Below are 112784 nucleotides of genomic sequence, written 5' to 3'. Positions count from 1 at the left end.
TGGCCGTGACGTCGAACTGGCCGATGCCGGTCAGGGCCGTGGACGACTTGTCCATGTCGGAGGGGTAGACGCTCTCGTAGGCCCGCACCGGCACGTCCTGCTCGTCGTCGTTGAAGCCGAACTTCTCGGCCATCGCCTTCACCTTGTCCTGGCCGAGGTCGACGGCCATCTTCGCGAAGACGGTGTTGCAGGAGTACTCCAGCGCGACCCTGATCGAGGCGTTCTCGCAGGGCGCCGAGGAGTTCTCGTTGCCCAGCGGGGTCACCGTGCCGGGCAGGGTGTACGGGTCCGGGCTGGACGTCTTCTGGTCCACCGAGGAGTACAGGCCGTCCTCCAGCGCGGCCGCCGCCACCACCAGCTTGAACGTCGAACCGGGCGGCAGCGGTTGCCGCAGCGCGCGGTTGGTCAGGGGCTTGTCGGAGTCCGCGTTCAGCTGCTTCCAGGCGCTGCCCGCGGTGTTGGCGTCCGTCAGTGAGGACGGGTCGTACGACGGCGTCGACACGACCGCCAGGATCTTGCCGGTCGTCGGGTCGATCGCGACGGCCGCGCCCTTCTTGTCGCCGAGCGCGTCGTACGCGGCCTTCTGCACGGACGGGTCGATCGTCGTGATCACATCACCGGGCTCGGCCCGCTGATTGGTGATCGTGTCCATGACGGTCTTGAGGCGGCTGTCCGTGCCGTTGAGGAGGTCGGCGTAGATGCCCTCCAGTTGGGTCGGGGCGTAGGCCTGCGAGGCGTACCCCGTCACCGCCGCGTACAGCTTGCCGTTCGTGTACGTCCGCTTGTACGCGAGGTCGCTGTCCGTCGTCCGCGCGGAACCCGTCACGGCCTTTCCGGCCACGATGATGTTCCCGAGCGGCGAGGAGTACGTCTCGATCGCGTTCCGCCGGTTGTCGTTGTCGTCCGCGAGTGCCTGGCCCTCGTAGAACTGCACCCACGTCGCTCGGATCAGCAGAGCGAACACCAGGAGCAGCGCGAAGACCGATGCGCGCCTGATCGTCTTGTTCATCCCACCCAAAAGACGATCAGCCGCGGACGAATCGTTCCCGAACATCCGTTTTTCTCATCGGACGTTCATCTGAGGACCTGCCGCACGACGGTGTCAGGCGGTCAGGCGGTCAGCGTGAGCACCAGCTCGTCGATCTCCGCGCCGCGCGCGTTGGCGTACCCGGACGCCTGGGCGCTCACCCGGAACCCGCACTTCTCCAGGACCCGCAGCGAGCCGGCGTTGTCGGCGGCCGCGCGGGCGTACAGGGGCCGCTCGGGCACCTGCGTGACAAGTTCCCGCAGCGCCGCCGTGGCGATGCCGCGCCCCCAGTAGGCGCGGTCGATCCAGTACGTCACCTCGCGTTCGCCCGGCTCGCCGTACACCGCCGCGCTGCCCACCACGTCACCGTCCGCCAGGACCGTGCGGTGCACCGCGTCGGAGGCGCGGATCCGTTTCCAGTGGGCGTCGAAGGCGTCCCGGTCGGCCGGGTCCTTCGGGGTGAAGGCCGCCATGCGCAGGGCCTCGGGGTCGTTCATCTGCCGGAAGAAGACCGGCAGATCGCTGTCATGGACTTCGCGGAGAACGATCTGCATGCCCCAGAGCCTAGGGCCTGGCCGGCGGGTCGGGCGGTGGGGCGGTTGCTCGGGTGCGGTTTGGTGGGGGCGGGGGTCTTCGTGCCCAGGCGGCAGGGCCGCATGTCGACACGGTCCCGCGCCCTTGGGGGTCTGCGGCAGCTCGTCGCGGTCCGACGGGGGCGGGTGCAGCGGTGGCGGGTACGGCGGCCTAGGGCCTGGCCGGCGGGTCGGGCGGTCGGGCGGTTGCTCGGGTGCGGCTTGGTGGGGGCGGGGGTCTTCGTGCCCAGGCGGTAGAGCCGCTTGTCGACATGGCCCCGCGCCCCTGGGGGCCTGCGGCAGCTCGTCGCGGTCCGGCGGGGGGTGGGTGCAGCGCGCGCGGGGGCCCGGGGCTCAGAGCCTGCGGGTGGCCAGTGTCAGTCGGTCCCGGGCGTCGAACAGCGCGTCCTTCACCATCTGTTCGTGCGCCGGGGTCAGCCGCGCCACCGGCACCGAGCAGCTGATCGCGTCCCGCGCGGGCGTGCGGTACGGGATCGCCACGCCGAAGCAGCGCAGCCCCAGCGTGTTCTCCTCGCGGTCCACGGAGAAGCCCTGCTCGCGGATCTGGTGCAGCTCCTCGATGAGTCTCTCGCGGTCGGTGATCGTGTGCTCGGTGAGCGCCGGCAGGGTCTCCGGCAGCATCTTGCGGACCTGCTCGTCGGAGTACGTGCTCAGCAGCGCCTTGCCGAGGGAGGTGGAGTGCGCCGGGAGACGGCGGCCGACCCGGGTGAAGGGGCGCAGGTAGTGCTGCGACTGCCGGGTGGCCAGGTAGACGACGTTCGTGCCGTCGAGGCGGGCCAGGTGGATGGTCTCGGTGGTGTCGTCGGAGAGCCGGTCCAGGGTCGGCCGGGCCGCCGCGACCACCTCGTCGCCGTCGATGTAGGAGGTGCCGACCAGCAGCGCCCGCACCCCGATGCCGTACCGCGTGCCCGTCGCGTCGGTCTCCACCCAGCCCAGCTCGACCAGCGTGCGCAGCAACATGTAGAGGCTGGACTTGGGGTACCCGACGGCCTCCTGCACGGCCGCCAGCGAGTGCATGCCGGGACGCCCGGCGAAATATTCGAGCAGTTCAACCGTCCGTACCGCGGACTTGACCTGTGACCCGCCGCCCGTCTCGCCTGCCGACATCGCCCTTGACCCCTTTGTTGGACGAGAACCAGAGTTATAGTCTCCAACAGCATATTCACCATCAGAGACAGCGTTCAGTATATCGAACGTTCCTGGTGGATGACCCAGATACACGTGGAGGGACCCGCGGTGGCAGCAGCACCAGTCTGGAGTGTCGACCCCCGAACCGGGAAGCAGCGCGAACAGGTTGCGGTGGAGGCCACAGCCCAGGAGGTGGACGCCGCCGTCCGCGCCGCGTACGACGCGCGCGCCTCCCTCGCCGACCGCACCGTCCGCGCGGCCTTCCTGCGCACCGCGGCCACCAAGCTCGAGGAGTCCAAGGAACACCTGGTCGAGGCCGCCGACGCCGAGACCGCCCTGGGCCCGGTCCGGCTCACCGGAGAACTCGCCCGCACCTGCTACCAGCTGCGGGCCTTCGCGGACATCGTCGACGAGGGCGAGTTCCTCGGCGTGGTCATCAACCACCCCGACGACACCGCGACCCCGCCGATCCCGGACCTGCGCCGCTACAAGGTGCCGCTCGGTGTCGTCGCCGTGTACTCGGCCTCCAACTTCCCCTTCGCCTTCTCGGTCGCCGGCGGCGACACCGCGAGCGCGCTGGCGGCCGGCAACCCGGTCGTCGTCAAGGCCCACCCCGACCACCCGGGCCTGTCCGAGCTGGTCGCGTCCGTGCTGCGCCGGGCCGCCGACGAGCACGGCATCCCCGCGGGCGTGCTCGGCCTCGTCCACGGCTTCGAGGCCGGCATCGAGCTGATCAAGCACCCGCTGGTCGCCGCCGCCGGCTTCACCGGTTCCGTGAAGGGCGGCCGTGCCCTGTTCGACGCGGCGGCCGCGCGCCCGGTGCCGATCCCGTTCCACGGCGAGCTGGGCTCCCTGAACCCCGTCGTGATCACGGAGGAGGCCGCGGCCGAGCGCGGTGAGGCCATCGGCGCCGGGCTCGCGGGCTCCATGACGCTCGGGGTCGGCCAGTTCTGCGTGAAGCCGGGCCTGGTCCTCGTGCCGTCCGGCGCGGCGGGCGACGGCCTCGTGAAGTCCCTGACCGACGCGGTCAGCGACACCGACGCAGGCGTCCTCCTCGACCACCGCATGCGGGACAACTTCGTCGCCGGCGTCGCCGAGCGCGCGGAGCTCCCCGAGGTCGAGTCGCCGGTCACTCCCGGCGCGGGCGGCGAGCACACGGTGAGCCCTGGCTTCCTCACGGTGGCGGCGGAGAAGCTGACCGAGGAGGGGGCGTACGACCTGCTGCTGGAGGAGTGCTTCGGCCCGGTGACCGTGGTGGTCCGCTACGACGACGACGAGCAGGCGCGCGCGGTGCTGTCCCGGCTGCCCGGCAACCTCACGGCCACGGTCCACCTGTCCGAGGGGGAGGCCGCCGGCCAGGGACGCGGCGGAGAGATCCTCGCGGAGCTGACGCCGCTCGCCGGCCGTGTCCTGGTCAACGGCTGGCCGACCGGTGTCGCGGTGGCCCCGGCCCAGCACCACGGCGGCCCGTACCCGGCGACGACGTCCACGTCGACGTCTGTGGGCGGCACGGCGATCGAGCGCTGGCTGCGCCCGGTGGCCTACCAGAACGCGCCGGAGGCACTGCTGCCGCCGGAGCTGCGGGACGACAACCCGCTCGGTCTGCCCCGCCGGTTCAACAACACGCTGGAACGCTAGGCACCCCGGGGTCACCCGCGGAGAGGGAACTGGAAAACTCTGAGGATGGACGTCGAACTTCCCCAACTCCCGTTCTCTCTCCGTACCTACGGCCCCGACGGACACTGGGCGTACGAGGACGGGATCCTCTCCGGGTGGGCCGGGCCCCGACAGGACCGGTTCGTGCCGCCCACCGGTGAGGCGCTGGACCCCGCCTCCGACGCCCCGCGTCTCCTCGGCTCTCCCGAGGGCGACTTCCAGCTCATAGCCCGCGTCACCGTGGGCTTCAACGGCTCGTTCGACGCGGGCGTGCTCTACGTCCATGTCGGCGAGCGCGCCTGGGCCAAGCTCTGCCTGGAGAACTCCCCGGACGTGCCCACCGTCTGCACGGTCGTCACCCGCGGTCACTCCGACGACTGCAACTCCTTCACCGTGGACGGCAGTTCGGTGTGGCTGCGGGTCAGCCGTACCGGCCGCGCCTTCGCCTTCCACGCCTCCCGCGACGGCAAGCGCTGGATATTCGTCCGCCTGTTCACCCTGGGCGACGAGAAGGAGACCGACGCGGCACTGGTCGGCTTCATGGCGCAGTCGCCGATGGGGGAGGGCTGTGTGGTGACGTACGACCACGTCGAGTACCGGCCCGAGTGGCCGGCCGACCTGCGCAACGGAAGTTGAGGTCAGGGCCCCGACGGGAATGGAACCCGCTGTTTGAACGTTCATTCAATCAGCGGAGGGAGTCTCCGCAGCCGTCCGACCTGGAGAGAGCCGTAGACATGCGCGTCGAGATCTGGAGCGACATCGCCTGCCCCTGGTGCTACGTGGGCAAGGCCCGCTTCGAGAAGGCGCTGGAGGCCTTCCCGCACCGCGACGGTGTCGAGGTGGTCCACCGGTCCTTCGAGCTGGACCCGGGCCGGGCCAAGGGCGACGTCGAGCCCGTTCTCGCGATGCTCAGCAAGAAGTACGGCATGAGCGAGGCCCAGGCCCAGGCCGGCGAGGAGAACCTCGGCGCCCAGGCCGCCGCCGAGGGCCTCGCCTACCGCACCCGCGACCGCGACCACGGCAACACCTTCGACCTGCACCGTCTCCTCCACTTCGCCAAGGAGCACGGCAGGCAGGACGAGCTCGTCCAGATCTTCTACCGGGCCAACTTCGCCGAGGAGCGGTCCCTGTTCACCGAGGGCGACGACCGCCTCGTGGAGCTCGCCGTCGAGGCCGGTCTCGACGCCGACGAGGTCCGCAAGGTCCTCGCCGACCCGACGGCCTACGCCGAGGACGTCCGCGCCGACGAGCGCGAGGCCGCCGAGCTCGGCGCGAACGGCGTGCCCTTCTTCGTCCTGGACCGCACGTACGGCGTCTCCGGCGCCCAGCCCGCCGAGGTCTTCACCCAGGCCCTCACCCAGGCCTGGGGCAACCGCTCCCCGCTCCAGCTGATCGACCAGGGCGACGCCGGCGCGGAGGCCTGCGGCCCCGACGGGTGCGCCGTACCCCAGCAGGGCTGACTCCGCAGGTCGGGGCGGACGTATAAGCGTTCCTTGGCGAAACCACGTAGAAATTCGCAATGGACCGATAGGTCTCCCGGCCTCACAGTGGAGGCATGGAGACCTTCGAGAGCCTCGTCCGTGCCGAGTTCGCCCCGAAGAACACCTTCCTCAACACCGCGAGCAGCGGCCTGCTCCCCGCCCGCACCGTGACCGCCCTCCAGGAGGCGGCGCTGATCCGGGCGGAGGGCAGGCCGCTGGACCCGCTGTTCGAGGACGTGGAGGCGGCCCGCGCCGCGTTCGCGAGGCTCGCCGGCGTCCCGGTCGCCCGGGTCGCGGCCGGCGCGTCCGTGTCCACCCACTCCGGCCTCGTCGCCGCCTCGCTGCCCCCGGGTGCCGAAGTCCTCACCGCCGAGGACGACTTCACCTCCGTGGTGAACCCCTTCCACACCCGCGGTGACCTCAAGGTGCGCATCGTGCCGCTGGAGCGGCTCGCCGAATCCGTCCGCCCCGGCACCGCCCTCGTCGCGGTCAGCGCCGCCCAGTCCGCCGACGGCCGGATCGCCGACCTGCCCGCCCTGCGCGCGGCGGCCCGGGAACACGGCGCCCGCACCTACGTCGACTTCTCGCAGGCCGCGGGCTGGCTCCCGGTGGACGCCGAGTCGTACGACTACACCGTCTCGACCACCTTCAAGTGGCTGCTCGGCCCGCACGGCGCCGCCTTCCTCGTCGTGCCGGAGGACTTCGGGGACCTGAAGCCGGTGCTGGCAGGCTGGGTCGCGGGAGAGATCCCGTGGGACAGCTGCTACGGTCCCGTCGCCGAACTGGCCCACTCCGCCCGGCGGTTCGACGTCAGCCCGGCCCTGTTCACCTACACCGGCACCCGCCGCTCCCTCGAACTCCTGGAGGAAATCGGCGTGGACGCCGTGCGCGCCCATGACCTCGCCCTCGCCGACCGCTTCCGCGCCGGACTCGCCGGCCTCGGCCACCAGCCCCTGCCGGCTCCCGGCTCGGCGATCGTGTCCGTGCCCGGACTCGGCGGCCGGCAGCCGGAGTTGAGCGCGGTGGGCATCGAGGTGTCCAACCGGGCCGGCAACCTGCGCGCCTCCTTCCATCTCTACAACACGGCGGCCGATGTCGACCGGCTTCTGGACGCCCTGTCCGCCTGAACCGCTGGCGCCGCGCCGCCCGGAACGCTAGGAAGGGGCACCAAGGGGTGGTGGTGCCGTGGAGTCCGCGGAGGGGACGACGTCCGTGCAGCGATCCGCGGACGCGGAGCTGCACCGGCGGCTCGTGTACGGCGACGAGTCCGCGCTGGCCGAGGCGTACGGGGCGTACGGCGGGCTGGTGCGGGCCGTCGCGCTGCGCGTGACCCGCAGCCCGGCCGCGGCCGAGGACGTCGCGCAGGAGGTCTTCGCGCAGCTGTGGAGCAGGCCGTACGCCTTCGACGCGGGCCGGGGCAGCCTGCGCACCTGGCTGTCGTTGCTGGCCCACCGGCGGGCCGTGGACTGGGTGCGCGGCGAGGCCCGGCACCGCAAGGACGTCCGCGCCGACGACCTGGCGCTGCACGGCATCCCGGACACCTCTCCCGGCCCCGCCGAGGCGGTCGTCGACCGGGAGCGCTCCCTCCTGTTGCACACCGCCCTCGCCGAACTCCCGCAGCCCCAGCGGGAGGTGGTGCACCTCGCCTACTTCGCGGGCCGCACCTACCGGCAGGCCGCCGTCGAGCTCGGCATCCCCGAGGGCACCGCGAAGACCCGGCTGCGCACCGCCCTGCGCACCTTGGCGGATACCTTGGCAGATCCGCCCGACCCGCCCGACCCGGCGCGGGAGAAGGGCGCATGATGGCGGCAGGGGAACACCGGGAAGGGGGCGAGCGGTGACCGATCACGACGACGTGCGCGCCCTGCTGGCCGCCTGGGCCTTCGGCGCCCTGGAACCGGCCGAGGGGCGGCTGGTCCCACCGCACCTGGCCGCGTGCGAGAGCTGCGCGGCCGAGGCGGAACGGCTGCGCGCGACCGTACGACTGCTGGACGGGCCGCCGCTGGACGAGCCGTCGTCCCCGCGCGACCCGCTCCTGATCCGTGCCCTCCGCGCCCGCCCCGCGCCGCCCCCGGTGGCCGGGCACGCCGCTCCCTATGCGGCCGCGGTCGCGGGGCTCGGGGCGCTGCTGCCCGAGCTGGAGGGGCGCTGGTCCACCCCCGTCGTCCACGACTGGGACGTGCACGCCACGCTCGCCCATTTGCTGGCCGCCGACGAACACCTGGCCCTGCGGCTCGGGATCGACGCCCGGGTGCCGGGCGCGCGGATCGACGCGGACGCCATCTGGACGGACGCCTGGGAGCGGCGTACCGCCGAGGTGATCGCCCACGAACACGGCCGTACGCCCGGCCGGACCGTCGCCGACTGGTCCGCGCAGGCGGCCGACCTGCTCGGCACCCCGTACGCCCGCGACCCCGAACTCGCCGCCGGCACCACGCTGTCGATGGGCATCCGGCTGCCCGTCACCGAGCACTTCCTGGTGCGGGCCTTCGAGACGTGGATCCACACCGACGACATCGGGCGCGCCCTGGGCCTTTCCGTACCGCCGCCGCCCGAGGAGCACCTGGGGCGGCTGGTCGGGCTGGCCGTCCGCATCCTCGGCGGGGCCCTCGGGGCCGGGGCGCAGCCGGTGCTGTTCGCGGTCCGGGGCGGCGAGCGGTGGGTCCTGGGTTCGCGGAGCGACCCCGTGGCCGCCGAACTCACCCTGGACGCCGTGGACTTCTGCCTGCTCGTCGGCGGCCGGTACGCGCCGGACACCGTGCCCCGGACAACGACGGGCGACGCGGCCGCCGTACGGAACGTACTGGAGCGGGCCGCGTCGCTGTCGTGGCTGTGAGATCAGCTCACCGGGTCACTTCACCGGGGTGAAGTCCCTCGCGCCGATGAACTCAGGTCGCCGGATCGGAGCCGCGAACGGCTCCACGGCCTGGTTCTCCACGCTGTTGAACACGATGAAAACGTTGCTGCGCGGGAACGGCGTGATGTTGTCGCCGGAGCCGTGCATGGCGTTGCAGTCGAACCAGGTCGCCGAACCGGCCTTGCCGGTGAACAGCTTGATGCCGTACTCCGAGGCCATCGCGGTCAGCGCCTCGTCCGAGGGCGTGCCCGCGTCCTGCATCTGCAGCGACTTCTTGTAGTTGTCCTTCGGGGTGGCCCCCGCGCACCCGAGGAAGGTGCGGTGCGACCCCGGCATGATCATGAGGCCGCCGTTGGTGTCGTAGTTCTCGGTCAGCGCGATCGAGACGGACACCGTGCGCATGTTGGGCAGGCCGTCCTCGGCGTGCCAGGTCTCGAAGTCGGAGTGCCAGTAGAAGCCGCTGGCCCCGAAACCGGGCTTGACGTTGATCCGCGACTGGTGGACGTACACGTCCGAGCCGAGGATCTGGCGGGCCCGGCCGACGACCCGCTCGTCGCGCACCAGGTTCGCGAACACCTCGCTGATCCTGTGCACCTCGAAGACCGAGCGGATCTCCTTGGACTTCGGCTCGATGATCGAGCGCTCGTCCGCGCGGATCTCCGGGTCGGTGACGAGCCGCTCCAACTCGCGCTGGTAGACAGGGACTTCGTCGGGCCCGATGAGCTGGTCGACGGCGAGGAAGCCGTCGCGCTCGAAGGACTCCAGCTCGGCCGTGGCGATCGGTCCCGGCGCGCCGGGCGCCGACCAGACGACCGGGTCCTTGCGGGGGACGGACACCTCGGTGGTGCCGCGGCTGGGGTAGAGATCGGTGACGGTGGTGGTCATGGGTGCGGTCACACCTCCTCGGACTCGGGTTCGGTGAGCAGCGGGTACACGCCGTTCTCGTCGTGGTCCTCCCGGCCGGTCACGGGCGGGTTGAACACACAGATGCAGCGGAAGTCCTCCTTGACCCGCAGTGTGTGCCGCTCGTGACCGTCCAGGAGGTACATGGTCCCCGGCGTGATCGAGTGCGTCTGCCCGCTCTCGTGGTCGGTCAGCTCGGCCTCGCCCTCGACGCAGACGACGGCCTCGATGTGGTTCGCGTACCACATCGACGTCTCCGTACCCGCGTACAGGATCGTCTCGTGCAGCGAGAAGCCGACCCGCTCCTTGGCGAGCACGATGCGCTTGCTCTCCCAGGTGCCGGACGCGGCCTTCACATGCCGGTCGGTGCCTTCGATGTCCTTGAACGAACGGACGATCACGGTATTGCGATGCCTCCTAGTTGGACGGTCTGCTGAGCCGGATGCTCAGACGGTTTCCCGGACGGCGCGGGCGAGGATGCTGAGCCCCTCGTCCAGTTCGTCCGGAGTGATCGTGAGCGCCGGGAGCAGCTTCACGACCTCGCTCTCGGGGCCCGACGTCTCGATGAGCAGCCCGAGTTCGAAGGCCCGGTGCGCCACCTTCCCGGCGCGCTCCTTGTCGTGGAACTCCAGGCCCCACACCAGCCCGCGCCCGCGGTACTCCTTGATGTCGGCCAGGTTCTCCTCGGTGATGGAGATGAGCCCCTGCTCGACCTGCTCGCCGCGGCCGCGGGTCTGCTTCTCCATCGCGGAACCGTCCGCCCAGTACTGCTCCAGGGCGGCGGTGGCCGTGACGAAGGCGGGGTTGTTGCCGCGGAAGGTGCCGTTGTGCTCGCCCGGCTCCCAGATGTCCAGCTCGGGCTTGAACAGGCACAGGGACATGGGAAGGCCGTAGCCGCTGATCGACTTCGACACGGTGACGATGTCCGGCGTGATGCCCGCCTCCTCGAACGAGAAGAAGGCGCCGGTCCGGCCGCAGCCCATCTGGATGTCGTCGACGATGAGCAGCATGTCCTGTCGCTCGCACAGCGCGGCGAGCGCCTGGAGCCACTCCTTGCGGGCCACGTTGATGCCGCCCTCGCCCTGCACGGTCTCCACGATCACGGCGGCCGGCTTGTTGAGGCCGGAGCCCTGGTCCTCCAGGAGCCGCTCGAACCACAGGAAGTCCTCGACGGTGCCGTCGAAGTAGTTGTCGAACGGCATGGGGGTGCCGTGCACCAGCGGGATGCCGGCGCCGGCCCGCTTGAAGGCGTTGCCGGTGACGGCCAGCGATCCCAGGGACATGCCGTGGAAGGCGTTGGTGAAGGACACGATGGCCTCGCGGCCCTTGACCTTCCGGGCCAGCTTGAGCGCCGACTCCACGGCGTTGGTGCCCGTCGGGCCCGGGAACATGACCTTGTACGGCAGGTCGCGCGGGCGCAGCACCAGGTCCTGGAAGGTCTGGAGGAAGGCGCGCTTGGCGGTGGTCGACATGTCGAGGCCGTGCGTGACGCCGTCGCGCTCCAGATAGTCGATCAACGCCCGTTTCAGCACGGGGTTGTTGTGGCCGTAGTTCAGTGAACCGGCGCCGGCGAAGAAGTCCAGGTACGCGTGGCCGTCCTCGTCGTACATGCGGCTGCCCTGCGCGCGGTCGAAGACGGTGGGCCAGCCGCGGCAGTAGCTGCGCACCTCGGATTCGAGGGTCTCGAAGACGCTGAGGTCGGGCTGGGTGATGGTCACGACGAATCGCTCCTCGGGGTGCGTGGGGGGTCAGGCGGAGAGGGTGGGGGAACCGGGGGAGAGGGGCCCGATGCGGTAGAGGACCTCGGGGTCGTGCGGCCCGTCGGGGAACAGGCCGGTGTCGAACAGCACCTCGCGCTCCAGGCGGGCGCCACGGCGTTCGGCGAACGACGTGAACAGCCGCTCGGAGGCGGTGTTGCCCGGCGTGATGGTGGTCTCGACGGTGCTCAGCCCGCGCTCGGCGGCGAGCCGCGCGGTCAGTCCGTCGAGCAGGGCGGCGGCGAGCCCGCGACCGCGGTAGGCCGAGTCCACGGCCACCTGCCAGACGAGGAGGGTGTCGGGCCGGTCCGGGCGGACGTACCCGGTGACGAAGCCGATCGCCTCTCCACGGTCGTTACGTGCCACCGCCGACGTGGCGGCGAAGTCGCGACACCACAGCAGATAGCTGTACGACGAGTTCAGGTCGAGGACCTCGGAGTCGCGGGCGATCCGCCACAGTGCGGCTCCGTCCGCGACCGTCGGCCGGTCGATGTGCAGGTCTGCTTGTGCGGCAGTCATGCGAATTGAATTTACCGAGGGAAATTAAAAAATGCATCGCCGGATGGGGTTACGTACCGGCGCTCCATGTGTTATCACGCGGGCGCGCACCGACGCGCAAGAGATGACCGCTATGTACGATTACGCCCAGCAAATTTCGGGCAAATGGATCACTATGTGTAACGCGTCACAAGCATGTAACCCCCACGAGATCCCCCCGAATTCAGCCGCTTCGCGTTCGCAGAATCTTTGCGTTTAGGTCGAGAGAAAGCGGGCAGAAGAATACGGGAAGCTAAGCTCAGATAAACTCCGGAATTACTCATTGAATTATGCGCAGGTAACCCTGTCGATGCATTCAGTAAAACTCCGCACTCAGCGCCAGGCCTCGTCCGCGGCACGCAGCGCGCCCTCCACGTCCACGGTGCGGCCCTTCTCGCCCAGTGCCGCCCCCAGTGCCGCCAGGCTCGCCCGCACGGCCCCCCGCGTCGCGTCCACCCCGTAGTGGTTGACCCGGATCATCTCCTTGGCCAGCGCGCCCCCGCCCGCGGCCAGCGGCAGCGCGGGGTCGGAGGAAAGGGCCCGGGACACCAGCTCCGAAGCAGCCACGCCGGACGGCGAACGCAGCGTCGTGGCCACCGGCGCCGCCTCGCGGTCCGCATGCACATACGGCTCCAGGCCCCCGCCCAGGGCCCGCGCCCCCGCCCGGGTCGCCGCGGCGGCGGCCCGGTGCCGGCCCATCACCGCCTCCAGCCCGTCCGCCTCGATCCGCTCGACGCACGCCTCCAGCGCCAGCATCTCCAACTGCGCCGGAGCGTGCAGCAGCGCCTTGCGGCCGCCGTCGATCCAGCGCTCCTTCCAGTCGAGGAGGGAGAGGTAGGACCGGCGCGGCGCCTTCGGGTTCGCCGCCATCCGCGCCCACGCCCGCTCGCTCACCGACACCGCCGACACACCCGCCGGCCCGCCCATCGCCTTCTGCGCCCCGATCACGCACAGGTCCACACCCCACGCGTCCGGCAGCACCGGCTCGGCCCCCACCGAGGCGACCGCGTCCAGGTAGAAGAGGGCACCCTGCCGCCGTACGACCTCCGCGATCTCCGCGACCGGGTTGGTGTTGCCGGTCGCCGCCTCCGCGTGCACCAGCGACACGAAGTCGATCGCCGGGTGCTCCTCGAAGGCCGCGGCGATCTGCTCGGCCGTCACCGCCGTGTGGAACGGCACCGCCAGGTCGATCACCGTCGCACCGCAGTCCCGCAGCCAGTCCCCGAAGGTCTGCCCGTAAGGGCCGGTGACGACGTTGAGCGCGGTCGTGCCCGGACCCGCGGTCCCCCGGATCGCCCCCTCCAGCGGCAGCAGCGCCTCGCCCTGCATGATCACGACGTCCTGCTCGGTGCGCAGCAGCCGCGCCACACGGTCCTCGATGGAGGCGAACTGCGCCGCGCCGAGTGGGGCCAGGTCCAGGAAGGGGTGCGTCACGACGGTGCTCTCTTCGCTCACTGGGGTAGACGTGAACGAGCGTAACCGTTCTCGATCATCCCCCGACGACCGGCGACTTCTTAGGCTGAACGGCCTCGCAACCATCGGTTTGGTTTGAGAGCCTCAAACCTTTCCTTATAATCTGAACCCACAGTTCCCCCACAGGAGGCCTTCCGTGAACACCCTCTCCGGGCGCCGGACCCGCGTCCTGGCCGCCACCACCGCGACGGCCGGACTCCTGCTCGTCGCCGCCTGTACCTCCAGCGACGACGGCGGCAGCGGTTCCAAGACCGCCGCGGGCGGGGTCGAACTGGTCAAGGGCGGACAGCTCACCACCTGCACCCACCTGCCGTACCCGCCGTTCCAGTCGGAGATCGACGGCAAGTACCAGGGCTTCGACGTCTCGCTCATCGACCTGGTCGCCAAGGACCTGGGCGTGAAGCAGAAGATCATCGACACTCCCTTCGAGAACTTCAAGACCGGCGCGTTCCTCAACTCCGGCGAGTGCGACCTGGCCGCGGCCGGTATGACCATCACCGACGAGCGCAAGAAGAACGTCGACTTCTCGGACCCCTACTTCGACGCCACCCAGGCCCTCCTGGTCGCCAAGGGCAGCGGGATCTCCTCGCTCGCCGACGCCAAGGCGAAGAAGGTCAAGCTCGGCGCCCAGGCGCAGACCACCGGCGAGGACTACGTCAAGGCCCAGGGCTTCGACCCCGTCTCCTTCGAGTCCTCCGACGCCGTCCTCAACGGCCTGCGCTCCGGCCAGGTCAAGGCCGTCGTCATCGACTACCCGGTCGTCCAGGGCTGGCTCAAGGACAAGGCCAACGCGGACGCCTTCCAGGTCGCCGACAACATCAACACCGGTGAGCAGTACGGCTTCACGGTGAAGAAGGGCAACACCAAGCTGCGGACGGCCATCAACAAGGCGCTCTCCGACGCCAAGGCCGACGGCACCTACAAGAAGCTCTACGAGAAGTGGATCGGCCCGTACGACGAGTCGGTCGCGTCTCCCGCCGCCTCATGACCGCGGCGGACACACAGCTCCAGCCCCGGAAGAAGGGCCTGACCCGACGTCAGAAGCGCAGTCTGTCGCGCGGTATCCAGTACGCCGTCTTCGTCGCCGCCGTGATCGCCTTCGCGGTCTCGGCGGACTGGGGGCGGCTGAAGAACCAGTTCGCGCAGGCGGACATCGCCGGTCAGATGTTCCCCGAGGTCATCACGCTGGCGCTGAAGAACACCGTGCTCTACACGCTGTCCGGCTTCGTCGTCGGACTCGTCCTCGGCATGGTCATCGCGCTGATGCGGCTGTCCTCGGTCGGCCCCTACCGCTGGTTCGCCGGCGTCTACATCGAGATCTTCCGCGGGCTGCCCGCGCTGCTCATCTTCATCTTCATCGGTGTGGCCGTGCCGCTCGCGTTCCCCGGCACGGAGATCGTCGGCGGCACCTACGGCAAGGTCGCCCTCGCGCTCGGCCTGGTGGCCGCCGCCTACATGGCGGAGACGATCCGCGCGGGCATCCAGGCGGTGCCCAAGGGGCAGATGGAGGCGGCCCGTTCCCTGGGCTTCTCACCGGCCCGCGCGATGGTCTCGATCATCATCCCGCAGGCGTTCCGGATCATCCTCCCGCCGCTGACCAACGAACTCGTCCTGCTCTTCAAGGACTCCTCCCTGGTGCTGTTCCTCGGCGTCACCCTGGAGGAGCGCGAACTGTCCAAGTACGGCCGCGACCTGGCCAGTACGACCGCCAACTCCACGCCCATCCTCGTCGCAGGGCTGTGTTACCTGCTGGTGACGATCCCGCTCGGGTTCGTGGTCCGCCGTATGGAGGCCAAGGCCCAGGAGGCCGTGAAATGACCGTTGAGGCGAGCCGGCCGGAGATCGAAGTTCGCGGTCTGCACAAGTCGTTCGGCAGCAACGAGGTCCTCAAGGGCATCGACCTCGCGATCGGCCAGGGCGAGGTCGTCTGTGTGATCGGCCCCTCGGGCTCGGGCAAGTCCACGCTGCTGCGGTGCGTGAACCTCCTGGAGGAGCCGACGAAGGGCCAGGTCTTCGTCGGCGGCACCGAACTCACCGACCCGGACGTCGACATCGACGCCGTACGCCGCCGTATCGGCATGGTCTTCCAGCAGTTCAACCTGTTCCCGCACCTCACGGTGACCGAGAACCTCACGCTGCCGCAGCGCCGGGTCCTCAGGCGGGACAAGGCGCGGGCGGCGAAGGTGGCCGCCGAGAACCTGGAGCGGGTGGGCCTCGCCGAGAAGGCGGACGCCTACCCCGCCTCCCTGTCCGGCGGCCAGCAGCAGCGCGTCGCGATCGCCCGGTCCCTGTCCATGGGCCCCGAGGTGATGCTCTTCGACGAGCCGACCTCGGCACTCGACCCCGAGCTGGTGGGTGATGTGCTGGCGGTCATGCGGATGCTGGCCCAGGAGGGCATGACGATGATGGTCGTCACCCACGAGATGACCTTCGCCCGCGAGGTCGCCGACCGGGTCGTCTTCATGGACGGCGGAGTGATCGTCGAGGACGGCACCCCGGCCCAGGTCATCGGCAACCCCAGCCACGACCGCACCCGCCACTTCCTCTCCCGCCTCCTCGACCCGGCGATGGCCGACGTGGAGGAGGACGGCGCCGGGAAGGACACGGGAAAGGACACCTGACAGGACACCGACAGGAGCCTTGAAAGGGACGTACGTTCCCCTGTCGCGCAGAGCCGACAACCGCCATCATTCGGGCATGACGACTCTCGACGACACGGGCGGCTTCGCAGCGGGCGGCACCCTGCCCCCGCTGCCGGAGGACTGGGAGCGCTGCCTGGCCGTGGCCGCGCACCCGGACGACATCGAGTACGGGACGGCGTCCGCGGTGGCCCGCTGGACGACCCAGGGCAAGCAGGTCGCGTATCTGCTGGTCACCCGAGGCGAGGCGGGCATCGACGGGCTGCACCCGGACCAGGCCGGCCCGCTGCGCGAGGCCGAGGAACGGGCGGGCGCGCGTGCGGTGGGCGTGGACACGCTGGAGTTCCTCGACCACCGCGACGGAATGATCGAGGAGGGCCCGGCCCTGCGCCGCGACATCGTGCGCGCGATCCGGCGGCACCGGCCCGAGGTCGTGGTGACGGGGGCGTACACGGTGCGCATGGTCGCCGGGGTGGTCAACCAGGCCGACCACCGCGTGGTGGGCCTGGCCGCGCTCGACGCGGCACGCGACGCCGGCAACCGCTGGATCTTCCCCGAACTCGCCGACGAGGGACTCGAACCGTGGGGCGGAGTCCGCTTCGTGGCCGTCGCCGGCACCGACCGCCCCACCCACGGCGTGGACGTCACCGGCGAGCCCCTGGAGCGGGGCATCGCCTCCCTCGCCGCACACGCCGAGTACACCAAGGGCCTCGGCGCGGGAGCCTTCGAACCCCGCCCGTTCCTGACCTGGGCGGCTCGCCGGGGCGGCCCAGCCCTCGGCGTCGAGGCGGCGGTCCTCTTCGACGTCCACCAGCTCGCCTTCGAGGGCCCACCGCCCTGGGAGCAGTGACCCCGGGCTGGCTAGGGTGCGGTCATGAGCGATCATGCGGTGCTGCACGTGAAGGGGCGGATCCTGGTCGGCCCCGAGGACGTCCGGGACGAGCTGTGGGTGGTCGACGGGCGGATCTCCTACGACCGTCCCCTCGCCGCCGGTGACGTCCGTACGGTGTCGGGCTGGGCGCTGCCGGGTCTGGTGGACGCGCACTGTCATGTGGGCCTGGGCCCGCACGGCCCGGTCGACCAGGACGTGGCCGAGAAGCAGGCGTTGACCGACCGCGAGGCCGGCACCCTCCTGATCCGCGACGCCGGATCGCCCTCCGACACCCGCTGGGTGGACGACCGCGAGGACCTCCCGAAGATCATCAGGGCCGGCCGGCACATCGCCCGCACCCGCCGCTACATCAGGAACTACGCCTGGGAGATCGAGCCCGAGGACCTCGTCACCCACGTCGCCCAGGAGGCCCGCCGGGGCGACGGCTGGGTGAAGCTGGTCGGCGACTGGATCGACCGCGAGGTGGGCGACCTGGCCCCGAGTTGGCCCCGGGAGGCGGTCGAGGCGGCCATCGCGGAGGCCCACCGCCTCGGCGCCCGGGTCACCGCGCACTGCTTCGCCGAGAACTCCTTGCAGGACCTGGTCGAGGCGGGCATCGACTGCGTCGAACACGCGACGGGCCTCACGGAGGACCTGATCCCCCTCTTCGTCGAACGCGGAGTCGCGATCGTCCCGACCCTGGTCAACATCGCGACCTTCCCGAAGCTGGCGGACGGCGGCGCGTCCAAGTTCCCCCGCTGGTCCGCCCACATGCGCCGGCTCCACGAACGCCGCTACGACACCGTCCGCGGCGCCTACGACGCCGGCATCCCGGTCTACGTCGGCACGGACGCGGGCGGCACCCTCCCGCACGGCCTGGTCGCGGCGGAGGTCGCCGAACTGGTCACGGCCGGAATCCCCCCGCTGGACGCGCTGTCGGCGACCACATGGGGAGCCCGGACGTGGCTGGGACGGCCGGGACTGGAGGAGGGCGCCACCGCGGACCTCGTGGTGTACGACCAGGACCCCCGCGCGGACGTGCGCGTGCTCGCGGCCCCGGCCCGGGTCGTGCTGAACGGCCGGGTGATGCAGTAGGCGTGCGAAGGAGGCGGAGGAGGAGGTCCCGCCCTTCGGCGCTCGCGCTGCTCGTGCCCGACGGCAGTGCCCGCAGGTCTCACCCGGATGGCGCAGTGGTCGCAACTCTGCCACCGTGAGATGGGAGGGGGGCCCTGCCGGGGGGTGAGGAGGTCCCCATGCGCGTAGCACCGCTCACCGGTGTCGTGGCCGTGGCGCTCACGGTCGCCGGTTTCCTCCTGCTCGGCGACACTCCGGGCGTCGGCGACCCCGGTCGCGAGGTGGGGTCGTACTACGACGACCACCGGGCGCAGACCGGAGTGGGCCTGTACCTCCTGATCCTCGCCGCGGTGCTGTTCGTCTTCTTCGCCGCGTACCTGGCCCGCGCGGTCCAGGACCTCCGGCCCGCCGGCGAGTGGCTGCACCGGCTGGTCCTCGCGGGCGGTGTCCTGATCGCCGTGGGCTTCCTGGTGGGCGCGGCCCTCACCCTGGCCCTGCTGGACCTCTCGGACAAGTCCTCGGCGAGCCCGCAGGCGCTCCAGGCGCTCAACGCGGTCAACGAGGACTTCTTCGTCCCGTTCGTCGGGGGGATGGGCGTGATGCTCCTGGCCGCCGGCCTGGCCACGGTCCGTGCCAACGGCTCGCCGCTGCCCCGCTGGATGAGCTGGGCCGCACTCGTCCTCGGTGTCCTGGTCTTCATCCCCTGGGTCGGGTTCTTCGCCTTCATGCTCGCCGGCGTGTGGGTGATCATCGCGAGCGTCCTCCTGGGCCGCAGCGCACGAACCTAGCCCTCTGAGAGCGTTTTCACTCCCGCACGTGCTTCGTCACCCGTCCCTGACCTGCCTCAACTCCCCTTCTCTGTCAGAAGTGTTGACCCCTGAATGAAAGCGCTTTAACTTCCTCTTCGATCTGACCCACCAGGAAGAGGGAGAGTCTTGGCAGTCGCCCGACGAAAACGCTTCCAGAGCGGGACCCTTTTCCTGCTGATGCTGCCCGGCCTCGCCTACTTCCTGCTCTTCCACTACGGCGCGCTGGTCGGCAACGTCATCGCGTTCAAGGAGTACGTCCCCTTCGACGGCCTGTGGGGCAGCCCCTGGACCGGACTCGGCAACTTCCGGCGGATGTTCGAGGACACCGCGTTCTGGGACGCGGTGTTCAACACGGTCTGGATCGCCGTCCTCCAGCTCGTCTTCTACTTCCCGGTCCCGCTCGGCCTCGCCCTGCTGCTGCACAGCCTCACCCGCAGCAGCGTCCGCCGGTTCGTGCAGTCGGTCGCCTACCTTCCGCACTTCATCTCGTGGGTGATCGTCGTCGCCCTCTTCCAGCAACTGCTCGGCGACACCGGACTTCTCAACTCGGGCCTCGACGGCGTGGGTCTGCACACCGTCGACATCATCGGCAACCCCGACGCCTTCAAGCCGCTCGTCGTCGCCCAGGTCATCTGGAAGGACGCCGGCTGGGGCACGATCATCTTCCTCGCCGCCCTCGCCCAGGTCGACGAGCAGCAGTACGAGGCCGCGGCGATCGACGGAGCGGGCCCCTGGCGGCGCTTCTGGCACGTCACCCTGCCCGCGATCCGCCCGGTGATCGTGCTGCTGCTGATCATGCGGCTCGGTGACATCCTCTCCGTCGGCTTCGAGCAGATGCTGCTCCAGCGCGACGCGGTCGGCCCCGAGGCCTCCGAGATCATCGACACCTTCGTCTACTACCAGGGCATCGTCGGCGGAGACTACGGATTCGCCGCCGCCGCGGGCCTGTTCAAGGGCGTCGTCGGCGCCCTCCTCGTCTACGCCGCCAACAAGGTCGCCCACCGCCTCGGCGAACAGGGGGTCTACAAGTGAGTGACCGGACCCGTCCGGGATGGATGGAGAAACCGAAGCCGGTGACCCAGGCCGCGAAGGCGGTGGCCCTCGCCGTGGTCGTCCTGCTGGTCTGCGTGCCGTTCCTCGTCATCGTGTCGACCTCGCTCGCCTCCACCGAGGAGGTCGTGGCCAACGGCGGCTGGGTGCTGTGGCCGACGGAACCCTCGCTGAAGGCCTACCGCGACATCCTCGACGGCGGCATCGTCACCCACGCCCTCGGCGTCAGCGTCGGCGTCACGGTCGTGGGGACCCTGCTGAGCCTGCTGTGCACGGTCACCCTCGCCTACGCCCTCGCCCGCCCCGGCGTATTCGGCGGCCGGCCGGCGCTCCTGCTGATCCTGTTCACGTTCCTGTTCCCGCCCGGCATGATCCCGAGCTTCCTGCTGGTCAAGGAGCTCGGCCTGCTGGACAGTTACGCCTCGCTGGTCCTGCCTGTACTGGTCAACGTCTTCAACCTGGTCGTCCTGCGCGGCTTCTTCCAGGGCATCCCCGACGAGCTGTACGAGGCCGCGCGCCTCGACGGGGCCGGGGACTGGCGGGTGCTCGTCTCCGTCGTACTGCCGCTGTCCAAGGCCGCGTTGGCCGTCGTGGGCCTCTTCTACGCGGTGGCCTACTGGAACTCCTGGTTCTACGCCTCCCTCTACCTGGAGAGCGACCACTGGCCCCTCCAACAGGTGCTGCGCACCTACGTGGTGGCCGGTTCCGGGCTCACCGACGCCACCACCGGCGAGGGCACCGTCACGGCCCCGCAGACCGTGCAGATGGCGGTCCTCGTCATCGCCACCGTGCCGATCCTGCTGATCTATCCCTTCCTCCAGAAGTACTTCACCAAGGGCGTGCTCACCGGCGCCATCAAGAGCTGACCCGAGCTCACACCAGCCGACACGAGGTGATTCACCCATGCCCAGCCTGTCCCGACGCACCCTGCTGCTGTCCGCGGGAGCCCTTTCCCTGCCCGGCGCGCTGACCGCCTGCTCCACCGGCTCCGGTGACAGCGACGTCTCCAACGCGGGCAAGAAACTGGCCCCCTGGCCCGCGTACAAGGCGGCGAGCGGTCCGAAGCCGGACCTCGCCCCGACCGAGGCGGGCGTCCAGGCCGGATACACCGCCTACCCGACCGACCTCGTCAGGTCCGTCTCCCGCACCCCCGGCGACGGCTCGACCGTCAAGGTCATGTCGGTGTCCTTCGGCACCCCGCCCAAGCCGGCCTCGGCGAACCGGTTCTGGGCCGCCGTCGAGAAGGCGCTCGGCGTGCGGATCGAGTACACGATCATCTCCCAGGCCGACTACCAGAAGAAGATGGCCACCGTCATGGCGGGCGACGCCGACACCCTGCCCGACATCATCAACCTGTTCTCCGGCTTCGTCCTGCCCCGCGAGGCCGAGTTCGTGCAACGCAGGGCCGAGGACCTCACCCCGTACCTCTCCGGCGAGGCGATCGCCGACTACCCGAACCTGGCCGGGATCCCCACCCACGCCTGGCAGGACATGGGCCGCATCGGCGGCCGCATCTACGGCATCCCCCTGGAACGCCCGCTGCCCGGCTCCACCCTCTGGCTCAACCAGGGCCTGTTCACCGACGCCGGCATGAAGGAGGGCTGGACCTCCGAGGACTTCGCCGCCGTCGCCCGGCGGGCCACCAGCGGCCGTACCTACGCGCTCGGGGCCGCCAACGGCTCCCTGTTCGGCAACGCCGTGCACGCCGCCGCCCACCGCGCGCCCAACGAGTGGGCCGTCACCAAGGACGGCACCTTCCGGCACTGCGCCGCCGACGAACGCTACAAGGCGGCCATCGCCTACCAGGCCCGGCTCCGCAAGAACGGCTCCTACTACCCGGACTCGACCTCCGTCTCCCAGATCGACCTCACCACCCTCTACTACAACGGCACCGTCGGCTCCATGCAGGACGGATTCGGCGCCTACCTGCCCAAGTACCGTGAGTCACAGGGCAAGTTGACCCCGGCCGCGGCCCTCCCGTACAGCGTGGACGGCGAGCCCGGCGGGATCGTCGCCGCCCGCCGCTCCTTCGGCTACACCGTCCTGAAGAAGGCCAAGAAGGAGCGCGTCGAGCTTCTCCTGCGCATCCTCGACTACCTCGCCGCCCCCTTCGGCAGCCAGGAGTGGGAACTCGTCCACTACGGCGTCGAGGGCACCCACTTCAACCGCGGCAAGGACGGCTCGCCCGAGCCCACCGAGCTCGGCGAGGTCGAGAACAACACCAACCTGCCCCTGAAGTACCTCGCCGAGGGCCCCCAGGTGCTGTTCGTGCCGGGCATGCCGGACGCCGTACGGGCCCTGCACTCCTGGCAGCGGAAAGTCGTGCCGCACGCCATCCGCAACGCCTCCAACGGACTCCAGTCCCGCACCAAGAACGCCCGGGGCACCACGCTCAAGGCCATGCTCGACGACGCCGTCACCGGGATCGTCGCCGGGCGCCTGCCGCTGTCCGAGTGGGACGCGGTGGTCAAGAAGTGGCGGGCCCAGGGCGGCGACAGAATGGCCGGGGAGTTCGCGAAGGACTACGCGGCCAACACATGAGGCGCCGCCGGTGGAACAGGAGTCGCGGGGGATGGAGAACGACATGACGGACACGGGGTCCAGGCGGCGGGTCACGATCCGTGAGGTCGCCGAGCGCGCGGGGGTGTCGATGGCGACCGCCTCGCGCGCGCTCAGCGGCAACCACCCGGTTCCGGCCGCGACCCGGGCCCGCGTCCTGCGTGCCGCCCGCGACCTCGACTACGTCGCCAACGCGCACGCCCGGGCGCTGGTCGGCGGCGGCCGAAAGATGGCCGCCGTCGTCGTCCGCCAGGTCACCAGCCCCTTCTACGCCCAGGTCGCCGAGGGAGTGGAGGCCGAGGCCCGCGACCGCGGGTGGCTGTGCGTGGTCGGGGCGACCGGCGGGGACCCGCAGCGCGAGATGGAGTTCGTGCAGCTCATGCGGGAGGAGGGGGCCCGGCTGGTGATCCTCGTCGGCGGGGTCGTCGAGGACGAGGCCTACCGCGAGCGGGTGGCCCACTACGCGCAGGCCCTCGACTCCTCCGGGGCGCGGCTGGTGCTGTGCGGCCGTCCCGCCCCGGACCCCGACATCCCGGCGCTGGTCGTCGAGTTCGACAACGAGGCGGGGGCCCGGGCGATCACCGGGCACCTGCTGTCCGCGGGGCACCGGCGGATCGTCTTCCTCGGCGGACTGCCGGGCAATACGGCCCTGGACGCGCGCGTCGCGGGATACCGGGCCGCGCTCGCCGAGCACGGGCTGCCACCGGCGGCCGCGCGGGTCGTCGACTGCGGTCTCGGACGCGCGGCGGGGCTGCGGGCGATGGCCGAACTGCTCAAGGAAGCCCGGGAGTTCACGGCGGTGGTCGCCGGGGACGACATGGTCGCCGCGGGGGCGCTGCGCGCCATCGCCGACGCCGGGCTCGCCGTGCCGGGAGACATCTCCGTCGTCGGCTACAACGACATCCCGCTCGCCGAGGACTTCAACCCGCCGCTCACGACGGTCCGTACGCCCGCCGAGGAGCTCGGCCGGGCCGCCGTACGCATCGCCCTGCGCGATCCCGAACACGCCGCCGGAAGCCACCACCTGCTGGGCACGCACATCGTCGTACGCCGAAGCGTCGCCCCACCACCGACCGACGGAGGACTCACCCCCGTATGACCGCGCCGCACGTGTCCCTCCCCGACGACCCGACGCACCATCCCGACCTGCCGCCCGCCGACCCCCTGAGCTCTCCCGTCACCGGCTGGACCCGCGCCCACTGGGAAGCCGTCGCCGACCGGCTCCTCGACGGGCTGCTGCCCTACGCCACCCCGGGCCTCGCCCAGTACCGGCTGCCCGGGCCGTCCAGCCACTCCGGCCCCTGGTCCGACGGCCTGGAGGGGTTCGCGCGGTCCTTCCTGCTCGCCGCCTTCCGGATCGCCGGGTCGCAGGGGCGCGTCGGCCCCGCGCTCGTCGAGCGGTACGCCGCCGGGCTCGCCGCCGGCACCGATCCGCACCACCCCGAGCACTGGCCGCCGATCACCGACCGCGCCCAGCCGATGGTGGAGGCGGCCTCCGTCGCCCTCGCGCTGCACGAGTCCCGGCCCTGGCTGTGGGACCGGCTCGACGACGGTGTGCGGAGCCGGGTGGTCGAATGGCTCGGCGGGTTCGTCGGGGCCACCGCCAACGACTCCAACTGGCGGCTGTTCCAGGTGATCACGGAGGAGTTCCTGGCCTCCGTCGGCGCCCCGCACAGCCGGGCGGAGATCGACGCGGGACTCGCCCGGCTCGAGGACTGGTACCGGGGCGGCGGCTGGTACACCGACGGCGACGGGAAGAAGTTCGACTACTACAACGGCTGGGCGCTGCACCTGTACCCGGTGCTGTGGGCCCGGATCGCGGGACCGCGCGCCGACCCCGGGACCGTGGCCCGGCACCGCGACCGGCTGCGCGAGTTCCTCGGCGTCCACCAGCTCTTCTTCGGCTCCGACGGCGCCCCCGTCCACCAGGGCCGCTCCCTCACCTACCGGTTCGCCGCCGCCGCCCCGCTCTGGGCCGGCGTCCTCGCCGACGCCACCCCGCTGCCGCCCGGTCGCACCCGCCGCCTGGCCTCCGGCACCCTGAAGCACTTCACCGAGCGGGGCGTCCCCGACGAGCACGGCCTGCTCACCCTCGGCTGGTACCGCCCCTTCCCGGGAGTTCTCCAGCGCTACTCGGGCCCTGCCTCCCCGTACTGGGCCAGCAAGGCGTTCCTCGGCCTGCTGCTGCCGGCCGACCACCCGGTGTGGACGGCCCCCGAGGAACCCGGCCCCGTCGACACCACCGACACCGTCCTCGCGCTCCCCGCCCCCGGCTGGCTGCTCCACTCGACCGCCTCCGACGGCATCGTCCGCCTCGTCAACCACGGCACCGACCGCCTCCCGCCCCCACCCGCGACCGACGACGACAGTCCCCACTACGCCAAGTACGCCTACTCCACCGCCACCGCCCCCGAGACCCCCCTCGGCCCCGACAACCATCTCGCCCTGCTGGCCCCCGACGGCACCCCGTCCCCGCGCGGCCGGATCCACCCACTGCACTGCGAGGGCCGCACGGCAGCCTCCTGGCACCGCGCGCTCGGCCACCGCGTCGAGACGGTGAGCGTGGTCCACGGGCCGTGGGAGGTACGCGTCCACCGCATCGATGAGACGTACGACGGCCGGGTGAGAGAAGGGGGTTGGGCCCTCGCCGACGACACCGAGCCACCCGTGGCCGAGTCCGGGCCGGGCTGGGCGCGGGCCCGCCGGGCGACGGACGGACTGACGAGCACGATCGCCGGCCTGTACGGCTGGGGCGAGGGCGCCGGGACGGTCGTGGCCGCCGAGGACACCAACGCGTACGGCCGCCACTCGGCCACCCCCGTCCTCGAAGGCACCGGGCCGCTCCTCGTCACCCTGGTGACGCTGGGCACCGGCCCGCACACCGGGGCGCGTGCGCTGGTCGATGCCGAGGGGGTCGTGGAGGTGCGGTTTCCGGACGGTGTCAGGGAACGGGTGGGCCCGTGGGAACAGGAGTGAGGATCAAACGTCCTCCTCGGGGCCGATATGGCGGAGGACCGACTCGAGATCGCCCGAGGCGACGAGCCCGTCGATGACCTTCACCATGGACGGCAGACCCGCGTCACGCACGATGAGACCGTCCCAGCACCACCAGTAGTCGCCCTCCAGAGCGCCCGACCGCCGGTGATGGTCCATGAGCCGGTGCACCTCGTCGAGGGTGAACACGGTGCCGCACCAGCGATCGCCGTCGTCACGGGTGACCCACATGTCCACGTTGCAGACCTCGTCCAGGTCCTCTCCGTCGCCGGGAACGAAGCAGATCTCGTACCCGTCACGCCTGACCCGGTAGAAGGGACCGTCCCACACGCGAGCTCACTCCTTCGTCAACGTCACCGCCTGGTCCAGCGCCTGGAGAAAGGAGTTCACCGTAACCCGGTCCCGCACCGCGAGTCGCAGCCATTCCTCGCCGAGGCCCGGGAACGTGTCCCCGCGCCGCACCGCGAACCCCAGGTCGCGCAGATGCCGTCGTACCGCGGCGGCCTTCGGCAGGCGGACGAGGACGAAGGGGCCCGCGGCCGGTTCGACCACCCGGAGTCCGTCCGGGGCGAACTCGCGCAGTCCCGCGATGAGATGGGCCCGGTCGGTGGCGGCGCGGTGGGCCGCGTGGGCGGCCTCCGCCAGCGCCCGCGGCTCCATGCACGCCAGGGCCGCCGCGAGGGCCGGGGTGGAGACCGGCCACAGGGGCTGGGCCCGTTCCAGGGCGGCGATCGTCTCCGGGGCGGCGAGGACGTAACCGATCCGGAGCCCGGCCAGGCCCCACGTCTTGGTCAGGCTGCGCAGCACGACGAGTCCGGGCACGTCCGTGCGTCCGGCCAGGGCCTCGCGCTCGCCCGGCACCGCGTCCAGGAACGCCTCGTCCACCACCAACGTGCGCCCGGGACGGGCCAGTTCGGCGATCGTGGCGGCCGGGTGCAGCACCGACGTGGGGTTGGTCGGGTTGCCCACGACCACCAGGTCGGCGTCCTCGGGGACGGCCGCCGGATCGAGCCGGAAGCCGTCCTCCTCCCGCAACAGCACCCGGTCGACCGCGTGCCCGGCGTCGCGCAGCGCGGCCTCCGGCTCGGTGAACTGCGGGTGCACCACCACCGCGTGACGAACCGTCAGAGCCCGTGCGAGCAGCACGAACGCCTCGGCGGCCCCCGCCGTCAGCAGCACCCGCTCCACGGACACCTCGTGCCGGGCCGCCACGGCAGCCCGCGCCGCACGGCCGTCGGGGTAGGCCGCGAGCCCCGTCAGCGAGTCGGCGATCCGCTCCCGCAACCAGGCCGGGGGAGTGTCCGCGCGGACGTTGACGGCGAGATCCGTGAGCCGCGCACCGTCGTCACGCACCTCGGCGTCGCCGTGGTGCCGCAGATCGTGGCCCCCGGCCCGGTCAGTGCGCATGGGTGTGGGCGCCGTGGTGGTGGCCGTGGTGGTGATGGTGGCCGTCGTCGTCCGGGTGGAAGTGCGGCTGCTGCGGCAGACCGACCTTGTCCTCGAACCCGGGCAGCGCGATGCGGTACACGCACGAGTCGCAGTTCATCCGCAGGTCGCCCTTGACGGCCTCCTCGTACCGCTCCATCACCAGGTCCAGCAGCTCCGGCTCCGGACCGATGACGTCCGCGGAACGCACCTCGACCTCCGGGTGCGCGGCCGCCCAGCCCTCGGTCTGCTGCCTGACCCGGTCCGGCAGGATCCCGGTGAACAGGAAGTACGGCAGCACGACGATCCTGCGCGCCCCCAGCGCCACGCACCGGTCGAGCCCGCTCGGCACGTCCGGCGCCGCCAGCGACACGAACGCCGTCTCCACGCCCGCGTACCCGCGCCCCTCCCACAGCAGCCGGGACGCCTTGTACACCTCGGCGTTGGCGTCCGGGTCGGTGGAGCCGCGGCCGACGAGCAGCACGGTCACGTCCGCCCGGTCCAGCGGGGTACGCCCCCCGGTGGCGCCGAGTGCCTCGTCGAGACGCCGCTCCAGCACGTTCAGCAGTGCCGGGTGCGGGCCCAGCGGGCGCCCGTAGGTGTACGAGATCCCGGGGTGGCGTTCCTTCTCGCGGGACAGCGCGGCCGGGATGTCGCCCTTGGCGTGCCCGGCGGACACCAGCATCAGCGGCACGGCGGCGAACCGCCGGACACCGCGCTCCACCAGCTCGGTCACCGCGTCGCCCAGCGGCGGCGGGGACAGCTCGATGAAGCCGCCCGCGACGGGCAGTTCGGGGTGGCGGGCCCCCAGCTCCCGGACGAAGTCGCGGAACGCCTCGGCTCCGGCATCGTCCCGGGTGCCATGACCGGCGATGAGCAGGGCGGGCGGCGGGGTGGTCACGATGTCTCCTCGGTCTTCTGGACAAGGGGGTGGTACAGCAGGGCGTTCAGCGCGGCGGAAGCGACCGCCGAACCGCCCTTCTCGGACACGTTGCTCACGGCGGGCAGCCCGCTCGCGCGCAACGCGGCCTTGGACTCGACCGCGCCGACGAAACCGACGGGCAGGCCGATGACGAGCGCCGGGTCCGCGTCCAGGGTCAGCAACTCCTCCAGCGCGGTGGGGGCGTTGCCGATGACCCAGATCGCCCCCGGGCCGACCTGCTCGTGGGCGAGCCGGATCGCGTGGGCCGAACGGGTCAGCCCGGGACCCGACTCGGCGTCCTTCAGCCGGCAGACGGTCTCCCGCCGGGTGATGCCCGCGGCGACCATCTCCACGTCGGTGACGACGGGCGCACCGGAGTGCAGCGCGGCGTGCGCCTTCTCCAACTCGCCCTCGTCCATGACGAGATCGGTGGCGTACTCCAGGTCGGCCGCGGAGTGGATGACCCGCTCCACCACCGCCCGGGTCAGCGGCGGGAAGTGCGAGGTGTCCAGACGGGCGCGCAGCCGACGATAGGACTCCACCTCGATCGGGTGGACGACACGGTTCACTTCGAGTCCTCCTCCGACGTCTGCCAGCGGTAGCCGCGCGGGGTCACCATGCGCCCCGCGATGTCACGGGTCGCGGTGTTGCCCACGGTCACGACCGTCATCATGTCGACCGTCGCCGGGTCGAGAGCGGCCAGTGTCGTCAGCCGGGCGGACTCGTCCGGCCGCGACGCGTTGCGTACGACCCCGACCGGTGTGGCCGGCTCCCGGTGCTCGGCGAGGATCGCCAGCGCCTTGGGCAACTGCCAGTCCCGGCCCCGGGAGCGGGGGTTGTAGAAGGTGACCACGATGTCCGCCTCGGCCGCCGCGCGCACCCGCCGCTCGATGACCTCCCACGGGGTGTGCAGGTCGGACAGGCTGATCGACACGTGGTCGTGGCCCAGCGGGGCGCCGAGGATCGCGGCCGCCGCGAGCGCCGCGGTCACCCCGGGTACGCCGATCACGTCGATGTCGTCGGAGGCCTCGGCGAGCGCGGGGGAGGCCATGGCGTACACACCGGCGTCCCCGCTGCCGATGAGCGCGACGGCCTGGCCCCCGCGGGCCTCCTCGACGGCCGTGCGCGCCCGTTCCTCCTCGGCCCCCAGGCCCGACTCCAGGACCCGGGCCCCGGGCCGCAGCAGATCACGGATCTGGTCGACGTACTGGTCGAGCCCGACCAGCACCGAAGCCCGCTGCAACTCCTCTTTCGCGCGGGGCGTGAGCAGGTCCCGGGCACCCGGTCCGAGCCCGACGACCGCGAGCCGGCCGCGTGCGGGACGCCGTACGACGGCACAGGTCGCCATGGCGGGAGTCGCCGCCGATTTCCGCTTGGGGACGAGGAGTTCACCGCCTTGTACGAGTGCCGCGGCTTCCGCGACCGAGGGCGTGCCCACGGCGGCCAGGGGCGCCTCGGACGGGTTGGGCACCTCGACGGCGGCCAACTCCTCGGCCAAGTGGGTGACCAGGGGCACGCCGAGCCGCTCGGCCGCCGCGACGATCCCCGGCTCCTCGGCCTTGGCGTCCACGGTGGCGAGTGCGGCGACGCTACGAGGGGACAGCCCGGCCTCCCGCAACGACCTCTCGATCAGCTCCAGCACCTCTTCGGCGGGCGCGCCCTTGGAGGCACCCACCCCGACCACGAGCGTGGGCGGACGCAGCACGACCTCCTGGTCCGAGAGCTCGACGAGCCGGTCCGTGACCCGGATGCCGTACGTCCCCTGCGGGGCGACCGGCAGCGGAGGCAGCGGCCAGCCCGACTCGTTGTGCAGGGCGACGGGCTCCCCGTCCAGGAGCGCCCGCGACACGGCCGCCACCGCGCCCTCCACCGGCAGCCCGAGCGTGTCCAGCCCCGGTACCCCCACCGCGTCGGTCGCCGTCGTCACCACGGGCTCGGCACCGAGCAACTCGCCGACCTCCCGCGCGAGTTCGTTGGCACCGCCGCCGTGCCCGCCGACCAGGGACACGGCGAACCGGCCGCCCTCGTCGACACACACCACACCCGGGTCGGACGCCTTGTCGCCGAGCAGCGGCGCGATCAGGCGGACCACCGCCCCCGTCGCCAGGAAGCACACGAGCTGCTCGCACTCCGCGAACGCCCGCCGCACGGCGTCCCCCACGGGTCCGTCGTACACGCGCGTGCGGTCCGGCCAGGCCGCGGCCAGCCGGTCACGTGCCGCCGCCCCCGCCGCGGTGGCGGAAATGAGGCCGATCACTGAGCAACTCCCTCTCGATACACGGGGTTTCTGACGCCCCACAGCAGGAAAACCGGGTTGGTCGCCGCGAGCCGGGTCACGTCGCCGGGCAGCGGCGCCAGCCGGGACGACTGGAGCAGTACGCCCTCGCAGTCCAGCCCGGCGCCGGTGAGTGCCGCGCGTACGGCCGGCACCCGGTCCAGCGCGGCCATGGCGACGACGACACTCCGTCGGGCCCGGCGGGCACATGCGGCGACGATCTCGGGCAGTTCACGCCCGCCACCGCCCACGAACACGGCGTCCGGATCGTCCAGTTCGGCGAGCGCGTCCGGCGCGGACCCGTGCACGACCTGTACGTCGACCCCGTGGGCGGCGGCGTTGGCACGGATCCGCTCGACACCGTCGGGGGCCTTCTCGACCGCGACGACGGCCGCACCGAGCCGGGCGCACTCGACGGCCACGGACCCGGAACCCGCGCCGACGTCCCAGACGAGGTCACCGAGACGGGGTCCGAGCCGGGCCAGCGCCAGCGCCCGCACCTCGAACTTGGTGATCATCGAGTCGCGGTGCGCGAACTCGCCCTCGGCGAGGGCCCAACCGGGGGGTGCGACCGCAGCCCCGGCGACCGTCCGCACAGCACCGATGGCCCGACGCTCGTCGAGACACAGAACGACGCTCACGGCCGTACCCCAGTCGCGGCCCGCGGCCTCGGCAGGGGTGACGCGTTCGACGCGCTCGTCCTCGGTGCCGAGGGCAGAGGCAACGAGGAGTACGCGTTTAAGGGGCGCGGGGAACTGCGCGACCGGCCCCGACGCGCCCGCAGTCGCCCGACCACCTTCCTTGCCACCCCCTGCCGCGAGCGCAGCTCCCAACTCCGCAGGCCCCGCCCCCGGCCCCGTGAGCACCGCCACCTTCGGACGAGCCCGGCACGCATTCACCGCCGTACGCAGATCCCGCCCATGCGCGCTGACGACCACCGCGTCGTCCCAAGGCACGCCCACACGCGCGAACGCCGCCGCGACGGAGGAGACCCCGGGCCGTACATCCAGCGCACCGGAACCGAACCGCTCCGCCAGCACCCGCACGATCCCGAAGAACCCGGGGTCGCCGGACGCCAGCACGACCACCCGGCTCCCCTTGTCGCGATGCCGTTCGATGATGTCCAGCGCCGGTGCCAGCGGTCCGAGGACGACCCTTTCCGCGTCCGCGGGGACCGCCGCCGCATCCAGATGCCGCCGCCCGCCCACGACCAGCTCGGCCCCGGCCAGCAACTCGGCCGGTGCCGCCCCCGTCCCCGTACCCACCACCGTGATCACGTGCCCGCGCCCTTCGCCGCCCGCAGCGCCCGCCGGGCCTCCGGGTCGGCCTTGCGGTACCCGTGGAAGTGGCCGGGGTGGTAGAGGTGCGAGCGCGTGCCCTCGGAGTCCAGCGCCGGGCCGACCAGGAACAGCGTGTGCTTCCACAGCTTGTGTTCCTTGACGGTCTCCTCCAGCGTCTCGATCGTGCACCGCACGACCAGCTCCTCGGGCCAGGTCGCCTGGTAGGCGACGACGACCGGGGTGGACGTGGGATAACCGCCCTCCAGCAGCTCCCGCACCAACTGTCCGCTGCGGGCTGCCGACAGGAAGATCGCCATGGTGGTGCCGTGCTTGGCGAACTCGCGCACCTCCTCGCCGGGCGGCATCGGCGTCTTGCCGCCGCCGAGCCGGGTCAGCACGACGGACTGCGCGACCTCGGGGATCGTCAGTTCGCGCTGCGCGAGCGCGGCGACCGCCGAGAAGGCGGAGACCCCGGGCACGACCTCGGTGGCGATGCCGATCCGCGCGCACCGGTCGAGCTGCTCCTGCGTGCCACCCCACAGGGCGGGGTCGCCGGAGTGGATCCGGGCGACCCGGAAACCCTCCTCGTGGGCCCGCTCGTACACCGCGACCACGTCTTCGAGGGACATGGTCGCCGAGTCGAGGATCTCCGCGTCCTCACGGGCGTGCTCGAGGACCTCCGCCTGCACCAGGCTCGCGGCCCAGATCACGACGTCGGCCTCGGCGATGGCGCGCGCGGCCCGGAACGTCAGCAGATCGGCGGCGCCGGGGCCGGCACCGACGAAGGTCACCTTGCCGGTGGGGGCAACGGCCATGGAAATCGGTCCTCTCATCACAAAAGGTCTTGAAAAGGTCTCGAACAGGTCTTACGGCTGCGGTCGGCGCGGTGGCCGGATGTGCGCGAACGGGGGTTGATCGGATACCAAGGCCCTATGGCGGTCTTCGTCGCGCTCGGCGCGTTCCTGATGACGCTGGCCGGCGGCTGGACGGCACAGCGGGTGACCGACCGCCGCCATCTGGTCCTCGGCCTGGCCGGCGGACTGATGCTCGGCGTGGTCGGCCTGGACCTGCTGCCCGAGGCGCTGCACGCGGCCGGCGACGAGGTCTTCGGCGTCCCCGCGGCCCTGCTCCTGTTCGTGGCCGGCTTCCTGCTGGCCCATCTGGTGGAACGCCTGCTGGCCGCCCGCCAGGCCGCGCACGGCGGCGAGGAGCACGACGGCCGGGTCCCCGAGGTGGGCCTCACGGCAGCGGCCGCGATGGTCGGCCACAGCGCCATGGACGGCGTGGCGATCGGCGCCGCCTTCCAGGTGGGCGGCGGCATGGGCACGGCCGTGGCGCTCGCCGTCGTGGCCCACGACTTCGCGGACGGCTTCAACACGTACACGATCACGAGCCTGTACGGCAACGCCCGCCGCAGAGCGCTGACCATGCTCTTCGCGGACGCGGCGGCCCCGGTGGTGGGCGCCGCCTCGACGTCGTTCGTGACCATCCCTGAGGGCCTGCTCGGCGGCTATCTCGGCCTCTTCGGCGGCGCGCTCCTCTATCTCGCGGCGGCCGAGATCCTCCCCGAGGCCCACCACGAACACCCCGCCCGCTCGACCCTGCTGTGCACGGTCGCGGGCGTGGGCTTCATCTGGCTGGTGGTGGGCCTGGCCGGCTGATCCGGCGGTACGGGCGGTTCTGTGCGGGGTCACAACTTGCCGCCCCGGGTGCCGTCCCGCCGCGCGGGCGCGATGAGAGTGGAGAGATACGGCAGGGGAGCCCCGTCGAGCTCGGCGGCCGACCGGATGGACTCGCCGTCCAGCCCCAGCGCCGATCCCCATACGGCGTCCTCGAGCCGCCCGGTCTCCCTGAGCGCCTCGGCCACCTCCCCGGCCTGCCGCCCGAACTTGTAGGCCACGACGGTCCCGGGCCCGTTGAGCGCGTCCTTGAGCACGGCGGAACCGGCGGTGACGGGCACGAGCGTGAGCGGCTCGGTGCCCTCGGTCAGCACGGCCCCGGAACGTGCCGCGAGGTCCTGCATGGCGGTGATGCCGGGCACGGTCTCGACGACGACGTCCGGCACGAGCTCGCCGATGGTGTGGGCGAGATAGGTGAAGGTGGAGTAGACGTTGGGGTCGCCGATGGTGGCGAAGGCGACGGAGCCGTGCGTGTGCAGCAGCTGGGCGACCCGCTCCCCGGCCGCGTCCCACGCGGCCTCGCGCCGGGCGTGGTCACTGCGCTCGTTGAGGGCGAAGACGACCCGGACCACCTTCTCCTGCGGCACGTAGTGCAGCACGGTCGCCTCGGCCCGCCCCCGCTCGCCGGTGTCCATCACCGGCACCACGACCACATCGGCGGCGCGCAGGGCGTTGACGCCCTTGACGGTCACCAGCTCCGGATCCCCGGGGCCGACCCCGACCCCGACCAACCTGCTGCTGCTCATGACGTCCGGCACCTCTCCACGAACCGACGGGCCACACCGGGCTGAGAGGCCCAGTGCGTGTGCAGATAACTCGCGTGCACACCGCGCTGTACGAAACCTTCGAGCCGTCGCCGGGGCACCCGTACGCCCCAGGCCGCGGCGTCCCCCGCCCCCGGCTCCACCACGGTCCGGTGGAACTCGTGCCCGCGCATCCGCGTACCGGCGACGGCGAGCGAACTGTCACTGACGGCGACGGCGTCCCGGTACCCGAGCGTGAGCTTCTCCTCCATCCGCGCCGAGGCGTCGAGCACCCCGCACATGGGCTGCCCGTCGAGCTCCCGGCACAGGTAGAGCAGCCCGGCGCACTCGGCGGCGACGGGAGCGCCGGTCTCCGCGAGGGCGGCGACGGCCTTGCGCAACGGTTCGTTGGCGGACAGGTCGGCGGCGTAGACCTCGGGGAACCCGCCTCCGATGACCAACCCGCTCGTCCCGTCCGGCAGTTGCTCGTCGCGCAGGGGGTCGAAGACGACGACCTCGGCACCGGCCGCGGTGAGCAGCTCGGAGTGCTCGGCGTAGGAGAAGGTGAAGGCGGGACCGCCGGCGACCGCGATGACGGGTGGGTGCGGCTGAGTGGGGGCTGGTCGCGCAGTTCCCCGCGCCCCTAGGTGGGTGACCTGCCCCGAATCCATCCGCTCCGGCGTTCGCGCCAATTCAGCCCCTCCGGCGTTTGAGGAGCGGGGGTCCGGGGGCAGCGCCCCCGGGAGCGGGGTCGAAGGGGCGGCAGTCCCTGGGGGCGGGGCGGGTAGGGGCGGCGGGGGCGAGGAAGCCAGGACCTCAGCCGCGTCCCAGGCCGAACTGGACAACGCACCGGCACCCCGAGCGAGTCCCATCAACCCCTCCAGATCACACCCCCGTTCCACCTGCGCGGCCATCGCGGCGACAGAAGACACCGCAGCCGCCCGCCGCTCGGCGACCGGCACCAACCCCAGGTGCCGGGACGGCGTGTCCACCTGAGCCACCCGCCGCAGCACCCCGAACACCGGCACCCCGGCCGACTCCAGCGCCTCCCGCAGAAGCTCCTCGTGCCGATCGGAGGCGACCTTGTTGAGGATCACGCCCCCCACCCGCACCTCGGGATCCCAGGACGCGAACCCATGCACCAGCGCGGCCACGGACCGGGACTGTGACGAGGCGTCGACGACCAGCACCACCGGCGCCCGCAGCAACTTCGCGACATGCGCCGTGGACGCCAGCTCCCCTTCCCCCGCGGCCCCGTCGAACATCCCCATCACCCCCTCGACGACGGCGATGTCACACCCGCGCGCCCCGTGCAGGAACAGCGGAGCCACCAGCTCCGGCCCGCACAGGTACGCGTCGAGATTCCGCCCCACCCGCCCACTCGCGAGCGCGTGGTACCCGGGGTCGATGTAGTCGGGGCCCACCTTGTGCGGGGACACGGCGAGCCCCCGCGCGGCGAACGCGGCCATCAACCCCGTGGCGACGGTGGTCTTGCCGCTGCCGGAGGACGGCGCGGCGACGACCAGCCGGGGGACGGAGACGGACGAGGACATCACCACTCGATACCCCGCTGCCCCTTCTGCCCGGCGTCCATCGGGTGCTTCACCTTGGACATGTCGGTCACGAGATCGGCGAAGTCGACGAGTTTCTCGGGCGCGTTCCGCCCGGTGATCACGACATGTTGTGTACCCGGCCGGTTCCGGAGCACCTCCACGACCTCATCCGTGTCCACCCACCCCCAGTGCATCGGATAGGCGAACTCGTCGAGCACGTACAGCTTGTACGTCTCCGCGGCCAGATCCCGCTTGACCTGCTCCCAGCCCTCCCGGGCCTTCTCCTCGTTGTCCATCTGGGCGTCCCGCTGCACCCAGGACCAGCCCTCACCCATCTTGTGCCAGTCGACGGAGCCGCCCTCGCCGGACGCCCCCAGCACCCGCAGCGCGTTCTCCTCGCCGACCTTCCACTTCGCCGACTTGACGAACTGGAACACCCCGATGGGCCACCCCTGGTTCCAGGCCCGCAGGGCCAGCCCGAAAGCGGCGGTCGACTTGCCCTTCCCGATCCCGGTGTGCACGACCACCAGCGGCCGATTCCGCCGCTGACGCGTCGTCAGCCCGTCGTCCGGCACCACACTCGGCTGTCCCTGAGGCATTACGCGGCCCTCCTCTGTACGTCCTTCACCAGTCCGGCGATCGAGTCGGCCCGCAACTCGTCCAACGTCACCGCGGTACCGCCCAGTTCACCGGCGAGCTGCCCGGCGAGCCCCAGCCGCACGGGCCCGGACTCGCAGTCCACGACGACCGAGGCGACGCCCTCCGCGGCGAACAGCCGGGCCGCCCGCCCCGCGAGCGCGACCGGCTCGGGTCCACCGGTGGCCCGCCCGTCGGTCACCACGACGACCAGCGCCCGCCGCGCGGGATCCCGCAGCCGCTCCACCCGCAGCACCTCGTGCGCCCGCAGCAGTCCGGCCGCGAGCGGGGTACGGCCACCCGTCGGCAGCGTCTCCAGCCGGGCCGCAGCGGCGTCCACGGACGACGTCGGCGGCAACGCGACCTCCGCCGCCGACCCCCGGAACGTCACCAGCCCCACCTTGTCCCGCCTCTGGTACGCGTCGAGGAGCAGCGACAGCACGGCTCCCTTCACCGCGCTCATCCGCTGCCGCGCCGCCATCGACCCCGAGGCGTCTACGACGAACAGCACGAGGTTGCCCTCGCGTCCCTCACGCGTGGCCTGCCGGAGATCGTCCCGCCGGACCACGAGCCCCCGCCCCGACCGCCCGCGCGCCCGCTGATGCGGGGCGGCCGCCTGCACGGTGGCCGCCAAGTGCAGCTTGGTCAGGGCCCCTTGGGGCCGCCGGGCGCCCGTCGTCCGCCCGTGCTCGGTCCGCGCCCGCGACCGCCGCCCGGCGACCCCGTCCCCGAGCCCGGGCACGCTGAGCACCTTGGCACGGAACGGCTCGGCGGCCCGGACGGCGGACTGCTCACCCGCACCGGCACCGGCCGGCTGCGGCTCACCGCCCTCGCCCTCCTCGGGGCGCGCGCCCTCGTCGCCGCCCTGCGGACCGGAGTCCGGCGACGGCTGCCCGCCACCCCCACCGGGTCCGTCCGGATCCGGCTCGTCATCATCACCGGAGTCACCCGCGTCACCGGAGTCCCCGGACCCGCTGAACTCCTCCAGCGTCTCGTCGAGCTTGTCCTCGTCAAGTCCCGGAGCGTCAAAGGGATTCCGCCGACGGCGGTGCGGCAGCGCGAGCAGCGCGGCCTGCCGCACATCCTCCGCGAGCACATCGGTCCGCCCGGCCCACGCGGCCAGCGCGGTCGCCGTACGCGCCATCACGATGTCGGCCCGCATGCCGTCCACCTCGAACGCGGCACAGGTCGCCGCGATCTGCCGCAGCGCCCCGTCACCCAGCCGCACCGACGGCAGCAACTCGCGTGCGGCGACGATCCGTTGCCGTACGGTCGACTCCTCGTCCGCCCAACGTGCCGCGAAACCCGCCGGATCGTCGTCGTACGCGAGCCTGCGCCGGACGACCTCGACCCGCTGGTCCGGCTCCCGCGAGGCCGCGACCTCGACGGTGAGGCCGAACCGGTCGAGCAACTGCGGCCGCAGCTCGCCCTCTTCGGGGTTCATGGTGCCGACCAGCAGGAACTTCGAGGCGTGCCGCACGGAGACGCCCTCGCGCTCGACGTACGACGCCCCCATCGCGGCCGCGTCCAGGAGCAGGTCGACCAAGTGGTCGTGGAGGAGGTTGACCTCGTCGACGTAGAGGATCCCGCGGTGGGCGTCGGCGAGGAGTCCCGGCTCGAAGGCCTTCACGCCCTCGGCGAGCGCCCGCTCGATGTCGAGGGCTCCGACGAGTCGGTCCTCGGAGGCGCCGACGGGGAGTTCGACCATGCGGGACGCCCGCGAAGTGCCCGGGCCCGGCTCGTGCGGTCCATCCGGGCAGGACGGGTCGGGAGCGGCCGGGTCGCAGGAGAAACGGCAGCCGGGGACCACCGCGACCTCGGGCAGCAGCGCCGAAAGTGCGCGTACCGCCGTCGACTTGGCGGTGCCCTTCTCGCCGCGCACCAGCACACCGCCGACCGCCGGTGAGACGGCGTTCAGCAGCAGCGCGAGCCGCAGGTCCTCCTGGCCGACGACGGCCGTGAACGGGAACGGGGTACTCACTTGTCGTCACCCTCCAGATCGCCTTCGAGCTCCAGGTAGGTGGCGCGCAGCCGCTCCAGCGTCTCCGCGTCCGGCTCGGCCCACAGCCCACGGTCGGCGGCCTCCAGGAGCCGTTCCGTGATGCCCCGCAGCGCCCAGGGGTTGGACTTCTTCATGAAGTCCCGGTTCTCCGCGTCGAAGACGTACTCGGCGCTGAGCTTCTCGTACATCCAGTCGTCGACCACGCCCGCCGTGGCGTCGTAGCCGAAGAGGTAGTCGACGGTCGCCGCCATCTCGAAGGCGCCCTTGTAGCCGTGCCGGCGCATGGCCGCCATCCAGCGCGGGTTGACCACCCGGGCCCGGAAGACCCGGTGGGTCTCCTCGCCCAGCGTGCGCGTCTTCACCTGGTCCGGGGTGGCCGAATCACCCACGTACGCCTCGGGGTTGGCGCCCGTGAGGTGGCGCACCATGGCGACCATGCCGCCGTGGTACTGGAAGTAGTCGTCGGCGTCGACCAGGTCGTGCTCACGGGTGTCGACGTTCTTCGCGGCGACGTTGATCCGCTTGAACGCGGTCTCCATGTCCCCGCGCGCGGCCCGCCCGTCGAGCCCGCGTCCGTAGGCGTAGCCGCCCCACACCGCGTACACCTCGGCGAGGTCGGCGTCCGAGCGCCAGTTGCGGGCGTCGATCAGGGGCAGCAGCCCGGCGCCGTAGGCCCCCGGCTTGGACCCGAAGATCCGGGCCGTCGCGCGCCGCCGGTCACCGTGCTCGACGGTGTCCTCGTCGGCGTGCGCCTTCACGAAGTTGCGGTCGGCCGGCTCGTCCAGCTCCGCCACCTTGCGCACGGCGTCGTCGATCAGCCCGACCACGTGCGGGAACGCGTCCCGGAAGAACCCGGAGATGCGGACGGTCACGTCGATGCGGGGCCGCCCGAGCTCCTCAAGGCCGATCACCTCGAAGCCGGTGACCCGCCGCGAGGCCTCGTCCCACACCGGACGGCAGCCGAGGAGCGCCAGGATCTCGGCGATGTCGTCGCCCTGGGTGCGCATCGCGGACGTGCCCCAGACCGTGAGGCCCACCGACTTCGGGTACTCACCCGTGTCGGCCAGGTACCTCTGCACGAGCGAGTCGGCGAGCGACTGGCCGACCTCCCAACTCAGCCTGGAGGGGATGGCCTTGGGGTCGACGGAGTAGAAGTTCCGGCCGGTCGGCAGGACGTTGACGAGACCGCGGGTCGGGGAGCCGGAGGGCCCGGCCGGGACGTACCCGCCGTCCAGGGCCTTGAGGATGTGCCCGATCTCGTCGGTCGTGCGGGCGAGACGCGGCACGACCTCGGTGCAGGCGAACTCCAACACGGCCACGGCTTCAGGGAGTTCGGTGCCGAGGACGTCACGGACCAGGCCCGGGACGGCCGCCGCGTCCCAGGACAAGGCCTCCATGCCCTCCGCGACCCGTCGGCACAGCTGCTCCAGCAGGTCGATCGCGTCGGCCGCCGTACGGGACGGCCCCTCGACCAGGTCCGACAGCTCCACCGGCACCTTCACCGGAGCGCCCGGCTCCGCCAGCAACTCCTTCTCCACCAGCCCGAAATGAGCGGCGAAGGAGGCCCGCAGCCCCGGCAGGGCGTTCGCCTGGCCGCCCCACACCTGCGAGGCGCGCAGCACGGCCAGCACCAGGTTGACCCGGGCCTCGTCGACCGGACCGCCGCCCAGGATGTGCAGGCCGTCCCGGATCTGCACGTCCTTGATCTCGCACAGATAGCCGTCGATGTGCATGACGAACTCGTCGAACGCCTCGTCGTCCGGCTGCTCGTCGACATGAAGGTCGTGGTGGAGCTCGGCCGCCTTGACCAGCGTCCAGATCTGCGCGCGGACGGCCGGGGCCTTGGTCGGGTCGAGGTCGGAGACGAGCGCGTACTCGTCGAGCAGTTGCTCCAGCTTGGCGAGGTCGCCGTAGGTGTCGGCCCGTGCCATCGGCGGCACCAGGTGGTCGACGACGGTGGCGTGTCCGCGCCGCTTGGCCTGGGTGCCCTCGCCCGGGTCGTTGACGATGAACGGGTAGATCAGGGGCAGTTCACCCAGGACGGCGTCCGGCGCGCACCCACCACTGAGCCCAAGACCCTTGCCCGGCAGCCACTCCATCGTGCCGTGCTTGCCCATGTGGACGATCGCGTCGGCGCCGAAGGAGTGGTCCAGCCACCGGTAGGCGGCCATGTAGTGGTGCGACGGCGGCATGTCCGGGTCGTGGTAGATCGCGATCGGGTTCTCCCCGAAGCCGCGCGGCGGCTGGATCATCACGACGACGTTCCCGAACTGGAGGGAGGCCAGCACGATGTCGTCCCCGTCGACGTACAGCGAGCCGGGCGGTTCGCCCCACGCCTCCACCATGGCCCGACGCAGCTCCGGGTCCAGCCGGTCGAACCACGCCTGATAGTCGGCGAGCGGCACCCGCGCGGGCGCGGAGGCCAACTGGTCCTCCGTCAGCCACTCGACGTCGTGACCGCCCGCCTCGATGAGCCGGTGGATCAACTCGTCGCCGCCGGAAGGGTATTCGGTGAGCGAGTACCCGGCGTCCCTGAGCGCGTCCAGGACCTGGATCGCCGAGGCGGGGGTGTCCAGGCCGACCGCGTTGCCGACCCGCGAGTGCTTGGTCGGATACGCGGTGAAGACCAGCGCGAGCTTCTTCTCGGCGTTCGGCTTGTGCCGCAACTTCGCGTGCCGTACGGCGATCCCGGCGACCCGCGTGGCCCGCTCGGGGTCGGCCACGTACACCGGGACGTCGTCTGGGCCCTGCTCCTTGAAGGAGAACGGCACGGTGATCAGCCGCCCGTCGAACTCCGGGATCGCGACCTGCATGGCCGCGTCCATGGGGGAGAGGGCCGCGTCGGACTCGTCCCAGGCCGCCCTGGACGTCGTCAGGCAGAGCCCTTGCAGGACGGGCACGTCGAGGTCGGCCAGCGCCCCGATGTCCCAGGCCTCCTCGTCACCGCCGGCCGAGGCCTGCGAGGCGTGGGTGCCGCCGGCGGCGAGGACGGTGGCGACGAGGGAGTCGGCCCCGGCGAGGATCTCGTAGAGCCCGGGGTCCGCCCCGCGCAGTGAACCGCAGTACACGGGAAGGGCGTTGGCGCCCTTCGCCTCGATCGCCTCGCACAGGGTGTCCACGAAGGCGGTGTTGCCGCTCAGTTCATGGGCCCGGTAGAACAGCACGCCGACGGTGGGGCGGCCGCTCTCCCGCGCGTACGAGCCGTGGACGCCGTACTCCGGCATCTTCCGCGGCTCGACGAACCCCTCACCGGTCAGCAGCACGGTGTCGGACAGGAACCGGGCGAGTTCCTCCAGGTTCGCGGGCCCGCCCTCGACGAGGTACTTCAGCGCCTCCGCGACCACACCCGCGGGCACGGACGACTCGGCCATCAACTCCGCGTCCGGAACCGCCTCTCCGCCCAGCAGCACGGTCGGGATGCCGGAGGCCTTCAGCGCGGCCAGCCCGTCCTCCCAGGCCCGCTTGCCGCCGAGCAGCCGTACGACGGCGATGTCCGCGCCCTCGATCAGCGCCGGCAGCTCCTGTACGACGTCGACGCGGGTCGGGTTCCCGATCCGGTACGAGGCACCGGAAGCGGCCCGGGCCGCCAACAGGTCCGTGTCGGCGGTCGACAACAACAACACTGTGCTCATGCGGGCGCTCCCGGTGGAATGAAAGGCAGTCCTTGCGGCGCGCCGGACTCGATGAGCCGCCACAGCGCGTCCGTGTCCGCGTGCTGTTCGATCAGGTCGCCGAGCCGGTCGAGCTGCTCCTCGCGCAGCCCGGCGAACGAGGTGTCGGGGGCCGGGACGAAGCGGCGGCCCGCGGCGGCCGCCACCTCCCGCAGGAACGCCCGCCGGAAGCCGTCCGACTCCAGCGAGCCGTGCCAGTGCGTGCCCCAGGTCTGGCCCACGCGGCAGCCGTCGAGGAAGGGTTCCCCCCCACTCAGGGAGGCGACCCCGTGATGGATCTCGTACCCCTCGACCTGCTCGCCGAGGGCTTCCCCGACCGGCCGGGTGAGGGTCTTCTCGCGGGCGAACCGCACCCGCACGGGCAGGACTCCGAGGCCGTCGACCGCGCCGACGCGCGACTCGACCTCGTCCTCGATGTGTTCGCCGAGGATCTGGAACCCGCCGCAGACGCCGAGGACGGGTCGGCCTTCGGCGGCCCTTCTGACAAGGGCGTCGGCCAGCCCCCGCTCTCGCAGCCACTCCAGCGCGCGGACGGTCCCCCGGGTCCCCGGGATCACCACGAGGTCGGCGTCGGCCAGTTCCTCGGGCCGGTCGACGAACCGGACCACGACACCCGGCTCGGCGGCCAGGGCGTCGACGTCCGTGAAGTTGGACATCAGCGGGATCGCGCAGACGGCCACCCGCATGACGTCCTCGCCCACGGGAGGGGTCACCGTGGACTCGCGGACCGTCCCGCGCAGGGAGACCCGCAGCCCGTCCTCCTCGTCGATCCCGAGTCCGTGCCGGAAGGGCAGCACGCCGTAGGTGTGGCGCCCGGTGAGCCCGTGGAGCATGTCGAGGCCGGGCTCCAGGAGGCTGACGTCCCCTCGGAACTTGTTCACGAGGAATCCGGCGACGAGCTTCTGGTCCTCCTCCGACAGCAGCGCGACGGTCCCGAAGAAGGAGGCGAAGACGCCCCCGCGGTCGATGTCGCCCACGACCAGCACGGGCAGCCCGGCGTTGCGGGCGATCCCCATGTTGACGATGTCGGTCCGCCGGAGGTTGATCTCGGCCGGGCTCCCGGCCCCCTCACAGATCACCGCGTCATACGTGCCCCGCAACTCGGCGAGACAGTCGAGCACGGTCCCGAGGAGTTTCTGCTGCCGCCCCCCGTGATACCCGCGGGCGCTCAACTCGCCGACCGGCTTCCCCAGCAGCACGACCTGACTGCTCTGTTCGCCACCGGGCTTGAGCAGCACGGGGTTCATCAGCGCGGTCGGTTCGACCCGGCAGGCCTGTGCCTGCATGGCCTGGGCCCGCCCGATCTCGGCGCCCTCGCGCGTGACGAACGAGTTGAGGGACATGTTCTGCGCCTTGAACGGCGCGACCTTCACCCCCTGCCGCACCAGCCACCGGCAGATCCCGGCCGTGACGACGCTCTTGCCGGCGTCCGAGGTGGTACCGGCGACGAGAAGACCCCCGCCACTCATGCCGTACGCCCCTTCACGAAGGCTCGCGCGGCGACACCGACGCCGAGCGCGAGCAGCCCCACGCGCCGCGACAGCCGTGCCGCGCGCTCGATGTCGTACGGGGCGACGGCGCGCCCCTCCTGATGCAGCACGGGCCGGTGTTCGACCCGTCCCGCGTACGAGAGGGTCCCCCCGAGCCTGACCCCGAGTGCCCCGGCGAACGAGGCCTCGACAGGCCCGGCATTGGGGCTCGGATGCCGGTGCGCGTCCTGGCGCCAGGCCCGCACGGCACCCCGGGGATCGTCTCCGGCGAGCGTGGCGAGCACGGCGGTCAGCCGCGCCCCCGGCCACCCGGCGAGGTCGTCGAGCCGGGCCGAGGCCCACCCGAAACGCCGGTACCGGGGCGACTTGTGACCCACCATCGCGTCCAGCGTGTTCACGGCCCGGAACCCGAGCAGCCCCGGCACCCCGCCGACGGCACCCCACACCAGGGCCCCCACGACGGCGTCGGAGGTGTTCTCGGCGACCGACTCCACGACCGCACGGGCGATCCCGTCGGCGTCCAGGGCCTGCGGGTCGCGCCCGCACAGATGGGGCAGCCGGGCCCGGGCCGCCTCGACGTCCCCGGTCTCCAGCGCCCGTCCGATGACCCGGGCCTCCCGCACGAGCGAAGTCCCGCCCACGACGGCCCAGGTGGCGGCCCCGGTGAGCGCGACGGAGGCGGCACGGGAGGGACGTACGACATGCTCCGCGGCGGCGCCGAGCGCCACCGCGCCCCCCACGCACACGGCGGTGTGCAGCGCGCCCCACCCCCGGTGGTCCCGCCACAGCACCCGCTCCACGGCTCCGGCGGCCCGCCCGAACGCGGCGACCGGATGCCCGCGACGGGGGTCGCCGAACAGGAGGTCACCGATCAGACCGGCGGCGGCGCCGTACGCGAAAACGCGATCGGCTCGCATCGGGTCAGCCGATCGCGGGGTCGTTCAAGTGCCTGGTACTGCTGGTGGATCGGCAGGCGAGCATCGCGTCATGTCCTCACTCAGGGTGTCCACGCCCTGGTTCGACGAGTCCGGCGGCGAGAGTTCCTGGCTCCCGGGGCTACCTACCCCGGTGACAGTGGCGGGACCGCGCCGGATTCGCACCGGCTTCCTCTCCTGCCGCCGTATATGGCTCCGGCAGTCCACCACGGGCCTTCGAGACCCGTCAACTTGCTGTTGACCTGCGGCGGGGGAGTGTGCAGAACCCCACATCGCCGGTCATGGAAGACGGCCGGGCGGGCACGGAACCCGAAGTTCCGTGCCCGCCCGGCCGTCGAGTGACGGGAGTGCCGTCAGGCCACGATCAGATAGATCCCGTACGCCACCGCCGCCGCGCACGCGGCGAAGCAGGCGTAGGCGCCGGTGACCGCGAGGCCGGCCGAGCCGCCCTGGGCCGAGGCCCGCTCCTGGCGGGACAGGCCCATGATGCCGAGGGTGAACAGGGCCACGAGGCCCACGGTGACGACGAGGCTGACGCCGAAGACGGAGCCGAGTGCTTCCCAGTCGATCTGCATGGTGAGGCTTCCTTAGGACTGCGGGCTCAGACGGCGGCCGGCGGGGAGGCCGGTTCCGGCGTGGCGGGCGGGCCGGGCGGGGCCGGGATCGTGGCGGTGAGTTCCTCGGCCACGGGGCCCGCGGGCGGCGGGATCACGGCGGCGATGGCCGTGGTCACCACGCCGGCCGGCTCGTCGGTCTCGTTGACGTTCGAGGCGTCGACGACCTCGCGCCGCGAGATCTTCCAGATCGCCGCGCTGGAGGCGACGAGGAAGACCGCCACGACCGCCGTACCCCAGTCGCCGAGGTCGGTGACGGACTCGGCCAGGGCACCCACCAGGGCCGCCGCAGGCAACGTCAGGCCCCACGCGACGAACATCCGCGTCGCCGTCGACCAGCGGACGACTCCGCCCTTGCGGCCGAGGCCCGCGCCCATCACCGAACCGGAGACGGAGTGCGTGGTGGAGAGGGAGAAGCCGAGGTGGGAGGAGGCCAGGATGACCGTGGCCGCGCTGGTCTGGGCGGCGAAGCCCTGCTGCGGCTGGAGGTCGGTCAGGCCCTTGCCCATGGTGCGGATGATGCGCCAGCCGCCGAGGTAGGTGCCGAGCGCGATGGCGAGACCCGCGGAGAGGATGACCCAGGTGGGCGGGTCGGAGTCGGGGGCGACGGCGCCGCCGGCGACCAGGGCGAGGGTGATGATGCCCATCGTCTTCTGCGCGTCGTTGGTGCCATGGGCCAGCGAGACCAGGCCGGCCGAGGCGATCTGGCCGGTGCGGTAGCCCTTCGCGGCGGCCTTGCCGTCGGCCTTCTTGCCCAGCGAGTAGGAGAGCCGGGTGGCCAGCATGGCGGCGACGCCCGCGACGATCGGCGCGGCGATCGCCGGGATCAGGACCTTGGTGACGAGCGCGTCGCCGTGGACCGCGCCGACGCCCGCCGAGGCGATGGTGGCGCCGATCAGACCGCCCATGAGGGCGTGCGAGGAGCTGGAGGGCAGACCCACCAGCCAGGTCAGCAGGTTCCAGAGGATCGCGCCGACCAGGGCGGCGAAGATGACCTCGGGACGGATGCCGGTCTCGTCGACGAGACCCTTGGAGATCGTGTTGGCGACCTCCACCGAGAGGAAGGCGCCCACAAGGTTCAGCACGGCGGACATGGCCACCGCGACCTTGGGCTTGAGTGCACCGGTCGAGATGGTGGTGGCCATCGCGTTGGCGGTGTCGTGAAAACCGTTCGTGAAATCGAACGCGAGTGCGGTTACGACCACAATCGCGAGGATCAGCGAGAAGTTTTCCATTTACCCAGGCAATCGTTCGAGGTCATTGGCATGTTGAAGGTAAGTAACCTGGATGAACGGAAGGTGAACTGAGGCGGGCCGCACGGTGACCGTAGTCTTCGGCTATGGCTTTGCCGGGCCCCACCGCCCCCGTGCGACCCGTGCGCCCCACGGCTACGACCCGCCCGCGAACCTCTTGAGCTGACGCGCCGAGCCGTCGAAGAGATTCTGGTCACCCGAAGGCTCCGCTGCCGCCCGTGCGGGGGTTCCACCAGTGGGCGGTCGTGCAGATCACCGGCCGGCGCCCGGTCAGCCGCTCGACCTCGTCGCTGAACGACCTGATCCAGTCGACCGTCCCCGCCTTGCTCATCCGGTAGCACGTGTGCTTCCTGTCGTACGGGTCGTAACGGGTTGTATTCGATGTCGAGCGCGGGCGGCAGGGTCCAGCCGTCCGCGGACCAGGCGCCGCCGTTGCCCACGAAGTACGCGGCCTGCGCCCGGCCCGACGACTGTCCGGCAGCGCGAAGTGGTTCGCCCCGCGGCTGATGCCCGCGTCGCGCGCCCCGTTAGTACTGCTGCCCGAAGCACGGGTTGCGGCAGCCGGTGGACTCGGTCGCCTCGACGTAGGCGAACCTGGCGCCCTCGACCCTGGCCTTCCGCCGGTCGACGTCCTTCTGGTGCGCCGAGACGTCGTGCCCCCCGGGCCGGTCCGCCGCCGGGGCCGGCGTCCCGGCGAACGCCGCGTTTCCCGCGGCGAGCGTGGCCACGGACAGGGCGAGGACGCGGAAGTCCACCGGATTGCGGCCGATCTCCGGCCGAGCCACACGAGGGGCGAAGCCCCGGCCCCGCACAGCCCCCGCACAGCCCCTGCCCCGCGCACAGCACCGCCCCCGCGACGCCCCGGCGCCCCGGCTGGCAGGATCACGGCATGGCTGAGCGACGGCAGGATCCACGGGACGTACAGGGTGCCGGGGGCGGGACGGGAGAGGCGCGGGCCGAGGAGGCGGAGGCCTGGGGCGAGTTGGTCGACACGGCCCGCCGGACGGTCACCGACGGACTGGTCGTCGGCACCTCCGGCAACGTCTCCGTACGCGTAGGAGACACGGTCCTCGTCACCCCGTCGGGCGTCCCCTACGACCGCCTCACACCCGACGACGTGACAGGTGTCGACCTGGAGGGGCGTCAGATCCTCGGCACCCTGGTACCGACGAGTGAAGTCCCCATGCATCTGGCGGTCTACCGCAGCACCGACGCCCGCGCGGTCGTCCACACCCACGCGGTGCACGCCACGGCCGTCTCCACGCTCGTGCCGGAGCTCCCCGCGATCCACTACATGACCAGCGCGCTCGGCGGCCCCGTCCGGGTCGCACCCTACGCCACCTACGGCACCGACGAGTTGGCCGAGAACATGCTCCACGCCCTCGCCGACCGCACCGCCTGCCTCCTCCAGAACCACGGCACGATCGCCTACGGCGCGACTCTCTCCCAGGCCTACGACCGCACGGCCCAACTGGAGTGGATGTGCCGCCTGTGGCTCACGGCCCGCTCGGTCCCCGGCCTGACACCGAACCTGCTGACGCAGGAACAGCTCGCGGAGGCGGGGGAGCGGTTGCGGGGGTACGGGCAGCGCGCTTGAGGGCATGGCCCCTTCTGTCGTACGGCGCGTGGGGGTGCGGTGTGGCCGGTCGCGCGGTTCCCCGCGCCCCTGGGGAGCCGCCGGCACCCTGCCCCAGGACGGACACCCCGCCGCCCCGGCCCCGGTCCGCCCGCCAGGCGGCTGCCGCCCACTGGCCGCAGAGCGCGTCCGACAGGACACTGAAGGCGTGCGCACTGTCAAAGCGACGGCCGCCGCCGTCACCGCAGCCCTGGCCGCCGGCGCTGCCGGAATCGTCGCCGGGCGGATCGCCAGCGACGCCGGACTGAAGGCGCCCGCGGGCCGCCCGCTGCCCGGCGACCCCCGGCTCACCGTCCACTCCACCGCCGCCGGCCGCATCGCCCTCACCCGTGACCTAGCCGCCCTCCGCCCCGGCACCTACGGCCTCGCCGGCGACGGCTCCCACGCCGTCGTGGGGCCCGTCCTCGCCGCGGAACCGCACTCCGCCGACACCGTCGTCCGCCGCCTGGAACGCGTCACCCACGGCACCCTGGCCCCCGGCGACAAGGTGTGGCTCACCCCGAACGCGTACGTCGGCGACCCGAAGTCGGCCCTCGGCCTCGACCACACCGACGTCGACATCCCGGGCGAACTCGGCGCCCTGCCCGCGTGGTTCGTCCCCGGCGTCCGGGACACCTGGGTCATCGCGGTCCACGGCCTCGGCACCACCCGCGAACACGCCCTGAACATCATGGAGTTCCTGCACCGCCACCGCTTCCCGGTCCTCGCCCCCGCCCACCGCGGCGACGCCGGCGCCCCCCGACCGCCGGACGGCCTGCACCACTTCGGCGAGACCGAGTGGCGCGACCTGGACGCGGCGATGCGCTACGCCGTCAGCAACGGCGCCCGCCAACTCGTGCTGCACGGCTGGTCCACCGGCGCCACCATGGCCCTGCACGCCGCCGCCCGCTCCGGTCTGCGCGACCGCGTCAAGGGGCTCGTCCTGGACTCCCCGGTCCTCAGTTGGGAGCTGACCCTGCGTGCCCTCGCCGCGGCCCGCCACACCCCCGGCGTCCTCCTCCCGCTCGCGGTGCGCGCCGCACAGGGCCGCACCGGCCTGCCCAGCGACCACTCCGGCCTCTACGCCGACCGCACCGTCCCCCACGACGACCACGGAGACCGGACCGACGACACGGTCGCCGGCCGACCCCAGCCGCCGACCCTGATCCTGCACGGGCCGGACGACACCATCGCCCCCTGGGAACTCTCCCAGCGTCTCGCCGCCGCCCACCCCGACCGGATCGCCCTCCACACGGTCCGTCAGGCCCCCCACGCGGCGATGTGGAACGCCGACCCGAGCGCCTACGAAGAGGCACTGCGCCGTTTCCTCACCCCTCTGATGTGACCGGCGGGCGCCCCGGCCCCGCAGCTTCCGTTTAAGCGCGTACTACTGGCCTGATCTCGGTGTATGCCCCTCCGCGCGGCCCCGGCGCCGACCCCCGCCGGCGCCCGCGGTGGCATTCCGTTTGGGTTTTCGGACCGTCAACCGGAAGACTGCACCCGTGACGTCCCGTATCCCGCGCGACTCCAGGCTTCGACTCGTCCGCCCGCGACCCCTGGCCGCCGCCCCCACAGCAGTGAACCAACGGCGCCCACGCCGCCCCGCGCCCCGCCCCCCGGAGGGCACACCCGCCCCCGCGGAACTGGCCAGAATGGCGCGCAGGGGCCTTGCCGGCGCGGCGCGCGTCGCGCACTGGGCCGACGGCGCCCTGGGCCCCGGCAGGAACGGCGCGGGCTCCGACGGCAACGGCACCCTCTCCGACGAGACCGCCGCCCGCGCGGCCGAGGACCTCGGCCTGACCCCGGCTCAGGTCCGCGCCGACTGGGACACCGCCCGCCTCGCCGGCCTCGTCGAGGTGCACGGCGACAACGCCCGCCCGGGCTGGCGGCTGCGCGCCTGGGACCGCGACGACAGTGCCGTGCTGCGCGGCTGGGTCGCCCTCTTCGACGCCTGGTCGCTCGCCTTCCCGGAACCCACCGACCGCGAGCCCGCCGCCGTCGCCGAGGTCGTCTCGGCCATGCCCCAGGTGCTCTCCTTCCTCCAGCTGTCCGCCGGCCCCGTCCCCGTCGAGCAGCTCCTGGACCTCCTGGAGCAGCGCGTCACCGAACTGCGCACCGAGCGCTGCGAGATCCCCTACGGCCCCCAGCCGGAGCCCGTGGAGGAGCCCGAGACGGCCGACGCCCCGCTCGCCCCCCTCCTCGACTGGGCCCTGCGCGCCCTCGCCTCCGTGGGCGCCCTGACCTACGGCGACGGCCAGGCGACCCTCACCCCGCTCGGCAACTGGGCGGTGTGGGTCAAGCTGGAGCAGATCTGCGTCGCCGCCCAGAGCCCCGCCGGCAACATCGAGGTCGCCGCCGAGGAGATGCTGCGCGGCTGCGCCCAGCTCCGCCCCAACGCGGCCCGCGCCGAGTACCGCGCCTGGCTCGCCGCCCGCCCCGTCGGCAGCGCCGTCACCGAGCTGCTCGGTGCCGCCCGCGGCGACGACGCCCTGCTGCGCGGCCTCGCCTTCGAGGCGCTGCGGGTCGTCGGCGCCCCCGCCGAGCCCGACGTCCGCTCCGTGGCCGACGAGCCCACCCTGCGGCCGTACGCCCTGCTGTGGCTGGCCGAGCACGACGGGATCGACCCGGAGGACGCCCACGAGGTCCTCACCCGGGAGGAGGCCACCTGGCTGTGGGTCGACACGGCTGCCGCCGTCGCGGACCACGGCGAGGCCCCCATGTTGGTGCGGCACCTGGAGTCCGCCGTCCAGCCGACCGTGCCCCAACTCCTCGACGAGGTACGGGCCGTGGGCCACCCGCGCACCGTGCAGGTCCTGGTCGCCCTCGCCGCCGCCCACCCCGACCCGGCCCTCGCCAAGGCCGTCCGCCGCGCCGCCTTCCAGGTGCACACCGGCGGGTGAGTCAGGCGCCCATCTCCGGCGCGTACGTCCCGAAGCTCCACACATTGCCCTCGGCGTCCCGGGCCATGTAGTCCCGGGAGCCGTAGTCCTGGTCCGTCGGGGGCATCAGGATCTCCGCGCCGTGCTCCACGGCGCGGCGGTGGTGCGCGTCGACGTCGTCCACGACGACGTACACCCCGGTCCGGCCCGCGTCCTTCATCAGCTTGTCGTAGGCGCTGCCGGTGCCCTTGGAACCGAGCATCACCGCGCCGTTGCCCTGCACCAGCTCGGCGTGGGCCACCAGGCCGTTCTCGTCCTCGTACACGGCGAGCTCGGTGAAGCCGAAGGCCTCCGTGAGCTGCTTGATCGCCGCCTTCGCGTCCGTGTACAGCAGTGTGGGGTAGATGCTCGGACGCCCACCGGTCGTGCCCGCCATGCCGATCACTCCCTTGTGACCAGAAGCCGTGAATCCCTCTGGCGTCCAGTCTCGCAGCGACCACTGACAGCGGCCTCCCGGACGTCGTGCCGGCGGGCGGTGACCCTCAACGGAAGGTGTCGCACCGCGTCATGTCGCCGGACTCGTAGCCCTGCCGGAACCAGCTCTGCCGCTGCTGCGCCGACCCGTGCGTCCACGACTCCGGTGTCACCCGCCCCTGGAACCGCTCCTGGATCCGGTCGTCGCCCACCGCCGCCGCCGCGTCCAGGCCGTCGGCGATGTCCGCGTCCGTGAGACTCGTGATGAGCGGCCGGCCCGTCGACTCGTCGTTCGTCGTGGTCGCGTGGTGGGCCCACACCCCGGCGTAGCAGTCCGCCTGGAGCTCCACCTTCACCGCGTTGCTGTCGGCGCCCGTGCGCCCGTCCTGCGACCGGCTCAGCGTGCCCATCAGGTCCTGCACATGGTGCCCGTACTCGTGCGCCACCACGTACGCCTGCGCGAACGGGCCGCCGCTCGCCCCGAACTTGGACCGCAGCTCGTCGAAGAACCCGAGGTCGAGATAGACCCTCCGGTCGCCCGGGCAGTAGAACGGACCGACCGCCGAGGTCGCCGACCCGCACGCCGTGCCGACCCGCTCGCCGAACAGGATCGTGGAGGAGCGGGCATAGGTGGCGCCGCGCCGCTGGAACTCCTGGTCCCAGTAGTCCTGCAGGCTGTTGACCACCGCCACCGTGCGGCAGTCGTCGCGCGTGTTCGCGTCCTGCCCGCTCTTGCAGCTCTGCTCGACCTCGGCGAGGCCGGAGGCCGTGGCCGCGGGCTGTCCGCCGCCGTCGGTGAGCCCGAGCTGGTCGGGGCCGACGCCGAGGAAGAGCCCGAGGAGCAGGACGATCAGCCCGCCGATGCCACCACCGATGGTCGCCTTCCCGCCCGGGACGCGGCTGCCGCGCACGTCCTGCACCTCGGAGGTGTCCAACCTGGCGTCGTCGTCGAACTGCATGCGGACACCTCCGGACCAGGGGCGGCGACGGGACCGACCGGATACCCGGAGCGAGACCAACCGAACACCCGAACCCAGAAAAAGTGCTTGCACGCCCCCGTTAGACTTGGCCCATGGCCATTCTCCTCGCGCATTAGACGGCGGGAACGTCCTCAGCCGCCCATCCGTCAATCCCGAATCCGCCCTGGAGTCTGTCCGTGATCTCCGCCTCCGGTATCGAGCTGCGCGCCGGCGCCCGAGTCCTCATCGAGTCCGCCACCTTCCGAGTCGCCAAGGGCGACCGCATCGGCCTGGTCGGCCGCAACGGCGCGGGGAAGACCACCCTCACCAAGTGCCTGGCCGGCGAGGGCATCCCCGCCGCGGGCCAGATCACCCGCTCCGGCGAGGTCGGCTACCTCCCCCAGGACCCCCGCACCGGCGACCTCGACGTGCTCGCCCGCGACCGCATCCTCTCCGCGCGCGGCCTCGACGTCCTGCTGAAGAAGATGCGCGACAACGAACAGCGCATCGCGAGCGGCCAGGGCGCCACCCGCGAGAAGGCCCTGCGACAGTACGAGCGCCAGGAGACGGAGTTCCTCACCAAGGGCGGGTACGCCGCCGAGGCCGAGGCCGCCACCATCGCCGCCGCGCTGAACCTCCCCGACCGGGTGCTGGGCCAGCCCCTGCACACCCTCTCCGGTGGTCAGCGCCGCCGTATCGAGCTGGCCCGGATCCTCTTCTCGGACGCCGACACCCTGCTCCTCGACGAGCCGACCAACCACCTCGACGCCGACTCGATCATCTGGCTGCGGGACTACCTCAAGACCTACCGCGGCGGCTTCATCGTGATCTCCCACGACGTCGACCTGGTCGAGACGGTCGTCAACAAGGTGTTCTACCTGGACGCCAACCGCGCCCAGATCGACGTCTACAACATGGGCTGGAAGCTCTACCAGCAGCAGCGCGAGGCCGACGAGAAGCGCAGGAAGCGCGAGCGGCAGAACGCCGAGAAGAAGGCCGCGGCCCTGCACTCGCAGGCCGACAAGATGCGCGCCAAGGCCACCAAGACGGTCGCCGCGCAGAACATGGCCAAGCGCGCCGACAAGCTCCTCTCCGGCCTCGAGGCGGTGCGCCAGCAGGACAAGGTCGCCAAGCTGCGCTTCCCCGAGCCCGCGCCCTGCGGCAAGACCCCGCTGATGGCGGAGGGCCTGTCGAAGTCGTACGGCTCGCTGGAGATCTTCACCGACGTCGACCTGGCCATCGACAAGGGCTCCCGCGTGGTCATCCTGGGCCTCAACGGCGCGGGCAAGACGACCCTGCTGCGCCTGCTCGCCGGGACCGAGCAGCCGGACACCGGCGCGGTCGTGCCCGGCCACGGCCTCAAGCTCGGCTACTACGCCCAGGAGCACGAGACCCTGGACCCCGAGCGCACGGTCCTGGAGAACATGCGCTCGGCCGCTCCCGACCTCGACCTCGTCGAGGTGCGCAAGACGCTCGGCTCGTTCCTGTTCTCCGGCGACGACGTCGACAAGCCGGCCGGGGTCCTCTCCGGCGGTGAGAAGACCCGCCTCGCCCTCGCGACCCTGGTCGTCTCCTCGGCGAACGTCCTGCTCCTCGACGAGCCCACCAACAACCTCGACCCGGCCAGCCGCGAGGAGATCCTCGGCGCGCTGCGCACCTACAAGGGCGCCGTCGTCCTGGTCACGCACGACGAGGGCGCCGTCGAGGCGCTCCAGCCGGAGCGGATCATCCTGCTGCCGGACGGTGTCGAGGACCTGTGGGGCGCGGACTACGCGGATCTCGTCGCCCTCGCCTGACCGCCGACGCCGCTTGATCGAATGCGTGATCAACGGCGTATGGATCATTCGGCCCACCGGTGATCCATCATCTGTGTGAGATCTCCTCGTACCGAGGTGTGTCCTACATCGATTTCACGGCCGAGTCCCTTATCGCCAGGGGCTCGGCCGTCGTACGTCTCTGACCTGGCACTTCACAAAGGAACCCGTTCGGCGGTACGAACGCGCCCGGGTGGAATTACGGATTCCGTATGTGGGGACTCGCTCCTGTCGTCAAAACCAGGTCTTACGGACCTTGCCGAATGGGTGGCCATGAACGCCCGGAGGGGTGATCATGAGAGAACCAGAGCGCACTTCCCATGAGGAGGCACGGGTGGCCGAGACTCTGAAGAAGGGCAGCCGGGTGACCGGCGCCGCGCGCGACAAGCTCGCGGCAGACCTGAAGAAGAAGTACGACTCCGGTGCGAGCATTCGGGCACTGGCCGAGGAAACCGGCCGCTCGTATGGCTTCGTGCACCGGATGCTCAGCGAATCGGGCGTCACGCTTCGTGGGCGTGGCGGAGCGACGCGGGGCAAGAAGGCCGCAACGTCCTGAACCGGGCGGCCCATCGGCTTCGATGGTGGCCACCCGGTCGGTCGGACGACCGGCCGGGTGGTTACTGTGCAGTCACTTAGCATCGCTCTGCTGACCGCACGCATCGGAGGCGCCCCATGGCTCTGTCCAGCCAGGACGGCCAGGAATCAGTTCCCCTGCTCGACAAGGACGGCGTACGGCTCACCGTCGAGGACACCCTCGCCACGGTGATGCTGACCAACCCCGCCAAGCGCAACGCGCAGAGCCCCGCTCTGTGGCGGGCGCTCGCCGAGGCGGGTCGGCTCGTGCCGGGCTCCGTCCGGGTCGTGGTGCTGCGTGGCGAAGGCAAGTCCTTCTCCGCAGGGCTCGACCGGCAGATGTTCACGCCCGAGGGGATCGAGGGCGAGCCCTCGTTCATCGACCTCGCCCGCAGTGGTGATGTCGAACTCGACGCCGCCATCGCCGAGTTCCAGGAGGGCTTCACCTGGTGGCGGCGCAGTGACGTCGTGTCCATCGCCGCCGTCCAGGGGCACGCCATCGGCGCGGGCTTCCAGCTCGCCCTCGCCTGTGACCTGCGCGTCGTCGCCGACGACGTGCAGTTCGCCATGCGCGAGACCAGCCTCGGCCTGGTTCCCGACCTCACCGGCACCCACCCCCTGGTGGGCCTCGTCGGATACGCCCGGGCGCTGGAGATCTGCGCCACCGGGCGCTTCGTCACGGCCGAGGAGGCCGTGAGCACCGGCCTCGCCAACATCGCCGTACCGCTCGACCAACTCGACGGTGCCGTGCGGGACTTGGCGGCCGCGCTCCTGTCCGCCCCCCGCGACGCGGTCATCGAGACCAAGGCGCTGCTGCGCGGCGCCCAGGACCGCACCTACGACGAGCAGCGCGCCGCCGAGCGCGCGGCTCAGACCCGACGGCTGCGGGACCTCGCCGGAGTCGGTGACTAGGGGCTGGGACGCCGGCAGGTCCTAGGTCGGCACGGCCGTCACCAGTACGGCCACCGTCGGACCGTCCGGCAGGGCCGCTGCCACGGCGGCGCGGACCTCCCGGGCCACGTCGAGGGCCCGGCGGTCCGCGCCCACCGCCAGTTCGACGCGGACATGGCGGCGCGGCAGCGAGCCGGCGCCGGTCTCCCGGTCCCCGATGTGCACCGGCCGCCCCAGCAGTCCGGTCAGCCCGGCCACACCGGGCACCGCCAGCGCGGCGACCGCCGCGAGCGTCTCGTCGCCCGGCCCCGCCTCCGTGGGACGCGGCGGCTCGGGCGCCCGTACGGCGGAACGATCCGCGCCCTCCGCGCCTTCCTCCAGCAGTGCCGTCACCCGCAGGTCCACCTCGTCGAGCTCCAGTCCGAGCCGCCCGGCCGCCGCCCCGGCGAGCGCCGTGCGCAGCCGCTCCGCCGTCACCGGCAGCGGCTCGGCGGGCGTGGCCTCGAACTCCGCCGTGAGCCGCAGCGGGCCGGGCGGCAGCGCGCTCGGAGGCGGCGGTACGGCGGGCTCGTGCGTCTCCTCCGGACGGGCGAGCCCGATGCGCACCGCGCCCAGCCGGACGTTCCGCAGGTCCACGGCCGCGGCCCGCAGCACACCCCGGGCCGCCTCCTCGGAGATCCACGCGCCGTCACGCGGCCCGCCCAGAGGCAGCAGCCTGCCCAGCCCGAGCTGCTGCCGTACCGTCCGTGCCCATTGCTCCGCCGTCATTACTCCAGCCTGCCGCATCTCCGGCGCGCGTTCGCGCAACCGCGCTTACGGTGGTCGAAGGAGGACGACCGAAAGGGGTGACGGCGATGACCGACATGACACAGAACACCGAGGTGGAGCCGCAGACGCAGGTCCGCAAGACCACCAAGCGCGGCGGTGGCGACCCGGCGACCCGTGGGCGGACCACCATCGCCGACGGGGTCGTGGAGAAGATCGCCGGCCTCGCGGCCCGGGACGTCCTCGGGGTCCACGCCATGGGCAGCGGGCTCAGCCGCACCTTCGGAGCCGTACGCGACCGGGTGCCCGGCGGTTCGAAGTCCGCCACCCGCGGGGTCAAGGTGGAGGTCGGCGAGGTGCAGACCGCGCTCGACCTGGAGATCGTCGTCGACTACGGCGTGTCCATCGCCGACGTGGCCAAGGCCGTGCGGGAGAACGTCATCGCCGCGGTGGAGCGGATGACCGGCCTGGAGGTAGTCGAGGTCAATGTCGCGGTGAGCGATGTGAAGCTGCCCGACGAGGAGGACGAGGAACCGGAGGCCCGGCTCCAGTAGCCACAGCACACATTGAGGAACCTTTAGGGAGCGCGCGATGAGCATGGCCGTGGTCGGCATGATCGCCGGCATGGCGCTGGGCTTCGCAGGGTATTTCGGCGGATTCGGCGCCTTCCTGCTGGTGGCGGCGCTGGGCGCCATCGGCTTCGTCGTCGGCCGGTTCCTGGAGGGGGACCTGGAGATCGGCGACTTCTTCCGCACCCGTGACGACCGGCGGAGATGACGTCCGTGAGCAGTGCGGCCGGTGCGGAGGACGAGCTCCGCAGCCCCCTGACCCCGACCGCCGTTCCCCCTGGTGACCGGGGGGCCACGAGGATCGCCGACCGGGTGGTCGCGAAGATCGCCGGACAGGCGGCCCGCGAGGCGCTCGGGGAGCTCCCCGCCGAGGCCGAGCCCCCCTATGCCACCGTCGCCGTCCACCATGCGGTGGCCCGCGTCCGCATGCACCTCGAACTCGGCTACCCCGGCGACATCGGCGCGCGTTGCCGCGAAGTGCGTCAGCAAGTGGTCGAGCGGGTAGTCGCGTTGGTGGGCATGGAGGTGTCGGAGGTCACCGTCCAGGTGGAGCGGCTGTATCCGGCACAGGCGCACGGCGCGGCACAGGGGAGGACGCGATGAGCGAGCCCCAGGGCTCCGAGGGCACCACACAACGACTGCCGGTCATCGAGCGGGCGGCGGAACCGGACCGGCGCGACCAGTCCGCGTCGGCGGCCGCGTACGGGCCGCCACCCGTCCCGGACACCGACGCGGGCGGCGGCGAACGCCGCTTCTGGTCGGCACGCAGGGTCCCGGCGGCCGTCGTCGCCCTGCTGCTCCTGCTCGCCGCGGGAATCTTCCTGTACGACATCGCGGCCGTCCGGGCGCACCGGCCGGCCATGCACTGGCGCCGCGAACTCTCCCGGCAACTCGCCGAACGCACCCTCGACGACACCTGGGTCCTGATCGGCGCCGGAGTCGCCGCCGCCCTCGGCCTGTGGCTGATCGTCCTGGCGGTCACACCGGGTCTGCGCGGCCTCCTCCCGATGCGCCGCACCCACCCCGACGTCCGCGCGGGTCTGCACCGGGACGCGGCCGCCATGGTCCTGCGGGACCGGGCCATGGAGGTGGCCGGCGTCCAGTCCGCACGCGTACGGATGAGGCGGACCAAGGCCGACGTCCGCGCCGTCTCCCACTTCCGTGAACTGGACGACGTACGCGCCGACCTGGACGCGACCCTCGCCGAGGCGATCAGGGCGCTGGGCCTGGCCCGGCAGCCCGCCCTCTCGGTGCACGTGGCACGGACGACCCGGAAGAAGGGCTGAGGCCGATGCTCAGGACCGTCAACCGCGTACTGATCGGCCTGGTGGGCCTGGTCCTGCTCGTCGTCGGCGGCTCGGTGCTCGCCGTGGGCCTCGGCCTGAACCCGCCCTCGTGGTGGATCCACGACGGCAGGAAGGACGTCCTGCTGAGCGACGCGGAGCGCACCCGCTGGGACGGCGAGGGCTGGTGGTGGCCGACGGTCATCGCCGCACTGGCGCTCGTGGTGCTCCTGACCCTGTGGTGGCTGACGGCGGTCCTGCGCAGGCGCCGCCTCTCGGAGGTACGCGTCAACACGGGTGACGGCGAGGGCGCGCTCCTGAGGGGCCGGGCCCTGGAGGGCGTACTCGAGAACGACGCGGCCGGTGTGGACGGCGTCCACCGGGCCCACGCCCACCTGACCGGCCGCCCGGACGCCCCCGGGACCCGCGTACGACTCCTGCTGGAGCCCCACGTGGACCCGGGAACGGCCCTGCACCACCTGACGTCCGAGGCCTTGACCCACGCCCGCAACTCCGCAGGCCTCGACTCGCTGCCGGCCGAGGTCCGCATGACAGGGGCCAGGCACAAAGCGGAAAGGGTCAGTTAGGGCATGTGGGGGCGCGGGGCTGTATCGATATGCGGCTCCGCCGGTGGGGGATCAGCCCCCCACCGGCCCCCCGGCTAAAACCCGTGCCGCATGCCCCCGTCAACCGGCAGCATGACCCCGGTCAGATAGGAAGCGGCCGGCGACAGCAAGAACGCCGACACGCGCCCGAACTCCTCCGGCGTCCCGTACCGCCGCAACGGAATCCGCGACTCGTTCGCGGCCCGGGTGGCCTCCGGATCGGCCGACATCGCGTCCAGCTCGCGCACGCGGTCCGTGTCGATGCGCGACGGCAGCAATCCGACGACCCGAATGCCCCGCGGCCCGAGTTCGTCCGCGAGCGACTTCGCGAACCCGGCGAGGCCGGGACGCAGCCCGTTCGAAATGGTCAGCCCGGGAAGCGGCTCGTGCACGGACGCCGACAGCACGAACCCGATCACGCCCCCGTCCTCCAACTCGGCCGCGGCCGCTCGGGCCAGCCGTACCGCGCCCATGAACACGGACTCGAATGCGGCCTGCCACTGCTCGTCGGTGTTGTCGGCGACGAAGCCGGGTGCGGGCCCGCCCACGCTGATCAGCACGCCGTCGAAGCCGCCGAAGTTCTCCCGCGCCGCGGCGATCAACCGCTCGGGCGCCGACGGATCGGCGTTGTCCACGCCCACGCCCACCGCGTTCGGCCCCAGTTCCGCCGCCGCGGCCTGCGCACGCGTCTCGTCCCGCCCGGTCACCACGACCTTCGCCCCGTCCGCGACCAGCGCACGCGCGGCCGCGTTGCCGAGCCCACGGGTCGCTCCGGTGACGACGTACACACGGTCCTTCAGTCCAAGATCCATGGCCCCTATCCTGCCTCCTCGCCCCCGAACAGGGTGAGGGCGGTGTTCACCAGACCGATGTGGCTGAACGCCTGCGGGAAGTTGCCGAGCTGGGCGCCGGCCACGGGGTCGTACTCCTCGGACAGCAGCCCGACGTCGTTGGTCAGGCCGAGGAGCCGTTCGAACAGGTCCCGCGCCTCCTTCGTACGGCCGGTCATGTGGAGGGCGTCGGCGAGCCAGAACGAGCACACCAAGAACGTGCCTTCGCCGCCGGGCAGCCCGTCTACGGAGGTCTCCTCGGCGCTGTACCGCCGTACCAGTCCGTCGTGCTCCAGTTCCGCGCGGATCGCGTCGATGGTGCCGACGACCCGGGGATCGTCGGGCGGCAGGAAGCCGGTGCGGGGGATCAGCAGCAGGGACGCGTCGAGTTCGCGCGAGCCGTAGTACTGGGTGAAGGTGCTGCGGTCCGGGTCGTAGCCCTTCTCGCAGACCTCGTGGTGCACCTCGTCGCGCAGCGCGCGCCAGCCCTCCAGGTCGCCGGTCAGATCCGGGTAGGCCTCCAGGGTGCGCACCGCGCGGTCGGCGGCCACCCACACCATGACCTTCGAGTGGACGAAGTCGCGGCGGCCGCCGCGCACCTCCCAGATCCCCTCGTCCGGCTGCCGCCAGGAGGACCGCAGGAAGTCCAGCAGGGCTCTCTGCAGGGACCACATGTGCGACTTCGCGGGCAGGCCCGCCTGCCGGGCCAGCGACAGCGAGTCCATGACCTCGCCGTACACGTCGAGCTGGAGCTGTTTCACGGCCTCGTTGCCGATGCGCACCGGCCGGGAGCCGCCGAAGCCGGACAGCCACGGCAGCTCGAACTCGGGCAGCCGCCGCTCGCCCGCGACGCCGTACATGATCTGGAGGTCCGCCGGGTCGCCGGCGACCGCGCGCAGCAGCCAGTTCCGCCAGGCCTCGGCCTCCTCCAGATAGCCGCACTGCACCAGGGCGGCCAGGGTGAGGGTGGAGTCGCGCAGCCAGCAGTAGCGGTAGTCCCAGTTCCGTACTCCGCCCATCTCCTCCGGCAGCGAGGTGGTGGCCGCGGCCACGATGCCGCCGGTCGGCCGGTAGGTGAGCGCCTTCAGGGTGATCAGGGAGCGGACCACGGCGTCCCGGTGCGGGCCGGTGTAGCGGCAGCGCGCCGACCACGCCTGCCAGTCGGCCACGCTGCTCTCCAGCGTCTCGAAGGGGTCGGTCAGCGGGGGGCGCGGCTCGTGCGAGGGGTGCCAGGTCAGGACGAACGCGACCTTCTCGCCGGCCTCGACGGTGAACTCCGAGTGCGTGCCGAAGTGTTCGCCCCAGGTGCGCACCGGGGGCACGCTGCGCAGCCACGTCGAGTCGGGCCCCGCGACGGCCACCCGATGCCCGTCCGACCTGCGCACCCACGGCACGACCGAGCCGTACTCGAAGCGCAGCCGGAGCGTGCTGCGCACGGTGACCCGGCCGCTGAGCCCTTCCACGACCCGTACGACGTCGGGGGCGACATCGCGCTGCGGCATCAGGTCGGTGACGCGCACCGCGCCCTCGGTGGTCTCCCACTCGGTGTCCAGGACGAGGGTGCCGGGGCGGTACGCGCGCCGGGTACAGCGGTCCGCGCCCTCGGGAGCGATCCGCCAGTGGCCGTTCTCCTCGTCCCCGAGCAGCCTGGCGAAGCAGGCCGCCGAGTCGAAGCGGGGCAGGCACAGCCAGTCCACGGAGCCGTCCAGGCCGATCAGGGCGGCGGTCTGTTCGTCGCCGATGAGGGCGTAGTCCTCGATACGGGGGTGCACGCAGTGCGGTTTCCCGGCGGGCCGGTGGGGCAATCAGGGGTGGGGCCGGGGGAGTGACGCCGTCGTGTTCGTTCCGGTGTTCGAGAAGATCACCCCCGGGTGGGCGGGGGTCTGGTTCAGCACCCACAGTCCGATCAGCGTCGCCAGGGCGAACACGACCGCGATGAGGACGGCGAGGACGAGCCGGCGGCGGCGTTCCCGGCGCAGCCACTCGCCGCGTGCCGTGCGGTAGGCGTCGGGCGCCGCGTGCACCCCGCCCGCCAGCGCGGCGAGGGCCTCCTGGAGATCCTGTTCGGTGCGGTCCGGACTCGCGTCGTGCGAGGGGGTCGCGTCTCGGTGCGTCATCGCCGGGCCTCCATCGCCTGGGTCAGGGCGGCGAGGCCGCGTGCCGTGTGGGTCTTGACGGAGCCGCAGGAGATCCCCATCGCCGAGGCGATCTCGCTCTCCTTCAGCCCGAGCCAGTGCCGGAGCACCAGCGCCTCGCGCTGCCGGGCGGGCAGGTGCTGGAGCGCGTCGATGAGGACGCGCTGGTCGTCGTGGAGGAGCGCGGTGCTCTCGGCGGAGGCGACGAGTTCGTCGGTTCTCGTCGGGGGGTTCTCGACGTGCCTGCGGGCGACCTGGAGGTGCCGTATCCGCATCCGGGTCAGATTGCAGACCGTGGAGCGCAGATAGGCCTCCGCGGCCTCGGCGTCCCGCAGCCGCCGCCACTTCCGGTAGATCTGGTAGTAGGCCTCGGCGACCACGTTCTCCGGGTCGTCGGCGCCGAGCAGCACGGCGAGGCGGAGCATCGAGGCGTAGTGCAGCTCGAAGAGGCGGGCCACGCCGGCCTCACGCTCCAGCTCGGCCGGGTCGGCCGCCGCGGGGGCGAGCGGGACGGACACGGGCGTGCCGTGTCTCAGGTGCTGTCTCACGGGTTGTTCGCTCCCGTCTCCGGGCGCCGCCTGACGGTCAGGCGCGAGGGTAGGTCGGTCAGGTCGGCGCCCCGCGGGACGCCGAGCCGTTCGAGGGCCGCGGTACCGGCCAGGGCGACGGTCAGGTTGAGCAGGAGGGCGACGAGACCGGCGTAGATCTGGAAGGGGCCCGCCCCGATCGTCGAGAACCCCTCGTGGACGACGAGGAAGGTGCCGGACAGCATGCCCGCGCCCCACCCGGCGAGCAGTGCCCGCGGATGCAGCCGCCCCGTGAACAGGCCCACGGCGACGGCCGGGAAGATCTGGAGGATCCAGACCCCGCCGAGGAGCTGAAGGTTGACGGCGTCCTGGTCGCGCAGCCCGAACACGAAGGCCACCGCGCCCACCTTCGCCGTCAGCGACACCGCCTTGGCGATCCGCACCTGCCGCTTGGGCGTGGCCGTCGGGTGCACGTACTCGACGTACACATTGCGGACGAAGCTCGTGGCGGCCGCGATCGACATCACCGCGGCCGGGACCAGCGCGCCCACGGTGATCGCGCCGAACACCAGCCCGGCCAGCGGCCCCGGCATCAGCCGGTCCACCAGCATCGGTACGGCCGTCTCGGCACCGCCCTCCGGTGCCCGCACCCCGGCCGCGAGTGCCGCGATGCCGAGGAACCCGAAGAGCGCGAGCAGCCCCGTCCAGGCGGGCAGGGCCACGGCGACCTTGCGCAGGGTGCGCGGACTGTCGGCGGCGAAACCAGCGGTCAGGACGTGCGGGTACATCAGCAGGGCGAGCGCGGAACCGAGGGCGAGGGTGGCGTAGGCGGGCTGCTGGCCGGGGGAGAGGGAGAGCGCCGGTGCGCCCAGGCGCTCGGCGGCGCCGTCGAACACCGCGCCCGGTCCGCCGAGCCGTTCCAGGACCAGCCAGGTGACGGCGGTGAGGGAGACGAACACGGCGACCGCCTTCAGCGCGGAGATCACGGTGGGCGCCCGCAGCCCGTGCCGGTAGGTGGCCACCGCGAGCCCCGCGAACAGCGCCACCATCACCAGATCGCCGGTCGCACCCCGCGGATACACGCCCCCCGCGGTCAGCACGGCCCGTATCCCGAGCAGTTGCAGCGCCAGGTACGGCATCGTCGCCAGGATCCCGGTCAGCGCGACCACCAGGGCCAGCGGCGCCGAACCGTAGCGGCCCCGCACGAAGTCGGCGGCGGTGATGTAGCCGTGCCGGCGGGCCACCTCACCGAGGCGGCTGAGCAGCACGAAGGCGATCGGGCAGACGATCACCGTGTACGGCACCGCGAAGAAGGCGGCGCCGCCGTTGCCGTACGCGAGGCCCGGTACCGCGGTGAAGGTGTACGCCGTGAAGATCGTGCCGCCCAGCAGCAGCCAGGTCCACACCGGACCCAGGCTGCGGTCGGCCAGCGCCCAGCCCTCCAGGGACGGCAGCCGGTCGCTCGGGCGCAGCCGGCGCGCGGTCACGGCGAGCAGCGACGCCCCGCCGATCACGGCGAGGAACGTCGCGGTCATGGCGCTGTCGGCCATGGTCACCGTCCTTGGTGTGCCCCGGGGTCTGTGCGCGGGGATGGCTGTGCCCTCGCGCATTAGTTGCGCGGACCGCCGGTTCGGATGACGGACACCGGCGGGAAATCTCCCCGGAATTCGCTGTCAACCGTCCGCGGGAGGTGGGCAACTCTTGCACAGACCGACAGCGATGGGGAGAGGAGCGCAGGTCATGGCACGGACCGGTCATCACCGGCTACGGCGCGTCGCGATCGCCGTACTGCTTCTCGCACCCGCCGCGGGACTGCTGTGGGTCCCGATGTACGCCGGTGCGGAGCCGCGCCTGGCGGGCACGCCGTTCTTCTACTGGTACCAGCTCGCCTGGGTTCCGGGATGCGGTCTGTGCCTGCTCGCCGCGTACGTCCTGTCGGACCGACATCGCCGCTGAGCCCTTCTGATTTCGCACCGCTCTTGGTGAGGAGCCGCCATGCCCGAAACCGTCCTTCAGCCTGCCCTTGAGGCGCCTGAAAAATCACGAATGTCACCTCGCTCGATCCTCCTGTGGGCCCTCGTCGCGCTGCTCGGCGCGGTGGCCTGGGGGGTGCTCGCGCTGGCCAGGGGCGAGAAGATCTCCGCGGTCTGGCTGGTCGTCGCCGCCCTCGGCTCGTATGCGATCGCCTACCGCTTCTACTCCCGCTTCGTCGTCCGGCGCGTTTTGCAGCCGGACGACCGCCGGGCCACTCCCGCCGAACGTCTCGAGGACGGCGTCGACTTCCACCCCACCGACAAGCGGGTCCTCCTCGGCCACCACTTCGCGGCGATCGCGGGAGCCGGACCGCTGGTGGGCCCGGTGCTGGCGGCCCAGATGGGCTATCTCCCCGGCACCCTGTGGATCGTCGCCGGAGTGATCTTCGCGGGCGCCGTGCAGGACATGGTGGTCCTCTTCCTGTCCATGCGCCGGGACGGCAAGTCGCTCGGGCAGATGGCCCGCGACGAGATCGGCCGGGCGGGCGGTGCGGCCGCGCTGCTCGCGGTCTTCGCCATCATGATCATCCTGCTCGGCGTGCTCGCCCTGGTCGTGGTCAACGCCCTCGCGCACTCCCCGTGGGGCACCTTCTCCGTCGCCATGACCATTCCGATCGCCCTGTTCATGGGCTTCTGGCTGCACCGCATCCGGCCCGGCCGGGTCGTGGAGACCAGCTTCATCGGCGTCGCGCTGCTGCTCCTGGCGATCGTCGGCGGCAGCTGGGTCCAGAACTCCTCGCTGGCCTCCGCCTTCACCCTCAGCCCGACGACCCTGGTCTTCTGCCTGATCGGCTACGGCTTCGTCGCCTCCGTCCTCCCGGTCTGGATGCTGCTGGCCCCCCGCGACTACCTCTCCACCTTCATGAAGATCGGCACCATCGCGCTGCTCGCGGTGGGGGTCGTGGTGGCCGCCCCGGTGCTGCGCGCGGACGCGGTGAGCGACTTCGCGAGCTCGGGCGCCGGGCCGGTGTTCGCGGGCTCCCTGTTCCCCTTCCTGTTCATCACCATCGCCTGCGGCGCGCTGTCCGGCTTCCACGCGCTGGTCTCCTCCGGTACGACACCGAAGCTGATCCAGAAGGAGTCCCAGGTCCGGCTCATCGGCTACGGCGCCATGCTGATGGAGTCGTTCGTCGCGATCATGGCGCTGATCGCGGCGGCCACCCTGGAGCCCGGCCTGTACTACGCGATGAACGCCCCGGCGGGACTGCTGGGCGCCACGGCCGAGTCGGCGTCCCACGCGGTCGCGGGCCTCGGCTTCACCATCACCCCCGACCAGCTGACCCAGGCCGCGAAGGCGGTCGAGGAACAGACCCTGATCGCCCGTTCCGGAGGCGCGCCGACCCTCGCGGTCGGCATGTCGGAGATCTTCTCCGGGGTGTTCGGCGGTACCGCCATGAAGGCCTTCTGGTACCACTTCGCGATCATGTTCGAGGCGCTGTTCATCCTGACGACGGTGGACGCCGGCACCCGGGTCGGGCGCTTCATGCTCCAGGACATGCTCGGCAACGTGTGGAAGCCGGTCGGCCGGGTCAACTGGAAGCCGGGCATCTGGCTGTGCAGCGCCCTGGTGGTCGCGGCCTGGGGCTACTTCCTCCACACCGGCGCGACCGACCCGCTCGGCGGGATCAACCAGCTCTTCCCGCTCTTCGGTATCGCCAACCAGCTGCTGGCCGCGATCGCGCTGACCGTGTGCACCACGGTCCTCGTCAAGTCCGGGAAGCTGCGCTGGGCGTGGGTCACCGGCGTGCCGCTGGCCTGGGTGGTCGCGATCACCTTCACCGCGGGCTGGCAGAAGATCTTCTCGGACGATCCGCGGGTCGGGTTCTTCGCCCAGCGCGCCAAGTACGCGGACGGCATCGACGCGGGCCAGGTGCTCGCGCCCGCCAAGACGCCGGCCGACATGCACACGGTGGTCACCAACTCCACGGTCGACGGGGTGCTGATCGCCCTGTTCCTGCTGCTGGTCGCGGTCGTCATCGTCAACGCGGGGGTGGTGTGCGTGCGGGCCGTACGGGCGCCGGGGTCCTCGCCCACGACGGAGGCGCCGTACGTCGAGTCGCGGATCGGTGCCCCCGGGGCCACGGAGGGGGCCGGTGAGGAGCTGGTCGGGGTGCGGTCGTGAGCCTGGCCGAAGGGGTGGCCGTGGCTGCACGGCGGTGGGCGCGGGCGGTTCGCTGGTACCTGCGGGAGCTGACCGGGGAGGCGGAGTACGACCGCTACCGCGAGCGGCAGCTGCGCCACCACCCGCTCGCGCCGGTACCGAACCGGCGGGAGTACGAGGTGCTGCGCGCGCGGCACCGGGAGGCTCATCCGCAGGGGCGGTGTTGTTGACACCGCTGTGCGTGACTGCGGCTCGCGATGCCGGTGGCTGGTGCCGGGGCACTCGTGACGGGGGTGGCTGGTGCCGGGGCTCGTGACGCGGTGGCTGGTGCTGCGGCTCGTGACGGGGGTGGCTGGTGCTGCGGCTCGTGACGGGGGTGGCTGGTGCCGGGGCTCGTGACGCGGTGGCTGGTGCTGCGGCTCGTGCCGCGGGTGGCTGGTGCCGCGGATCGTGACGGCGGTGGCGGCGCCGCTGGGTCGCATCGGTGCCGCGGACCGTGGGGGCGGGTGCACCGCCCGCCCCCTTACTCCACTCACCTTCCGGGACAGAGATGTTCAGACGTCGTACCGCCCTGCTGGTCCGCCCCGCCCTGGACGACGACGCGCTGCACGCGACGCTGACCGAGCTGCGGCCCACGCTCCAGTTGCACGGGCTCGGTGCCGGTTCCAGCCGACCGCTCTGGCAGCCGGTCGCCCAGTTGCTGCGGGACACGGGGAAGGACTGGGACCGCCGGTGGCACCGGATGTCCGTCCTGGCGGACGGGTTGCCGGCCGGGGTGTGCCGGCGGTGGATCACCGAACGACCCGATGACGGGGACGCGCTGGTGCTCTGGGCCTGCGTCCGGTGTGCGCGGCGGGACCCGGCCGACGGTCGGGCCGCCGTCCAGGACGCCGAGCGGGCGTGTCTGCGCGCCGCGGAGGCCTGCCCCGACGATCCGACCCCCTGGCTGGCCCTCCTGGGGCTGATGCACTCCCTCGCCGTGCCGCCCCGGGACGCCGTGCCCGTGTGGACCGAGGCCGTCACCCGGGCACCCTGGCACCGGGGCGCCTATCACCGGCTGCTGAGCTGTCTGTCCCCGCGTGGACAGGGCTCGGTCGCCGACATGATGGACTTCGCCGGTCATGGGGCCGCCCGCGCTCCGCACGGCTCACCGCTCGCCCTGCTCCCCGTGGCGGCCCGCGTCGAACTCGTCGCCCACCGCCGGCGGCAGATGTCCCTCGGGGCGGACAGCCACTGGAACGAACCCCGGGCCGGCGCGGAGATCGAGTCGGCCTTGACCGACTGGTTCCACACCGCGGCCGCACCGCACGCCGAGGCCGTCTCCGACCTCAACATCCTGGCCTTCGCCCTCGTCCGCATGCACCGCCCGACCGACGCGGCCCCCGTCTTCCGGCGGATCGGCCCCCACATGACCCCCTGTCCATGGGGACTGCTGCCCGAGCCGGAGCGCACGTTTCTGTATTGGCGGGATCGTCTGGGGCGGTGAAGGCGGTGAAGCCGGTGAGGTGGCTGATGCGGGGGGGGGTGACGCCTGATACGGGGGATGCGGCGCGGCCCGGACCGGACCGGACCGGACCGGACCGGACCGGGGCCCGGCGAACCGGGTGGCCGTGTGTCCCGGGCGACCCCGGTGGCCCGTGGGTCAGACCGCCGCCGGCTCCGCCTCCGCCGTGCCTTCCTGCTCCGCCTTCTCCCGGCGGTCACGGAGTTCACGTCGGACCAGGACGATCCACCCGATCGGAACGCCCACGGAGAACAGCCACCACTGGATGGCGTAGGCGTAGTTCAGCGCGGCGTCCTCCTTCCCGGGGTCGGCGCCGATCAGTTCCGGGCTGTCGCCCTTCGGCTCGGGGGCCGTCTGGGCGATGTAGCCGCCGAGCACCGTGGCGCCCAGCCGCTTGGCCTCCTGCTCGCTGTTGATCAGCATGATCTGCCGGTCCGGAAGCCCCTTGAGGTTCTTGATGCCGCTCGCCGCCGTGGTCTCGTCGGGCATCAGCCGCCCGGTGACGGTGATCTCGCCCCGCGGAGGAGCGGGGATCTTGGGGAACGCGGTCTGGCTCGGACCGTTCGCGGGGATCCAGCCCCGGTTGACCAGCAGCACCTTGCCGTCGTCGAGGACGAAGGGGGTCAGGACGTGGTAGCCCACCTCGTCGTCGGAGTTGGTGCGGCGCCGGACCACGACCTCGTCGTCGGTGTCGAAGTGCCCCTTCGCGGTCACGCTGCGGTACCGGTCGTGGGTGGTGATCGTGTGTCCGGGCGAGGTCATCCGCTCCACGGGCACCGGCTTCGCCGACAGCGCGTCGGAGACGAGCTCGTTGCGGGCGGTGCGCTCCTCGTAGCGGTGCATCTGCCAGATGCCCAGCCTGATCATCGTGGGGATGAGGAGGAGGGCGACCAGCGTGAGGATCACCCACTGCCGGGACAACAGGAAGCGGTACACCCCACGACCGTACAACTCGGACCCAGGGGTGTCCGCACAGGGGTGTGGTCCGCCCCGTGGACCAGGCCACCCAATGGAGCGCCGTCAGCTTGCGGGGGCCGGTCCCGCCCCTGACGATTCGGCTTATGACACGTTGCGAAGTGTGTGGGAACGACTACGAGCTGGCGTTCACCGTCGAGACCAAGGACGGGGCACGGCACGTCTTCGACTCGTTCGCCTGCGCGATCCACCGCATGGCTCCCATCTGCGAGCACTGCCGGGTGCAGATCATCGGCCAGGGCGTCGAGGTGGACGGTCACTGGTTCTGCGGCGCGCACTGTGCCCGGGCGGAGGGCAAGGTCGGCATCGTGGACAAGATCGGCTCCGCTGTGTGACCCCGGCGAGGCGGTCGCCGGACCGTTGATCGGCTGCGGCGCCTCGGCCTCCGTCCGGCGCCGGCCGCCGCCTGCGACGGCGAGGTCCCGTGTGGGCGGTGGCGGCGAGGCTTTCGGGCCGGCGGGCCGACGGGCCGGCGGGCGGGCGGTGACGGCCGGGCTCCCGTGTGGGGTGACGGCGGCCCTGGGGTTGCTCCCCGGTCCCGGAGAACAGGGCCGGCCTCGCCTTGCGTGTCGCGGGAGGCCGCCGGGTAACGGCGTGAACGACGGACACCGCCCCGCACCCACCCACCCACCCGCCCGCTCGCGGAAGACGGTCCCCCTCAAGAAGTCGTAACGGTGGACGTGTTGGTTCCCGCGGCTCGTGGCGAGCGGCAGCACCAGGTGTGCATCGGTGCGCGGTTGCCCAAACCGTGCTCCGGCCGGTCCGCGCGTGGGCGCGTCACGCCCCGCACGCGGGGTATGCCGTGGCCACGCCCGCCTGCCCACCTGTCGGGCGGCACGACCCGGACGTCCGGTCTCCCGTGAAAGGCAGTCCCCGATGAGTGACACCAACGCACTGGAACCGCTCGCGACCTTCTGCGGTGACTGCGACTGCGGCTGCCCGCAGTTGTTCGTCGACCCGGGTGCCCCGGCGGAGCGCCGCGTCCTGCTCACCGACGACTTCGGCCAGCGCGTCCAGATGAGCACCGACCAGTTCGCCTCGCTGGTGGCGGAGGCCAAGTCGGGCAAGCTGGACGGCATCGCCCTCGCCTGACCGACCCGGCGGTGAACCCGACTCACCCGCTACCGGTTCCGTACGGTCACCCCTCCGACGCCGGCTCCACATCCCGCAGAAGCTGCCCGAAGGCCGCCTCGTCGACGACCGGTGTGCCGAACTGCCGGGCCTTGACCACCTTGGACGTGCCCGAGTCCGGGTCGTTGGTGACGAGCAGACTGGTCAGCCGGGAGATGCTGGTGGCGACATGCAGCCCGGCTTCGATCGCCCGGTCCTCCAACAGGTCGCGCTCGGTCGAGGTGTCCCCGGAAAAGGCGATGCGCATGCCCTGTTTGAGCGGTTTGCCGTCCTCGTACCGCCCCGGGTTGGGGTAGGGGCACGCGGGCCGCTTGCGCGCGGGCCGCCAACTGGTCGCCCGGTAACCGCCGTAGCCCGACGACGACTGCCGGGGCACCGCCCGGTCACTCCACTCGGTCAGCGGCCGGCACTCGTGCAGCGGCAGCCGCACGCTTCGCGCGGCGGCGGCCCGCAGACTCGGCCGGAACGCCTCCGCGAGCACGCGCGCGTCGTCGAGGGCATGGTGCGCCCGCTGCTGTACGACGCCGAAGTGGGCCGCCAGCGACTCCAGTTTGTGGTTGGGCAGCGGCAGGCCGAGCTCCTTCGACAGGACGATGGTGCACAGCCGCTGACTCACCGGCGCCACCCGGCCCGCGCGCGCGTACTCGCGGGCGATCATCTGCCAGTCGAAGACGGCGTTGTGCGCGACGAGCACGCGCCCGTCGAGCCGGGCCGAGAACTCGTCGGCGATGTCCTGGAAGAGAGGGGCGCCTTCGAGCGTCTCGCTCGTCAGCCCGTGGATCCACACGGGACCCGGGTCACGCTCGGGATTGACCAGCGTGTACCAGTGGTCCTCGACCTCGCCGCGGGCGTCAAGTCGGTAGACGGCCGCGGAGATTATCCGGTCGTCGCGGGCCAGGCCGGTGGTCTCCACGTCGACGACCGCGTATCCCTGCGGATACGCGGCCGGCCACGCTGTGGGGGAGGACGCTGCGGTCGTCTGGTCTTCGAGCATGGTTCACGAGGATACGGGCCACGACTGACAGTCCCTCACGGTGGCGTCGGTACCGGGCTCGCGAGGACCGGGGTGCGATCCTCCGGGGATGACCGAAGAGGGTGTGGGTGGACCGGCGCACGGCGAGGCGCACGGCGGTGGGCTCGGCGCCCGGCTCAACTGGCTGCGCGCGGCCGTCCTCGGCGCGAACGACGGCATCGTCTCCACGGCGGGCCTCGTCGTCGGGGTGGCCGGCGCGACGAGCGACCGCGCGGCGCTGCTGACTGCGGGTCTGGCGGGCCTGCTGGCCGGCTCGATGTCCATGGCGGCCGGGGAGTACGTGTCGGTGTCGACCCAGCGCGACTCCGAGATGGCGGCGTTGGCCCTGGAGAAGCGGGAACTGCGCGAACAGCCCGAGGCGGAGCTGGAGGAGTTGACGGAGCTTCTGGAGGAGCGGGGCCTGTCCCGGGACGTGGCCCGCGAGGCGGCGGAGCAACTCACGGAACGCGACGCGCTGCGGGCCCACGCACGCGTGGAGCTCGGCATCGACCCGGACGAACTGACCAACCCCTGGCACGCGGCCTGGGCGAGCTTCGTGGCGTTCACGGCGGGGGCGTTGCTGCCGCTGCTCGCCATCGTGCTGCCACCGTCGGGGTGGCGGGTGCCGGTGACGGTGGTGTCGGTGGTGGCGGCGCTGGTGCTGACGGGGTGGAGCAGCGCGCGGTTGGGGGCCGCGGCCGCGGGACGGGCGGTGGCGCGGAACGTCGGAGGCGGCGTGCTGGCCATGGGGGTCACGTACGGGGTCGGGGTGTTGCTGGGGGCGGCGGGGGTCGGCTGACATCTCGGTGCCGCAATCGGCTCAGTCCCCGCCCGTTCCGCCTCGCCGCTGACGTCCCTTGGCGGAGATCGCCAAGAAGCAAGCGCGTACCACTGGTAATACTTGTGGGTAACAACGTCTAGCCGTGCCCGACCAGCGGTTCTACGGTGCACGCATGCCGAACCTCCCCGACGTCGTGGTCTGGTCCATCCCCGCCTTCGTGCTGCTCACCGTCATCGAGATGATCAGCGTCCGAATCCATCCGGACGAAGACGCGGCCGGCTACGAGACGAGGGACGCCGCCACCAGCCTGGGCATGGGACTCGGCAGCCTCTTCTTCGACTTCCTGTGGAAGATCCCGATCGTCGCCATCTACACGGCCCTGTACGAGCTCACCCCGCTCCGTGTCCCCGTCCTGTGGTGGACGGTCCCCCTGATGCTGCTCGGGCAGGACTTCTTCTACTACTGGTCCCACCGCGGCCACCACGTCATCCGCATCCTGTGGGCCTGTCACGTCGTCCACCACTCCAGCCGGAAGTTCAACCTCACCACCGCGCTGCGCCAGCCCTGGACGAGCCTGACCGTCTGGCCGTTCTACGTCCCCCTCGTCGCCGTCGGAGTCCACCCGGCCACGCTCGCCTTCTGCTCCTCAGCGAACCTCGTCTACCAGTTCTGGATCCACACCGAGCGCATCGACAAGATGCCCCGCTGGTTCGAGTCCGTCTTCAACACCCCGTCCCACCACCGCGTCCACCACGCCTCCCAGGGCGGCTACCTGGACCGCAACTTCGGCGGGATCCTCATCGTCTGGGACCGGCTCTTCGGCTCGTTCGTCGCCGAGACCGAACGGCCCGTCTACGGGTTGACCAAGAACATCAACACGTTCAACCCGATCAAGGTGGCCACACACGAGTACGTGGCGATCGTCAAGGACGTCAAGAAAGCACGGAGTTGGCGTGAGCGGGCCGGGCGGGTGTTCGGCGGACCGGGATGGCAGCCGTCGCCGCCGACGGAACGGGAACCGACGGCGGAACCGGAACCGATGACGGAACCGGCTCCGCCGACGGCACCGGAACCGGCCGCGGCCGAAGGGAATGCGGCCGCGTGAGAGGCCGTCCCGAGCGGCAGGCATCCACACCTGCCCCGTCCGGGCCGACCCCGCGCGCGCGTTCCGTCGCCGCTCTCCTGCTCGCCTGCTTCGCCGCCGCCGGCCTCACCGACCTCATCTCCCTGGCCGCCGGTTTCGATGGCGGCCACGTCGTCACCAAGCCCCTGCTCATGCCGCTCCTCGCCGCCTGGGCGGCCCTCCGCGGCGCACCACGCCTGCTCGTCACCGCACTCCTGTGCGGCTGGGGCGGCGATGTCCTTCTGCTGTCCGACACCGGCCCGGCGTTCCTCGCCGGCATGGCCTGCTTCGCCGCGGGACACGTCTGCTACATCGCGCTCTTCAGGCGCCACGGCACGCCACGCACGCGTGCCCTCCTCCCGGCCCCCGCCTACGCCCTCTCCCTCGCCACCATGGTCGCCCTCCTGTGGCCGGACCTGCCGACGGACCTCCGGGTCCCCGTCGCCGGCTACAGCACCCTGCTCGTGGCGATGGCGTACACCGCCGCCGGACTCGGCCTCGCCACCGGACTGGGCGGCGTGCTCTTCGTCCTCTCGGACACCCTCATCGCGACCGGCGTCGCCGACTGGCCCCAGCTCCCACGCCCCGATTTCTGGATCATGCTCACCTACCTCGCCGCGCAGTTCCTGCTGGCCGGCGGCACCCGACGAGCCCTCGAACCGCGCCCGGGACCCATGGCGACCCACGGTGAGAAACGCTCGACCGCCCCCTGAGCACCGCCACGACCGTAACGACCCCCACGACCGTCACGACCGCCCACGAGGAGAACCCGGTCCTCGTCACCGACCAGCGGTCGCGACCGTGGGTCGGCAACCAGCCGTCACCGCGCGGCTCTCACCAGTGGATCGGCAGCGGCAGCGCCGTCAGCAGCCCCGACACCGCGACCACCAGCCCCAGGGCGGCGACCTCCGCGCGCGCGGGGACACAGGCGGTCAGTGGGTCGGGGGCGCGGCGCAGCCGGGTCCGGGCCGACAGGGCGAGCGCGGCGACGACCGCCACCAGGAGCACCTTGGCGAGCAGAGCGCGCCCGTAGGCCGTGTCCGTCAGCGTCTCCAGGAGCGCGCCGGGTGGCAAGCGGCGCAGCGAACTCCACACGCCGGTCGCGGAGAGGGCGGCAAGCAGAACGGCGGCCACGCGCGCGTAGAGCCCGAGCAGCGCCACGCCCGGCTCCGCGGGGCCCCAGTGGCGCAGCGTCCGCAGCACGCGCAGGAGTCCGCCGGCCCACAGCGCCGCGCACGTGAGGTGAACCAGCGTCAGCCCGGAGCCGATCAGCGGACTCTGCTCGGTCGCGGGATGCGCGCGCAGGGCCTCCGCCACCACCACGACGGCAAGGGGCCACACCTGGGCGGCAGGGCGGCCCGAACCGGCGCACAAACCGGCCAGCAGGAACGCGTTGACCTCCAGCAGGGCCAACTTGCCGTCCCGCGAGGCGTACAGGCCGCCGACATCGATCTCGGAGAGACTGTGGGGCACCAGATTGCCGGTCGCCACGACCGACGCCAGAGCCAGTGAGGCGAGGAACCCGGCGCCGGCGGCGCAGAGGGCCCAGGATCGCGGCACGTTCGGGAGAGCGCCGGGTACCGAGCGGGCCAGCCGGTCCACGAACAGTTCGCCCAGCGGCACGCACAACGCCACGAACAGCACCGCCCGCAGCAGAGCCACCCCGCCGACCCCGGGCGCCGCGGCCTCCTCGGTGCCGTGCAGCGCGGCGGACGGACCGAGCGACGGTATCGCCAGGGCCGGCACCGCGAGGACGAGGACGGCGACCGCCCGGCCGACGCCCGGGCGCCGCGGGGGACCGCTCGCGTCGGTCGCCTCGGAGGCGGGTCTCGGCAGGGTCACCCCACGATCGTGACCACAACGGACAGAACCGGGCAACTACTGGGAAACAAGTGGTGGTACGGCATTCCACCCATACATGCGTTTCCGGTCCCGGCGTCGGTTCGGCCCGCCCGCTCAGTGCCAGCGCGGGGCATCCGTCCCCCAGGGCACCGGCGGCCGGCCCCAGTCCACCGGGCCGCCCTCGAAGGAGACCGGAGACAACGCGTACCGCAGCCGCCCGAGCGCGCTGTCCGCCTCCGACAACCAGGGCCCGGGCCCGTCGAAGGCACCGCTCCCGGCGTCCCCCGCGGCCGTGCCACCCGCGCCGTCCGCGCTCTCCACGCCGTCCGTCAGCCACTTGGCCGTCCGCGCGAGTGCCAGCCGCACGAACCGGCTCCCACCGTCGTACGACTGCTCGTGCAACGCCCGCAACACGGCTGCCGCCAGCAGATAGCCCGTCCCGTGGTCGAGGGCCTGCGCGGGCAGCGCACCCGGCCGCTCCGCCGAGCCCTCCAGCACCGCGATCCCGGTGGCCGCCTGTACGAGGCTGTCGAAACCCCGCCGTTCACGCCAGGGCCCGTACGCGCCCCACGCCGACAACTGGGCGACGACCAGCCCGGGCCGCCGTTCCGCCAGTGCCTCGGCGGACAGTCCGAACCGGTCCAGCGCGCCCGGCCGGTACCCGGTGACGACCACGTCCGCCGCCGCGAGCAGCTCCTCGAAGGTCTGCCGGTCGGCGCCCAGGTCGAGTGTCGCCGACCGCTTCCCGAGGCCGGTGTCGGCGTGCTGGTCGGGCAGTTCGGGAAGCCGGGGCGCGTCCAGGCGCAGCACGTCAGCGCCGAGCAGGGCGAGCGTGCGGGTGGCGACCGGGCCCGCGAGCACCCGTGTCAGGTCCAGGACGCGCAGCCCGGCGGCCGGCAGCAGGGGAGAGGCGCCGACCGGAGCGAAGGCACGCGCGCGTGCCGTGTCCAGCCGCCCTCGCTCGACCAGTGGCCGTTTCGCCACCTCGGCCGCCTGTGGATGGGCGGCCCATTCCTCGGGGGAGCGCAGGGCGACGGCGAGCCCCCCGGCCGCGTACACGGCTTCCTCGACGTCCAGGGCGGACCGCTCGGCCAGCGCCGCCCCGACGGCCGCCGCGTCCTCCGCCACCCCCAGCGCGTCGAGCAGCCGCGCCCGGTGGTGCGGGTAGTTCGCGTGCGTCCGCACCCACCCGTCCGCCGTCCGCCAGAACCGGGACAGCGGTGCGAAGGCGACCGGTGCGCGCCCCTCGATCAGCAGGTGACGCTCGCTCAGGAAAGCGGTGGCGACCGCCCCGTCGTCCACCAGCACCGTCGGCGGCTCGGTGAGACCGGCCCGCCGCGCCCCGAGTTCGGCGGCGGCCAGTGCGCACTCACCCACACAGGCCCGCGCGAGATCCAGCACGGGAAGGCGCCCCTCAAGAGCGCCTTCCCGCACCACAAACTTGATTCCAGTCATGACTGCACTATGCAATATTGACGGAATCAATATAAGGACGACCCTTGATCGTCCCGTACCGCTACTTCGTCACGGCGTCCAGTGCGTCCACCGTGCCCCAGCCGTAGAAGCCGTTGCGGTTCTTGGAGCCCTCGCACACCGCGTCGACCTTGCCGTCGCCGTTGATGTCGTAGGGGTCCGTGCACGGCGTGGCGTCCGCCTCCGCGTACAGCAGCGCCTTCACCAGGGCCGGCGGGGCATACGGGTGCGTCGACTTGATCAGGGCGGCCACGGCCGCGGCGTGCGGCGAGGCCATCGACGTACCGGCCATGTAGCCCCACTTGCCGCCGGGCAGCGTGCCCAGGATCAGACCGCTGGTCGCGGGCGGCGCGGGCGTCTGGTAGGCCGTCGAGTCACCGCCGGGCGCGGCGACGTCGATGACGCCCAGGCCGTAGTTGGAGAAGGACGACTTGATGCCCTTGGCCCCGGTCGACGCGACCGTCACGACACCCGGCAGCTGGGTCGGTATGTCGAAGCACTCCGACGGGTCGATCACCCGGTCCGAGGGCGTGCCGTCGTTGGGCGAGACCGGGTCGGTGATCTCGTCGGCCGCGAGGTCGTAGTTCTCGTTGCCGGCCGCGGCGACGTTGACCACGCCCCGCTTCTCCGCGTACCGCGAGGCCCGGGTGACCGCCTCCACGAGGGCCTTCTGGTCCGGGTCGTCGGTGCAGTTGAAGTACCACGGGTCGGTGTAATAGCTGTTGTTGGTGACGTCGACGCCGTGCGTGGCCGCCCACATGAAGCCGCAGACGACGGCCTCCGTGTAGAAGTAGCCCGCGGTGGTCGACACCTTGATGCCCGCCACCTTCACACTGGGCGCCACGCCCGTCATGCCGACGCCGTTCTTGGCGGCCGCGATCTCACCGGCCACGTGCGTGCCGTGCGGGCTCTCCTCGGCGCTCGGCCGCCAGGCCCCGTCGGTGGTGTCCGGCTTGCCCGTCACGCAGTTGACCGAGGCGGCCCGGTCGAAGTTCGGCGCGAGGTCCGGGTGGGTGTCGTCCACGCCCGTGTCGATCACGGCGACGGTCACCTTGCTGCTGCCGAGCGACTTCTCGTGCGCCTTGTCCGCCTTGATGGCCGGCAGGTCCCACTGCAACGACTCAAGGGGGTCCTGGCCGGCGTCGGCGGCGGCCTGCGCGGCGGTCATCTGCGCCGCGCTGAGCGCCTTCGGCGTCCCCTCGTCGGTCGTCGACTGCGCGGGCAGCGGCGCGTTGCGCGTGTTGCCCGCCGACTCGACCCCGCGGACCTTGCGGATCGTCTTGGCGAAGTCGGGGTTCGACGAGTGGACGACGATCACACCGATCCGGTCGTACGACGTCACGATCGTGCCGCCGGCCTTCGCGATGGCCTTCTTCACCTGGGCGGAAGGACCGTGCCCGGGAGGGACGTTGACGACGTAGCTGAGCGCTGTCCCGTCCGTGGCGGCGGAGGCGAGGACGTCGCTGACGGTACCGGTGGCACCGGCGGCGGTGCCGGACAGGCCGGTCGCGGACGCCGTGGCACCCGGCAGGAACGCCATGGCCGTCGCGATGGCCATACCGAGCGGGATCGCGAGCGTGCGCCGGTAGCGCGGGTGGGGCCCAGTCATGATGTGAATCTCTCCAGTTCGTACTCGATGCAAGCGGTTCGTGCGGGTGGTGCCGGGTCGGGCGAGGTCTCGGACCGGGCGGGTCACTTGACCGCGCGCAGCGCGTTGACGATGCCGAAGCCGTAGAACCCGTTGGCCCGGGTGCCGCCCTCGCACACCGCGTCCTGCGTGCCGTCGCCGTCCTGGTCGTACGAGGCCGGGCAGCTCGTGGCGTCCGCCTGCGCCTTCAGCAGCGCCTGCAACTGGGCCGGGCTCGCCTTGGGGTGCGTCGACTTCAGCAGCGCGGCGACGCCCGCGGCGTGCGGCGAGGCCATCGAAGTGCCCTGCAGGAAGCCGTACGCGCCGTTCGGCATGGTCGACAGGATGCGGCCGTTCTGCGAGGGCGTGTCCGGGATCTGGTACAGCCGGTCGCCGCCGGGGGCCGCGACGTCGATGACGCCCTTGCCGTACGAGGAGTAGTACGACTTGAGGTTCTTGACGCCCGTCGCGCTGACCGTGACGACACCCGGAAGCTGCGTCGGCACGTCGAAGCACTCGTGCGGGTCGACGGTCCGCTCCACCGGCGTCGAGTCGTCGGGGCTCGAGTCGTCGACGATCGCGTCGGAGTCCAGGTCATCGTTGGAGTTGCCCGCCGACGCCAGGCTGAGCGTGCCCTTCTTCTGCGCGTACCGCTGCGCCCTGTTGACCGCGTCAACAATGGCCCGCTGATCGGGATCGTCCATGCAGTTGTACAGCCATGGATCAACGTAGTAGCTGTTGTTCGTGATCTCGACGCCGTGGTCGGCCGCGAACACGAACGCGCACACGACGCTCTCGGGATAGAAGAGGCCGTTGCTCCGGTCGGTCACGTTGATGGCCGACACCTTCACCCCGGGCGCGACCCCGGCCACGCCGATGCCGTTGCGGGCGGCGGCGATCTCACCGGCCACATGCGTGCCGTGGTAGTCGTCCGCGGTGTACGGCCGCCAGGCGCCGGCGCTGGTGTCCGGGACACCGCCGTCGCAGTTGGCCGACTGCGAGGCGGAGAAGTTCGGCGCGATGTCGGGGTGGGTGTCGTCGACGCCGGTGTCGATCACGGCGACGGTCACCTTGCGGCTGCCCGGGTTGATCTTGGCGGCCTTGTCGGCGCCGATCGCGCGCAGGTCCCACTGGTCGGCCTCGAGGGGCTCGCTGTCCGGTGTGGCGGCCGAGGACTTCGCGATCTTCGCGGCCTGCGCGGCCGTCAGGACCTGGACCGCGCCCTCGTCCGTCGTGCCGGCCGGGGTCAGCGCCGAGGTACGGGTGGCGCCGGCGGACTGCACGCCGCGCACCTTGCGGATCTTCTGGGCGAAGTCCGGGGCGGCGGAGTGGACGACGATCACGCCGATCTTCTCGTACGCGATCACGACGGTGCCGCCGGCCTTCGGTATCGCCTTCTTCACCGACGCGATCGTGCGGTGGTCCACCTTGGTGTTGACGACGTAGGACAGGTTCGTCGCGTCCGCGGCCTGAACCGCGGTCTCCCCGAAGGGCGCGGCCGAGGCAGCCGCGGGCAGGAAGCCGAGCGAGGCCGTGAGGGACAGCACGACGGGCACAGCGAGCGCGAGACGGCGACGGGAATGTCTCGAACGTCTGGAACGCGGCTGGGACATGGGGTCTCCACATCATCCGGAAACGAAACCGGCCCGAGACACAGGTGTCGCTCGGGCAGGTACATGACGGGTGGTGCAGGCCGAAGCTATCTCCCGAAGTCGCTGGCCAGCAATGACTTCCCCAAGGTGAGTTCGGAAAGAAGCAAAGCGAGTTGAACCGCTCCCAGCGCGGCGCCGTGACCTTGAACAGGGAACGCGAGGACACTCGCCCCCGATCCCCGTCACAACCGCCACCCGCAACGCGAGGAGAGTCCGTGTCCACCGACGCACCGCCACCCTCGAAAGAGACGCACAAACTCCCCACCACCGAGGAGTTCACCGAGGTGCAGGAGAGCGCGGAGTTCGGTGAACTGCGCCGCTCCTACCGCTCCTTCGCCTTTCCGCTGACCGTCGGCTTCATCGCCTGGTACCTGCTGTACGTCCTGCTGTCCAACTACGCGGGCGACTTCATGGGCACCAAGCTCTTCGGCAACATCAACGTGGCCCTCGCCCTGGGCCTCGCGCAGTTCCTGACCACGTTCCTCATCGCCTGGTGGTACTCGCGAGTCGCCGCCGCCAAGTTCGACCCCAAGGCCGAGGCGATCAAGTCCCGGATGGAGGGCGGCGCATGAGCCCCGCGATCACCCTGGCGGCCGGCGAGGCCAGCGAGCACCGGCCGCTGATCATCAGCCTCTTCGCGGTCTTCGTCGTCGCGACCCTGGTCATCACGGTCTGGGCCGGACGCCAGACCAAGGACGCCTCCGACTTCTACGCGGGCGGCCGCCAGTTCACCGGTTTCCAGAACGGCCTCGCCGTCTCCGGCGACTACATGTCCGCGGCGTCCTTCCTCGGCATCGCGGGCGCCATCGCCCTCTTCGGCTACGACGGCTTCCTGTACTCCATCGGCTTCCTGGTCGCCTGGCTCGTCGCCCTGCTCCTGGTCGCCGAACCACTGCGCAACTCCGGCCGCTACACGATGGGTGACGTCCTCGCGTACCGGATGCGCCAGCGCCCGGTCCGCACGGCGGCCGGCACCTCCACGATCGTCGTCTCGATCTTCTACCTGCTGGCCCAGATGGCGGGCGCGGGCGTTCTGGTCTCCCTGCTGCTCGGCATCACCAGCGACGCCGGCAAGATCGGCATCGTCGCCCTGGTCGGCGTCCTGATGATCGTGTACGTCACCATCGGCGGCATGAAGGGCACCACCTGGGTCCAGATGGTCAAGGCCGTCCTGCTGATCGCGGGCGCCCTGCTGCTGACCTTCCTGGTGCTGCTGAAGTTCGACTTCAACGTCTCCGACCTGCTCGGCTCCGCCGCCGACAACAGCGGCAAGGGCGCGGCCTTCCTGGAGCCGGGCCTGAAGTACGGCGCCACCGGCACCACCAAGCTGGACTTCATCTCGCTCGGCATCGCCCTGGTCCTCGGCACCGCCGGTCTGCCGCACATCCTGATCCGCTTCTACACGGTGCCCACCGCCAAGGCCGCCCGTAAGTCGGTCATCTGGGCCATCGGCCTCATCGGCGCCTTCTACCTGATGACCCTCGCCCTCGGCTTCGGCGCCGCGGCCCTCATCAAGCCGGACGAGATCATCGCCTCCAACAAGGCGGGCAACACGGCGGCGCCACTGCTGGCACTGCATCTGGGCGGCGTCGACTCCAACTGGGGCGCGATCCTGCTGGCCACCATCTCGGCGGTCGCCTTCGCCACGATCCTCGCGGTCGTCGCCGGCCTCACCCTGGCCTCGTCGTCGTCCTTCGCGCACGACATCTACGCCAACGTCATCAAGCGGGGCCAGGCCACCGAGAAGCAGGAGATGAGCGCGGCCCGCTGGGCGACCGTCGGCATCGGCGCCGTCTCCATCCTGCTGGGCGCCCTCGCCCGTGACCTGAACGTCGCGGGCCTCGTCGCCCTCGCCTTCGCGGTCGCCGCCTCGGCGAACCTGCCCACGATCATCTACAGCCTGTTCTGGAGGCGGTTCACCACTTCGGGCGCCCTGTGGTCGATCTACGGCGGTCTCGTCACGGCGGTCGGCCTGGTGCTGTTCTCGCCGGTCGTCTCCGGCAAGCCCTCCTCGATGTTCCCCGACGTCGACTTCCACTGGTTCCCGCTGGAGAACCCGGGCATCATCTCGATCCCGGTCGGCTTCCTGCTCGGCATCATCGGCACCTACCTCTCCAAGGAGGAGCCGGACAAGGGCAAGTACGCGGAGCTGGAGGTCCGGTCGCTGACCGGCACCGGAGCCCACTGACAGGCCCCCTGGAGCGGCCGCCTCGTAGATCCCTACGACGCGGCCGCTTCGTACGTCGTGGGATCGGGCACTGTCGTTGTCAGTGACGTCACGTAGGCTCGCAAGTGACGGAAACGATGGAGTCGGCACTGATCCGCGACGAGGGAGGGGGCCCACGTGCTCATCGACACCTATGGCCGGCAGGCCACCGACCTGCGCGTCTCGCTGACCGACCGCTGCAACCTGCGGTGCACGTACTGCATGCCGGAAGAGGGCCTGCAGTGGCTGGCCAAGCCGGACCTGCTCACCGACGACGAGATCGTCCGCCTGATCGACATCGCGGTCACCTCCCTCGGCATCGAGGAGGTCCGCTTCACCGGCGGCGAGCCCCTGCTGCGCCCCGGTCTGGTCGGCATCGTCGAGCGCGTCGCGGCCCTGGAGCCGCGACCCCAGATGTCCCTCACCACCAACGGCATCGGTCTCAAGCGCACCGCCAAGGCCCTGAAGGCGGCGGGCCTGGACCGGGTCAACGTCTCCCTGGACACCCTGCGCCCGGACGTCTTCAAGACCCTCACCCGCCGCGACCGCCACCGGGACGTCCTGGAGGGCCTGGACGCCGCCCGCGAGGCGGGTCTGACCCCGGTCAAGGTGAACTCCGTCCTGATGCCCGGACTGAACGACGACGAGGCCCCCGACCTCCTCGCCTGGGCGGTGGAGCACGACTACGAACTGCGCTTCATCGAGCAGATGCCCCTGGACGCCCAGCACGGCTGGAAGCGCGACGGCATGATCACCGCAGGGGACATCCTGACCTCCCTGCGCACCCGTTTCGACCTCACCGAGGAGGGTGCCGAGAAGCGCGGATCGGCCCCCGCGGAGCGCTGGATCGTCGACGGCGGCCCCCATGTGGTCGGCGTCATCGCCTCGGTCACCCGCCCCTTCTGCGCGGCCTGCGACCGCACCCGCCTCACGGCCGACGGCCAGATACGCACCTGCCTGTTCGCCCGCGAGGAGACGGACCTGCGAGCGGCCCTGCGCTCCGACGCCGGCGACGAGGAGATCGCCCGAATCTGGCGCGAGGCGATGTGGGGCAAGAAGGCGGGCGCGGGCCTCGACGACCCGACGTTCGTCCAGCCGGACCGTCCGATGTCCGCGATCGGCGGCTAGGCCCCCTCGGGCGCCCGCCAGTCCTCGAACTTCACGACGTCCTTGAGGAAGCCCCGTACTCCGAGGAACTGGGACAGGTGCTCCCGGTGCTCCTCACAGGCCAGCCACGTCTTGCGCCGCTCCGGCGTGTGGATCTTCGGGTTGTTCCACGCGAGCACCCACACGGCGTCGACGCGGCAACCCTTCGCGGAGCAGATGGGGGTCTCGTCACTCACGGATTTCGACTCACGGATTTCGTCTCACAAGCGGGGTGGAAAAGGCGACGCCGAGCAGCCACGGGGGGAGCTGCCCGGCGTCGGTCTGTCGCTCCGACGGGGGATGCGGAGCGCGTACGAAGTATGTCACGGGTAACCCTTGGCCCGGCACCGGAACAACATGATTGATCTGAGCTTTTCTTGAGCTTGGTTCCGGCAAGACCTGTCAGGTCCGCTCGCGCGGTTCCCCCCGGGCACCCGACGCCGCCCCGCCCGCACCGGCTTCCGGCACGGGTTCCGCGAAGTCGTCCTCGGCCCGCGGCGGCATGATCATCGGCCGGGTCGGTACGGTCACGAAGGTCGACGGCAGTGAGGGCGCGTTCTCCCGCCCCGCGTTGGCGATGACGACGGCGATGTAGGGCAGAACCGCCCCCAGCACCAGCGCCACGATCGCGACGTGCCGTTCGACGTTCCAGAGTGTGGCCGCGAGCACCACCGACAGCGTACGGACCGTCATCGAGATGACGTACCGGCGCTGACGTCCGCGCACGTCCTCCTGAAGGCTCGTCCGGGCTCCGGTGATCCGGAACACCTGGGCGCCACCGCCTCCATGCTGCTTCCGCATCACATTCCACCATCCGCCCGCATCGGACTGCTCCCGGCTCCGCATCCGCCCCCGTACCCGGTGGAGGTACCGGGCCCGGACAGCTTCCACGTTACGCCGCGCCTGCGCCGCCTACGAGACCGGGGCACCTCCCGTCCGGACCGCCGACCTCACCCCCGGCGCGTACAGCCGTACCCGACATGCGGCGTAGTGCGAACGGACCGACACTGGCCGTAATGCTCACGTAGAGCCGTACGAGGAGGCATCCATGGGCTGGTTGTGGGCGATCATCGTGGGATTCGTGCTGGGCCTGATCGCGAAGGCGATCATCCCCGGCAAACAGCACAGTCCCCTGTGGCTGACCACCATCTTCGGCATGCTCGGCGCCATCGCCGGCAACGCCATGGCGCGTGGGTTCGGCGTGGACGAGACCTCCGGCATCGACTGGAGCCGGCACGCCTTCCAGCTCATCGCGGCGATCATCATCGTCGCCGTCGGCGACATGCTCTACATGGCGACGCTGGGCAAGCGGAAACGGCGGCGGGTCTGAGAGCCGTACGACGAAGGGGGCGCCCCTCCGTGAGGAGGGGCGCCCCCTTGTGCCGTGCCGAGACCTACGCGGACGTGACCTCGACCGCCGCGAGGTTCTTCTTGCCCCGGCGCAGCACCAGCCAGCGACCGTGCAGCAGGTCCTCCTCGGCGGGAACGGCGTCCTCGGCCGCGACCTTGACGTTGTTCACGTAGGCCCCGCCCTCCTTCACCGTCCGCCGCGCGGCCGACTTGCTCGCGACGAGCCCGACCTCGGCGAACAGATCCACCACGGCGCCGAGCTCGGCGACCTGCATGTGCGGCACCTCGGAGAGGGCCGCGGTCAGCGTCCGCTCGTCCAGCTCCGCCAGCTCACCCTGGCCGAAGAGCGCCTTGGACGCGGCGATCACCGCGGTCGTCTGGTCGGCGCCGTGCACCAGCGTCGTCAGCTCCTCGGCCAGCGCCCGCTGCGCGGCCCGGGCCTGCGGCCGCTCCTCGGTCTGCTTCTCCAGCTCCTCCAGCTCCTCGCGGGACCGGAAGGACAGGATGCGCATGTACGTCGAGATGTCCCGGTCGTCGACGTTCAGCCAGAACTGGTAGAACGCGTACGGCGTCGTCATCTCGGCGTCGAGCCAGATGGCCCCGCCCTCGGTCTTGCCGAACTTGGTGCCGTCCGCCTTGACCATCAGCGGCGTCGCCAGACAGTGCACCGAGGCGTCGGGCTCCAGCCGGTGGATCAGGTCCAGACCCGCCGTGAGGTTGCCCCACTGGTCGCTGCCGCCCTGCTGGAGCGTGCAGCCGTGCCGCCGGTACAGCTCCAGGAAGTCCATGCCCTGGAGCAACTGGTAGCTGAACTCCGTGTAGCTGATGCCCTCCTGGGACTCCAGGCGCCGGGCGACCGAGTCCTTGGTCAGCATCTTGTTGACGCGGAAGTGCTTGCCGATGTCCCGCAGGAACTCGATGGCCGACATGCCGGCCGTCCAGTCCAGGTTGTTCACCATCACCGCGGCGTTCTCGCCCTCGAAGGACAGGAACGGCTCGATCTGCGCGCGCAACCGGTTCACCCAGTTCGCGACCGTCTCCGGGTCGTTCAGCGTGCGCTCCGCCGTGGGGCGCGGGTCGCCGATCTGACCGGTCGCCCCGCCCACCAGCGCCAGCGGACGCAGACCGGCCTGCTGAAGCCGGCGCATGGTGAGCACCTGCACCAGGTGACCGACGTGGAGACTGGCCGCGGTCGGGTCGAAACCGCAATAGAACGTGACGGGACCGTCCGCGAGCGCCTTGCGCAAAGCGTCCTCGTCAGTGGACAGGGCCCACAGCCCCCGCCACTTCAGCTCGTCGACGATGTCCGTCACGGTTCTCGTATCTCCTAGAAAGGTCCTCGGGCAGTCGAGTGACTACCGGCTACGAGGTTATACGCCCTGACTGACAGAACTCATATTGAAATCCGGCACCCGCAGCGCCGGCATCGCGGCCCTGGTGAACCAGTCGCTCCACTCCCTCGGCAGCGTCTTCTCGGTCCGCCCCGCCTCCGTCGCCCGCCCCAGCAGGCCGACCGGCGACTCGTTGAACCGGAAGTTGTTCACCTCGCCCGTCACCTCGCCGTTCTCGACGAGGTACACGCCGTCCCGGGTCAGACCGGTCAGCAGCAGCGTGGCCGGGTCGACCTCGCGGATGTACCACAGGCAGGTCAGCAGCAGCCCGCGCGTGGTGTTCGCGACCATCTCCTCCAGGGACAGGTGGTCCTGGCCGCCGTCCAGGATCAGGTTGCCGATCGCCGGGGCCACGGGCAGCCCGGTCAGGGCCGCGCTGTGCCGGGTGGTGGTCAGACGCGCCAGCGTGCCCTGCCGTACCCACTCGGTCGCCCCGACCGGAAGGCCGTTGTCGAACACCGACTGGTCGCCCCCGGAGGAGTGCGCCACGACGAACGGCGCGGTCTCCAGGCCGGGCTCGTTAGGGTCGCTGCGCAGCGACAGCGGCAGCTCGGTGAGCGCCTCGCCGACCCGGGTGCCGCCGCCCGGCTTGGAGAACACCGTCCGCCCCTCGACCGCGTCCCGCCCGGACGCCGACCACAACTGGTAGATCAGCAGGTCGGCGACCGCGGTCGGCGGCAGCAGCGTCTCGTACCGTCCCGCGGGCAGCTCGACGCGCCGCTCGGCCCATCCCAGGCGTACGGCGAGCTCGGCGTCCAGAGCGGCCGGGTCGACGTCCTTGAAGTCCCGCGTGGAGCGTCCGGCCCAGGCCGAGCGGGTCCGGTCCGGCGACTTGGCGTTGAGCTCCAGCGTGCCGTTGGGCTGGTCGTGGCGCAGCCGCAGCCCCGTGGACGTGCCCAGGTACGTCGAGACGAGCTCGTGGTTGGCGAAGCCGTACAGCTCGCGGCCGCCCGCACGCGCGCGTGCGAAGGACTCGCCGAGCGCCGGCGCGAAGTCGGCGAAGACGGCCGAGGAGGTCTCGGCGGGCGCGTCCGTGAAGTCTGGGGACTCCGGTACGCCCGTGACCAGCGGCTGGGCGTCCTCGGCGGGTCCGGCACCGCGGGCGGCGGCCTCGGCGGCCCGCACCAGCGGTTCCAGCTCGTCCGTGGTCACCGCGGACCGGGAGACCACTCCGGAGGCGGTGCCCTCCTTGCCGTCGACGGTCGCGACGACGGTGAGCGTGCGCCCGCGCGTGACGCCGTTCGTGGTGAGCGCGTTGCCCGCCCAGCGCAGGTTGGCGGTCGACTGCTCGTCGGCGATCACGACACAGCCGTCCGCGCGCGACAGCGCGAGGGCCCGCTCGACGATCTCGTGCGGCTTGATGGTGCGGGCGCTCATCGACCGGCCTCCTGGGTCGTGTTGAGGATATTGACGCCCTTGAAGAGGGCCGACGGGCAGCCGTGCGAGACGGCCGCGACCTGGCCCGGCTGGGCCTTGCCGCAGTTGAAGGCGCCGCCGAGGACATAGGTCTGCGGGCCGCCCACCGCGGCCATCGAACCCCAGAAGTCCGTGGTGGTCGCCTGGTAGGCGACGTCCCGCAGCTGCCCGGTGATCCGCCCGTTCTCGATCCTGAAGAACCGCTGGCCGGTGAACTGGAAGTTGTAGCGCTGCATGTCGATCGACCAGGAGCGGTCCCCGACGACGTAGATGCCCCGGTCCACACTCCCGATGAGGTCCTCCGTGGACATCCCGGCCGGGTCCGGCTGGAGCGAGACGTTGGCCATGCGCTGCACCGGGACATGGCCGGGGGAGTCGGCGTAGGCGCACCCGTTGGACCGTTCGAAGCCGGTCAGCTTCGCGATCCGCCGGTCCAGCTGGTAGCCGACGAGGGTGCCGTCCTTCACCAGGTCCCAGGACTGGCCCGCGACGCCCTCGTCGTCGTAGCCGATGGTCGCGAGGCCGTGCTCGGCGGTGCGGTCACCGGTGACGTTCATCAGCTCGGAGCCGTAGCGCAGCTTGCCGAGCTGGTCGAAGGTGGCGAAGGAGGTGCCGGCGTAGGCCGCCTCGTAGCCGAGCGCGCGGTCCAGTTCGGTGGCGTGGCCGATGGACTCGTGGATGGTCAGCCAGAGGTTGGACGGGTCGACGACGAGGTCGTACAGGCCGGCCTCGACGCTGGGCGCGCGCATCTTCTCGGCGAGCAGCTCGGGGATCTGCTCCAGCTCGCTCTCCCAGTCCCAGCCGGTGCCCGTGAGGTACTCCCAGCCCCGCCCGACCGGCGGCGCGATGGTCCGCATGGAGTCGAACTCACCGCTGGACTCGTCGACCGACACGGCCGTCAGGGACGGGTGCAGCCGGACCCGCTGCTGGGTGGTCACCGTGCCCGCGGTGTCGGCGTAGAACTTGTTCTCGTGCACGGTGAGCAGCGAGGCGTCGACGTGGTTGACGCCGTTCGCCCCCAGCAGTCGGGCGCTCCAGTCCGCGAGCAGCGCCGCCTTCTCCTCGTCGGGCACGGAGAACGGATCGATCTCGTACGACGAGATCCACGTACGGTCGGCGTGCACGGGCTCGTCGGCGAGCTCCACGCGCTCGTCGGAACCGGCGGCCCGGATCACCTGTGCGGACAGCTTGGCCATGGCGACGGCCTGCGAGGCGACCTTGGCGGCGGCGTCCAGCGTCAGGTCCACGCCCGACGCGAAGCCCCAGGTGCCGCCGTGCACGACCCGCACCGCGTACCCGAGGTCGGTGGTGTCCGAGGAGCCGGACGGCTTGGCGTCCCGCAGCCGCCAGGCCGCGCTGCGCACCCGCTCGAACCGGAAGTCCGCGTGCTCGGCGCCGAGCGCACGCGCGCGTGCCAGCGCGGCGTCGGCGAGGGCACGTAGGGGAAGCGCTGTGAAGGCTTCGTCGATGGTATGAGGCACCTGGGTCTCTTCCTGTCGGCATGAGGTGGGCGACGGTAGCCCCGATCATGTCGCGGCGACCGGTGCGCGGACCACACGTTTCCGACCCCCGTCGGCAACTTTCTGTAGGGACCCGACAGTGAGTCCCGTAAGCCACTGTCGGTGCCCGAATGTCCTCCGGCGGGAGCGGCCCGATAGGTTTTCGGAGAAGCCGCCTGTCATCCAGGGTGTTCGGGCGGATGTGTCAGACCCCAAGGGAAAGGGTGATCCGTTGAGCCGCTCGGTTCTCGTCACCGGAGGCAACCGGGGCATCGGCCTCGCCATCGCCCGCGCATTCGCCGATGCCGGCGACAAGGTCGCCATCACGTACCGCTCGGGTGAGCCGCCGGCCGGCTTCCTGGCCGTCAAGTGCGACATCACCGACACCGAGCAGGTGGAGCAGGCCTACAAGGAGATCGAGGCCCAGCACGGCCCGGTCGAGGTCCTGATCGCCAACGCCGGCATCACCAAGGACCAGCTCCTGATGCGCATGTCCGAGGAGGACTTCACCTCGGTCGTCGACACCAACCTCACCGGCACCTTCCGCGTGGTCAAGCGCGCCAACCGCGGCATGCTGCGCGCCAAGAAGGGCCGAGTCGTCCTGATCTCCTCGGTGGTCGGCCTCTACGGCGGCCCCGGGCAGGCCAACTACGCCGCTTCCAAGGCCGCCCTGGTCGGCTTCGCCCGCTCGCTCGCCCGTGAGCTGGGCTCGCGCAACATCACCTTCAACGTCGTGGCGCCCGGGTTCGTCGACACCGACATGACCAAGGTGCTCACCGACGAGCAGCGCGAGGGCATCGTGAAGCAGGTGCCGCTCGGTCGTTACGCGCAGCCCGAGGAGGTCGCCGCGACGGTGCGGTTCCTCGCCTCGGACGACGCCTCGTACATCACTGGAGCCGTCATCCCCGTTGACGGCGGACTGGGAATGGGTCACTGAACACCATGAGCGGAATTCTCGAGGGCAAGCGCGTCCTGATCACCGGTGTGCTGATGGAATCCTCCATCGCGTTCCACGCCGCGAAGCTGGCCCAGGAGCAGGGCGCCGAGATCATCCTGACCGCCTTCCCGCGGCCCACGCTGACCGAGCGCATCGCCAAGAAGCTCCCCAAGCCCACCAAGGTCATCGAGCTCGACGTCACCAACGACGAGCACATGGGCCGCCTGGCCGACGTGGTCGGCGAGGAGCTCGGCGGCCTCGACGGCGTCGTGCACTCCATCGGCTTCGCGCCACAGGACGCGCTCGGCGGCAACTTCCTGAACACGCCGTTCGAGTCCGTGGCCACCGCCATGCACGTCTCGGCGTACTCCCTGAAGTCGCTCACCATGGCCTGCCTGCCGCTGATGCAGAACGGCGGCTCGGTCGTCGGCCTCACCTTCGACGCGCAGTACGCCTGGCCGCAGTACGACTGGATGGGCCCGGCCAAGGCCGCCCTGGAGGCCACCAGCCGCTACGTCGCACGCGACCTGGGCAAGCAGAACATCCGCTGCAACCTGATCTCCGCGGGTCCGCTCGCCTCCATGGCCGCCAAGTCCATCCCGGGCTTCAGCGACCTGGCCGCGGTCTGGGACGACCGCTCCCCGCTGGAGTGGGACCTCAAGGACCCGGAGCCGGCCGGCAAGGGCATCGTCGCCCTGCTGAGCGACTGGTTCCCGAAGACCACGGGCGAGATCATCCACGTGGACGGCGGCCTGCACGCCATCGGCGCCTGATCTCCCGTACGACGTCGGCGCCCCGTTCCCCCTGGGAGCGGGGCGTCCCCCGTTCGGCCTACCAGGCCGGGCGCGCACGGCCGGCAACTGGGCACCCTGGATTACGCGTTCACCCGTGATTCCCTCCCCAGTACGGCCGAGGAGGTCCCCTTGTGCGCCTGTCCCGCAGTCTGGCCTCAGTGACCGCAGCCGTCTGTCTCGTGGTGTCCCTGTCGTACGAAGCGATGTCGCACGCACGCGTGGAAGAGCCCGCAGCCGCTCCTTCGGAGCTGTTCGGCGCCTCCTGCCGCAGCAGGATCACCGGCTCCCGAGTGACCGCCTACTGCCACAACCCCTATCCGCGCACCGACGGCGTCCGCCTGCACATCGAGTGCGACCGCTGGTGGGACCTCGACACCGACGGCGCCGAGGTCGAGGCCGGGCCCGCGCAGACCGTGCGGCTGACCGGCAGGTGCTGGAAAGAGGTCCGCTCGGTGTGGATCAGCCACCGGAAGCTGGCGCGCTGAACCGTCCCGGACGGCACAGGAAGGGGTAGCCGGCCGCCTCCTCCGCGGCCGCCGCCGCGTCGCCCGCGCGGATCGCGTCGACGAGCCGGGTGTGGTCCATGTACGTCTCCGGCGTCAGCTCCTCGCCGACGTCCTCGCGCAGCCAGTCCCGCAGCACCTCGCCGAGGTCCGCGTACATCTCGGTCATCACGTCGTTGTGCGAGGCGGCCACCACGGCCAGGTGGAAGGTGGCGTCCGCCGTGACGAAGGCCTCCGCGTCGCCCGACGCCCAGGCCTCGTCGCGCCGGACCAGGAGCACGTCGAGCTGCTTGAGGTCCTTCTCGGTGCGCCGCTCGGCGGCCAGCCGCGCCGCGGACGACTCCAGGGTGGAGCGCAGCTCGGCGACGTGCCGGGGGTCCGCGTCGGCGAACCTGCGGTGCATCACGCCCGCCAGCTCACTGGTCGCCACGACGTACGTCCCCGAGCCCTGGCGGATGTCCAGCAGACCGTTGTGCGCGAGCGCCCGGACGGCCTCGCGGACGGTGTTGCGGGCCACGCCGAGCTGCTCGACCAGCTCCGGCTCGGTCGGGATCCGGGAGCCGACCGGCCACTCGCCCGAGGTGATCTGGTTGCGCAGCGCGGCGATGACCTGTTCGGACAGCGCCGAGCGGCGGGGATGGCTCAGGGGCATGGCACACCTTCGCACGGGCGGGACGGCAGAGGACGCCCCGGAGATGGACAACCAATCATCCCATGATTCTATGATGGGGGACATGGCCAGCGAGGAAACCCGGACAGTGAAGTCCACGAGCGCACGCAGTTCCGCGACCCCGCCCGACGGGGGATCCCCGGTGCCCGCCCCGCGCGCGTGGGCGGTGCGCCTGGTCGTCCTCGGCATCGTGCTGTCCGCACTCAACCTCCGCCCGGCCATCACCAGCCTCGGCGCCCTCCTCGAAGAGGTGCGCGACGGACTCGGCATGAGCGGCAGCGTGGCCGGCCTGCTCACCTCGGTCCCCCCGCTGTGCTTCGCCGTCTTCGGCGTCACGGCCCCCCGCCTGGCCCGCCGCTTCGGTGCCGGCGCGGTGGTGTGCGCGGGCATGGTCGCCATCACGGCAGGCCTGCTCATACGGCCGTACACGGGCTCCACGGCCGGCTTCCTGGCCGCCAGCGCCCTCGCCCTCATGGGCATCGCCGTCAGCAACGTCCTGATGCCGGTCATCGTCAAGCGCTGGTTCCCCGACCGGGTCGGCTCCATGACCGGCCTGTACTCGATGGCCCTGGCCCTCGGCACCTCGGTGGCGGCCGCCGTGACCGTTCCGGTGACCGAGGCGCTGGGCGGGAGCTGGCGGTCCGGGCTCACGGTGTGGGCGGTCCTGGCCGCGGCGGCCGTACTGCCGTGGATCCCGCTCGTACGGGACCGGGGGCCCGCGCCGACGGAGCCGCAGGTGGTCCAGAGCGTGCACACGCGCGTGGAGGGCGCCGGACCCGTCCGGCACGTCCACGCGCGCGTGGAGCCGGCCGCGCTGCGGATCACCCGGAGCCGGACCGCCTGGGCGCTTGCCGTCTTCTTCGGGCTCCAGGCCACCGCCGCCTACATCACCATGGGCTGGATGGCGCAGATCTTCCGGGACGCGGGCGTGCCCGCGAGCACCGCCGGGCTGCTGCTGGCCGTCACGATGGTGATGGGCGTCCCGCTCGCCTTCGTCATCCCGCGCGTGGCCACCCGGTTGCCGCACCAGGGTCCGATCGTGATCGCGCTCGGCGTCTGCGGTCTCGCCGGATACGCGGGCCTGTACCTCGCCCCCGCCGCCGGCGCCTGGGCCTGGGCCGTCCTGCTCGGCGTCTCCAACTGCGCCTTCCCGCTGGCCCTCACCATGGTCGGGATGCGCGCCAGGACCGGCGCGGGCGTCGCCCAGCTCTCCGCGTTCGCGCAGAGCACCGGCTATCTGATCTCCATCCCGGGACCGCTCCTGGTGGGCGTGCTCTACCAGCACAGCGGCGGCTGGGGCCTGCCGATCGCACTCATGGTCGGCCTGATGGTCCCGCAGATGGCGGTCGGCGTGCTCGCGGGCCGCGACCGTACGGTGGAGGACGAGGCCGCCCGCTGAGGCCACCCTGGCAACCTCGGTAAGAGACCGGGGTGCGAGACTGGCCGTATGCCAGTGCTCGATCCGAACCCCCAGAACGGCCAGAAGAAGATGCTGCTGGTCTTCGGCTCGTTCTTCGCCATCTTCGTCGTCATCGCGATCATCGCGACGATCGCCTCGCCCTGATCCTGCTCACCCCCCCACCTGCTCACCCCCTCGCCCGCTCTGCGAGCGGAGAGCGGGGTTCCTGGTGGGGTTAACCCCCCATCCCCTAGGGGGTGAGTGTCAGGGTCAACTGGGTGGATCACCGGATGGGTTGAGGGCCGCCCCTTCCGTACCTTCGAGATGTGACCGCGAGCAGCGGATCGCGCAGGACTCGAAGATCTGCGGAGGCACTCATGTCGGCCCCTACGCACACCCCGCCCCACCCGGCGACCCGGGGCGGCGTCGACATCCGGCTGCCCTGGTGGGCACTCGCACTGCCCACGATCGCCTTCGTGGTGCTCCTGGCCCTCATCCTCAATCCCGCCGACGCGCACGCGGCCTCCGGCGACCCCCTCGTCACCCGGTTCCTGGAGCGCGTACAGCAGCTCATAACGCGCTGAGCACCCACGAAGCCGCCCGTCAACTCCCTGCGCCCCATGGCCTGTTTCGTGCGAAGCTGGATCCCATGAGCGTCGCAGATCCCCGCAGGATTGTCCTTTTCCGGCATGCGAAAGCCGACTGGCCGCAGGTGACCGACCATGAGCGGCCGCTCGCCGAACGGGGCCGAAAAGATGCAGCGGAAGCCGGACTACGGCTGGTCGACTCCGGCATCCCCTTCGAGCTGGCCCTCTGCTCCACCGCGACCCGGACCCGTGAGACCTGGAAGCTCGCCGTGCAGGAGTTCCCGCACCGGCCGAAAACGGTCTACGAGGAGCGGATCTACGAGGCCTCACCGGGCGAGCTGATCGCGGTGCTGAACGAGACCCCGGACGACGTGCACAACGCCGTCCTGATCGGCCACAACCCCGGCGTGCAGGGCCTCGCCGACGTCCTCGCGGGCGCCGCCGAGGGGGACGCGCGCCAGCGGATGAGCGGCCGCGGCTTCCCGGCCGCCGCCTTCGCCGTCCTGTCCTTCAGCGGCCCCTGGAAGGCTCTGGAGCCCGGCGTGGCCACCCTCGTCGACTACTGGGCGCCGGCCGACTGACGAGGCACGCCCCACCCCGCTCGCGTGAGACACGTCAGGGCCCGGCACCACCACGGTGCCGGGCCCTGACGACGATCCGTCGTCGGGAGGTCAGTCCTCCTCGTGCGCGTCCGCCGCCTCGACCTCTTCGCGGGTGACGCCCAGCAGATACAGCACGGTGTCGAGGAAGGGCACGTTCACCGCGGTGTGCGCGGCCTCCCGCACCACCGGCTTGGCGTTGAAGGCGACCCCGAGCCCGGCCGCGTTGAGCATGTCCAGGTCGTTGGCGCCGTCGCCGATCGCCACCGTCTGGGACAGCGGCACGCCCGCCTCGGCGGCGAACCGGCGCAGCAGCCGCGCCTTGCCCGCACGGTCCACGATCTCCCCGGTGACCCGGCCCGTCAGCTTCCCGTCGACGATCTCCAGGGTGTTCGCCTGGGCGAAGTCCAGCCCCAGCCGGTCCTGCAGGTCGTCGGTCACCTGGGTGAACCCGCCCGAGACGACACCGACTTGGAAGCCGAGCCGCTTCAGCGTACGAATGAGGGTGCGCGCGCCCGGCGTCAGCCGTACCTCGGAGCGGACCTTGTCGACGACCGAGGCGTCCAGCCCCTCCAGCAGCGCCACGCGCGCGTGCAGCGACTGCTCGAAGTCCAGCTCACCGCGCATCGCGGCCGCGGTCACCTCCGCGACCTCGTCCTCGCAGCCGGCGTGCGCGGCGAAGAGCTCGATCACCTCGTCCTGGATGAGCGTGGAGTCCACGTCCATGACGACGAGCCGCTGGGCCCGGCGGTGCAGACCGGCGGCGACGACGGCCACGTCCACGCCGAGCTTGGCGGCGTCCGTCACCAGGGCGGTGCGCAGCGGCTCGGTCTCCACGCCGGACACCGCGAACTCGACGGCCGTCACCGGGTACTTGGCCAGCCGGAAGATACGGTCGATGTTGCCACCCGCCTTGGCGATCTTGGCGGCGATCGCGGCGGTGGCCTCCGCGGTGAGCGGGTGACCGAGCACGGTGACCAGGGAACGTCCGAGCCCTCGCGGCCGGTTGTCGCCGAGACCGGAGATGATCTCCGCCTGCATCTTGATCGACTCGGCCCAGCTGTGGACGGTCGCCCGCAGGTCACCCTCCAGCGTGCGGGGCGGCGCGGTCACGAGCGCGCACAGCACCATTCGGCCACGCGTGACGACCTGCTCGATGTCGACCACGTCGACGGAGTAGGCGGCGAGGGTGTCGAAGAGGCCGGCCGTGATGCCCGGCCTGTCCTTCCCGAAGATCTTGACGAGAAGGGTGGGGACGTCGGAGAACGAGGTCTGCTCAGCGCTCATGGTGTTCCCACCGTATCCGGCACCCAGTGCCTCCCGCTCCCGAGGTCCGCCTGCCGGACACGGAACGCTCGGTGTCGAGCGGGTGGCGAGATCCTTGCATGCCGGACACGCCTGCGGTGCGGTGGGGCTCCGCGGACGGGGCGGGGGCGCCGGGCCGGTTCGGGTGCGGCGGAGCCTCAGCGCCGTCCCTTCGGCTTCCCGGGCGGTGGTGGCGGGGGAGGAGGTGGTGGCGGGGGTGGCGGAGACTGTGGTCCCTCGTCATGGGCGGACGAACGCCGGTCGCCGGGTCGTCGTCGCGGGGAACGCGGAGGAGGGTCGATCGGGCCGACCACCGGGGGGGCACCGTAGACATGGTCGGGCGGGGGCGAGTCACCTGGCAGGGCCGGCCCGCCCGACGACTGAGAGCTGTCGTCGCGGGGCCGCACCACATCCTCGCCGTGCCGGTCCCCAGGGGACGATCGCGGCAGCTCGGGAGCGGGCGGCCCCCCGACCGACGCCGGCCCCGGCTCACCGGGCGGTGCGTCCTCGGACCGTCGGCCGGGCAACTCCTCCGGCACCCGCAGATACGGGTTCGTCACCGGATTCGGAGGCCGATAAGGCACACCGGGCACATACGGCCCGGCCCCGCCGCCATGCGCCTCGGTCTCGGGATCCTGGGCCCCGGACCTACCGCGGCCCGGCACGAAGCGACCGTCTTGCGCGTCGGATCGACCGGCATGGGGACCGGGCTGGCGTCCGTAGGGCCCGGCCCCGCCGCCGTCGTACGCCCCGGCCCCCTCTCCTCGCGGCGCGGTCTCGCCTTGGTGCGCCCCGAACCCGTCGTCGTAGGGCCCTGTCTGGCCCCCGTGTGGTCCGGCCCCGCCTTGGTGGGCACCGGGTCCGCCGGTGTAAGGCCCGGCGTCGCTGTCGTGCGCTCGGTTGCCACCGTCGTAGGCCCGGGTTCCGTCTCCTCGCGGCGCGGTCTCGCCTTGGTGTGCCCCGAACGCGTCGTCGTAGGGCCCCGTCTGGCCCCCGTGTGGTCCGGCCTCGCCTTGGTGGGCCCCGGGTCCGCCGGCATTCGTCCCGGCCTCGCCCCCGTGCTGCCCCGTCCCGCCTTGATAGGCCCCGGGTCCGCCGGCATTCGTCCCGGCCTCGCCCTCGTACGGCCGGGTGCCACCCTCGTACCCCCCAGATCCACCGACGGGCGGTCCCGCTGCGCCTCGGTCCGTCCCGGGCCCAGCCGCGTGTGACCCCGCCCCACCCCTGTACGGCCCCACCCCACCCTCGTACAACCTCGCCGTGCCGCCCCCCTGACAGCCCCCGCCCGCGTTCTGGTAACTCCCACCCCCACCTCGATCCGGCTCCGCTCCGCCCCCGCCGACATGCCGAGGATCGCCGCCGAGCCCCACCGGTCCCGCCTCTGCCGCCGCGGGGTCACGCAGTGCCAACCCCGCCCCCGCAGCCCCCGCCGCCCGCGCCAGCAACGCCCCCGCGGCGCCCGCCCCCGCTCCCCACAGCGCCCCGAGCAGCACCGCCATGCCGAGCCCGCCCCGCAGCACGACCCCCGCGCCGAACGCGTCGAATCCCAGCACCGACAGTGAGGCGTCCACCGACACCTCCGTCACCCAGGCGAGCAGCGGCAGCGCCAACGCGGTCGCCACCCCCAGCCGTACCGCACACCGCCCCGCGAAACCGACGGCACCCGGATCCGCCTCACCGACCGCACCCCGCACCGGCGTCCGCACCGCGGTCAGCACTCCCGCCAGCAGCATCATCAGCGCCGCCCCCACCCCCAGCAGCCACACCCGCCCGTCCAGCTCAGCCAGGCGCCCCAGCGTCACCGACCGGTCGGTGTCCGAGGTGAGCAGTCGGTCCAGGGGATCCGGGAGGAAGTTCGTCAGCACGCCCGTCGCACGGCCTTCGAAGGGGACGAAGAGGCCGACGGGGATGCCCAGCCACACCCCGTTCGGCGCTCCGAGCAGCGCCGCTCCCGCGATCCGCTTGGGGTGGTCGTCGCCGACCGCCGCGTACACCGCCGCCGAGAGCCCCGCGGCCACCGCGACCAGCAGCACCGTCACCAGGGCGGACACGGCCGGCCGTACGACCCGGTGCACGGCCTCCCAGCCGCGCGGCAGCGGCGTACGACGGGACGCCAGCAGCGCGACCAGCAGGATCCCGGCCGACCAGCCGAGCCCGCCGAGCAGCGTCGGCGCGGCGTCCACCGTGAAGCCGACCGCCGCCCTGGCGTCGATGAGGTCGCCGATCTGGTCGGGCAGCAGTCCGCCGACGTCCCCGACGTCCCCCAGCCCGGGGATGTCGAGACCGCCGTCCCCGCCCGCGCCGGGCAGCTTGTCGAGCCCGAGCGCGCTCCCGTCGATCGTGATGACGTCGTGTCCCGCCCAGGCCAGCCCGCCCATCATCGCCGTGAACAGGGCGACCACCGAGCCCGCGCGGGCGAGGAGTTCGGAGGGCGCGATCACCGCGCCGACCGCCCGCAGGGACCGTAGGAAGAACCAGGACAAAAGCACCGCGCCGACCAGGCTGACGCCCAGTGGCGTGATCTCGACGGCGGTCGCCGCCTGTGCCCCCGTCAGCCCGAACGCGGACACGTCACCGGAGGGCGTCACCGAACCACCTGCCGCAAGGGCCACAACGGCCGCGGTCATCGGACCCAGCGAGGCCGCGGAATCGGCCTCCAGCAGATGCAGGCCGAGCGCGGCCACGCCCGCCATTGCGATCAACGCCCAGCTCACGGCAGCGATCGCGGACAGCAGGATGTCTCCCCACGGCAGCCGCACCCCGTGCTTCGCGGTCTCCGCGCTCATGGACCCACTCATGGACGCACTCATGGCAGACCCCCCGATCCGCGGCGCGGCCGAGCCCGCGCTCGTCCCCTCGCGTGGATTACCCACTCTCCGGGTCGGTTTCAACCCCGTCAACGGAACCGGCCGAAGCGTACGAACGTGGTCTTCTCGGGGCTCGACTTTCGGTCAGGAGGGGGATCCTGAAATAGTTCCCGACGATGTTCGACATCCCTACACTCCCTGTGAAGACGGGGGCAATTCGGGGGACTACTCAGTGGGGCTTGGAGTGCCGGAACTCGTACTGGAAGCGAATGGACGTACCTGGACGCTCGATCCGTCCAGGCCGTACAGCCTTGGACGCGATCCGCAGGGGGACATCGTGTTCGACGACGCCAGGGTGTCCTGGCGTCACGCCACGATCCGCTGGGGCGGGGGCAGTTGGGTCATCGAGGACCACAGCAGCACCAACGGCACGTTCGTGCAGGGCCAGCGGATCCACCAGACGGAGATCGGCCCCGGGACGGCCGTCCACCTCGGCAACGCGAACGACGGCCCGCTGTTGAGCCTCTCCGGCACCGCGGCCCCGGCCGCACAGCCCGAGCCCGGGCGGCAGCCGTACGCCGCGCAGAGCGCGAACCCCGGCTGGGCCCAGCAGACACCGCACCAGGCCGCACCCCGGACACCGCACCAGGCCCCGCACGAGGCCCCGCACCAGGTCACACCGCGGACGCCGCACCAGGCGGCCTCACCGCAGCCCTCGCAATCCGGCTGGCCGCAGCCCCAGCAACAGCGGCAGCCACAGCCACAGTCGCAGCCGTACGGACACCAGCCGCCGCAGAAGATCCCCCAGCAACAGAGCCCCGGCGCGGACGCGAGCGCCCCGCCGGTCTACGGCGACCGCAGCCCGACCACGTTCCACCAGTTCACCATCGGCCGCATCATGCGCATCGGCCGTGCCCTGGAGAACGACCTGGTCGTCTCCGACCTGCAGGTCTCCCGCCACCACGCCGAGTTCCACTCGATGCCCGACGGCCGCATGGAGATCCGCGACCTGGGCTCCCACAACGGCACGTACGTCAACGGCCAGCCGATTCCCAAGGGCGGCTCGTTGATGCTCGGCGCGGCCGACATCGTCGGCGTGGGCCACTCCACGTTCCGGATCGTCGGCGACCGGCTCGAGGAGTTCGTCGACACCGGTGAGGTGACGTTCTCCGCCCGCCACCTGACCGTCACGGTCGACGGCGGCAAGCAGATCCTCAAGGACGTCTCCTTCGGCGTTCCGGAGAAGTCCCTGATCGCGGTCATCGGACCGTCCGGTTCCGGCAAGTCGACGCTGCTCAAGGCACTCACCGGCTACCGGCCCGCCAACCAGGGCGACGTCCTCTACGACAACCGCAACCTCTACAAGCAGTTCGCGGAGCTGCGCCAGCGCATCGGTCTGGTCCCGCAGGACGACATCCTGCACAAGGAGCTGACCGTCAAGAAGGCCCTCAAGTACGCGGCCAAGCTCCGCTTCCCCGCCGACACCACGGCGCAGGAGCGCGAGAACCGCATCGACGAGGTGCTGCGCGAGCTGAAGCTCGACATCCACAAGGAGAAGAGGGTCACCTCCCTCTCCGGCGGCCAGCGCAAGCGCGTCTCGGTGGCCCTCGAACTGCTCACCAAGCCGTCCCTGATCTTCCTCGACGAGCCGACCTCCGGCCTCGACCCGGGCATGGACCGCGATGTCATGCAACTGCTGCGCGCCCTCGCCGACGACGGCCGCACGGTCCTCGTCGTCACCCACTCCGTGGCCGAGCTGGCCCTGTGCGACAAGCTCCTCGTGATGGCCCCGGGCGGCGCGGTCGCCTACTTCGGGCCGCCCGAGGAGGCGCTGAACTTCTTCGGCTACGACACCTGGGCCGACGTCTTCTCCGCCTTCGAGAACTACCGCGACTACGACTGGGCCGGACGCTGGAAGGGGTCGCAGCACTACCAGATGTACGCCGCGGACATAGACGCCGTCGCACCGCAATCCGTACAGACGCCTCCGATGCAGGGCATGAAGCCGCCGAAGCCACAGGGCTGGACGGGTCAGTTCGGGACCCTCGTGCGCCGCTACGTCTCGGTGATCGCGTCCGACAAGGGTTTCCTGGCGCTGATGGTGATCCTGCCGACCGTGCTCGGCGCGGTGAGCCTGCTGATCGACTTCGGCGACGCCCTGCTGCCCAAGCCGATCGACCCGCGGACCAAGCTTCCCGAGCCGAACAGCACGGCCACCACCGTCCTGCTGATCCTCGCGGTCGGCGCCTGCTTCGCCGGTGCCGCCAACTCCGTCCGCGAACTGATCAAGGAACGGGTCATCTACGAACGGGAGCGCGCCACCGGCCTGTCCCGCTCGGCGTACCTGATGTCCAAGGTCTTCGTACTCGGCGTGATCACCGTGCTCCAGGGCCTCCTGGTCGGGGTCATCGGCTTCGCCAGCCGCGACATCCCGAAGGAGGGCCTGGTCCTCGGCAGCGCCACGCTCGCGGAGCTGTGCCTGCCGATCATGGGCCTCGGGTTCACCTCGATGATGTTCGGCCTGATCATCTCCGCGCTGGTGAAGACGTCCGAGAAGACCATGCCGCTGCTGGTCATGTTCGCGATCGTCCAGGTGGTCTTCACCGGCTGCCTGGTCACCCTGAACGGCACGGTCGGCGTCAACGAGTTCTCGTACCTCATGCCGTCCCGCTGGGCGGTCGCCGCCGCCGGCGCCACGCTGGACTTCAACCAGGTCAACCCGCCCAAGCCGGGCGGCTCGACCGACCCGCTGTGGGACCACACCGTCAGCGCCTGGGGCCTCGACATGATCGCCCTCGTCGCCCTCGGCGTGATCTGCGGCTTCTTCGTGGCCCGCTTCCTGCGCCGCCACGAACCCGAGGTCATGCGCAAGTGATCGCTGTCGTACGACGGCGAAGGGCGGCACCCCGGCAGGGTGCCGCCCTTCTGCGCTGCGAGAGGTCCGCGCGACCTCAGTACGCGCTGTTCACGTTGTCCATCGAGCCGTACCGGTCGGCCGCGTAGTTGCAGGCGGCGGTGATGTTGGCGACCGGGTCGTAGATGTTCCAGGACGTGCCGGGGACGTGGTAGGCGGCGAACGTCGGCGGGATCACCTGGAGCAGGCCCTTGGACGGGATGCCGTTGATGGCGTTGATGTCCCAGTTGTTGATGGCCTTCGGGTTACCCGAGGACTCCCGCAGGATGTTCCGCTTGATGCCGTCGTAGGAGCCCGGGATGCCCTTGGCCTTCATGATGGCCAGGGACTCCTTGATCCAGCCGTCCAGGTTGTTCGCGTAGGTCTTGGGCGCGGCGGCCCTCAGCTTGGCGCGGTGGGCGGCCCGGCTCGCGGCCTCCTTGGCCTTGCGCGCCTGCGCGGCCTTCTTCTTGGCGGCGGCAGCGGCGGCAGCGGCGGCGGCCTTCTTCTTGGCGGCGGCCGCGGCCTTGGCCTTCGCCTCGGCCTGCGCCTTCGCCTCGGCGGCCTTGCTCTGCAGGGCCTTGGCGGCGAGCTGCTCGCGGACGTCCGCCCGCAGGCCCTCGAGCTGCTCGGAGCGGTACTTCACGGGGGCCGAGTAGGTGGCCGCCTCGGACGTCGTGGTCTCCGCGTTGCCCGGAACCGCGCTGAAGGCGACGGCGGCAGCGCCGAGCGTGGCGACTCCGGCGACGGCGATCTTGTGACGCTTGCTCAGCGTGCGACTGTGACCACGGGTGAAAGGGTTCTTGGGCATGCGGGAATGACCTCTTCGAATAGCGCGGAGGTCGCTCGCTGTCCGGCGGGGGACACGGGTGCTTCCGGCACAAACGCCGCGGGCGGAACCCGCGGCGCTGAGCGACGTTGGCCATTCTTAGCTGGCGCAAAACACCCGGGCAAAGGTGTGACGTACGACCCCGGGTAGTGGACCGGGGGAGGGCAAAACGGGACAGACTGCAACGTCTGCCCCGTTCATGCGGGAACCCTTTGTCTCCTATTTCGCTTCGTACGTGATGTGCGCCCTATGTGCGGGCTCACATCGCCCGCACAGCGGTCTCACCGGAAGTTGCCGACGCAATGCTCTGCGTGAGCACCCTCTCCGGGGAGGAGGAGATGCACGTCCCCGAACTCGTGCCACAGGTACCGCCGACGCAGGGCCTCCTCGTAACCGCGGTCGATCGCCGCCCGCCCCGCCACCGCCTCCAGCATCAGCAGATGCGAGGCCTCCGGCTCGTGCAGCCCGGTCAGCAGCCCGTCCACCACCCGTACCCCGCGCTCGGGGGTCACGACGAGATCCGTCCAGCCCTCACGCGCGCGTACGACCCCGTCGGCTCCCGCGGCCGACTCCAGGGCCCGTACGGCGGTCGTCCCGACGGCGACGACCCTGCCGTCCCCGGCCCGCACCGCGTTGATCAGCCGCGCGGAGGCCTCCGGCACCGAGAACCGCTCGGGATACGGCGGCTCGTGCACCTCCGCCGACGCCACCCCCGTGTGCAGCGTGACCGGCGCGAACTGCACACCCCGGCTCACCAGCTCCGCCACCAGCCGCGCGGTGAAGGGCCGCGCGGCACTGGGCATCTCCGCACTGCCCGACCCGTCGGGCGACGGCAGCGCGAACACCGTCTGGTAGACGGACAACGGCTGGTCCCGCTCCGTGTAGGAGTACCGGATGGGCCGCCCGTGCTCCCGCAGCAGCCCGATCACCTCCCCGCCGTACACCCGCGCCCACCACAGACGCTCACTCACCGCCTCCTCCAGGACCAGCCGCCCGCCCCCGGGCAGCCGCACCTGTGTCCCCGCGGGCCCGCCCGCACGCGCACGCGTGGTGCCCTTCCCGTCGGGATCCCGCAGCTCTACCGCCCACCGGCCGTCGTCCCCGCGCGTGGAGAAGTGCACCACCACACGCGCGTGCCCGATCCGGCCGTCGACGGCCGCGGCCAGCGTGGGGGAGGTGTTCACGACGAGCAGGTCCCCGGCCCGCAGCAACCGCGGAAGCTCACCGAAGGAGTGGTGCGACACCTCGGTCCCCCGCGACACCAGCAGCCGTACGGCGTCCCGGTCGAGCCCGGGCCCGCGCTGCTCGGCCGGCACCCGAGCCGACAGCTCCTCCGGTACGCGCACCGCCAGCGTCATCGCCCCTCCAGCAGCGCCGGAGCCCCGTACCGCCCGCTCGCCGGCCGCTCGTCCAGCAACCGCAGAAACGCCGGCACCACACTCGCCGGCTCCGGCCGCGGCTCCTCGTCGTCCGGTACGGCCGCCGCGTACAGGTCGGTCGCCATGTCCCCGGGATCCACGGCCCACACCCGCAGCCCCGGCTCCTCCTCGCCCAGCACCGCCGCTAGGTGGTCCAGGGCCGCCTTGGACGCCCCGTAACCGCCCCACGTCTCGTACGCCTCGGCGGCGGCGTCCGAACTGACCGCGATCACCGCGCCGGCCTCCGCCGCCCGCAGCAACGGCAGCGCCTCCTGGACCAGGCCCAGCGCGGCCACGACGTTCACCTCCAGCGCGCGGCGCAGCCCGTCCAGAGGCAGCCCCTCGAGACGTGTCAGCGGCTCGGCGCCGAGCGCGCTCGCGTTGTGCACCAGCAGATCGACACCGCCGAGCTTCCAGGCCGCCGCCACCAGCTCGGAGCGGTGCGCCGGATCCGTGACGTCCCCGGGCAGGGCCGTCACCCGTCTCCCGTGCCCGGCCAGCGCGGCCGCCGTCTCCTTCAGGACCTCCGCCGTCCTCGCGTCGAGCACCAGGTCCCAGCCCCGCGCGGCCAGCGCCTCGGCCAGCGCCCGCCCCAGTCCCTTCGAGGCCCCCGTGATGATCGCTACCGGCATGACACACGTCCCCTCGTCTTCCACGCCTCCTGATCGGCGTGCTCCCAACCTAGGAACGCGGCCCTCCCGGCCGCCTCGGACGCGGGCCGCAGAGCGGTGCGGCCCTTCGCCCTAGGTCGCCCGCCCTAGCCGGGGGCCGTCACAGGTCCGATCCGCGCTGTCACACCCCGCCCGTACTCTGAGGGCATGAGTCAAGGCCCCCGGTCCGGCCTCGCCGCGGTGAGTTCCGCGCTGCTGGCCATGAGCAGGCACCTGGAGGTGCGCGACGTCCTCAAGACGATCGTCGCCTCGGCCCGCGAGCTGCTCGACGCGCAGTACGCCGCCCTCGGCGTCCCCGACGACCACGGAGGATTCGCCCAGTTCGTGGTCGACGGTGTCAGCGACGAGCAGTGGAAGGCCATCGGCCCGCTCCCGCGCCAGCACGGCATCCTCGCCGCGATGCTCCACGAGGCCACGCCCGAGCGCCTCGCCGACGTCCGCAAGGACCCCCGCTTCGAGGGCTGGCCGTCCGCCCACCCCGACATGGTGGACTTCCTGGGCCTACCGATCCGCGACGGCGACGAGGTCATCGGCGCCCTGTTCCTCGCCAACAAGAACTGCCCGAAACCGGAAGGCGGTTGCGGCTTCACCGAGGAGGACGAGGAACTCCTCTCGATCCTCGCCCAGCACGCCGCGATCGCCCTCACCAACGCCCGCCTCTACGAACGCAGCCGCGAGCTGACGATCGCCGAGGAGCGCTCCCGGCTGGCCCACGAACTGCACGACGCGGTCAGTCAGAAGCTCTTCTCCCTGCGCCTGACCGCCCAGGCCGCCGCCGCCCTCGTCGACCGCGACCCGTCCCGGGCCAAGGGCGAGCTGCACCAGGTGGCCGTGCTCGCCGCCGAGGCCGCCGACGAACTACGCGCCGCGGTCGTCGAGTTGCGCCCCGCCGCCCTGGACGAGGACGGCCTGACCGCCACCCTGCGCACCCAGATCCAGGTCCTGGACCGCGCCCACACCGCGCGCGTGACCTTCGCCGCCCACAACTTCCGCGCCCTGCCGGCCGCCCAGGAGGAGGCCATGCTCCGCGTCGCCCAGGAGGCCCTGCACAACGCGCTGCGGCACTCGGGAGCCGCCCATGTCGACGTGACCCTGGACCGGCGCGGCAGCGGAGCCGTCCTGCGCGTCACCGACGACGGCAGCGGCTTCGAACCCAAGGCGGTCCGCCGAGCGGGCCGTCACCTCGGCCTGGTCTCCATGCGGGACCGCACCAACGGGGTCGGCGGCACGCTGACCGTGGAATCGGCGCCCGGCAAGGGCACCACGATCCAGATGGAGGTCCCCGGTGGCTGACGCGATCAAGGTCCTGCTCGTCGACGACCACCAGGTCGTCCGCCGGGGGCTGCGCACCTTCCTCGAAGTGCAGGACGACATAGAGGTCGTGGGCGAGGCCGCCGACGGAGCCGAGGGCGTCGCGCGCGCGGAGGAACTGAAGCCCGACATCGTCCTCATGGACGTCAAGATGCCGGGCATGGACGGCATCGACGCCCTGCGCAAGCTCCGCGAACTGAACAACCCCGCGCGCGTGCTGATCGTCACCAGCTTCACCGAACAGCGCACGGTGGTCCCGGCCCTGCGCGCGGGCGCCGCCGGTTACGTCTACAAGGACGTCGACCCCGACGCCCTCGCCGGCGCCATCCGCTCCGTCCACGCCGGGCACATCCTGCTCCAGCCCGAGGTCGCGGGCGTTCTGTTGTCCCAGGAGGAGAACAACTCCGGCCAGGGCAGGGGCGGTTCCCTCACCGAGCGGGAGCGCGAGGTGCTCGGGCTGATCGCGGACGGCCGCTCGAACCGGGAGATCGCCCGCGCGCTGGTCCTCTCCGAGAAGACCGTCAAGACCCATGTCTCGAACATCCTGATGAAACTCGACCTGGCGGACCGGACACAGGCGGCACTGTGGGCGGTTCGTCACGGAGTGGCCGGTTGACCCCATCGCAGCACGGCAATACGGAGGGTTCCGCTCCGGAGTGAGATTCATACCGTCGTGGGAATGTCCCCCGAATGGCGCATCCTTCGTGAGCCTCCGCCGTTCTCCAGTGCGTGCTGCGGCGACTGCCGCGGCAATCGCTAGGAGGGCTTAGAAGTGAAGAACCTGAAGAAGGCAGCGGCCGTGACGATGGTGGCCGGCGGACTGATCGCCGCCGGCGCCGGTATGGCCTCCGCCACCGACGGCTCGCACGCCGACGGCAAGGCCGTGGGCTCGCCCGGCGTCGTCTCGGGCAACCTCGTCCAGGCCCCGGTGCACGTCCCCGTCAACGCGGTCGGCAACAGCGTGAACGTCATCGGCGTGCTGAACCCCGCCTTCGGCAACCTCGGTCTCAACCACTGACCTCCCGCGCCGAGCGGGCAGTGACTTCGGCCTCCCGGGTGCGTCACGCACCCGGGAGGCCGGTCCGTTTGCGGTGCCGACGATCCGAACCGTGAGATCGCCGGGCGCCGACTCGGGTAGGCCCCCGCCCCGTTGAAGAGCCGCGCCGGGCCGCGCACCCACGGCCGCCCAGCCACACGCCGGTCACCGCACCCCGCGCTCCAGCTCCTCCACGTACGCGTTGTAGGCAGCCACCTGCGCCCGCCGCCCCGTCCGCTCCACCGGCCGCAAGGCCTCCCCCCGGGCCCGCATCTCGGCCGAGCTCACCGCACCCCCGTGCCCGTTCTCGTAGGCCAGCGACACCAACAGCCCCACCCGCTGGGCAAGTTCCAGCACCCGCACCGCCCGAGGCGGATACCCCGGCGCCAGCACCTCCCGCCCCCGCTCGGCCCGAGCCCGGTACGCCCCTAGCGCCGCCTCCGCCACCGGCCCCGACGCGGCCACGTCCAGCCGCGACAACACCTCCGTCGCCTCCCGCAGAGCCTCCGCGAGCTCCCGCTCGGCCTCGCCCAGCGAGGGGACGTCCGCCGGTGGGGCCTCCCGCACCGGCAGCACATGCCACACCACCTCGACATGCACATCACCCGCGGGCCCGGCCTCGTACACCTCCGGCACCAGGCCCAGAGCGGCGCCGTGGCAGACCACCGCCTCCTCCGCCTCCAACGCCCGCGCGTTGAACTCCGGCGGACCGCTCAGCCCCAGCGGGTGCCCTGGCGCGGGCAGCGCGACCCGCAGTCCCCTCACACCGAGCGACCGCAGCCGCCCCAGCGCCAGCGTGAGACCGACGGGCGCCGTCTCGCCCGGCAGCCCCTCCACCCGGTGCACGGCATCGTCCCCGACGATCGCCGGCACGGCGTCGTCGGGTGGGACAAGTCCGGCCAAAAGGCCGTTTCCCCAAGCGGCAAGGCGTCCAGAGCGCGGTTCCGTGAGCATGCCCCCAGCCTAAGGACCGGACCGCTGGACCGGACCGGCCGACCGGTGGCGTAGATTTCTTCGAGGGCTGCGCCCACAAGCGCGCACGCGCCAGCCGAGACGCCGACACCGGTCACACTGCAAGGGGAGACAACGCGCTCATGAGCGATGTTCTGGAGCTTCAGGACGTATCCGTGGTCCGTGAGGACCGGGCTCTGGTGGACCAGGTCTCCTGGTCGGTCAAGGAGGGCGAGCGCTGGGTCATCCTCGGCCCCAACGGCGCCGGCAAGACCACGCTCCTGAACCTCGCCTCCAGCTACCTCTACCCCAGCAAGGGCACCGCCACCATCCTCGGCGAGACCCTCGGCAAGCCCGGCACCGACGTCTTCGAACTGCGCCCGCGCATCGGCATGGCCGGCATCGCCATGGCCGACAAGCTCCCCAAGCGCCAGACCGTCCTGGAGACCGTGCTGACGGCGGCGTACGGCATGACCGCCGGCTGGCAGGAGGAGTACGAGGACATCGACGAACAGCGCGCCCGCGCCTTCCTCGACCGCCTCGGCATGAGCGACTACCTGGACCGCAAGTTCGGCACCCTCTCCGAGGGCGAGCGCAAGCGCACCCTCATCGCCCGCGCCCTGATGACCGACCCCGAGCTGCTCCTCCTCGACGAGCCCGCCGCCGGCCTCGACCTCGGCGGCCGCGAGGACCTGGTCCGCCGCCTCGGCCGGCTCGCCCGCGACCCGATCGCCCCCTCGATGCTCATGGTCACCCACCACGTCGAGGAGATCGCCCCCGGCTTCACCCACGTCCTCATGATCCGCCAGGGCAAGGTGCTCGCCGCAGGCCCCCTGGAGCTCGAACTCACCTCCCGCAACCTCTCCATGTGCTTCGGCCTCCCCCTCGTCGTCGAGCAAGTCGGCGAACGCTGGACCGCGCTGGGCCTGCCCCTGTCGTGATCACGTGAAGTCCCCGCAAAGACAAGGACAATAAGCCGGTCCCCGCCCCATCGCGCCCTGTCCGCGGCGGTACCCCCGGACCTACCATGACCATGTGAACGACATCGACGCATGGGTGTGGTGGCTCGTCGGCGCGGCAGCGCTCGGAATCCCGCTCGTGGTGACCGCGATGCCGGAGTTCGGCATGCTCGCCGCGGGTGCCGTCGCCGCCGCGGTGGCGGCCGGACTCGGCGGTGACGTCGTCGTCCAGGTACTCGTCTTCGCCGTCGTCTCGGTGGCCCTCATCGCCGTCGTACGCCCCATCGCGACCCGGCACCGCTCCCAGCGGCCCCAACTCGTCACCGGCGTCGACGCGTTGAAGGGCAAGCAGGCCGTCGTCCTGGAGCGTGTCGACAGCGCGGGCGGCCGGATCAAGCTCGCCGGAGAGGTCTGGTCGGCCCGCTCCCTCGACACCGGCCGTGCCTACGAAGTAGGCCAGGAAGTGGACGTCGTCGACATCGAGGGAGCCACGGCGATCATCATGTGACCTCGCAGGATGCAACTGAACCGAACGCACCACGAGTCACGCGACGGTCTGTCAGACTCGACCAGCAAGATCTTCAACAACCATAAGATCTTCCGAAAACGCCGAGGCGGAGAAGGGCACGGGGAGCACGATGGAACCGGTCATCATCGTCTTGATCATTCTGGTGGTGTTGGTTTTTATCGCCCTGATCAAGACGATCCAGGTCATCCCACAGGCCAGTGCGGCCATTGTGGAGCGCTTCGGCCGCTACACGCGGACACTCAACGCGGGACTGAACATCGTCGTCCCGTTCATCGACACCATCCGCAACCGCATCGACCTGCGTGAACAGGTCGTGCCCTTCCCTCCCCAGCCGGTGATCACCCAGGACAACCTGGTCGTGAACATCGACACCGTCATCTACTACCAGGTGACCGACGCCCGCGCCGCGACCTACGAGGTCGCCAGCTACATCCAGGCGATCGAGCAGCTCACCGTCACCACGCTCCGCAACATCATCGGCGGCATGGACCTGGAGCGGACCCTGACCTCCCGCGAGGAGATCAACGCGGCCCTGCGCGGCGTCCTCGACGAGGCCACCGGCAAGTGGGGCATCCGCGTCAACCGCGTCGAGCTGAAGGCGATCGAGCCGCCGACCTCCATCCAGGACTCGATGGAGAAGCAGATGCGCGCCGACCGTGACAAGCGCGCCGCGATCCTCACCGCCGAAGGTACGCGCCAGGCCGCCATCCTCACCGCCGAGGGCGAGAAGCAGTCCCAGATCCTGCGCGCCGAGGGTGAGGCCAAGGCCGCCGCCCTGCGCGCGGAAGGCGAGGCCCAGGCGGTCCGCACGGTCTTCGAGGCGATCCACGCCGGAGACCCGGACCAGAAGCTCCTCTCCTACCAGTACCTCCAGATGCTCCCGAAGATCGCCGAGGGCGACGCCAACAAGCTCTGGATCGTCCCCAGCGAGATCGGCGACGCCCTCAAGGGCCTCTCCGGAGCCATGGGCAACTTCGGCAACTTCGGCGGCGGTTCAGGCGGAGGCAACGGCGGCTCGGAGCGCCGGGAGACCCCGAAGATCGACTGACAGCCCCGAAAAACAAGGTTCCCCGCACCCACCGAGGGGCGCGGGGAACTGCGCGACAAGCCACGACGAAACCCGCGGCCGCACCTCACACATCCCGCCGGACGACTAGGCGGCCTCTCCAGCCAGCCAATCAGGCAGCGCGGAGAAGTCCTCGTGGCCCAGGGACAGCAGCATCGCGTCCGCCGGAGTCGGCTCGAACGGCTCCCGCAGCAACGGCATCCCCGCCTCCGCCGGAGTCCGGTTCGCCTTGCGGTGGTTGTCCTCCGCGCAGGACGCCACCGTGTTCAGCCAGGTGTCCTGACCACCCTGCGACCGCGGCACCACGTGGTCCACGGTCGTCGCCCGCCGCCCGCAGTACGCGCACCTGTGCCGGTCACGCACCAGAACACCCCGCCGGGACCACGGGGCTTGTCTTCGGAAGGGCACCCGTACGTACCTGCACAGCCTGATCACCCGGGGCGCCGGTATGTCGACCGCGGCTCCGCGCATGCGCAGTTCGGGGTGGGACTGCTCGACGACGGCCTTGTCCTGCAGCACCAGAACGACGGCTCGGTTCAACGTCACCGTCGACAGCGGCTCGAAGCTCGCGTTCAGTACCAGCGTGTCCCGCATGTCAGCCCACCTCCCATGTGCACCGTCCCACCCCCTGGCGGGCTTGGGCTTGGATCAACTCTGGCCGGGCACGCCGAGATGGACAACGCAATAAAAAGTGCCCGCCTCTGATCAATTCCAAGACCAGAGGCGGGCAAACGCTCCATGAACGTCAGTCTTCGGCGGGCACCTCGTACTCACCGATCAACTGGGCGCGCGCGATCGTGTGGAACCGCAGGTTGAAGCCCACGAAGGCGGGAGAGGCATCGGAGTCGGGCCCGAGCTTCTCCTGGTCCACGGCGTACACGGTGAAGACGTACCGGTGCAGCCCGTCCCCGGCCGGCGGAGCGGCCCCACCGAAGTCCTTGGACCCGTAGTCGTTCCGCGCCTGTACGGCCCCCTTCGGCAGTCCCTCGAACTTGCCGCTGCCCGCCCCGACCGGCAGCTCGGTCACCGAGGCCGGGATGTCGAACACGACCCAGTGCCAGAACCCGCTGCCCGTAGGCGCGTCGGGGTCGTAGCAGGTCACGGCGAAGCTCTTGGTCTCCGGCGGGAAGCCCTCCCAGCGCAGCTGCGGAGAGGTGTTGCCGGCCGCGTAGACCTGAGCGTCCTTGAGCGTCGCACCCTCGGCGACATCCTCACTCGTCACCGTGAACGACGGCACGGGCGGATGGAAGTCATGGGGGAGCGGCCGCCGCTTGAGCTCGGTCACCTCGGTACCTCCTGATCGATTACCGGAATCAGCAGTTCCGAGCCTAGAACCAGTTGCGCTTGCTGCCGACCTCGGACAGCCACTGGTTGAGATAGGCGGCCCAGTCGGTGCCCTGGTAGTCGTGCAGACCCACCTGGAAGGACCGGAAGGTGTCGCTGCCCTCGCTGAACAGCCCCGGCTTCTTGTCCATCTCCAGGATGACGTCCATCGCGTTGCCGTCCGCGACGAAGCTCAACTCGACCTGGTTGAGCCCGCGGTACTGCTGCGGCGGGAAGAACTCGATCTCCTGGTAGAACGGCAACCGCTGCCGCGTCCCACGGATGTGACCGCGCTCCAGGTCCGCGTTCTTGAAGCGGAAGCCGAGCTGCATGAAGGCGTCCAGGATCGCCTTCTGTGCCGGCAGCGGGTGCACGTTGACGGGATCGAGGTCACCGGAGTCCACCGCACGCGCGATCGCCAGCTCGGTCGTCACACCGACGTTCATCCCGCGCAGCGCCTGGCCGTCGATCATCGTGATCGGCGTCTCCCAGGGGATCTCCAGACCGAACGGCACGGCGTGCACCGCGTTCGCCTGAAGCGTGAAGGCACCGCCGAGCGAGCTCTTCGTGAACTCGATGTCCTGCTTGTACTCCTGGTCGCCGCTCTCGACCTCGACCTTGGCCTGGAGCCCGACGGACAGTCCCTCGATCTCCTGGTCGACGGACCCGCCCTGGATCCGCACCTCGCCCTGGACGACACCACCCGGAACGACGTTGACCTCGGTCAGCACCGTCTCCACCGAAGCCCCGCCGGCCCCCAGGCTCGCGAGCAGCTTCTTGAACGCCATGTCTCTCCTCTTAGAACGCGCGGATTCCTGATCCCTACAAACGCGATCCGGCCGTGGTCGGTTCCGCGCCATCACCCTGGCAAGCGGACGGACCCTTGACCACCCCTTGGCACACACCCGTCTGGACTACGCTCGTTTGCCATGATCACGCCCCCGGACCGTACGCCACTGCCACGAGAGTTCTTCGACCGCCCCGTACTGGAGGTCGCCCCCGACCTCCTCGGCCGCACCCTCGTCCGCACGACCCCGGACGGCCCGATCGCGGTCCGCCTCACGGAGGTCGAGGCGTACGACGGCCCGAACGACCCGGGCTCCCACGCCTATCGCGGCCGCACGGCCCGCAACGACGTGATGTTCGGTCCGCCCGGGCACGTGTACGTCTACTTCACCTACGGCATGTGGTTCTGCATGAACCTGGTGTGCGGACCGGAAGGCCGCGCGAGCGCCGTCCTGCTCCGCGCCGGAGAGATCCTCGAAGGCGCCGAGCTGGCACGCAAACGTCGGCTCTCGGCCCGAAATGACAAAGAACTGGCCAAAGGGCCGGCCCGCCTGGCCACAGCCCTGGGCGTGGACCGGGCCCTGGACGGCACGGACGCGTGCGATCTGGGCGAGACCCCCTTGAGGGTGCTCACCGGCACCCCGGTCCCCTCCGACCAGGTACTCAACGGTCCACGGACCGGGGTGGCCGGCGAAGGTGGCGTGCACCCCTGGCGGTTCTGGGTCGCCAACGACCCGACAGTGAGCCCCTATCGGGCCCACGTCCCGAGGCGGCGCTCAAGTTGACTCGCTCTTGGAAGATGCGTAACGTGGCCCGAGCCGCTTGACCCGGTTACGGCGATCGCCAGCAGCCGAGAGCGGCCAAACCACTACCTACGACATCCCCTCAGCGGGGGCGATTTCGGCGTGCCTGCATGCCTGAATTCGAACTCGCGGAACTCGATTATGAGTTGCGGAGGGAATCGGCTAACGTAGTGAATGTCGAAAGGCGCCCCCGCCGACAGGGAATCAGTTCCGAAAGGATCTGAGGGAATCAGGCCCGAAAGGATCTGATAGAGTCGGAAACGCAAGACCGAAGGGAAAAGCCCGGAGGAAAGCCCGAGAGGGTGAGTACAAAGGAAGCGTCCGTTCCTTGAGAACTCAACAGCGTGCCAAAAATCAACGCCAGATATGTTGATACCCCGTTCCCGGCCATCACGGCTCGGGGCGAGGTTCCTTTGAAAAAACACAGCGAGGACGCTGAGGATCACCGCCTTATTCCGGTGGTGGTTCCGCTCTCGTGATGTGTGCACCCGATCACGGGTAAACATTCACGGAGAGTTTGATCCTGGCTCAGGACGAACGC

General features: G+C 71.5%; 109 protein-coding genes, 2 pseudogenes and 1 riboswitch (1 of these 112 running past the window's edge). Of the genes and pseudogenes, 57 read left to right on the top strand and 54 right to left on the bottom strand.

Going from position 1 to position 112784, the window contains the following annotated elements:
- The 3 genes from ABZ098_RS00555 to ABZ098_RS00545 all read right to left on the bottom strand — a co-directional run.
- Positions 1–1009 carry the 5' portion of a penicillin-binding transpeptidase domain-containing protein gene (locus tag ABZ098_RS00555; protein ID WP_356585757.1) on the bottom strand. The gene continues 443 nt to the left of window position 1, outside the view, so only the first 1009 of its 1452 coding nucleotides appear in the window; its start codon is at positions 1007–1009; the stop codon falls past the left edge of the window.
- Between the two features lie 101 nt (positions 1010–1110).
- Entirely contained in the window at positions 1111–1581 is a 471-nt protein-coding gene (locus tag ABZ098_RS00550; RefSeq protein WP_356585755.1) for a GNAT family N-acetyltransferase, read from the bottom strand.
- Between the two features lie 372 nt (positions 1582–1953).
- The gene (locus ABZ098_RS00545; RefSeq protein WP_356585753.1) at positions 1954–2727 is read right to left on the bottom strand and encodes an IclR family transcriptional regulator; all 774 of its coding nucleotides are present in this window, start codon (positions 2725–2727) and stop codon (positions 1954–1956) included.
- 129 nt (positions 2728–2856) lie between these two features.
- Here ABZ098_RS00545 and ABZ098_RS00540 point away from each other — a divergent pair, with 129 nt between their 5' ends.
- From ABZ098_RS00540 to ABZ098_RS00515, 6 genes are all read left to right on the top strand, one after another.
- Positions 2857–4386 (top strand): aldehyde dehydrogenase (NADP(+)), encoded by a 1530-nt coding sequence (locus ABZ098_RS00540; protein ID WP_356585751.1) that lies wholly within the window; start codon positions 2857–2859, stop codon positions 4384–4386.
- A gap of 45 nt (positions 4387–4431) precedes the next feature.
- Complete coding sequence (locus ABZ098_RS00535; protein ID WP_356585750.1) at positions 4432–5040, top strand: DUF1349 domain-containing protein; 609 nt, start codon at positions 4432–4434, stop codon at positions 5038–5040.
- A gap of 98 nt (positions 5041–5138) precedes the next feature.
- Complete coding sequence (locus tag ABZ098_RS00530) at positions 5139–5864, top strand: DsbA family oxidoreductase (protein WP_356585749.1); 726 nt, start codon at positions 5139–5141, stop codon at positions 5862–5864.
- A 95-nt stretch (positions 5865–5959) separates the two neighbouring features.
- Positions 5960–7012 (top strand): aminotransferase class V-fold PLP-dependent enzyme, encoded by a 1053-nt coding sequence (locus tag ABZ098_RS00525; protein WP_356585747.1) that lies wholly within the window; start codon positions 5960–5962, stop codon positions 7010–7012.
- A 58-nt stretch (positions 7013–7070) separates the two neighbouring features.
- Positions 7071–7688: a sigma-70 family RNA polymerase sigma factor gene (locus tag ABZ098_RS00520; protein WP_356585745.1), complete on the top strand. Its 618-nt coding sequence runs from the start codon at positions 7071–7073 to the stop codon at positions 7686–7688.
- Between the two features lie 34 nt (positions 7689–7722).
- Positions 7723–8721 (top strand): maleylpyruvate isomerase family mycothiol-dependent enzyme, encoded by a 999-nt coding sequence (locus tag ABZ098_RS00515; RefSeq protein ID WP_356585743.1) that lies wholly within the window; start codon positions 7723–7725, stop codon positions 8719–8721.
- A 15-nt stretch (positions 8722–8736) separates the two neighbouring features.
- On the opposite strand, the gene thpD is transcribed toward ABZ098_RS00515, so the two are convergent.
- The 5 genes from thpD to ABZ098_RS00490 form a co-directional block, all read right to left on the bottom strand.
- Positions 8737–9627, bottom strand: coding sequence for an ectoine hydroxylase (gene thpD, locus ABZ098_RS00510; protein ID WP_356585741.1), 891 nt, complete (start codon positions 9625–9627; stop codon positions 8737–8739).
- A gap of 8 nt (positions 9628–9635) precedes the next feature.
- Complete coding sequence (locus ABZ098_RS00505) at positions 9636–10046, bottom strand: ectoine synthase (RefSeq protein WP_356585739.1); 411 nt, start codon at positions 10044–10046, stop codon at positions 9636–9638.
- A 45-nt stretch (positions 10047–10091) separates the two neighbouring features.
- Positions 10092–11363, bottom strand: coding sequence for a diaminobutyrate--2-oxoglutarate transaminase (ectB, locus tag ABZ098_RS00500; RefSeq protein ID WP_356585737.1), 1272 nt, complete (start codon positions 11361–11363; stop codon positions 10092–10094).
- Between the two features lie 30 nt (positions 11364–11393).
- On the bottom strand, positions 11394–11921 hold the full coding sequence (gene ectA, locus ABZ098_RS00495) for a diaminobutyrate acetyltransferase (protein ID WP_356585735.1): 528 nt from the start codon (positions 11919–11921) through the stop codon (positions 11394–11396).
- A gap of 351 nt (positions 11922–12272) precedes the next feature.
- A complete protein-coding gene (locus ABZ098_RS00490; RefSeq protein WP_356587575.1) occupies positions 12273–13373 on the bottom strand; it encodes an aminotransferase class V-fold PLP-dependent enzyme in 1101 nt (366 codons plus the stop codon).
- Positions 13374–13548: 175 nt separating this feature from the next.
- Here ABZ098_RS00490 and ABZ098_RS00485 point away from each other — a divergent pair, with 175 nt between their 5' ends.
- The 11 genes from ABZ098_RS00485 (at position 13549) to ABZ098_RS00435 (ending at position 25390) form a co-directional block, all read left to right on the top strand.
- Positions 13549–14400: a transporter substrate-binding domain-containing protein gene (locus ABZ098_RS00485; protein ID WP_356585733.1), complete on the top strand. Its 852-nt coding sequence runs from the start codon at positions 13549–13551 to the stop codon at positions 14398–14400.
- Positions 14397–15230, top strand: coding sequence for an amino acid ABC transporter permease (locus tag ABZ098_RS00480; protein ID WP_356585731.1), 834 nt, complete (start codon positions 14397–14399; stop codon positions 15228–15230). Before ABZ098_RS00485 ends, ABZ098_RS00480 begins: the two co-directional genes overlap by 4 nt.
- Positions 15227–16033 carry an amino acid ABC transporter ATP-binding protein gene (locus ABZ098_RS00475; protein ID WP_356585729.1) on the top strand — a complete coding sequence of 269 codons (807 nt, stop codon included), beginning with the start codon at positions 15227–15229 and terminating at the stop codon, positions 16031–16033. Before ABZ098_RS00480 ends, ABZ098_RS00475 begins: the two co-directional genes overlap by 4 nt.
- Positions 16034–16109: 76 nt before the next feature.
- A complete protein-coding gene (locus ABZ098_RS00470) occupies positions 16110–16901 on the top strand; it encodes a PIG-L deacetylase family protein (protein WP_356585728.1) in 792 nt (263 codons plus the stop codon).
- A 24-nt stretch (positions 16902–16925) separates the two neighbouring features.
- Positions 16926–18017, top strand: coding sequence for an amidohydrolase family protein (locus ABZ098_RS00465; protein WP_356585726.1), 1092 nt, complete (start codon positions 16926–16928; stop codon positions 18015–18017).
- Positions 18018–18175: 158 nt separating this feature from the next.
- Positions 18176–18784 carry a hypothetical protein gene (locus tag ABZ098_RS00460; protein ID WP_356585724.1) on the top strand — a complete coding sequence of 203 codons (609 nt, stop codon included), beginning with the start codon at positions 18176–18178 and terminating at the stop codon, positions 18782–18784.
- Between the two features lie 198 nt (positions 18785–18982).
- Complete coding sequence (locus ABZ098_RS00455; RefSeq protein ID WP_356587573.1) at positions 18983–19837, top strand: ABC transporter permease subunit; 855 nt, start codon at positions 18983–18985, stop codon at positions 19835–19837.
- Positions 19834–20721, top strand: a complete 888-nt coding sequence (locus ABZ098_RS00450; RefSeq protein ID WP_356585722.1) for a carbohydrate ABC transporter permease — start codon at positions 19834–19836, stop codon at positions 20719–20721. The genes ABZ098_RS00455 and ABZ098_RS00450 overlap by 4 nt, the downstream gene beginning before the upstream one ends.
- A 37-nt stretch (positions 20722–20758) precedes the next feature.
- Positions 20759–22396, top strand: a complete 1638-nt coding sequence (locus ABZ098_RS00445; RefSeq protein WP_356585721.1) for a sugar ABC transporter substrate-binding protein — start codon at positions 20759–20761, stop codon at positions 22394–22396.
- Between the two features lie 43 nt (positions 22397–22439).
- Positions 22440–23513: a LacI family DNA-binding transcriptional regulator gene (locus ABZ098_RS00440; protein ID WP_356585719.1), complete on the top strand. Its 1074-nt coding sequence runs from the start codon at positions 22440–22442 to the stop codon at positions 23511–23513.
- Entirely contained in the window at positions 23510–25390 is a 1881-nt protein-coding gene (locus ABZ098_RS00435; protein ID WP_356585717.1) for a DUF2264 domain-containing protein, read from the top strand. Before ABZ098_RS00440 ends, ABZ098_RS00435 begins: the two co-directional genes overlap by 4 nt.
- A 3-nt stretch (positions 25391–25393) precedes the next feature.
- Here ABZ098_RS00435 and ABZ098_RS00430 read toward each other — a convergent pair whose 3' ends face one another.
- From ABZ098_RS00430 to cobM, 7 genes are read right to left on the bottom strand one after another with little or no spacing between them, the layout of a single operon-like run.
- Positions 25394–25738 (bottom strand): hypothetical protein, encoded by a 345-nt coding sequence (locus ABZ098_RS00430; RefSeq protein ID WP_356585716.1) that lies wholly within the window; start codon positions 25736–25738, stop codon positions 25394–25396.
- A 6-nt stretch (positions 25739–25744) separates the two neighbouring features.
- Positions 25745–26815, bottom strand: a complete 1071-nt coding sequence (gene cobC / locus ABZ098_RS00425; RefSeq protein ID WP_356585714.1) for an Rv2231c family pyridoxal phosphate-dependent protein CobC — start codon at positions 26813–26815, stop codon at positions 25745–25747.
- On the bottom strand, positions 26805–27734 hold the full coding sequence (locus ABZ098_RS00420) for a sirohydrochlorin chelatase (RefSeq protein ID WP_356585712.1): 930 nt from the start codon (positions 27732–27734) through the stop codon (positions 26805–26807). The genes cobC and ABZ098_RS00420 overlap by 11 nt, the downstream gene beginning before the upstream one ends.
- Positions 27731–28324: a precorrin-8X methylmutase gene (locus tag ABZ098_RS00415; RefSeq protein ID WP_356585710.1), complete on the bottom strand. Its 594-nt coding sequence runs from the start codon at positions 28322–28324 to the stop codon at positions 27731–27733. The genes ABZ098_RS00420 and ABZ098_RS00415 overlap by 4 nt, the downstream gene beginning before the upstream one ends.
- The gene (cobJ, locus tag ABZ098_RS00410; protein WP_356585708.1) at positions 28321–30012 is read right to left on the bottom strand and encodes a precorrin-3B C(17)-methyltransferase; all 1692 of its coding nucleotides are present in this window, start codon (positions 30010–30012) and stop codon (positions 28321–28323) included. The genes ABZ098_RS00415 and cobJ overlap by 4 nt, the downstream gene beginning before the upstream one ends.
- On the bottom strand, positions 30009–31307 hold the full coding sequence (gene cbiE / locus ABZ098_RS00405; protein WP_356585706.1) for a precorrin-6y C5,15-methyltransferase (decarboxylating) subunit CbiE: 1299 nt from the start codon (positions 31305–31307) through the stop codon (positions 30009–30011). Before cbiE ends, cobJ begins: the two co-directional genes overlap by 4 nt.
- Complete coding sequence (cobM, locus tag ABZ098_RS00400) at positions 31304–32125, bottom strand: precorrin-4 C(11)-methyltransferase (protein ID WP_356585704.1); 822 nt, start codon at positions 32123–32125, stop codon at positions 31304–31306. Before cobM ends, cbiE begins: the two co-directional genes overlap by 4 nt.
- Before the next feature lie 117 nt (positions 32126–32242).
- On the opposite strand from cobM, the gene ABZ098_RS00395 reads away from it, so the two are divergent.
- On the top strand, positions 32243–32971 hold the full coding sequence (locus ABZ098_RS00395; RefSeq protein ID WP_356585702.1) for a ZIP family metal transporter: 729 nt from the start codon (positions 32243–32245) through the stop codon (positions 32969–32971).
- A 29-nt stretch (positions 32972–33000) separates the two neighbouring features.
- Here the strand turns inward: ABZ098_RS00395 and cobI are convergent, their stop codons facing one another.
- The 10 genes and pseudogenes from cobI to ABZ098_RS00345 all read right to left on the bottom strand — a co-directional run bounded on the left by cobI (position 33001) and on the right by ABZ098_RS00345 (position 46620).
- Positions 33001–33747 (bottom strand): precorrin-2 C(20)-methyltransferase, encoded by a 747-nt coding sequence (cobI, locus tag ABZ098_RS00390; RefSeq protein WP_356585700.1) that lies wholly within the window; start codon positions 33745–33747, stop codon positions 33001–33003.
- Positions 33732–35285, bottom strand: a complete 1554-nt coding sequence (locus ABZ098_RS00385; RefSeq protein WP_356585698.1) for a cobyrinate a,c-diamide synthase — start codon at positions 35283–35285, stop codon at positions 33732–33734. The genes cobI and ABZ098_RS00385 overlap by 16 nt, the downstream gene beginning before the upstream one ends.
- A complete protein-coding gene (gene cobO / locus ABZ098_RS00380) occupies positions 35285–35884 on the bottom strand; it encodes a cob(I)yrinic acid a,c-diamide adenosyltransferase (protein ID WP_356585696.1) in 600 nt (199 codons plus the stop codon). Before cobO ends, ABZ098_RS00385 begins: the two co-directional genes overlap by 1 nt.
- A complete protein-coding gene (locus ABZ098_RS00375; protein ID WP_356585694.1) occupies positions 35884–37902 on the bottom strand; it encodes a putative cobaltochelatase in 2019 nt (672 codons plus the stop codon). Before ABZ098_RS00375 ends, cobO begins: the two co-directional genes overlap by 1 nt.
- Positions 37899–41555 (bottom strand): cobaltochelatase subunit CobN, encoded by a 3657-nt coding sequence (gene cobN / locus ABZ098_RS00370; protein ID WP_356585692.1) that lies wholly within the window; start codon positions 41553–41555, stop codon positions 37899–37901. The genes ABZ098_RS00375 and cobN overlap by 4 nt, the downstream gene beginning before the upstream one ends.
- Entirely contained in the window at positions 41552–43063 is a 1512-nt protein-coding gene (locus tag ABZ098_RS00365; protein WP_356585690.1) for a cobyric acid synthase, read from the bottom strand. The genes cobN and ABZ098_RS00365 overlap by 4 nt, the downstream gene beginning before the upstream one ends.
- Positions 43060–44001: a cobalamin biosynthesis protein gene (locus ABZ098_RS00360; protein WP_356585688.1), complete on the bottom strand. Its 942-nt coding sequence runs from the start codon at positions 43999–44001 to the stop codon at positions 43060–43062. The genes ABZ098_RS00365 and ABZ098_RS00360 overlap by 4 nt, the downstream gene beginning before the upstream one ends.
- A 97-nt stretch (positions 44002–44098) precedes the next feature.
- A riboswitch (cobalamin riboswitch) is annotated at positions 44099–44242 on the bottom strand.
- Positions 44243–44372: 130 nt separating this feature from the next.
- Positions 44373–44594 carry a hypothetical protein gene (locus ABZ098_RS00355; RefSeq protein ID WP_356585686.1) on the bottom strand — a complete coding sequence of 74 codons (222 nt, stop codon included), beginning with the start codon at positions 44592–44594 and terminating at the stop codon, positions 44373–44375.
- Positions 44595–44620: 26 nt separating this feature from the next.
- A complete protein-coding gene (locus tag ABZ098_RS00350; RefSeq protein WP_356585684.1) occupies positions 44621–45868 on the bottom strand; it encodes an inorganic phosphate transporter in 1248 nt (415 codons plus the stop codon).
- Positions 45869–46021: 153 nt separating this feature from the next.
- A pseudogene (locus ABZ098_RS00345) lies at positions 46022–46620 on the bottom strand (GH25 family lysozyme).
- Positions 46621–46775: 155 nt separating this feature from the next.
- Here ABZ098_RS00345 and ABZ098_RS00340 point away from each other — a divergent pair.
- The 3 genes from ABZ098_RS00340 (at position 46776) to ABZ098_RS00330 (ending at position 50401) form a co-directional block, all read left to right on the top strand.
- A complete protein-coding gene (locus ABZ098_RS00340) occupies positions 46776–47483 on the top strand; it encodes a class II aldolase/adducin family protein (protein ID WP_356585682.1) in 708 nt (235 codons plus the stop codon).
- Between the two features lie 187 nt (positions 47484–47670).
- A complete protein-coding gene (locus ABZ098_RS00335; protein ID WP_356585680.1) occupies positions 47671–48846 on the top strand; it encodes an alpha/beta fold hydrolase in 1176 nt (391 codons plus the stop codon).
- A 157-nt stretch (positions 48847–49003) separates the two neighbouring features.
- The gene (locus ABZ098_RS00330; protein WP_356585678.1) at positions 49004–50401 is read left to right on the top strand and encodes a hypothetical protein; all 1398 of its coding nucleotides are present in this window, start codon (positions 49004–49006) and stop codon (positions 50399–50401) included.
- 1 nt (position 50402) lies between these two features.
- Here the strand turns inward: ABZ098_RS00330 and ABZ098_RS00325 are convergent, their stop codons facing one another.
- Together ABZ098_RS00325 and ABZ098_RS00320 are read right to left on the bottom strand one after the other, a co-directional pair.
- Complete coding sequence (locus ABZ098_RS00325) at positions 50403–50816, bottom strand: VOC family protein (RefSeq protein WP_356585676.1); 414 nt, start codon at positions 50814–50816, stop codon at positions 50403–50405.
- A gap of 106 nt (positions 50817–50922) precedes the next feature.
- Positions 50923–51813 carry a neutral zinc metallopeptidase gene (locus ABZ098_RS00320; protein ID WP_356585674.1) on the bottom strand — a complete coding sequence of 297 codons (891 nt, stop codon included), beginning with the start codon at positions 51811–51813 and terminating at the stop codon, positions 50923–50925.
- Between the two features lie 197 nt (positions 51814–52010).
- Between ABZ098_RS00320 and ABZ098_RS00315 the strand changes: the two genes are divergently transcribed.
- From ABZ098_RS00315 to ABZ098_RS00305, 3 genes are all read left to right on the top strand, one after another.
- On the top strand, positions 52011–53609 hold the full coding sequence (locus ABZ098_RS00315; RefSeq protein ID WP_125191005.1) for an ABC-F family ATP-binding cassette domain-containing protein: 1599 nt from the start codon (positions 52011–52013) through the stop codon (positions 53607–53609).
- 352 nt (positions 53610–53961) lie between these two features.
- A complete protein-coding gene (locus ABZ098_RS00310) occupies positions 53962–54183 on the top strand; it encodes a helix-turn-helix domain-containing protein (RefSeq protein WP_010355597.1) in 222 nt (73 codons plus the stop codon).
- A 116-nt stretch (positions 54184–54299) separates the two neighbouring features.
- Positions 54300–55112, top strand: a complete 813-nt coding sequence (locus ABZ098_RS00305) for an enoyl-CoA hydratase/isomerase family protein (RefSeq protein ID WP_356585671.1) — start codon at positions 54300–54302, stop codon at positions 55110–55112.
- A gap of 21 nt (positions 55113–55133) precedes the next feature.
- Here the strand turns inward: ABZ098_RS00305 and ABZ098_RS00300 are convergent, their stop codons facing one another.
- Positions 55134–55859: a nucleopolyhedrovirus P10 family protein gene (locus ABZ098_RS00300; protein ID WP_356585669.1), complete on the bottom strand. Its 726-nt coding sequence runs from the start codon at positions 55857–55859 to the stop codon at positions 55134–55136.
- Between the two features lie 86 nt (positions 55860–55945).
- Here ABZ098_RS00300 and ABZ098_RS00295 point away from each other — a divergent pair, with 86 nt between their 5' ends.
- The 5 genes from ABZ098_RS00295 to amaP are packed head-to-tail and all read left to right on the top strand — an operon-like array spanning position 55946 to position 58295.
- Positions 55946–56410 (top strand): Asp23/Gls24 family envelope stress response protein, encoded by a 465-nt coding sequence (locus ABZ098_RS00295; protein ID WP_356585667.1) that lies wholly within the window; start codon positions 55946–55948, stop codon positions 56408–56410.
- A gap of 37 nt (positions 56411–56447) precedes the next feature.
- Entirely contained in the window at positions 56448–56633 is a 186-nt protein-coding gene (locus ABZ098_RS00290; protein WP_124002412.1) for a hypothetical protein, read from the top strand.
- A complete protein-coding gene (locus ABZ098_RS00285) occupies positions 56630–57028 on the top strand; it encodes a hypothetical protein (RefSeq protein ID WP_356585665.1) in 399 nt (132 codons plus the stop codon). Before ABZ098_RS00290 ends, ABZ098_RS00285 begins: the two co-directional genes overlap by 4 nt.
- Positions 57025–57711 carry a DUF6286 domain-containing protein gene (locus ABZ098_RS00280; protein ID WP_356585663.1) on the top strand — a complete coding sequence of 229 codons (687 nt, stop codon included), beginning with the start codon at positions 57025–57027 and terminating at the stop codon, positions 57709–57711. Before ABZ098_RS00285 ends, ABZ098_RS00280 begins: the two co-directional genes overlap by 4 nt.
- A 5-nt stretch (positions 57712–57716) precedes the next feature.
- Positions 57717–58295, top strand: coding sequence for an alkaline shock response membrane anchor protein AmaP (gene amaP, locus ABZ098_RS00275; RefSeq protein ID WP_356585661.1), 579 nt, complete (start codon positions 57717–57719; stop codon positions 58293–58295).
- A gap of 74 nt (positions 58296–58369) precedes the next feature.
- Here the strand turns inward: amaP and ABZ098_RS00270 are convergent, their stop codons facing one another.
- From ABZ098_RS00270 to ABZ098_RS00250, 5 genes are read right to left on the bottom strand one after another with little or no spacing between them, the layout of a single operon-like run.
- Positions 58370–59125, bottom strand: coding sequence for an SDR family oxidoreductase (locus ABZ098_RS00270; protein ID WP_356585659.1), 756 nt, complete (start codon positions 59123–59125; stop codon positions 58370–58372).
- A gap of 5 nt (positions 59126–59130) precedes the next feature.
- Positions 59131–60915, bottom strand: a complete 1785-nt coding sequence (locus tag ABZ098_RS00265) for a glycoside hydrolase family 15 protein (RefSeq protein ID WP_356585657.1) — start codon at positions 60913–60915, stop codon at positions 59131–59133.
- A 33-nt stretch (positions 60916–60948) separates the two neighbouring features.
- Positions 60949–61260, bottom strand: coding sequence for a hypothetical protein (locus ABZ098_RS00260; RefSeq protein ID WP_356585655.1), 312 nt, complete (start codon positions 61258–61260; stop codon positions 60949–60951).
- Entirely contained in the window at positions 61257–61826 is a 570-nt protein-coding gene (locus tag ABZ098_RS00255) for a sigma-70 family RNA polymerase sigma factor (protein WP_356585653.1), read from the bottom strand. Before ABZ098_RS00255 ends, ABZ098_RS00260 begins: the two co-directional genes overlap by 4 nt.
- Complete coding sequence (locus tag ABZ098_RS00250) at positions 61823–63355, bottom strand: sodium:solute symporter family protein (protein WP_356585652.1); 1533 nt, start codon at positions 63353–63355, stop codon at positions 61823–61825. Before ABZ098_RS00250 ends, ABZ098_RS00255 begins: the two co-directional genes overlap by 4 nt.
- Before the next feature lie 190 nt (positions 63356–63545).
- Here ABZ098_RS00250 and ABZ098_RS00245 point away from each other — a divergent pair, with 190 nt between their 5' ends.
- The 4 genes from ABZ098_RS00245 (at position 63546) to ABZ098_RS00230 (ending at position 67425) form a co-directional block, all read left to right on the top strand.
- The gene (locus tag ABZ098_RS00245; protein ID WP_356585650.1) at positions 63546–63761 is read left to right on the top strand and encodes a DUF3311 domain-containing protein; all 216 of its coding nucleotides are present in this window, start codon (positions 63546–63548) and stop codon (positions 63759–63761) included.
- Positions 63762–63851: 90 nt separating this feature from the next.
- On the top strand, positions 63852–65960 hold the full coding sequence (locus ABZ098_RS00240; RefSeq protein ID WP_356585648.1) for a carbon starvation CstA family protein: 2109 nt from the start codon (positions 63852–63854) through the stop codon (positions 65958–65960).
- A gap of 20 nt (positions 65961–65980) precedes the next feature.
- Positions 65981–66169 carry a YbdD/YjiX family protein gene (locus tag ABZ098_RS00235; protein ID WP_356587571.1) on the top strand — a complete coding sequence of 63 codons (189 nt, stop codon included), beginning with the start codon at positions 65981–65983 and terminating at the stop codon, positions 66167–66169.
- A 320-nt stretch (positions 66170–66489) separates the two neighbouring features.
- On the top strand, positions 66490–67425 hold the full coding sequence (locus tag ABZ098_RS00230; RefSeq protein WP_356585646.1) for a hypothetical protein: 936 nt from the start codon (positions 66490–66492) through the stop codon (positions 67423–67425).
- 156 nt (positions 67426–67581) lie between these two features.
- Here ABZ098_RS00230 and ABZ098_RS00225 read toward each other — a convergent pair whose 3' ends face one another.
- A complete protein-coding gene (locus ABZ098_RS00225) occupies positions 67582–68379 on the bottom strand; it encodes an SURF1 family protein (RefSeq protein WP_356585644.1) in 798 nt (265 codons plus the stop codon).
- Positions 68380–68504: 125 nt separating this feature from the next.
- On the opposite strand from ABZ098_RS00225, the gene ABZ098_RS00220 reads away from it, so the two are divergent.
- The gene (locus ABZ098_RS00220; protein ID WP_356585642.1) at positions 68505–68753 is read left to right on the top strand and encodes a hypothetical protein; all 249 of its coding nucleotides are present in this window, start codon (positions 68505–68507) and stop codon (positions 68751–68753) included.
- Between the two features lie 541 nt (positions 68754–69294).
- Entirely contained in the window at positions 69295–69510 is a 216-nt protein-coding gene (locus tag ABZ098_RS00215; RefSeq protein ID WP_356585640.1) for a hypothetical protein, read from the top strand.
- A 46-nt stretch (positions 69511–69556) separates the two neighbouring features.
- Here ABZ098_RS00215 and ABZ098_RS00210 read toward each other — a convergent pair whose 3' ends face one another.
- Positions 69557–70543, bottom strand: coding sequence for a DEDDh family exonuclease (locus ABZ098_RS00210; RefSeq protein ID WP_356585638.1), 987 nt, complete (start codon positions 70541–70543; stop codon positions 69557–69559).
- Between the two features lie 88 nt (positions 70544–70631).
- On the opposite strand from ABZ098_RS00210, the gene ABZ098_RS00205 reads away from it, so the two are divergent.
- The 3 genes from ABZ098_RS00205 (at position 70632) to ABZ098_RS00195 (ending at position 73178) form a co-directional block, all read left to right on the top strand.
- On the top strand, positions 70632–71360 hold the full coding sequence (locus ABZ098_RS00205) for a VIT family protein (RefSeq protein ID WP_356585636.1): 729 nt from the start codon (positions 70632–70634) through the stop codon (positions 71358–71360).
- Between the two features lie 154 nt (positions 71361–71514).
- Positions 71515–72447, top strand: coding sequence for a sterol desaturase family protein (locus ABZ098_RS00200; protein WP_356585634.1), 933 nt, complete (start codon positions 71515–71517; stop codon positions 72445–72447).
- A gap of 77 nt (positions 72448–72524) precedes the next feature.
- Entirely contained in the window at positions 72525–73178 is a 654-nt protein-coding gene (locus ABZ098_RS00195; RefSeq protein WP_356587569.1) for a lysoplasmalogenase, read from the top strand.
- 121 nt (positions 73179–73299) lie between these two features.
- On the opposite strand, the gene ABZ098_RS00190 is transcribed toward ABZ098_RS00195, so the two are convergent.
- From ABZ098_RS00190 to ABZ098_RS00175, 4 genes are all read right to left on the bottom strand, one after another.
- A complete protein-coding gene (locus ABZ098_RS00190; protein ID WP_356585632.1) occupies positions 73300–74307 on the bottom strand; it encodes a CopD family protein in 1008 nt (335 codons plus the stop codon).
- A gap of 114 nt (positions 74308–74421) precedes the next feature.
- Positions 74422–75762: a CoA transferase gene (locus tag ABZ098_RS00185; RefSeq protein ID WP_356585630.1), complete on the bottom strand. Its 1341-nt coding sequence runs from the start codon at positions 75760–75762 to the stop codon at positions 74422–74424.
- 61 nt (positions 75763–75823) lie between these two features.
- Positions 75824–77389 (bottom strand): S8 family serine peptidase, encoded by a 1566-nt coding sequence (locus tag ABZ098_RS00180; RefSeq protein ID WP_356585628.1) that lies wholly within the window; start codon positions 77387–77389, stop codon positions 75824–75826.
- Between the two features lie 83 nt (positions 77390–77472).
- Positions 77473–79020: a S8 family serine peptidase gene (locus tag ABZ098_RS00175; RefSeq protein ID WP_356585626.1), complete on the bottom strand. Its 1548-nt coding sequence runs from the start codon at positions 79018–79020 to the stop codon at positions 77473–77475.
- Positions 79021–79274: 254 nt separating this feature from the next.
- On the opposite strand from ABZ098_RS00175, the gene ABZ098_RS00170 reads away from it, so the two are divergent.
- From ABZ098_RS00170 to moaA, 3 genes are all read left to right on the top strand, one after another.
- Positions 79275–79631, top strand: coding sequence for a DUF485 domain-containing protein (locus ABZ098_RS00170; protein WP_356585624.1), 357 nt, complete (start codon positions 79275–79277; stop codon positions 79629–79631).
- Positions 79628–81247 carry a cation acetate symporter gene (locus ABZ098_RS00165; RefSeq protein WP_356585622.1) on the top strand — a complete coding sequence of 540 codons (1620 nt, stop codon included), beginning with the start codon at positions 79628–79630 and terminating at the stop codon, positions 81245–81247. The genes ABZ098_RS00170 and ABZ098_RS00165 overlap by 4 nt, the downstream gene beginning before the upstream one ends.
- Before the next feature lie 156 nt (positions 81248–81403).
- Positions 81404–82393 (top strand): GTP 3',8-cyclase MoaA, encoded by a 990-nt coding sequence (gene moaA, locus ABZ098_RS00160; RefSeq protein WP_356585620.1) that lies wholly within the window; start codon positions 81404–81406, stop codon positions 82391–82393.
- Here moaA and ABZ098_RS00155 read toward each other — a convergent pair.
- Together ABZ098_RS00155 and ABZ098_RS00150 are read right to left on the bottom strand one after the other, a co-directional pair.
- On the bottom strand, positions 82390–82608 hold the full coding sequence (locus tag ABZ098_RS00155; RefSeq protein WP_356585618.1) for a hypothetical protein: 219 nt from the start codon (positions 82606–82608) through the stop codon (positions 82390–82392). The genes moaA and ABZ098_RS00155 overlap by 4 nt on opposite strands.
- 205 nt (positions 82609–82813) lie before the next feature.
- The gene (locus ABZ098_RS00150) at positions 82814–83212 is read right to left on the bottom strand and encodes a DUF3099 domain-containing protein (protein WP_356585616.1); all 399 of its coding nucleotides are present in this window, start codon (positions 83210–83212) and stop codon (positions 82814–82816) included.
- A 247-nt stretch (positions 83213–83459) separates the two neighbouring features.
- Here ABZ098_RS00150 and ABZ098_RS00145 point away from each other — a divergent pair, with 247 nt between their 5' ends.
- Entirely contained in the window at positions 83460–83741 is a 282-nt protein-coding gene (locus ABZ098_RS00145; RefSeq protein ID WP_356585614.1) for a GlsB/YeaQ/YmgE family stress response membrane protein, read from the top strand.
- A gap of 64 nt (positions 83742–83805) precedes the next feature.
- Here the strand turns inward: ABZ098_RS00145 and tyrS are convergent, their stop codons facing one another.
- Genes tyrS through ABZ098_RS00130 form a run of 3 tightly spaced genes read right to left on the bottom strand, consistent with a single transcriptional unit; the run spans position 83806 to position 88049 of the window.
- On the bottom strand, positions 83806–85074 hold the full coding sequence (tyrS, locus tag ABZ098_RS00140) for a tyrosine--tRNA ligase (protein WP_356585612.1): 1269 nt from the start codon (positions 85072–85074) through the stop codon (positions 83806–83808).
- 57 nt (positions 85075–85131) lie between these two features.
- Positions 85132–86529, bottom strand: a complete 1398-nt coding sequence (locus tag ABZ098_RS00135; protein WP_356585610.1) for a metallopeptidase TldD-related protein — start codon at positions 86527–86529, stop codon at positions 85132–85134.
- On the bottom strand, positions 86526–88049 hold the full coding sequence (locus ABZ098_RS00130; protein WP_356585608.1) for a TldD/PmbA family protein: 1524 nt from the start codon (positions 88047–88049) through the stop codon (positions 86526–86528). Before ABZ098_RS00130 ends, ABZ098_RS00135 begins: the two co-directional genes overlap by 4 nt.
- A gap of 250 nt (positions 88050–88299) precedes the next feature.
- Between ABZ098_RS00130 and fabG the strand changes: the two genes are divergently transcribed.
- From fabG to ABZ098_RS00115, 3 genes are all read left to right on the top strand, one after another.
- Complete coding sequence (gene fabG, locus ABZ098_RS00125; protein ID WP_356468410.1) at positions 88300–89004, top strand: 3-oxoacyl-[acyl-carrier-protein] reductase; 705 nt, start codon at positions 88300–88302, stop codon at positions 89002–89004.
- 5 nt (positions 89005–89009) lie between these two features.
- The gene (gene fabI / locus ABZ098_RS00120; protein WP_031045467.1) at positions 89010–89777 is read left to right on the top strand and encodes an enoyl-ACP reductase FabI; all 768 of its coding nucleotides are present in this window, start codon (positions 89010–89012) and stop codon (positions 89775–89777) included.
- Positions 89778–89929: 152 nt separating this feature from the next.
- Positions 89930–90283, top strand: a complete 354-nt coding sequence (locus ABZ098_RS00115; protein ID WP_356585606.1) for a hypothetical protein — start codon at positions 89930–89932, stop codon at positions 90281–90283.
- On the opposite strand, the gene ABZ098_RS00110 is transcribed toward ABZ098_RS00115, so the two are convergent.
- The gene (locus ABZ098_RS00110; protein ID WP_356585604.1) at positions 90258–90953 is read right to left on the bottom strand and encodes a FadR/GntR family transcriptional regulator; all 696 of its coding nucleotides are present in this window, start codon (positions 90951–90953) and stop codon (positions 90258–90260) included. The two genes, ABZ098_RS00115 and ABZ098_RS00110, sit on opposite strands and share 26 nt — an antisense overlap.
- A 70-nt stretch (positions 90954–91023) precedes the next feature.
- On the opposite strand from ABZ098_RS00110, the gene ABZ098_RS00105 reads away from it, so the two are divergent.
- From ABZ098_RS00105 to ABZ098_RS00090, 4 genes are all read left to right on the top strand, one after another.
- Positions 91024–92370 (top strand): CynX/NimT family MFS transporter, encoded by a 1347-nt coding sequence (locus tag ABZ098_RS00105; protein WP_356585602.1) that lies wholly within the window; start codon positions 91024–91026, stop codon positions 92368–92370.
- A 48-nt stretch (positions 92371–92418) separates the two neighbouring features.
- A complete protein-coding gene (locus ABZ098_RS00100; RefSeq protein WP_086724758.1) occupies positions 92419–92535 on the top strand; it encodes an SGM_5486 family transporter-associated protein in 117 nt (38 codons plus the stop codon).
- Positions 92536–92747: 212 nt separating this feature from the next.
- Positions 92748–92954, top strand: a complete 207-nt coding sequence (locus ABZ098_RS00095) for a hypothetical protein (protein ID WP_356585600.1) — start codon at positions 92748–92750, stop codon at positions 92952–92954.
- Positions 92955–93019: 65 nt separating this feature from the next.
- Entirely contained in the window at positions 93020–93538 is a 519-nt protein-coding gene (locus tag ABZ098_RS00090; RefSeq protein WP_356585598.1) for a histidine phosphatase family protein, read from the top strand.
- 90 nt (positions 93539–93628) lie between these two features.
- Here ABZ098_RS00090 and serB read toward each other — a convergent pair whose 3' ends face one another.
- Together serB and ABZ098_RS00080 are read right to left on the bottom strand one after the other, a co-directional pair.
- Entirely contained in the window at positions 93629–94843 is a 1215-nt protein-coding gene (gene serB, locus ABZ098_RS00085; RefSeq protein ID WP_356585596.1) for a phosphoserine phosphatase SerB, read from the bottom strand.
- Between the two features lie 1433 nt (positions 94844–96276).
- Positions 96277–97659: pseudogene (locus tag ABZ098_RS00080) on the bottom strand (streptophobe family protein); the annotation flags it as partial.
- A gap of 253 nt (positions 97660–97912) precedes the next feature.
- On the opposite strand from ABZ098_RS00080, the gene ABZ098_RS00075 reads away from it, so the two are divergent.
- Positions 97913–100543 carry an FHA domain-containing protein gene (locus tag ABZ098_RS00075; RefSeq protein WP_356585594.1) on the top strand — a complete coding sequence of 877 codons (2631 nt, stop codon included), beginning with the start codon at positions 97913–97915 and terminating at the stop codon, positions 100541–100543.
- Between the two features lie 76 nt (positions 100544–100619).
- Here ABZ098_RS00075 and ABZ098_RS00070 read toward each other — a convergent pair whose 3' ends face one another.
- The 3 genes from ABZ098_RS00070 to ABZ098_RS00060 form a co-directional block, all read right to left on the bottom strand.
- On the bottom strand, positions 100620–101372 hold the full coding sequence (locus tag ABZ098_RS00070) for a transglycosylase SLT domain-containing protein (protein WP_356585592.1): 753 nt from the start codon (positions 101370–101372) through the stop codon (positions 100620–100622).
- A 299-nt stretch (positions 101373–101671) separates the two neighbouring features.
- The gene (locus tag ABZ098_RS00065) at positions 101672–102748 is read right to left on the bottom strand and encodes an S-adenosylmethionine:tRNA ribosyltransferase-isomerase (protein WP_356585590.1); all 1077 of its coding nucleotides are present in this window, start codon (positions 102746–102748) and stop codon (positions 101672–101674) included.
- Positions 102745–103440, bottom strand: a complete 696-nt coding sequence (locus ABZ098_RS00060) for an SDR family NAD(P)-dependent oxidoreductase (RefSeq protein WP_356585588.1) — start codon at positions 103438–103440, stop codon at positions 102745–102747. The genes ABZ098_RS00065 and ABZ098_RS00060 overlap by 4 nt, the downstream gene beginning before the upstream one ends.
- A gap of 186 nt (positions 103441–103626) precedes the next feature.
- Between ABZ098_RS00060 and ABZ098_RS00055 the strand changes: the two genes are divergently transcribed.
- The 3 genes from ABZ098_RS00055 to chpE all read left to right on the top strand — a co-directional run bounded on the left by ABZ098_RS00055 (position 103627) and on the right by chpE (position 105808).
- The gene (locus ABZ098_RS00055) at positions 103627–104772 is read left to right on the top strand and encodes a GAF domain-containing sensor histidine kinase (protein WP_356585586.1); all 1146 of its coding nucleotides are present in this window, start codon (positions 103627–103629) and stop codon (positions 104770–104772) included.
- Positions 104765–105406 (top strand): response regulator transcription factor, encoded by a 642-nt coding sequence (locus ABZ098_RS00050; protein WP_356585584.1) that lies wholly within the window; start codon positions 104765–104767, stop codon positions 105404–105406. Before ABZ098_RS00055 ends, ABZ098_RS00050 begins: the two co-directional genes overlap by 8 nt.
- A gap of 156 nt (positions 105407–105562) precedes the next feature.
- Entirely contained in the window at positions 105563–105808 is a 246-nt protein-coding gene (chpE, locus tag ABZ098_RS00045) for a chaplin ChpE (RefSeq protein ID WP_020121316.1), read from the top strand.
- A gap of 183 nt (positions 105809–105991) precedes the next feature.
- On the opposite strand, the gene ABZ098_RS00040 is transcribed toward chpE, so the two are convergent.
- On the bottom strand, positions 105992–106780 hold the full coding sequence (locus ABZ098_RS00040; RefSeq protein ID WP_356585582.1) for a hypothetical protein: 789 nt from the start codon (positions 106778–106780) through the stop codon (positions 105992–105994).
- Positions 106781–106920: 140 nt separating this feature from the next.
- Between ABZ098_RS00040 and ABZ098_RS00035 the strand changes: the two genes are divergently transcribed.
- From ABZ098_RS00035 to ABZ098_RS00025, 3 genes are all read left to right on the top strand, one after another.
- On the top strand, positions 106921–107718 hold the full coding sequence (locus tag ABZ098_RS00035) for an ABC transporter ATP-binding protein (protein WP_356585580.1): 798 nt from the start codon (positions 106921–106923) through the stop codon (positions 107716–107718).
- A 94-nt stretch (positions 107719–107812) separates the two neighbouring features.
- Complete coding sequence (locus ABZ098_RS00030) at positions 107813–108244, top strand: NfeD family protein (RefSeq protein WP_356585578.1); 432 nt, start codon at positions 107813–107815, stop codon at positions 108242–108244.
- A 130-nt stretch (positions 108245–108374) separates the two neighbouring features.
- On the top strand, positions 108375–109313 hold the full coding sequence (locus tag ABZ098_RS00025; RefSeq protein WP_031060384.1) for an SPFH domain-containing protein: 939 nt from the start codon (positions 108375–108377) through the stop codon (positions 109311–109313).
- Between the two features lie 105 nt (positions 109314–109418).
- On the opposite strand, the gene ABZ098_RS00020 is transcribed toward ABZ098_RS00025, so the two are convergent.
- From ABZ098_RS00020 to ABZ098_RS00010, 3 genes are all read right to left on the bottom strand, one after another.
- On the bottom strand, positions 109419–109925 hold the full coding sequence (locus tag ABZ098_RS00020; protein WP_007381071.1) for an HNH endonuclease: 507 nt from the start codon (positions 109923–109925) through the stop codon (positions 109419–109421).
- A gap of 151 nt (positions 109926–110076) precedes the next feature.
- Positions 110077–110616 carry a YbhB/YbcL family Raf kinase inhibitor-like protein gene (locus tag ABZ098_RS00015; protein WP_356585575.1) on the bottom strand — a complete coding sequence of 180 codons (540 nt, stop codon included), beginning with the start codon at positions 110614–110616 and terminating at the stop codon, positions 110077–110079.
- A 43-nt stretch (positions 110617–110659) separates the two neighbouring features.
- Complete coding sequence (locus tag ABZ098_RS00010) at positions 110660–111442, bottom strand: sporulation protein (RefSeq protein ID WP_356585573.1); 783 nt, start codon at positions 111440–111442, stop codon at positions 110660–110662.
- Positions 111443–111583: 141 nt separating this feature from the next.
- Here ABZ098_RS00010 and ABZ098_RS00005 point away from each other — a divergent pair, with 141 nt between their 5' ends.
- The gene (locus ABZ098_RS00005) at positions 111584–112225 is read left to right on the top strand and encodes a DNA-3-methyladenine glycosylase (protein WP_356585571.1); all 642 of its coding nucleotides are present in this window, start codon (positions 111584–111586) and stop codon (positions 112223–112225) included.
- Positions 112226–112784 lie beyond the last annotated feature (559 nt).

This window comes from Streptomyces sp. NPDC006335, from assembly GCF_040612795.1.
Classification (GTDB): Bacteria; Actinomycetota; Actinomycetes; order Streptomycetales; family Streptomycetaceae; genus Streptomyces.
This window is presented reverse-complemented; position numbering and strand designations above follow the sequence as displayed.

What these genes read in the sequence shown, in the direction of transcription:
- ABZ098_RS00550 (WP_356585755.1), bottom strand. Translation starts at nt 1,581, where the DNA reads ATGCAGATCGTTCTCCGCGAAGTCCATGACAGCGATCTGCCGGTCTTC.
- ABZ098_RS00545 (WP_356585753.1), bottom strand. Translation starts at nt 2,727, where the DNA reads ATGTCGGCAGGCGAGACGGGCGGCGGGTCACAGGTCAAGTCCGCGGTA.
- ABZ098_RS00535 (WP_356585750.1), top strand. Translation starts at nt 4,432, where the DNA reads ATGGACGTCGAACTTCCCCAACTCCCGTTCTCTCTCCGTACCTACGGC.
- ABZ098_RS00530 (WP_356585749.1), top strand. Translation starts at nt 5,139, where the DNA reads ATGCGCGTCGAGATCTGGAGCGACATCGCCTGCCCCTGGTGCTACGTG.
- ABZ098_RS00525 (WP_356585747.1), top strand. Translation starts at nt 5,960, where the DNA reads ATGGAGACCTTCGAGAGCCTCGTCCGTGCCGAGTTCGCCCCGAAGAAC.
- thpD (WP_356585741.1), bottom strand. Translation starts at nt 9,627, where the DNA reads ATGACCACCACCGTCACCGATCTCTACCCCAGCCGCGGCACCACCGAG.
- ectA (WP_356585735.1), bottom strand. Translation starts at nt 11,921, where the DNA reads ATGACTGCCGCACAAGCAGACCTGCACATCGACCGGCCGACGGTCGCG.
- ABZ098_RS00480 (WP_356585731.1), top strand. Translation starts at nt 14,397, where the DNA reads ATGACCGCGGCGGACACACAGCTCCAGCCCCGGAAGAAGGGCCTGACC.
- ABZ098_RS00475 (WP_356585729.1), top strand. Translation starts at nt 15,227, where the DNA reads ATGACCGTTGAGGCGAGCCGGCCGGAGATCGAAGTTCGCGGTCTGCAC.
- ABZ098_RS00470 (WP_356585728.1), top strand. Translation starts at nt 16,110, where the DNA reads ATGACGACTCTCGACGACACGGGCGGCTTCGCAGCGGGCGGCACCCTG.
- ABZ098_RS00465 (WP_356585726.1), top strand. Translation starts at nt 16,926, where the DNA reads ATGAGCGATCATGCGGTGCTGCACGTGAAGGGGCGGATCCTGGTCGGC.
- ABZ098_RS00460 (WP_356585724.1), top strand. Translation starts at nt 18,176, where the DNA reads ATGCGCGTAGCACCGCTCACCGGTGTCGTGGCCGTGGCGCTCACGGTC.
- ABZ098_RS00455 (WP_356587573.1), top strand. Translation starts at nt 18,983, where the DNA reads ATGCTGCCCGGCCTCGCCTACTTCCTGCTCTTCCACTACGGCGCGCTG.
- ABZ098_RS00445 (WP_356585721.1), top strand. Translation starts at nt 20,759, where the DNA reads ATGCCCAGCCTGTCCCGACGCACCCTGCTGCTGTCCGCGGGAGCCCTT.
- ABZ098_RS00440 (WP_356585719.1), top strand. Translation starts at nt 22,440, where the DNA reads ATGACGGACACGGGGTCCAGGCGGCGGGTCACGATCCGTGAGGTCGCC.
- ABZ098_RS00435 (WP_356585717.1), top strand. Translation starts at nt 23,510, where the DNA reads ATGACCGCGCCGCACGTGTCCCTCCCCGACGACCCGACGCACCATCCC.
- cobC (WP_356585714.1), bottom strand. Translation starts at nt 26,815, where the DNA reads ATGCGCACTGACCGGGCCGGGGGCCACGATCTGCGGCACCACGGCGAC.
- cobM (WP_356585704.1), bottom strand. Translation starts at nt 32,125, where the DNA reads ATGGCCGTTGCCCCCACCGGCAAGGTGACCTTCGTCGGTGCCGGCCCC.
- ABZ098_RS00395 (WP_356585702.1), top strand. Translation starts at nt 32,243, where the DNA reads ATGGCGGTCTTCGTCGCGCTCGGCGCGTTCCTGATGACGCTGGCCGGC.
- ABZ098_RS00385 (WP_356585698.1), bottom strand. Translation starts at nt 35,285, where the DNA reads ATGTCCTCGTCCGTCTCCGTCCCCCGGCTGGTCGTCGCCGCGCCGTCC.
- cobO (WP_356585696.1), bottom strand. Translation starts at nt 35,884, where the DNA reads ATGCCTCAGGGACAGCCGAGTGTGGTGCCGGACGACGGGCTGACGACG.
- cobN (WP_356585692.1), bottom strand. Translation starts at nt 41,555, where the DNA reads ATGAGCACAGTGTTGTTGTTGTCGACCGCCGACACGGACCTGTTGGCG.
- ABZ098_RS00365 (WP_356585690.1), bottom strand. Translation starts at nt 43,063, where the DNA reads ATGAGTGGCGGGGGTCTTCTCGTCGCCGGTACCACCTCGGACGCCGGC.
- ABZ098_RS00360 (WP_356585688.1), bottom strand. Translation starts at nt 44,001, where the DNA reads ATGCGAGCCGATCGCGTTTTCGCGTACGGCGCCGCCGCCGGTCTGATC.
- ABZ098_RS00355 (WP_356585686.1), bottom strand. Translation starts at nt 44,594, where the DNA reads ATGCAGATCGACTGGGAAGCACTCGGCTCCGTCTTCGGCGTCAGCCTC.
- ABZ098_RS00350 (WP_356585684.1), bottom strand. Translation starts at nt 45,868, where the DNA reads ATGGAAAACTTCTCGCTGATCCTCGCGATTGTGGTCGTAACCGCACTC.
- ABZ098_RS00340 (WP_356585682.1), top strand. Translation starts at nt 46,776, where the DNA reads ATGGCTGAGCGACGGCAGGATCCACGGGACGTACAGGGTGCCGGGGGC.
- ABZ098_RS00325 (WP_356585676.1), bottom strand. Translation starts at nt 50,816, where the DNA reads ATGGCGGGCACGACCGGTGGGCGTCCGAGCATCTACCCCACACTGCTG.
- ABZ098_RS00320 (WP_356585674.1), bottom strand. Translation starts at nt 51,813, where the DNA reads ATGCAGTTCGACGACGACGCCAGGTTGGACACCTCCGAGGTGCAGGAC.
- ABZ098_RS00305 (WP_356585671.1), top strand. Translation starts at nt 54,300, where the DNA reads ATGGCTCTGTCCAGCCAGGACGGCCAGGAATCAGTTCCCCTGCTCGAC.
- ABZ098_RS00300 (WP_356585669.1), bottom strand. Translation starts at nt 55,859, where the DNA reads ATGACGGCGGAGCAATGGGCACGGACGGTACGGCAGCAGCTCGGGCTG.
- ABZ098_RS00295 (WP_356585667.1), top strand. Translation starts at nt 55,946, where the DNA reads ATGACCGACATGACACAGAACACCGAGGTGGAGCCGCAGACGCAGGTC.
- ABZ098_RS00290 (WP_124002412.1), top strand. Translation starts at nt 56,448, where the DNA reads ATGAGCATGGCCGTGGTCGGCATGATCGCCGGCATGGCGCTGGGCTTC.
- ABZ098_RS00285 (WP_356585665.1), top strand. Translation starts at nt 56,630, where the DNA reads ATGACGTCCGTGAGCAGTGCGGCCGGTGCGGAGGACGAGCTCCGCAGC.
- ABZ098_RS00280 (WP_356585663.1), top strand. Translation starts at nt 57,025, where the DNA reads ATGAGCGAGCCCCAGGGCTCCGAGGGCACCACACAACGACTGCCGGTC.
- amaP (WP_356585661.1), top strand. Translation starts at nt 57,717, where the DNA reads ATGCTCAGGACCGTCAACCGCGTACTGATCGGCCTGGTGGGCCTGGTC.
- ABZ098_RS00270 (WP_356585659.1), bottom strand. Translation starts at nt 59,125, where the DNA reads ATGGATCTTGGACTGAAGGACCGTGTGTACGTCGTCACCGGAGCGACC.
- ABZ098_RS00260 (WP_356585655.1), bottom strand. Translation starts at nt 61,260, where the DNA reads ATGACGCACCGAGACGCGACCCCCTCGCACGACGCGAGTCCGGACCGC.
- ABZ098_RS00250 (WP_356585652.1), bottom strand. Translation starts at nt 63,355, where the DNA reads ATGGCCGACAGCGCCATGACCGCGACGTTCCTCGCCGTGATCGGCGGG.
- ABZ098_RS00245 (WP_356585650.1), top strand. Translation starts at nt 63,546, where the DNA reads ATGGCACGGACCGGTCATCACCGGCTACGGCGCGTCGCGATCGCCGTA.
- ABZ098_RS00240 (WP_356585648.1), top strand. Translation starts at nt 63,852, where the DNA reads ATGTCACCTCGCTCGATCCTCCTGTGGGCCCTCGTCGCGCTGCTCGGC.
- ABZ098_RS00230 (WP_356585646.1), top strand. Translation starts at nt 66,490, where the DNA reads ATGTTCAGACGTCGTACCGCCCTGCTGGTCCGCCCCGCCCTGGACGAC.
- ABZ098_RS00220 (WP_356585642.1), top strand. Translation starts at nt 68,505, where the DNA reads ATGACACGTTGCGAAGTGTGTGGGAACGACTACGAGCTGGCGTTCACC.
- ABZ098_RS00215 (WP_356585640.1), top strand. Translation starts at nt 69,295, where the DNA reads ATGAGTGACACCAACGCACTGGAACCGCTCGCGACCTTCTGCGGTGAC.
- ABZ098_RS00210 (WP_356585638.1), bottom strand. Translation starts at nt 70,543, where the DNA reads ATGCTCGAAGACCAGACGACCGCAGCGTCCTCCCCCACAGCGTGGCCG.
- ABZ098_RS00205 (WP_356585636.1), top strand. Translation starts at nt 70,632, where the DNA reads ATGACCGAAGAGGGTGTGGGTGGACCGGCGCACGGCGAGGCGCACGGC.
- ABZ098_RS00200 (WP_356585634.1), top strand. Translation starts at nt 71,515, where the DNA reads ATGCCGAACCTCCCCGACGTCGTGGTCTGGTCCATCCCCGCCTTCGTG.
- ABZ098_RS00185 (WP_356585630.1), bottom strand. Translation starts at nt 75,762, where the DNA reads ATGACTGGAATCAAGTTTGTGGTGCGGGAAGGCGCTCTTGAGGGGCGC.
- ABZ098_RS00180 (WP_356585628.1), bottom strand. Translation starts at nt 77,389, where the DNA reads ATGACTGGGCCCCACCCGCGCTACCGGCGCACGCTCGCGATCCCGCTC.
- ABZ098_RS00175 (WP_356585626.1), bottom strand. Translation starts at nt 79,020, where the DNA reads ATGTCCCAGCCGCGTTCCAGACGTTCGAGACATTCCCGTCGCCGTCTC.
- ABZ098_RS00165 (WP_356585622.1), top strand. Translation starts at nt 79,628, where the DNA reads ATGAGCCCCGCGATCACCCTGGCGGCCGGCGAGGCCAGCGAGCACCGG.
- ABZ098_RS00150 (WP_356585616.1), bottom strand. Translation starts at nt 83,212, where the DNA reads ATGCGGAAGCAGCATGGAGGCGGTGGCGCCCAGGTGTTCCGGATCACC.
- ABZ098_RS00145 (WP_356585614.1), top strand. Translation starts at nt 83,460, where the DNA reads ATGGGCTGGTTGTGGGCGATCATCGTGGGATTCGTGCTGGGCCTGATC.
- ABZ098_RS00135 (WP_356585610.1), bottom strand. Translation starts at nt 86,529, where the DNA reads ATGAGCGCCCGCACCATCAAGCCGCACGAGATCGTCGAGCGGGCCCTC.
- fabI (WP_031045467.1), top strand. Translation starts at nt 89,010, where the DNA reads ATGAGCGGAATTCTCGAGGGCAAGCGCGTCCTGATCACCGGTGTGCTG.
- ABZ098_RS00110 (WP_356585604.1), bottom strand. Translation starts at nt 90,953, where the DNA reads ATGCCCCTGAGCCATCCCCGCCGCTCGGCGCTGTCCGAACAGGTCATC.
- ABZ098_RS00105 (WP_356585602.1), top strand. Translation starts at nt 91,024, where the DNA reads ATGATGGGGGACATGGCCAGCGAGGAAACCCGGACAGTGAAGTCCACG.
- ABZ098_RS00100 (WP_086724758.1), top strand. Translation starts at nt 92,419, where the DNA reads ATGCCAGTGCTCGATCCGAACCCCCAGAACGGCCAGAAGAAGATGCTG.
- ABZ098_RS00095 (WP_356585600.1), top strand. Translation starts at nt 92,748, where the DNA reads ATGTCGGCCCCTACGCACACCCCGCCCCACCCGGCGACCCGGGGCGGC.
- ABZ098_RS00090 (WP_356585598.1), top strand. Translation starts at nt 93,020, where the DNA reads ATGAGCGTCGCAGATCCCCGCAGGATTGTCCTTTTCCGGCATGCGAAA.
- serB (WP_356585596.1), bottom strand. Translation starts at nt 94,843, where the DNA reads ATGAGCGCTGAGCAGACCTCGTTCTCCGACGTCCCCACCCTTCTCGTC.
- ABZ098_RS00070 (WP_356585592.1), bottom strand. Translation starts at nt 101,372, where the DNA reads ATGCCCAAGAACCCTTTCACCCGTGGTCACAGTCGCACGCTGAGCAAG.
- ABZ098_RS00065 (WP_356585590.1), bottom strand. Translation starts at nt 102,748, where the DNA reads ATGACGCTGGCGGTGCGCGTACCGGAGGAGCTGTCGGCTCGGGTGCCG.
- ABZ098_RS00060 (WP_356585588.1), bottom strand. Translation starts at nt 103,440, where the DNA reads ATGCCGGTAGCGATCATCACGGGGGCCTCGAAGGGACTGGGGCGGGCG.
- ABZ098_RS00055 (WP_356585586.1), top strand. Translation starts at nt 103,627, where the DNA reads ATGAGTCAAGGCCCCCGGTCCGGCCTCGCCGCGGTGAGTTCCGCGCTG.
- ABZ098_RS00040 (WP_356585582.1), bottom strand. Translation starts at nt 106,780, where the DNA reads ATGCTCACGGAACCGCGCTCTGGACGCCTTGCCGCTTGGGGAAACGGC.
- ABZ098_RS00035 (WP_356585580.1), top strand. Translation starts at nt 106,921, where the DNA reads ATGAGCGATGTTCTGGAGCTTCAGGACGTATCCGTGGTCCGTGAGGAC.
- ABZ098_RS00025 (WP_031060384.1), top strand. Translation starts at nt 108,375, where the DNA reads ATGGAACCGGTCATCATCGTCTTGATCATTCTGGTGGTGTTGGTTTTT.
- ABZ098_RS00020 (WP_007381071.1), bottom strand. Translation starts at nt 109,925, where the DNA reads ATGCGGGACACGCTGGTACTGAACGCGAGCTTCGAGCCGCTGTCGACG.
- ABZ098_RS00010 (WP_356585573.1), bottom strand. Translation starts at nt 111,442, where the DNA reads ATGGCGTTCAAGAAGCTGCTCGCGAGCCTGGGGGCCGGCGGGGCTTCG.
- ABZ098_RS00005 (WP_356585571.1), top strand. Translation starts at nt 111,584, where the DNA reads ATGATCACGCCCCCGGACCGTACGCCACTGCCACGAGAGTTCTTCGAC.